The sequence below is a fragment of the Sphingomonas sp. P3_C5 genome, assembly GCF_056402635.1.
The window spans coordinates 114,102-226,993 of record NZ_JBFUHA010000008.1; the positions used below are offsets into that span (position 1 = coordinate 114,102).

The following is a 112,892-nucleotide window of genomic DNA, read 5'->3' on the forward strand; positions in this document are numbered from 1 at the left end:
GGTGAACTCGTCGATGATGATGACCTTGTCGTCCTTGACGATATAATCGGTGTCGCGCTTGAACATCATGTTCGCGCGCAGCGCCTGGTTCAGGTGATGGACGACCTGGGTGTTCTCGAAATCATAAAGGTTCGCGCCCTCGAGCAGCCCCGCCGCCTCAAGCATCCGCTCGACCTTCTCGGTACCATCCTCGGTCAGGATGATCGACTTCTGCTTTTCATCCTTCTCATAATCTTCCGGGAGCAGCTCGCGCACCACGAGATTGACGCTGCGATAGAGATCCGACTTGTCGTCGGTCGGCCCGGAGATGATCAGCGGGGTCCGCGCTTCGTCGATCAGGATCGAATCCACCTCGTCGACGATCGCGAAATTGAACGGCCGCTGCACCATTTGGTTGCGCTCATATTTCATATTGTCGCGCAGATAGTCGAAGCCGAACTCGTTGTTCGTGCCGTAGGTGATGTCCGAATGATAGGCGGCGCGGCGCTGTTCGTCGGTGAGGTTCGGCACGATCACACCAGTGGTGAGGCCGAGAAAGCCGTAGATCTGCGCCATCCACTCGGCATCGCGCGCCGCCAGATAATCGTTGACGGTCACGACATGCACCCCGGTGCCCGGCAGTGCGTTGAGATAGGTTGCCAGCGTCGCGACCAGCGTCTTACCCTCGCCGGTGCGCATCTCGGCGATCTCGCCGCGATGGAGAACGATGCCGCCGACCATCTGCACGTCATAATGCCGCTGGCCGAGCGTCCGCTTGGCCGCCTCGCGCACTGTGGCAAAGGCCTCGGGCAGCAGGTCGTCAAGCTTGATGCCGTTCGCCAGCCGCTCGCGGAAGATCACCGTCTGGTTGGCGAGCTCGGCATCCGTCATCGCCGAGATGGTCGGCTCGAAGGCGGCGATCTTGGCGACAATGCCGGAGAGCGACTTGACGTAACGGTCGTTGGACGACCCGAAAAGGGTTTTGGCGAGGCCACCGAGCATGCGAAAATTCCTGTTGGATATAAGGGTCGCGGCGGAATCGGATCCGCGGCACGACCGGTGTTGGAAAAGAAAAGATCAGGCGCGAAGAGGCGCCGGCCGCATCACTCGCGCGGCTTGTCCAGATACAGCGGGATCGCGGCAAAAAATGCCGAGCCGACATGGATGCTGTGGAAAATGCTGGCCGCAGGCGACTGCCACCCACCGGCCAGCGCCAGATGGGCGCGCACCGCACGTGCTGGCATGGCCCGCGCAGCCGCCGTCTGTGCACCGGCGACATAGGCCTGATGCACCTGCGCCTCGGGCGCCCGCACGCCTGAGATCGCGCCGGTCAGCGCGGACAGGAGAGCAGAAAGGAAGAGCAGCAGTTCCATTGGTCTGGCGCATGTAGTGTGCCCGATGCGCTCCGTCTATCCTGAACAGATCAGCGAGCGCCGATCACGGCGCGGGCTCGGCGACAAGTCCCATATAAAAGCTGGCGGCACGAGCCTGGGGCGCGGCACCTGTCGCATCAAGAAACGGCCCGATCGGATTGTTACAGAGATCGTCCTCGCCCCCGACTGACTCGATCACCCTGCAGTGAACCATCTTGCCGTCTGCCGCGATGTCGAAATGAACCCAGCTGTGGATATCGATCAGCCGCAGCCGCCGGGCCCGCAGGGGAGTGAACACMGGGTCACCGTCCATAGTCAGCGCGGCCTGGGCGGTGATCACCACAGCGCGCCCGCGCAGCTTTGCCAGCTGCGGCATTTTCAGCAACGCGTCGCTCGCGTTCGGGCTGCACGCGTCGTGATCGCCCTCGCTCGGCGCCGCGCCATTCAGGTCTGTCTTGCACGATATTTTCTTGCCGGTGGCGGAGACCCGCATCGTGGCGGTAATTGCATAGGATTTTGCCAGCATGGGTTGGGAATAGGATCCTGCCGAGGCTGGATCACTATCCTCGAGTTCCCAGCGTATGGCCTGTCTAACCCGTCCGGGCACGCCGACACCGAATTCATCCTGAGCCGGCATGAACCGCCCGCGCATCAGTACGCGGCAGCTCGGCGCGTCGAAATCCGACGGAACGTTCGCCCATTCGATCGCGCAGTCGCCGGCCTGCCCGTCAGCCCCAACCGCGACGGCGGCGATCTCCCTGCCCTGGATCTCGGCGCGGCGCATCGCTTGGGGATAATCCTCCTCACTGATCGTGACCGAGCCCGGAACAAGGCTCGCCTCCTTTGGCGACACGCCCCGCACCAGCGCGACGCCTGGGGCGCGCCACTCGATCTTGATCGGCAACGGCCATGGATAATCGTTCATCGCCCTGGCGAACCGGAGCTTCGCACCAAGCGCGCATGCCGGACCCGTAAAGGCCGGATTGACGGGTGCCGACCGGATTCGGCAGGCCGTGACTTCGCCTTTGCGATCAATCGTCAGGTTGACGGTAGCGCTGTCCTCGATCCGGGCCTTGCGAAGCTCCTTGGGATAGAATTTGTCGAGTTTCGGCTGCTTCACCATGGCCAGATCGAGCGGAGCGGTGAGCACCGGCACGGACGGCGGCGGCGGCGACGGCGTGCGGATGATCGGTGCCGGCGGCGGGGCCAGAGGCACTCTCGGGACAGAAATCATTGGTGGCGGGCTCACCACAACGCGCGGCGGCGGCGGGCTCCGGTGCCGTGCCTTTGGGTGCGATCCGGGCGGCGGCTGAAGCCCCGCCAGCAGCAGCGTCATCAAAACCATGCGATCTTCTCCCCCCGAACCGCCACAGCATCTCGCAAAGGCGGAACCTGCGTGCAAGCGCCGGTCACGACTTCACAGTTCCCGGAGATGGCGCCGCCAGCGCATCCCCGGACCTTGTGGGCCGCCACCATCCATTGGCTATTCGTCGGTCAGCGTCCATGTGACGCCCGGTATGAAATATGTCCCGGCAACCGCGTCACCCGACGCTGTACGCGCCGGTTTGAATCGCGCGTTCCGAAGTGCGATTTCGCATGTGCCGGCATCAAGCAAGGAAAAGCCGCTGCTCAAGGTCACTTCACACGCAACCGCCTTGCCGGTGGGGTCGACTGACAGGGTGATGGCGACTTTCCCTGACTGCCTGGCCTGTCGCGCTGCCGGTGGATAATCACGGGCGCTGAACCAATCCGGCGGAATGCCGATCGGCGTCACCCTCGCCTCCTTATTCTTCGCAGCGTGTGCGCTCGCTATCGGCAATGCCGCAGCGGAAAGCGCTGCCACCGCCGAACACAATGCGAAGAGCCCGGTCCACAAGGTCGGAAAGCGCGCGTTTGCGATCGCGGCGGACTGTGTCGAGGGCATCAATGTATCGACCATTTGACGCCTGGAAGGGTGAAGCTCGAGGCAATCGGCTTTCCCGTTATGTCATTCGCCGGTTTGAAACGCCCCCGCTCCAGCGCCAATTCGCAGGTTTTGGCGTCCAGTGTCGGATAGCCACTGCTTTCGGCGATACGGCACTTTGTTGGCACGCCCAGCTCATCGATATCGAGCGTGATCACCACCCGACCTTGCTCGCCACGGAGGCGGGATGCAGCCGGATAGTCGTTCTGGCTGAACCAGCTTCCCACACGGGAATCCCGCTTGAACTCCGACGCCAACCATTCTGTTCGCATCCCGGCGGCCTCCGGCAAGACCCAGTTCACCCTTTTCGACCAGGTTCCAGCCACGGGCTTTCCAGCCGCGTTTAGCGCCGGGGCAAACCGCCCCCGGGTTCGCATCAGCTCACAGGTCGCCGCGTCGAGGTCCGCATTGCCGCTGCTTTGGCGGATGGTGCAGCCGGTAACCGCACCTGTGTCATTCAAGCTCACGGTGAATTCGACAAGGCCGCTCGCACCGGCCGCCTTCGCGACCGCCGGATAGTCGGCAATCCCGATCCACGCACCCGGATTTTCCTTCGGCATCGCCTGAGGTTTCCCGGTCTTCGCGTCGATCGCGCCGACGGCTTGAACTTGTCCGGCGCTGCAGGCGGATTGTATCGGAGGCCACAAAGCCATGGCCGGGAAAGCCATGACGAACAGGAACATCTTGCACGGAATCGCTCGCACGCTACGGCCCCCAATTACCCAAGCAACAAAGGCCTCAAGGTTAGATCGGGCAAGATAGAATGTCGAATGATCGTTCTCCCCTGGCTCCCGCCACATTCCCGTCTCTTCCCGCCATCGCCGGCGTCACGCTCCGCATCGCCCGCGCGCGCTACAAGACATGGGATCGGTGCGACCTTACCTTCGTCACGCTCGATCCCGGCACCAGCGTCGCGGGGGTGCTGACCCAGAGCCGCTGCCCCTCGCCCGAAGTCGAATGGTGCCGCAAGGCGCTGACGCTTGGCGAAGCGCGCGCGCTGGTGGTCAATGCCGGCAACTCCAACGCCTTCACCGGCGATCGCGGCCGCGCGGCGGTCGAGGCGATTGCGGCGCGGGCAGCTGGCCATATCGGCTGCCAGCCCTCCGACGTCTTCGTCGCCTCGACCGGCGTGATTGGCGTGCCCTTGCCGATCGACAAGGCCGAGGCCGGCCTCGACACCGCCTTCACCGCCACGCCGTGCGGCTGGGAGGATGCCGCCGCCACGATCATGACCACCGACACCTTCGCCAAGGCAGCCGTCACCAGCGCGGTGATCGGCGACCGCACGGTGAACCTCGTCGGCATCATCAAGGGATCGGGGATGATCATGCCCGATATGGCGACGATGCTCGGCTTCATCTTCACCGACGCCGCGGTCGAACCCGCTTTCCTCCAGGCAGCGCTCGCCGATGCCAATGTGAAGAGCTTCTCCTGCATCACCGTCGACAGCGACACCTCGACCAGCGACACAGTGCTTGCTTTCGCGACCGGCCAGGCAGGCAATACCCCCCTCGCCTCGCCCGACGATGCCGGCGCCGACGCCTTCCGCGCCGCGCTCGCCGATCTCTGCCTCCAGCTCGCCCATCTCGTCGTTCGCGATGGCGAGGGCGCGTCGAAGTTCATCACCATCGAGGTCACAGGCGCCGAGAGCAACCGCAGTGCGCACCGCATTGCCCTGTCGATCGCCAATTCGCCGCTCGTGAAGACGGCGATCGCCGGCGAGGACGCCAATTGGGGCCGCGTGGTCATGGCGATCGGCAAGGCAGGCGAACCCGCTGAGCGCGACCGGCTCGCGATCCGCTTCGGTGAAACCCAGGTCGCGCGCGATGGCCTCGCGGTGAAGGGTTATGACGAAGCGCCGGTGGCAGCGCACCTCAAGGGCAGCGAGATCGATATCGGTGTCGATCTCGGCCTTGGCGACGGCCGCGCGACCGTCTGGACCTGCGACCTCACCCATGGCTACATCGCGATCAATGCCGATTATCGAAGCTGAAGACGCGAGCTGGACCGGCGGCTGCGCTTGCGGCGCGATCCGCTATCGGCTTACCTCGGAGCCGTTCGACGCCGGCTGGTGCCATTGCCGCACTTGCCAGCTCAATTCGGGCAGCCCGGCCATGGCCTTCGCGACCGTGCCAATCGGGGATTGGCACTATGAACTGGGATCGGATCTGGTCGGCACCTTCAAGTCGAGCGATTTCGGCCATCGCTGCTTCTGCACGAGGTGCGGCACGCCACTGTTTATGCGGGTCGACCACCAGGCCGAGACGCTGGATTTCAGCATCGCCACGCTCGACAAGCCCGATCGCGTGGTGCCCGAGTTCCACATCTTCTACGCCGACCACATCGCCTGGGCGCCTGCCGCGGATTCACTCCCGCGCCATGATCATTTCAGGCCCGATACGCGTGGGCTTGCGGCGGGCCAGACCGAGCCGCCGGGCGAATAAACACTGATGATGATCGACTGAGTTGGCGGCGGAGCCCGACCGGGCCCCGCCGCCCTTTTCAGACTATTCCATGCGCTTGACGAAGCAATCCTTCAGCGCTTTCTTCTGCTTGCCCTTGGGCAGTGCCGCAGCCGCCGTTTGGCACTTGCCAATAGGGGTGTTCGCCTGTGCCGCCGCCATCGCGGCCTTGTCGTCGTACGAAGCCGCCAGATGACCGTCGGCAGTGAATTGCACGGGTTGGGCGATCTGACCCATCAGTTCACGGCCCATCGGCACCCGGGCGCGCTTGCCGGTGATGAAGCCCGCGAAAACGCCGACGGCGATGATGCCGACGCCGGTCGCGATCGTATTGCCTTCGCCTTCCTGACGATAGTCGCCGGAGACCGGGATGTGTCGGCCATCGAGATTGATGTAGCGCAGCGAGAACTCAAGCTTGCCGGACTTGCCGAAAGCGCCCTTGCCGGTCCGCCACGTAACCTCGCCCGCTGCCGGCGTGCCGCGCGGAATTACAATCGTGTCGCCGACCTTGACGTCGTTCAGCACGGTCAACGGGAAGGTGTCGCCTTCCTTGTCGACGCTGCTGTTGACTTCTTTGGACACAACCAGCGTGATCGGTATACCGCTGCTCAGGCTCAGCATTCCGGCTTCCGAAGCGCCGGCAGCCTGCGCCGTCGCAGGTTGCGCCGCGACGGTGAGCGCCGACAAAGGCGTAGAAACGAGCGCGGCGATGGCCGCGCCAAGACGCAGAGATTTATGCACTTTCAGTCCCCCTAAAGATTTATGCCCCGCCGCGAAGGCTAGGCTGAGATCGTATGTTCGACAAGCTAAATCGGTGCTTTGGAGCGCCCACCACCGAACGAACACATTGTTTAAGGACGATATCGCGCTGCTTGACCTGCACGCGCGCCCGGCGCATCAGCCCGCCGTCGCATTCAGGCGACATAGCGACAGGAGGCCGTCATGCCACGCATCGACCAATTTGCCGACCTGCCCTGCTTTCGAGGTCAGCTCGAAGCGGCGTAAGGGATATCCCTCCGAGACGAACGTGAAGCCGGGCTTCCGCTTCGTTCACGGCGATATCGAACTCATCGAAAAACTCGGCCGCAAAGATCTCTGCCCGTGCGGGTCGGGGAGAAGATTTCAAGGCGTGCTGCCTGGCCGGCGGCCGGTTTCGACGGCGCCGAACGCCATGATTATTATCGGTGAGCCAACGCCCCTCTTCCGGTGGGAGAGGGGCAACAGCTCGCGTGAGACTGCCCCTGAGCGGCGCGTTGCTCCCGGCGAGCCTACCCTCGAGTCGGAGTTGGTGCAGTATTAGCAGCCGTTGGAGTCGACCAGGAAAGTCTGCGCCTTTCCGCGGGAAGTGGGCTCCCAGCCCGCCGCCAGCGCCGCACGCACGCAATTGGCGGCTATCGCATTGTTGATCTGCGGACGCCGACGGTGTTGCGAGCCATTCCCGGAACGCGGCATGGGAAACTCCAGCACTGCCTCCCGCTGTTCACCCGTTTGACGCACCGAGACCGTCATTCCCCGCCAGCCATCGGCGTGGCACCACTGCGGCTCACGTTGCAGAGCCCATTCATATTCGAGGCCATCGACCTCAATAGTGCCAGCGAGATCGCGGGTGTGAAGCATGGCGCTATCATACTCATGCTGCGACCGCTTTCCACCGGGCAAAGTCATTGCGTCCAACCGAATGCGTGGGTCCGCTCAGCTCCCCTACCGGCCGTCCCCGATCCTGAAGCTCTCGAGCAGCCACTCGCCCCGCCGCTTGACCAAATTGAAGTAGACGGTCGGGTCCTCAAGGACGATTTTTTCGCGTGTGGGGCTGGCTTTGATCGTCTTGAGTTCCTCGGCGAACAGCGACGTCGGGATCTCGCGAACAAGCTTTCTCGCCACTGCGTCGGAAGCGCAGTAGCCGCGCAGCGCGCGATAATCATGAGCTCGCGCGTGCTGGATGGCGCTGTTCACTACGACCAGGTCCGGAGAGTTGTAGATTCGGCCGAGAAAGCGTGGATCGTCCCCCGACAGGTCGAAGGAATCGGCGGCGCAAAGGGTTGGATTGTCCCAGGTATCGACGGCCGAGAAGAAGCAATAGGGCAGTTGGATGGTTTTGCCCCTCGTACTGAACTTGCCCACGCGCTTCGATGCGTCGCTTATCCCCTCAGCGCCTTCGATCTTTATGATTTGCGTGTCCCCGTTTTCGGCGCTCCATTCGTAGCCATTATAGTCTTCACCGATAGAGCCAGCGCAGCCGGAGCGCCAAACCTTCGCCAGGAAGCGCACACGTCCGCTCGGACCTCGGTGCAGAGGAAAGAGATCGATTCCACTAGCGCGGAGGCCTGGGTCGATAAAGTGGACCGCCCGCCACTTCGTGCCTGGATCAACGGCGGAATACTTACCGAGGTAGTAGGAGCCGAACAGGACTAGCCTGGCCTGGTCGCGATAGGACATGCGGACGAGGAGGGCCGGGCGCAAGGTCGACACTTCAAAGTGGAAGCGTTCCTCGGAAGGCCAGCTCTTGTTGATCTCCGAGCTGGAATGCTCGACCTCGATCAGGGCTGATCTGGCACGGGATTCGGCCTCGGAAGTCTCGGCCGCGACGGGCCCGTTCAATCGGTCGGCCACTAGCTCCTCGACGGTGCTGAACAGCAGATCTTCAGACTGATGGATATCGGTCGATACCGACGGAACGGGCTCGCTGCACTCGTCTGGAGCGGCGGCCGCCATTTTTCGGAGCAAATCCTGGTGCTTCAGCGGTGTGGTGCTGGCCGAGATGGCACCCGGCGAGATAGTCCCTATGAGGGGAAGCAGGATCGCGAAAGCTAACAAGGCCGGCCGCATTGCAGAGCGCAATTTCATGGGAGTGACCTCGGTGGGAGCGCGCAAGATCTTGTTTTGGAGAGGATACTATGACGCGAATTCCGGCGTCCGCAATCCACTCTGAGGGTGCGCGTCGGCTCTAAACCTCATCCCCAACATCCCGGATTCCCCACCGAGCCCGATCGCGTATCGACGACGATCTCCTCCACATAGGGATCATGCGCGTCATACGCCGCCTCATCCCACTCCCGCCGCTTCGCCGCCCGTTCCTGCGCGTCGCGCTCGATCGCGTTGAAGATCGCCAGCTGCGCCCGCTTCTGCTCATCGGGAATTCATATTCGACCGGGCGGTCTGCCTGGCCCGACGCTGCCGTCCGTCCCGTCGCGTGATTCAAACTTATCTGCGGTCATGTCAGTTCTCTCCGATGATGAAGAACTGCGTAAAAGCCGATTTCACGCTGCCGTTGAATCAAGCCACCCTGTTCGGTGAAGGCCGCTCCCTGTTAATTCCAACACGCCTCCCTGTTATTTCCAACAGGTCTCCCTGTTATCGAATAACAGGGAGAATGGCATTCAAGCTACTGATCAGAAAGGAGAATATCTCCAACAAAATAGCCAAAAACGGCCCGAAAAGTTTTTTCTTCCCTGTTCTTTCCCTGTTCCGTACCGATAACAGGGAGAAACCGCCGTTTTTCGAGGCGTCACCGAAACCGTTCAATAGACGCACGGACGCGGCGCTGGTCCGCTCGAAGAGTCGATTCGCGCGGAGACCCGGAGGCGCAGAGTATGGGGCGAACGGGCGGGTCCCATGCAGAGCCGCCGCCAATCCGTCCGCGATGAGAATGAAAGAGAGGCCCTCCTCCCGCGCGACATCTCTGCGCTTCCGTGCCTTCGCGAACATCAACCCGGCCCGACAAGACGCGACCGGCCCGATCGGACCGGCCGCCAGAGATCAGACCGCTACGCCAGCAGGCCCATCGGACGAGAGCGCCCCGTGGTCAGGCGAGCTCACCTTCGAGCCAGGCCTTGATCTGGCTCTTGGGCCCCGAGCCGACCTTGGTTGCGGCGGGTGCGCCGTTCTTGAACAGGATCATCGTCGGGATGCCGCGCACGCCATATCGCGCCGGGGCATCAGGGTTGTCGTCGATATTGATCTTGGCGATCGTCACCTGCTCGCCAAGCTCGTCGGAAATCTCTTCCAGGCTCGGGCCGATCTGCTTGCACGGCCCGCACCATTCCGCCCAGAAGTCGACCAGCACCGGCGTGTCGGAGTTGAGGACGTCGCTCTGGAAGCTGTCGTCGGTGATCTTCTTGGTCGCCATGGTAATCTCCTGTGTTGGAGATCAATCTAGGGACAGCCGCCCCAACCCTCAAGCGCGCCGTTCACAGCTTTACTGCGCGGCGACATAGCCGGGCTTGTGCGCGTCCATAAGGGTACGGGGCAGCACCAGCAGCACCGGCGCGGCCGTATAGAGCAGCGCCGCCTCGATAGTCCGACCGGGGAAGATCACCCCGAGCGCTTCTACATAGGCCGCCATCTGGCGCATATGATAGGGTGGGATGTCGGCCGGTGTCGCCGGCACCTGGCGCCCGGTCTTGAAGTCGACCACCTGGATCCGATCCGGCGTGACGAGCAGCCGGTCGACCGTGCCCGAGACGACCACTCCCTCCCCCACCACTGCGGCGATCGGCGCTTCGGCGAGCGACTCCGGTCCGAACAGGCCAGCAAAGCGCGGATCGTTGAGCACCCCCAGCACGGTCCGGCTGATCTCCTCCCGCACGGCCGGCTCGGCGATGGCGCCGACCGTCTCCAGCCAGCGATCCGCCGCCGCAACGCGCTGCTCGCCCGGCACCGCAGGCAGGCGTTCGAACAGCGCATGGACCAACCGCCCCCGTTCGGCGGCGGCGCGCAGTGCCGGCGAAGGCGGCGGATCGGCCACCTCATCCTCGCCCAGCGACGATGGCGCAAGCGGACGCGGCGGACGCGCCTCGACCGGCGCTGGCCGCGCGGCCCAATCCGGCAGTGCCTCATCCGCGACCGTCTCCGCCAGCCTCCGCGACGACGCAGCGACAGGACGCTGCGGCACGATCCCGCTAAAGCTCCGCGCCTCGGGCGATGGCGGGACACCAAGTGCGGTCATCGCGCGGTCGGCGGCGGCATACCAGCTCGACGGCGGGGGCTCGCCCTTGGCCAGCGGCCCAAGCGCACCGGCGATCACCAGCCGCTCCTCGGCCCGCGTCGCCGCGACATAGAAGAGGCGCCAATGCTCCTCGAGCTCGCGCTGCGCATCGTCATCGATCACCGGCCCAAGCGGCCCGCCACGCTCGCTGGCGCGCGGCCGGAAGATCGGCAGCTCGAAGCCCAGGTCTCTCAGCGGCCACTTCAACATCGAGCGCGGCGAACGGGTCGGGTCCACCGCCGCGTCCGCAAGGATAACCAGCGGCGCCTGCAGCCCCTTGGCGCCATGCGCGGTCATCACCCGCACGGCGTCGAGAGGTGCCGACGGATCGCGCTTGATCTCGACATCGCCGCGATCGAACCAGTCGAGGAAGCGCTGCAGCGAAGGGGTGCCGAGCGACTCGAAATCGAGCGCCGCGTTGAGCAGCTCCTCGATCGGGTCCCGCGCCTCATGCCCCAGCCGCCGGATCAGCCTGCGCCGGCCGTCGAGCGGGCCGGACAGGATCTCCTCGAGGAACCGGTAAGGCGTAGCGATATCGGCCCGGTCGAGCATCCGGTGGAGCGGATCGAGCGCCTCGCGCGGCAGCGTGCGCGAAAGGTGCCGCCACAGGCTACCACTCTCGCGCGGCGCCGTTTCCATCAACCGCTCCTGGCTCCACCCGATCAGCGGCGAGACCAACAGGCTGGCCAGCGACAGATCGTCCTCGGGCTGGAGCACGAAGCGGATCGCGGCGAGCAGGTCCTGCACGGCGAGCGGCGCGTTCAATCGCAGCCGATCCACCCCCGCGACCGGCACGCCCTCGGCGTAGAGCCGCGCGACGATCAGCGAGGCAAGCTCGCCGCGCCGCTTGACCAGGATCATCACATCCTCAGGGTTCAGCACCCGCCCCCGGCTTTCGAGCATCAGCGTGCCGACCCATGCCTTGATCTGTTTGGCGATCTGGCTGGCCAGCGCGCGGGTCGAATCCGCGATCCAACCCTCCTCATCCTCCTCGCTGCCTCCGGCGATCGTCAGCGGCCACAGCGTCACGGTGCCCGGACCCGGCACCTCGCTCGCATGTGGCTCGCGCTCGGCAATCGCGCCAAGGCCCGGATCGGGAATCGCCTCGATCGCCGCATCGACGAACTCGAGCACCGGCCGCGTCGAGCGAAAGCTATGGGTAAGCGACAGCCGGTCGAACCTCTGCCCTTCCGCAAGGTCGCTGAAATGCCGCTCCGCCGCCTGGAAATAGATCGGATGCGTGCCCTGAAAGCCGAAGATCGCCTGTTTGTAATCGCCGACCGTAAACAGCGTCCGCAGTCGCTCGTCATGCGAACCAAGCCCGGCAAAGAACTCGTCGGCCAGCGCCCGGATGATCGACCATTGCTCGGGATTGGTATCCTGCGCCTCGTCGATCAGGATATGCTCAGTCACCTGGTCGAGCTTGTAGCGCACCCAGTCGCCCATGCCGGGCTGGGCGAGCAGATCGATCGTGGCGCGGATCAGATCGTCGAAATCGACCCCGCCGACCCGACGCTTGGCCTGTGCATAAGCCGCCGCATAGTCGCGCCCGACATCGAGCGCGTCGGCAAGCAGATCGGCGTAAACGGCACGAACGCGAAGATCGAGCAGCTCGGCGCAATAGCCGTAAAGGCCGGTCGCCAGCCCGGCATAATCCTCGTCCTGCGGTGCCTGCCCCTTGGCGAACGACCGCATCTCGCCATCCTGCCGCGCCCAGACGGTGTGGAGTTCAGCCAGCGCCGCGGCGCGCTCCGCCACCGGCTTCTCGAGCCAGCCATAGATGAGGGCGGACCGCGCAAGGCCGTTCTTCGTCGCCCAGCCGCTGTTCATCCCGCCGATCGCGTCGAGCGCTTCATGATCAAACGCATCATCCCCGCACTGGGACACGATATAGCCTTCGATATCCCCGCTCGGCAGGTCGAGCTGGCGCCGGATAAAGGGTCTGATCCCCTCGCCATGCGGCAATTCCGCCATCGCCGCGGGCGCCCGGGCACAGGCACGCAGGAAGTTCTCCGCCTCGCCCTCGCCGAGCCTCACGCTCAGCCGGCCGACCGTCTCGATCGGCTTCACCCGCCCCTGACGATCCGCCTCGACCAGCATCTCCGCCAGCGCCTCGCGCGCCAGCACCGACTCTTCGCGCGCTTCGAGCGGCCGGAACCCCGGCATCAGCCCCGCCTCCACCGGAAAGGCGGCAAGCAGGCCCTGGCAGAAGCCATGAATCGTCTGGATGCGAAGCCCCCCGCCCGGCGCGTCGAGCACCTTGGCGAACAGCGTGCGCGCATAGGCGATCAGGCGCGGATCGAAATGGTCCTCGCCAAGAGCGAACAGGTCCTTCTTCAGGTCTGGCTCATCCATCCGCACCCAGGCGGCGAGCCGCGTGCTGATCCGCCCCGCCATCTCGGCCGCGCCGGCCTTGGTGAAGGTGAGGCACAGGATCGCGCCCGGATCGACTCCGCGCAGCAGCAGCCTGAACACCCGCGCGGTCAGCACCTGCGTCTTGCCGGTGCCTGCCGATGCCGAGAGCCAGACATGCGCGTCTGGTGCGCTCGCCAGCGCCTGGTTGCCAGTCAGGCGCGGGAGCGCGCTTCTATCCCCGCTCACGGCCATACCATTCGTCGCGCCGCATCAGCTGGTCATATTCGGCGTAGGGCGCATATTCGGGGTGGAGCTTGGCGGTGAAAGCCTCGCTCCCGGTCAGCCACGCCGCCACCGCCTCGGTGAAGTGATGGGCGGCGAGCGCGGTGAAGTCCTCGGGTGGAACCTTGTCGCCCTTCCCCGCCGGATCGACCGGCGAGGTGATATAGCCGAAGCTGTCATTGCGCTTGCCAAGCGACCAATATTCGAAGCCCCGCGCATCGCCCCTGATGCCGTCATAACCGCCCCGCTCGGCGATCAGCCCGAGCAGCCCGAGCTGCAGGCTGAACCCAGCCCGGACCGCGGCCGGCGAAGGCGGCTTCCCGGTCTTGTAATCGATCACCGCCAGCGATCCGTCAGGCAGGCGATCGATGCGATCGAACTTGCCGCTCAGCGTCACCCCGGCGATGGGGATCTTCCCCTCCCGCTCGACCGCCAGCACCTGTCGTCCGGCGGCCGCACCGCGCGCGATCTCGGCGGCGATCCAGTCGATCGCCTCCATCAGGCGCGGCTGCCACAAGGCGCGCATCATCGGATGCGTCCGCTCGTCCGCCAGCATCGCGAGCGCACGCGGGCGCAGTGCCTCGGGACGGCAATCATCCTCCCGCGCCCAGCGTTCGAGCACATCGTGCACCGCCGTCCCGCGCCAGGCAGCGCTCGGATCGGCGTCGACCGGGTCGAGCGGTTGCAGCTTCAGGATGCGCTTGGCGTAGAAGGCATAAGGATCCGCTTTCAGCCGATCGACATCGGTAACCGCGATCCGCGTCGGTCGGAGGATAGCTGGCGGCGACGGCGCGGGCTGGCGTTCCGGCTTGTGCTCGCCCGGATCATCCAGCGCCCGTGTCCAGCGCTCAAGCCCTCGCGCGCGTTCGAAACGTTCGCCGGCAAGTGCCTGAAGGCGCAGCCAGAAGCGCGAGGCAATCGCCGGCTGGCTCGCATCGCGCCGCGCCCGGGTGATCAGCGCCAGCGGCGCGCCCAGCGCGCCGGCAAGATCATGCGCCGAAACCCCAACCCGGCGCTCGAGCCCCGGCAAACCCAGTTCCGCCCGAATCCGCGGCGCGAGCCACGGGTCCGGCGCCGGCTGCCCGGGCCAGGTGCCTTCGTTGAGCCCACCAAGGATCATCAGATCGGCAGTCTGCAGCCGCGCCTCGATCAGACCGTAGATCGCAAGGCGCGGGTGACCACCCTGCGGCGGCCGCACGGCGACTTCGTCCATCAGCGTCTTGAGCAAAGGTGCGAGACTGGCCGGATCGACACTCGCTGGCCCTGCTCCAGCCTCCGCCTCAAGGTCGGCGAGCAGTTCGGACGCAGCCCGACCCGCGGGGCCACTCCACAGGGTATCGCCGCACAGCGCCTGCGCCGTCTCGCGCAATGCCGCCAACAGCGTGCCGAGCGGCTGCGGACCGCCCTCGAATACTGCCTCGATCGGCGCCAGCAGATCACGCGCCTCTGGCCACCATGCAGCCGCTTCGGCACGCCGCTTACGCTCGCGCTCAGGTGGATTTGCAAGGTGAGCGTCGATCCCGCCCAGCCCCGGCGCTGGGCGAGGCCCACGCAGCACGCGATCAAGCGTGCGTGCGCCATCAAGCCACGCCCCGCGCGCATCGCCGAAGCGGACCAGCGGGTGCTTGAGCAGGGTCAGCAAGGCAAGTGGGGCGAAGCGCTGCGTCGCCGCTTCGGCCAGCGCGGTCAGCAGCGTGCCCGAGGGCAGGATCGAAAGCGGCCGCCCCGCAGAATCGTCAATCTCGATCCCCCAGCGCGCAGCATGTGCTGCGACCCGTCGAGCAAGGCCGCGATCAGGTGTAACAAGCGCCGCGGTGCGCCCCGGCGTCTCGAGCACCTCGCGCAGCGCCAGCGCAATCGCCTGCGCTTCCTCGGCCGGCGTAGCGAGTTCAGCCGCAGCGATACCGGCCAGACGGCGATCCTCAGCCGCGAGCGACGTCCATTTGCCCGTGACCTCAGCCGGCGCCAGCGCATTGGCAATCGCCCGCCCACGCGCTGCGGTCGCATCATGCCCGCCGCCATCGCGCCACGTATCGAACTCCGCGCGGTTCACGCTCATCCGCTCGAGCAGCAGCTTCAGATGGAACTGCGGGTGGGTCTCGATCGCGCGGCGGCGATACCCCGTCACCGGATCAGGATCATGCGGGCCGAGCGCCTGCCACTCCTCGTCGTCCATCGCGGTCGCGAGATCGGCAAGGACGACCATGCCCTGCGGCAGCTCCGAAACGCACCGCATCAACCGCGCCACCGCCGGCGCTGAATCGGTGATGCCCGCGGCACAGACAAAGCCCGGCGGCGGCGTATCACGCCAGCGCCGCGCCAGCCGGTCGAGCAATCGTGCGCGGCGCTCGGCAAGGTCGATCCTGCCGAGCCGTTTCAGCTCCTGCGGCCAGCGATCGAGCACGATGCCGAACAGCGCCAGCGCCCGGCGCCAATGGTCCGACAGCTCCTCGCTCAGTTCGAGATCCCGCAGCCGCGCCGGCGCCACTTCCTCGACCAGCAACTGATCGAGCGTCCGCGCAAGATCGCCCGCCAGCCTCACCGCCTCCGCCGCATCCACCGGCTGGCTGCTCTTCAAGCGCTCCTCGGCAACGAGCCGGGCAAGGATCATCCGGCGCTGGAGCGGCGGCACTGCCGGCGGCACCGGATCATGATCGTCGGCCGGGTCGAGCGCCGCCCCCGCCGCCTCGTCGAGTCCGGGATCCCCGATTGCGACGAGGCGCGGCAGCAGCAACCCGCCCTCGCTCGCGCGCACGAACGCATCGGTCATCGCCCTTTTGGCGCGGTTGTTGGGCAGCAGCACCAGTCCGCGCGCCAGCCCCAGCGGCTCGCCGGCAAAGCGCCGGATCAGCCCGGCGGCCAGCGCATCAGCGAACGCCCGATGCGCGGGGATGGTGAAGAGCTGAGGCTTGCTCCGGTCAGCCATCCGCCAGCATTGCCTCGGTCCTGCCGATGGCTTCAGGCGTTCCGACATCGAACCACAGGCCCTGATGGACAAGGCCGTAAGCACGCCCGGCCTCGATCGCTCGGTCCCAGAAGATATTGGTCGAGAAAGGACCTTCGGGCCAGTCAGCGATCACGCGCGGCGAGAGGATCTGGACACCGGTATAGACGAACGGCGCGGGCCGGCCCGGCTGGCGGCGCTTGGTGATCCGGCCATCGGGCGCGAGGTGGAAATCGCCCTGCCCGCCATGATTATGTGCCTGCGCGAGCGGCACGAGCAGCAGCAGCGCGTCCATCGCCGCATCGTCCCAGCGCGCGCCGAGCAGCCGGATCGCGTCGGCCGGGCCATCGACCCAGAGATTGTCGCTGTTGACGACGATAAAGGGCTTGTCGCCGAGCAGGTCGCGCGCCTGAACGATCCCGCCGCCGGTTTCCATCAGCTGGCTGCGCTCGTCCGACACCTGAATCTCGATGCCTTTGACCCGGTTGTCGAGATGCGCCTCGAGCGCGTCGGCGAGATAATGGACATTGACGACGGCGCGCTTCACGCCGGCCGAGCGCAGGCGGTTGAAGACATGGTCGATCAGCGCCTTGCCCGCGACCTCGACCAGCGGCTTGGGACGGGTCGCGGTGAGCGGGCGCATGCGCTTGCCGAGCCCCGCCGCCATCACCATCGCCGTTTCAGGAACCACGCCGCCTGGATCGGGCCGGATTGCAAGGGTGCGCTTGGTGGTCATTGGCCGGAAATCACCATTGGGTCGCCGCGCAGATGCGGGGGGATATTGGCATCGAACCACGCCTTGACCGGGGCGAGCGCCGGGTGAGCAAGATCATGCTCCAGATAGCGCCACACGCGCGGGCAGAGTGTCGGGTAGCGCGTCTTGCCGTCACGCTTCCACAGCCGCGTGAAGATGCCGATGATCTTCGCGTTCCGCTGCGCGCCAAGGACATGATAGGCGTTGTCGAACTCCGGCCCCGCGCCGGTGATCGCCTTGTAGCGATCGAGCATCGCCGCCTCGAGCGCGGGATCGACATCGCGCCGCGCATCCTGCAGCAGCGAGACGAGGTCATAAGAAGGATGCCCGGCCAGCGCGTCCTGGAAATCGAGCAGTCCGAGCGCATTACTGCCGTCGATCAGCATCAGATTTTCGGCATGATAGTCACGCAGCACCGTCACCTGGCGGCCGGACAACGCTGCATCGAACACCGCATCCCATGCCGCGGCGTAGCCGGCGACATCGGGTTCGATACCGACGGCCGGGCAATACCATTCCGTCAGCAGATCAGCCTCGCGGTGGAGCACCGCGCGATCATAAGGCGGCACTGGACCTGCCTCATGCTCATGGAGCCGCACCAGCACATCGATCGCAGCTTCATACAGAGTGCGCTCGCGGTCAGCCTCGGCATCGGCGGTCTCGCGAAGGCGGATGTCACCGAAATCCTCGATCAGCACCAGGCCTTGGTCGAGATCGCTGGCGTGGATCGCCGGTGCGGCAAAACCGCGTTCGACGAGCCAGCGCGCGATCGCGATGAAGGGGCGCGGGTCCTCATGCGGCGGCGGCGCATCCATCAGGATCGCGCTGCGCCCGGGCGCCACGACGCGAAAATAGCGCCGGAACGAGGCATCGCCCGCTACCGGCAGGATGTCCGCGCCGGCCCAGCCATGCGCGGCCAGGAATTCGGCCGCGGCGGCCGGTGGAATCATATCTGTCGCCATCGCGCCTTCCATGGCGCCGGGACCTCGGCTGTCAAGGCGCGGCTGCCATCCAGTTCGATCGAAAGGCTCAGCGCCAGCGCATCAGGCCACAGACCGGGCGCTCGCTCGGGCCATTCGACGATCAGCAGCGAATCGGCCAGCGCCTCATCGAGCCCCAGTTCCTCGATCTCGTCCGGGTCCTCGATCCGATACAGATCGACATGGAGCACCGGGATGCGGACCTCGGGCGGCGCATAAGGCTGGACGATCGCAAAGCTCGGGCTCGGCGCCTCGCCCGCAAGGCCAAGCGCCGCGAGCAGGCCCCGCGCGACGCTCGTCTTGCCGGCGCCGAGCGGGCCGGCGAGCGTGACGATATCGCCAGGCGCGACCAGCGCGGCGAGGCGCGCGCCAAGCGCATGCGTCGCTTCTGCGTCGGCCAATATCATGGGGTGGCTCAATATCCGACCAGCAACATGTCGAGCGCGCCCATGATCACACCCTGCTCGTGTTCCAACGAATCGACGCGGCTGCCAACCAGGCTCTTCCTGATCGCGGAAGCATATTGCGTCATCATTACGACCTTCTCCCCGTCGACGCTGAAGACTGGATTGAGCCTGCCAGCCGGCTTGGGCGCGGCCTCGAACAGGAACAGGGGCACGGTGAATCGCGTATCGAGATCGCCAAGCAGATCGGACTGGCAGTCGAGAAGGAACCCGCGCGCACCGCTTCGCCGATAAACATCGAAACGCGCCATCAGAAAAGGCGATACTTCTCGAGCGGCAAACCGTGCTCCGCAACATAGGCGTTCGACGCCTCGATCGCCTCACGATTCTCCTCCTTCCAGCGCCGGTTTCGCTCGGCGCGGATTGCCTCGCTCAATCCCTGCTCGCAGGCGCGTGAGATGTTGATGCCGAGTTCCTTCGCGTCCTCGATCATCGCGGAATCGAGCGAAATATTGGTGGGGCGCCGAAACGGGGCCTTTGCTTCACGAACACTGGACCGGGGCATTCACACCTCCATATCATGCGCATATGATATGCGCATGAATTAGCACAAGCAAGCTAATGCCGCGGTAAGTTCACCGTAATGAACGTCCCCTCGCCTGGCTCCGACACCAGCGAGATCGTGCCGCCATGCGCCTCGACAAATTGCTTGGCGAGCGGCAGCCCGAGACCGAGCGCCCGCTCGCCGCTGCGCGTCACGCCGGGTTGGGCGAAGCGGTCGAATGCGTGCTCGACCGCATCGGCGCTCATCCCGGCACCATCATCTGACACCACGATCCGCGCCGCAGCGGCGGTGCCGTCGGTGTGGAGCAGAATGCGCCCCGCCTCGTTCGAACCGCCGACCGCGTGGCGCAGGAGATGCTCGATCACCTGGCGGAGCCGCAGCGCATCGCCCTTCATGCTGCCGGTCGACGGCAGCACTTCGACCGCGAAGTCGAGCTTCTTGCGCCGGGCGAGCGGCTGAAGCGCTTCCGCCGCCGCCCGCGCCGTCGCTTCGAGATCGACCTCGAGCATCTCGATCGCGGGGGTCTTGCCGTCATGCTGGGTCAGATCGAGCACCTCGTCGACCAGCAGCCCGAGCCGCTCGACCGATTCCATGATCGCATCGACATAGGAATGCGCGTCCTTGCTCAGCTTTCCGGCATAGCCTTCGCTCAGCATCTCAGCGAACCCGCTGATCGAGGTCAGCGGGGTGCGCAGCTCGTAACTCATATTGGCGACGAACGCGGTCTTGATCTGGTCGGCCGCCTCGAGCGCTTCGTTGCGGTCGCGCAGTGCGCGTTCGATCCGCTGGCTGTCGGAAATGTCGAACATCGTGAACAGGCCATTGCCATCGGGCAAAGGCACCGCGGCAAGCTCGAAGAAGCGGCCGTCGGTGAATTCGAGCTGCCCGCCGCGCTGCGCCCGCTCGACCGTGGCGGCACGCACGAGATCGGCAATGAGGGTCGCCCGCGCCGGCTTGGCGAGTTGGCGCGACGCCGCTTCGGCAAGTGCATCGACGCGCGGGTGCGTCGCGAGGAAATCCTCGTCAAAGCCCCAGAGCGCACGGAACTTGTTGTTCCACAGCTGCAGCCGGCCATCGGCCGCGAACACGCCCAGCGCCTCGTAGAGATTGTCGAAGGTCGCGGTCCGCACCCGCAGCAGCGTGTCGCGGGCGCTGGCGAGCTGGACCTGTTCGGTGCGGTCCTCGAAGATCAGCAACAGGCCGCCATCGGGCAGCGGTTGCGCCACGACGCGCAGATGCACGCCCCCCGGCAGATGCCAATTCTCCTCCATCGCCCCGCCGGCGGCGAGGAACCAGTCGCGGCGCTCAGCCTTCCAGCCCGGAAAATCGCGCACCTCGGGCAGGCGATTGGCCTCGCGCATCCGCTCGAGCACGCGGTCGAATTCAGGACGGTCGGCGAGCCATTCGCTCTTCATGGCGAACAGGCGGCGAAAGGGCTGGTTGCAGAAGACGAGCGTGCGATCGGCCGCGAACTGAACGACGCCCGCCGACAGCCGGTCGAGCATTGCGCGCTGGGCATCGGCGAAACGCTTGATCCCGCTGCGTGCCTGTTCGAGATCCTCGATATCGACCGAGAAGCCAGCGACCCCGCCCGCCGGCAGCGGCACATCATAGACACGCAGCATCCGCCGCGCACCCTTGATCGTCGCCGGCATCGCCTGCATCTGCGGTTTGCCGGTATCGCGCGCGACCACCGCGCTGGCGAGCGGCCCGCCAATACCCGATCCTTCGACAAGCTCGAGACCGCGCCGCACGACATCGGCTGAATCGGAGCCCTCGACTGCCTCGACATAGGCCGTATTGACCATGGCAAGCCGCAGATCGGGCCCGCGATACCACATCGGCATCGGTGCCGCTTCGATCAGCCCGGTCAGCGCCTCGAACGCGGCGCGGGCCTCGGCGCCCTCATCGGCAAGCCGGGCAATCTCCGCCTCGCTCTCTGTCGCGTCGAACACCCACAGGATGACGCCGCCCGGCGCCTGCAGATCTCGCGAGGCACGGGCGCCGCGGATCATCAATGCCCGCGACGATCCCTGCGCCCGAACGGCCCGTGCAAAGGGCTGACCCGCCTTTTGCGCCGCCGTGACATCCGCCGCCAGCGCCCGGGCGTCGGCTGCCGTCAGCCCGGTATCCCGCCCCGCCAGATCATCGAGATAGCGCGGCGGCGGCGAAAGCCCGAACCAGTCGGCAAGCCGGTCCGGCAGCTCGAGCCGCCCGTCCGCGCGCACCACCATCGCCAGTGCGGGTGCCGAGGCCACCAGCGCCTCGAGCCGGGCATTGGCGGCAAGCGTAACGGCGACGTCGCGACGTGCCCGGATGCCCAGATACATCATCCAGCCGGACGCGCCGATCAACAGCGCCAGTACGGCGCCTGCGATCACCGCCGCCAGCTCGACGCTATCCTGCACGTCGCCTCGCGTGCGCCTGCGCCACGCCTGCACTGCTTGTGTTCATGCTCAATCCTTAGGCCAATAGATCAGCGCAGGGGAAGCGGGCCGACAGCATCTCGCGCCAAAAAAAGGGCCCGGCGTGCAGCCGCGCGCGAATTCAGGCCAGACGGGATTACATCAAAGGAGCAGGCGCCTCCCTTTTGACGGCCCGCAGTGCCGATATGACCAATTTCAGTCACGGGTTGAATCACGTGCGCGTGTTCGCGGCGGAAATGTTGGACGTGTGACATAATTCGGTGCGGATTTCGGGTGCTGGAAGGGGCTATTACGAGGGGAATGCACGGGAAACCGAGCGCCGCTGTTGGAGAGTTTTGTCACACCTATCGGGGGGCTGTCACAACCAGGGCTTGAGGCGAGGCAGGTGGGACAGCGATCTTCGTCTCCGCAGTTGTTGGAAATGTCATGAGGGTCCACTGACATTTCCTATCTGTACAGAACATTGTACAGATCCAGTGACAAGGCCGATGATGCGCCTGCTCGACTTTTGGACTCGCGCCAGTGGCCCACGCGTAGACCGAACCGAAGACAGCCGGGCGGACGGGGGGCATTGTTCCGGTGCGCAGGCTTGCTCTCTTTCAACCGGAAACAATGAGCCTTATCGGGGACGCATGGCTTTCATTGTCTCCCGCTCGGACGATGCCGTGCTCGATGAAGCACGGCGCCTCGTCGGATCCGACCCTGCTGGCGCCATCGCTCTTCTCGAGCCTTTGCTGCAAAAACTTGCTGATCACCCGCCGGCGTCGCGGCTGCTTGCCCTCGCGCTGCGCAGTCAGGGCCAGGCCGAGCGTGCAGCGACTGTCGAACTGCAGGCGATCGAGGCGTCGTGGCGCCATCCCCGCCTCATGGCCGCGATCCGGGACCTGGCCGGCGGGCGGCTGCCCTCAGCGGAAGCGGCTGTCCGCGCTTTCCTGAGGCGCGATCCCGACGATGTCGCGGCACTGTGCACGCTGGCCGATATCGCAGGACGAAGCGGCATCTATGCCGAATCCGAAAAACTCTATCGCAAGGCGCTCGACAGCGCACCCGACTTTGCTGAAGCCAAGGTCAAGCTGGCGAAGATCCTGCTTCTGCAGAATCGCCCGGCCGATGCCCTGGCCCTGCTCGACACTGTGCTCCTGCGTGAGCCGCTGTTCGCGCCAGCCTATTTGATGCGGCTGGCGATCCTCGGCCAGACCGGCGCCTATCAGACCGCGCTCGACAGCTATACGGAGTTGCTTGCCCATCGTCCCGACGATGCCGCGCTGTGGCTGGGCCTTGCCAATTTGCTCAAGATCGTCGGCCAGCGCGACGCATGTATCGCTGCCTATCGCCGCTCGATCGCGCTCGACCCGCATCCGGGCGAAAGCTGGTGGGGGCTGGCCGATCTGAAGGTCGCGCCCTTTAACATGGCCGATATCGCCGCGATGAAAGCGATGCTGGGAAAGGTCGACACGCCGCCGATCCAGGCGGTCAACCTTCACTTCGCACTGGGCAAGGCACTGGGGGATGATGGGGACTATGCCGCGTCCTTCCACCATTATCAGGCGGGCAACCAACTGCGGCATCGTGCCCTGCCCCACGATCCGGACGAGATCACTCGGGAAGTGGAACGGTCAATCGCGCTGTTCAGCAGGGCTTTCTTCGAGGAGCGTACGGATTTCGGAGAGGTCGCGCCTGAACCAATCTTCATCGTCGGCATGCCGCGTGCCGGCTCGACGCTGATCGAGCAGATCCTCGCCAGCCACTCGCAGGTCGAGGGCACGGCCGAATTGCCGGGTATCCCGCTGGTTGTGCACTGGCTGCTCTCCGAGACGTGGCGCGACGGTGACGCCGTCTATCCCGAACTGCTCACCCGGCTGACAAAGGCCGCGTCCCTTTATCTCGGCCAGCACTATCTCGCCGGGGCGGAGGCGCATCGCAAGAGCGAGCGGCCCTGTTTCATCGACAAATTGCCCGACAACTGGGCGCATGTCGGCCTCATCCACCTGATCCTGCCCGGCGCGCGCATCATCGACATACGCCGCGATGCGACCGCCTGCTGCTTTGCCAGTTACAAGCAGCATTTCGCCCTCGGCCATGAGTTCAGCTATGATCTCAGCGACATGGCACGCTATTATCGCGATTATGTCGCGCTGATGGACCATATGGATTCGGCGCTGCCAGGCCGGATCATCCGCATTCAGTACGAGGATCTCGTCGCCGATCCCGAACGGGTCACGCGTGCGCTGCTCGATCGGCTCGGGCTGCCCTTCGAGGCTTCCTGCCTGCGCTTCCACGAGAACACCCGACCGGTGCGAACTCCGAGCGCGGAGCAGGTGCGCCGTCCGATCAACCGCGACACCATCGACCAGTGGCGCAACTACGAACCCTGGCTCGACGAACTCAAACAGACACTCGGCCCGCTCGCGCCCAAATGAAAAAGGGCCGCGGATCACTCCGCGGCCCCTCTCGTCTCGATCTCTCGATCAATCAGTAGCGGTAATGATCCGGCTTGAACGGCCCCTCGACCGGTACGCCGATATAGCCAGCCTGCTTCGGCATCAGCTTCGACAGATGCACACCGAGCTTTTCGAGGTGAAGGGCAGCAACCTTCTCGTCGAGATGCTTCGGCAGCACATAGACCTGGTTCTGGTAGTTCTCGCCCTTGGTCCAGAGCTCGATCTGCGCGAGCGTCTGGTTGGTGAAGCTTGCCGACATCACGAACGAGGGATGGCCCGTCGCGCAGCCGAGATTGACCAGGCGGCCCTTGGCGAGGACGATGATCTGCTTGCCGTCGGGGAACTTCACCAGATCGGTGCCCGGCTTCACTTCAGTCCACTCATAATTGCTGAGCGCGGCGATCTGGATCTCGCTGTCGAAATGGCCGATGTTGCACACGATCGACATCGGCTTCATCGCCTTCATGTGATCAGCGGTGATCACATCGGCATTGCCGGTCGCGGTCACGAATATCTCAGGGGCCGTTCCGGGCAAAGGCGCCACTGTTGCACTTCAAAATTGACACCGCCCTCGAAGAAAAGGGGTTATTGCACGTGTCACCGTAATACCACGTGTCACCGTAATACACGTAATAGCAGCCGCAACACGGTTCGCTCCTTGAATTCTGTCGTGAACACCCGGCTCGTTCGGGTCCGACACGTTACCTCCTTGGATACCGTGTCACTCAATTACCGTGTCTCACTCAAGGGGTGCAGTCCAGCACTGTCGCCGTAACCCAAAATTGCCGCCGCCGTAGCCCCGTAACCACTAAGATCATCAACACTCAAATATATAGCACTACTCCCCATCACGAAAAGATTTTGGGCAAATCCCCGTCAGAAAACGTTCTACCAATTCACGGTGGTCATAGGAAATCATGGGTTCAAGTGCCACATACTCCTCGCGCGTAACTTCCGCGTCGGGCGTTCCCGCTGATATCGCGGTACCATCGAAAGTTACTCTCCAGAACTTTGGATCGTCAATGCCACGATGGCCATAGGAACTCCCTTTTTCCAGATTTGCAACAAATGAGGTGCGGCCAAGTCTTATCCACTTAGCGGACCTTATACAAGATAAGGAAAATCTTACTCTAAATTTCAAAGGTGAACGAATAACTTCATCAAGTTTAGGAATGGCATTATATGTTCCATCTAAAATTCCAATATCACCACTCTTTCCGACTTGCCCGACGAAGAAGCGCCCATCGCCGACAGGGATAGCAAAAACTTGCCCCTCCAACTCTGCGATGATATTAAATATTGTTCTTACCAAGGCAAAATACCTTCTGGATAATTACTGTTGTTTGGCAATTTTCCGAACTCGGCGGTCGCAGCGGCCAGCATAGGAACTCTCAATGGATGATATATGCCAATTGCATTATTCGTATTGCCAGAAGTGCCATTCATGCTCTTAGGGTTATTGCACGTGTCACCGTAATAGCGATCTCAATGTGATCGAGCGCAACGAGCAGGAACAGGCGGCGAAGCGGTGAGAGCGGCTTGGAACCGAGCATGACGCTTATGATCCCTAAGCGGAGGATATCATTGTCGACCAGCGATCGGGGTCTGCGGTGATCTGGGGTGTTCGGGAGAAGGACGAGGCCTGATGCGCGCATCAATGCCTGTCTTGAGTTGGAGGCACGATCCAAACCAGCGAGCACTGTGTTTGATAAGTTAGCAGAGTAACCAGAAGAAGAATAAAGGGGTGGTTGCACGTTTCACTGTAACACAGAGCAATTAAATGCATTGTTGCTGGAATTCGTGTACTATTCAATTATGTAATGATGCAATCTTTGTCGCACCAAATCTAAATCGACCCTTTCTGTAAAGGACACAACGTCGTACGAGCACAATCTATTTATATGGACCGATTTATTTCTAGATAATATATCAAAATCCCGGTTCCCAGAAAATCTATCTAGATATTCTGCAGGAAGCAAATTCCACATGTAAAAGTTCCTGGGAAGTCTTTCCTTAATAGATCGAGCAAAATTATTTTTCCATTCGTTTTTAGGCAACTCAAGAGAGTTTTCTATATTCTTACTATTTGATAGAACTTTTAGATCAAGAGCATATATAGTAGCATCTACAGGATCCGAAAAACTCTCATAGTATCCGAAACCACCTATCCGGCTAGGCAACATCTGTAATACTGGATTCAATAATTCAGATATTTTATCAAAAGATTGATCGAACGACTCGCTATATATATATATACCTCGCATAGACTTATGCATTTTTATTATAAAAAATGATTTAGAAGAAATTAATCCATTATTTATGGTACGAGTTTTTTTATCTAATGCGGTAATAGTCCATGATTTTGCTATAGCTTCTATCACGTCGCTCGCTTGCGAAAGCTCAATCTTGCGTTCTGAATTGCTTCCTGCAACCGCCAGGCGGACATCGCAAGCACTCGGCACCATGCAGTGCGCGATATTGATCAACTCATCCACGCACTCACTAGTTGATTGGAGTAATTCCCAACCCTCGAAAGCAATTAGTCCGCCCATTACATGCCGCCACATTCTAGTTTTGCTGGGTTTAAGCTACAATATACATTTATAGCTTGCGATTCTTTATAGGAGCGGCCTATCGAAACAACAGCGCTGACAACGGAAAGGATATTAAGCAGCCTTCCCATTATACGCGACCCGCGGCCTGATTCAGCCGTTTCAGAATATATTAGAGCTTCCGCTGCCGAGACTTCTAGCGTTGTTGATAACACGGGAGTCTCCAACGCCATCCCTCCACCACGTGCTCCCACCAAGTCGGCATATTTCGTATCAAAGAAGGCGGCCGTTTGCCCCCTTGATGGAACCTCAATAGGCACTACGCGTCCGTCCTTCATAACAACCGTTACATCCGGGCGAAGATTACTTTTGATCTTACCACCGGTAGCCGTCGTGAGGGTTTGATTCAGGTGCACAGAAGCTACCCCTTTGCTCTCGGCAGCTGCCTTCGCGATCGCAGTTGAAACTCTAGCGTGTTCTGCACCAATAGCACCGCCCGTATTTTGCGCTTTGCCAGAAATTCCTGCGGCGGGTTGGCAAATTCTCGTACCCGTCGGAGCCTCACATTCTAATCCGCTCGGATCCCGTCCATTGACCGGATCATTGCCCACATAGGTATAAAGATCCATCTGATCTTTATATCCGATGGGATCAGTCTGCAGGAACCGCCCCAGCCGCGCGGAGTAGATCCGCGCTTTGTAATAATACATGCCGAGCTCTGGAAGCCAGGTTTGGCCCGTAAACTGAAACCGCCCGTTGTGGGCATAGTTGGTCGCGCCCGGCACGCCATACTCGTCATAAGTATATATTTCGAACGGCGCGCCCGAGGCGTCGGCGGTCGCGACGATTGAGCCCTGGTGGTCGGGATGATAGAAGCGCAGATCGTTAAGGCCGCTGCCCTCGATCCACATCACCGGCTCGTCCACGCTAGGACCATGAGCATAGCGGCGTAGTAGATTACCCGCGCCGTCATATTCCCCCATCAGCGCGTCGCCATCGTACAGGAATTGCGTCGTGCCGTAGCTGCCGCCCGAGGTCTGCCACAGCCGTCCGTTCGGATCATACACAAGGGCGGCGCTCAGCGTGCCGGCCGCCGATACCAGCCGGTTCTCGACATCGTAGGTGAAGCTCGTGGTACCGTTCGAGGCAAGATTGCCGTTCGAATCATACCCCAGCGAGCCGGCCCCGACGCTTGTGTACTGGTTCAGCCCGTTGGCTGCGTAGCTGTTGCTCGCGACCGTATAGCCAGCAAACGCATAGGCGTCGTTCGTCCGTGTCTGGCTGGTGATCTGGCTGGCTTGGTTATAGCCGAAGGTCGCTATCGTGTTCAGCGTGCCACTAGCGAACGTCTGCGTCTCGGTCTGCGGCCGCGAGACCGGATCATAGGTGTAGCTTGTCTGGCTCGCGCCACGCGTGGTCGATTGCCTGCGCCCCTGTGCGTCATAGGCGATCGACAGGAACTGCGACCCGCCAAAGATGGTCGCGGTCGTTACCCGGTCGAGCCCATCAAAGCCGTAAACGAACTGCGTCCCGTTTGGGTGTTTCAACGATACCTTATTGCCATCGGCATCATAGGTGTAGCTCGTCCGGCGGCTGGTGCCGACCATGTTGATCGTGCTCGCCGCCAGCCGGCCTAAGCCGTCATATTCGTTGAATATATTGTCAACGCCACTGGTGCTGTCGAACCGGGCATAGGTCTGAAGCCCGCGCAGGTCATAACTGTAATAGACATTGCGCACCGCGCCCGAGGGCGGCGTGGTACAGGCATTGCCGGACACGCATGCGCCACCGCTGACGAAGGTCTTCGAAATCGACCGGTTCAGCGCGTCATAGCTGTAGGCGATCGTCCGTCCGTCGCGCTTGACCAGGCTGTTGCGATTACCGTTCGCATCATAGCCATATCGCTCGACATCGGTCGTGCTCGCAGCGCCCGGCACAGTCGTCGAGGGGAACGCCCAGAGCACCAGCCGGTCGAACCCGTCATAGCCATAAGTCGCCTTGTTGCCATTCGCGTCAATGACAGAGGAAGGCTTGCCGTTCAGCGTATAGCTGTAGCTCTGGTAATCCTGCTGCAGCGGTGAGCCATAGGCCTTCTGGACCTTCAGCACCTGGTCGGCGGCGTCGTAGATGTTTCGCGTAATCCGGTCGGCGCCCTGGCTTCCCGGCGTGCCGAGCGTGCACGCGCTCGCGGGCAGCGAGCCATAGGCCGCCGGGTTCATCCGAACCGCCGTGCATTCCAGCCGGCCGGCCGCATCATAGCTGTACTGGGTCGCGCCGTAAGCCGCGCCGCCCGAAGACACGACTTCGAGCGTTTTGCGGTCGATCGCGTCGTAGTTGGTGTCGATCTGGGTGAACACTGTGAACCCAGTCCAGCTCGCCGGCGTGGTGCTTTCCGATAGCCAGGTTGACAGTTCCCCCTTCTCGACCCGGATCAGCCTGCCTGCCGCATCATAGCTGTTGCGTACCGCGGCATAATGGAGCGGCCCGGATCCATCCGGATCGGGCGCGATCGTGCCGGTGACGCGGTGCTCGGCATCGTAGCGCGTCGCCGAGGTGAAGTCCGATGGCGAGGTCTGCGCCTGCGCCGAAGCGACGAAGGCACAGGCCGCAAGCGCGGCTAACGCGGCGAGCGCCGCGCGGATCTGCCGGGCGCTCATGGGCACACCGTCAGGCCGGCGCGCGGGCTGGTCTGGCTGATCGCGTTGCCCTGCGCGTCATATCCGGTGCAGCTCCGCAGGCTGACCCCACCGGCGGTGACGACCTTGCCTCTGACCCATAGATTATTGGGCCCCGAATCCGGCCCGTAATCATAAGTCGTCGTCACCTCATCGCCCGAGCCGGCAACGCAGGCGCCGCCGCTGGTCGAGCTGGTGTTGCAGCTTTTTTCAGTCGACAGCAGCCAGATCGGCGTTGCCGCCTGGACATAGCCGCCGCTGCCGTTGCTGAGCCAGGCATAGCGCTGGATATAGGCATAGCGTTTGACACGTTGCACGCCGCTTGCGTCGGCCGGATCGGTCTCGGTCAGCACGCCGCCATGGCTGCTGTCATAGGTGTAGGTGGTGATGTTGGTCCGCGCATCGGTGGTGGTCAGCGGCTTGGTGCAGCTCTTGGGGTCGGTGTTGCAGTTGCCGAAGGTCGCCGAGGTTACGATGTCGGCCAGGCCGGAGCCGGGCTTGGCGATATGGCGCGCTTCGGTGACATTGCCCCAGCCGTCGTGCTTGAGCATGGTCTTGCCCCCTTCCGGGTCAGTGAAGGACTGAACCTGCGTCGTTACGCAGCGCGAATCCCACCATGCCGGGCCATGCGCCATCACATAGGGATCGCAGTAATCAGCGGTGTTGTGTCGGCCGAGCGGATCGATCACCTCGACCGGCCCCTGCGTCTGTTGAAATACCCGGTTGTCCACGTCGAACTCCGGCGGAACGCATCCAGATCCGAAGCATGGCGCCGAGGCATCGGTACCCGGGGTGGCCGGGAAGCCGTAGGTGACGTAGGTCGTACGACCGAGATTGTCGGAATAATGCCCGCCCGCTATCGCATACGCGACCGTTCCGAACAGACCTAAGGGGAGCGGCGGATTGTCATAGCCATAGCTGTAGCTGCGGCCGTCCGCGAAGACCTGGGACTGAACGATCTCCTCATTGGTGAGCTCTTCGTCCGGATTCAGGATGAAGCTGTTGGTGAGCCAAGGCGACGACTGGCCGGGCTTGATGAAGCCCATGGTGTAGGTCGAGCCGGACAGCGCATAGGTGAAGCTCGCCGTATCGAGAGTCGGGCTCGTGACGCTGGCGAGCGAGGGCCGGGAGAAGCTGGCATAAGTGTAGCTGGTGGTCGGCACGCCGGAGGGGCACAGCCCGCTCGGCGGCGCAGCCGCGAGCGTGAGGTTGAGGACACAGGCCTTGGTGACGAGGCTGCCGCTGCCCTCGAGCAGCAGGGCATAGCCGCGCGAGCTGGTCACCTTGCGCAGGCGCGCGAGATTGCCGCTCGACCCGCCGGTGCTGGCATAGTCGAAGCTGAGCACCGTCCCGTCGGGCTGCACGATCTGCGAGACGAAGGCACAGCGCCGTACCGCCCCGCCCCAGGTCTGGTTGGCGCAATCATAGCCGCCCATGGCGCGGAAGGTGACCAGTGTGCCGTCACCGCTCCGCAGCGTATAAACGACGATGGCGCTATCCCTGGTGCCGCTCGCATAAGTGAGCACCGCCGTCGGGCCGCCCGACTTATATTCATAGTTGGCCACGGTGTTGAGCGCCTCGAACGTCATCGCACGGCCGCCGACATGCGCGACCATGCGAAAATCATTGCCGACCGTCAGGTGATGAGTGATGTCGACCCTCATCTCGACGAGCATGATGTCCCAGTTATCGGAGAAATTGCCGAAGGGGTTGGCATGGTTCGCGGCGTAATCGGGCATGGTGCGCGTGAGTGACAGCCCGCCCTCGCCGCCGATGCTCAGATCGGTATCGGAATAGCCGTAGCGCCCGCTACGCATATCGACGCCTCCGGGCGTGATGACGAAATGATCGGCCGGCACGCTGATCTGCGCCGGGTCGGCACAGGCCGGCGCGGCAAGCGCCAGGCCGATGATCGCCAGCAAGGCCCTGACCAGGGTGCGAATGTCATAGGAGAGGATCATGCAATTTCCCGAAATCGGCATTCAAGGACCCGGCCGGCGCTCGACACAGGGGCACGGCAACGCGACGTCATTATGCCCGCTCAGGGCGATGGCGTGGGTGTCGGGGTTGGTGTGGGGCAAGCAGCGGGCGTCGATGTCGCGATATCCTGCCGCATCCGATTGCCAGCGCGATCGAAACAGCTGTTCATGGAGATGCCGCTGCTCGGTCCGCCGGTCCGGGTAGCCGTGACGAGACGGCCGAGCGTATCATAGCTGTAGGTGGTGGTCTCAGATGCGATCGACGCTGCGCCGAACAGCATCGCCGTCGCCAGCACCGCTAGTGAAAAAGTCGCGCGCGCGCGCATCCGCAATCCCCCCGGGGTAGCTGAAAACGACTGATCACATTGCCGAATCCGCCCCACGCAGGAGTGGCCGGGGTGCGCTTCACCGTCAATCGGGGCGGGCGGATTTTACAACCATTTCGGATGTTGATGGCGGCGGGCCTAACACCGGCCGATAGTGAGCGGATCGAGGCCGACGTACCACCATCGGCGGCGAAAAAAGGGCCGCGGATTGCTCCGCGGCCCTTCTCGTTCCCGATCTCTCGATCAATCAATAGCGGTAGTGATCCGGCTTGAACGGCCCCTCGACCGGCACGCCGATATAGCCCGCCTGCTTCGGCGTCAGCTTCGACAGATGGACGCCGAGCTTTTCGAGGTGAAGCGCAGCAACCTTCTCGTCGAGGTGCTTCGGCAGCACATAGACCTGGTTCTGGTAGTTTTCGCCCTTGGTCCAGAGCTCGATCTGCGCGAGCGTCTGGTTGGTGAAGCTTGCCGACATCACGAACGAGGGGTGGCCCGTCGCGCAGCCGAGATTGACCAGACGGCCCTTGGCGAGGACGATGATCTGCTTGCCGTCCGGGAACTTCACCAGGTCGGTGCCGGGCTTCACTTCAGTCCACTCGTAATTGCTGAGCGCGGCGATCTGGATCTCGCTGTCGAAATGGCCGATGTTGCACACGATCGACATCGGCTTCATCGCCTTCATGTGATCGGCGGTGATGACGTCTGCGTTGCCGGTCGCGGTCACGAAGATGTCGGAGCGGGTCACCGCTTCCTCCATCGTCACGACTTCGAAGCCCTCCATCGCCGCCTGCAGCGCGCAGATTGGGTCGACTTCAGTGACCAGAACGCGGGCACCGCCGTTGCGGAGCGACTGGGCCGAACCCTTGCCGACATCGCCGAAGCCGGCGACGGTCGCGACCTTGCCGGCGAGCATCACGTCGGTTGCGCGACGGATTGCGTCGACCAGCGATTCCTTGCAGCCATAGAGATTGTCGAACTTCGACTTGGTCACGCTGTCGTTGACGTTGATCGCCGGGAAGGGCAGCTCGCCCTTCTTCGCGATCTCGTACAGGCGGTGAACGCCGGTGGTGGTCTCTTCCGAAACGCCCTTCAGGTTCTTGACGGTCTCGGTGAGGTAACCGGGATATTTCGCGACGAACGCCTTCAGCGCGCGCTGGAACTCGACTTCCTCGTCATTCTCGGGCTCGCCCAGCGTGTGGCCGGCCTCGAGCTTGGCGCCCCAGAGCGCGAACATGGTGGCGTCGCCGCCATCGTCGAGGATGATGTTCGCGGTCGTGCCGTCGGTGTCGGCACCCCAGTTGAAGATGTCGCCGACATAGTCCCAATAATCGGCCAGGCTCTCGCCCTTCACGGCGAACACCGGCACGCCGGTCGCTGCGATCGCGGCGGCGGCATGGTCCTGCGTCGAGAAGATGTTGCAGGTCGCCCAGCGGACATCGGCGCCGAGCGCGGTCAGCGTTTCGATCAGCACCGCGGTCTGGATCGTCATGTGGAGCGAGCCGGTGATGCGCGCGCCCTTCAGCGGCTGCGACGCGCCGAATTCCTCGCGGAGCGACATGAGGCCGGGCATCTCGGTCTCGGCGATGTTGATCTCCTTGCGGCCGAAATCGGCGAGGCCGATATCTGCGACAACATAGTCTTGGCGTTCGGCGGCAAGTGCAGTGGCCACGTGGGAATCTCCGGATATTACGAAATGGATGGCGGCCACATAGGGCCGGATCGCGGCCAAATCAAATATAAAGATATCTTTATGTGTTTCTGCGGAGCCGCAGCCGGGAGACGGGTGGTGCCGCTCCATACAGTCTACCGAAATTATCCAACAGGGTCCCGGCCGGCCGCTCAGGCAGTGCCCGTGCTGCTCGCCAGCAGCCGCGGGTCGATTCCCGCCTGGCCGAACCCCCGCTCCCACCGCGCACTCGCGTCAGTATCATAGAGCAGCGTCATGTCGCCCGGCAGGTTGAACCAGCCATGCCGGGTAAGCTCCTCGTCGAGCTGCCCTTCGCCCCAGCCGGCATAGCCCAGCGCCACCAGCCAGCGGCTCGGTCCCTTGCCCTCCGCAATCGCCTTCAGCACGTCGATCGTGCCGGACAGCGACCAGCGCCCGGCGACGTCGATCGTATCCTGCCCGCCCCAGTCGTTCGAATGGATCACGAAACCGCGCCGTGGCTCGACCGGCCCGCCGAAATGGACCGGAGCGTTGGGCGCGACGCCGGGCTCGATCGAGAATTGCTTCAGCAGATCGTGCAGGCCGAGCCCGGTGATGGTCGCGCCCAGGCCAATGCCGATCGCGCCATTGGCATCATGCGCGCAGATCGCGATCACCGCATGCTCGAAGCGGGGATCGCCGATCCCGGGCATGGCGAGCAGGAACTGGCCGGTCAGATAGGGTGCACATTCCATCACCCGGCCCTCTTAGCGCCACCGCGCCGCGCTCGCACGCTTGAAATCCGCGCGCGCTTGCACGACGTAGACCCAGCCGCGGACTCGCGGCAAACCAGACACGTCGCGGTTTCGCGACTCCGACACCATAATCACCGCGCGCACGCGGCCACCAGGAGATATCACCCATGACCATCAGCGTCGGCGATCGGCTGCCAAGCACCACTCTCGTAAAGGCGACCCCGAACGGCCCCGAACAGGTCAGCTCGGACGAGTATTTCAAGGGCCGCAAGGTCGCGCTGTTCTCAGTGCCCGGCGCCTTCACCCCGACCTGTTCGGCCAAGCATCTCCCGGGCTATCTCGAAAAGGCGGAAGATCTGAAGGCCAAGGGCGTCGATGAGATTGCCTGCACCTCGGTCAATGACGCCTTTGTCATGGATGCCTGGAGCAAGAGCGCCAACGCCGGCGATGCGGTGACGATGCTCGCAGACGGCAACGGGACATTCGCCGAGGCGGTTGGCCTCACCATGGACGGCTCCAAATTCGGCCTCGGCAAGCGTGGCCAGCGCTATTCGATGGTCGTCAATGACGGCGTCGTCGAGCAGCTCAACGTCGAAGCGCCCGGCGAATTCAATGTCAGCTCAGCCGAGCACATGCTAAACGAGCTCTAGGATGCGAACCCGGCAGGGCAGCGGTGCGAAACGAGCCGCCGCCCTGCCGGAACTGCGGGCATGACCCCCGCGTTTTGGGCACGAATGAGCGAGGAGACACTTCATGACTGACGAAACCAAATCAGCTGCAGCAGCAACCCCGGCCGCCAAGGCGGAGGAGAAGTCCTTCTTCGAACGCGCGCAGGAAGCAATCGGATCGGCAGTCGAATCGACGGTTGAAGCGGTGAAGGAGCATCCCGCCACCGCAGCGGCGATTGCCGCCGGCGCGACCGCAGCCGTTGCCGGTGCCGCCTTCGGCATCAGCAAACTGCTCTCGGACGACGACAAGGGCGACAAGAAAGGCTGATCCTCAGAACCGGGGCGCTTCGTCAGGAGCGCCTCGATCTGGCTCCGGTCTTGCGGGCCCCTACGCTCTCTGCCGGCGCCCATCGTCTTGCCAGCGTCATCTTGCTGCTTTAGCGAAATGAGATGACGACTGCCTCCGATATCGTTGCCGAACTCGACCGTCTCTACCGTGCATCGGTCGAGCGGTTGCAGAGCGCGCTTACCGCCTATCTCGCTGACGGCTCAGTGCCCGAGCGCAACTCACGCCACGACGGCAGCTTCGCCTATCCCGAGATCAGACTGCGCTACAAAGGCGGCGGCGACCGCCCTGCCCCGCTCCGCTCGTTCGGCCGGCTCGTCACCCCGGGCGAATATCGGATCAGCGTCACCAAGCCTTCGATCTTCGCCGATTACCTGACCGAGCAGCTCACCCTGCTGATCGAAGACTATGACGTCTTTGTCGAGGCAGTGCCGGGCCGGCAGGAAATCCCCTTTCCCTATGTGCTCGATGCCGGCCACGCGCTCAGCCTCGACGAGGTTTCGGCGCTCGAACTGGCGCGTCACTTTCCGGCAACCGAGCTCGCCTATATCGGCGACGAGATCGCCGACGGCGCCTATGTCGATGCCGAGGGCACGCGCCCGCTTGCCCTGTTCGACGGGCTGCGCACCGATTTCTCGCTCGCCCGCCTGCGCCACTACACCGGCACGCCGCCCGAGCATGTCCAGCGCTATGTGCTGTTCACCAATTACCACCGCTATGTCGACGAGTTCGTCCGCTGGGCCGTTGCTCAGCTCGGTGAGGGCAGCCGCTTCACCGGTGTCTCGGGCGCGGGCGGCACGATGATGCGCGCAGGCGACGATGTCGAGGCGATGCTGGCCGACAGCAGCGCCTGGCGGCGGCACCAGATGCCCGCTTATCATCTGATGGCGGACGACCGCACCGGCATCACGCTGGTCAATATCGGCGTCGGGCCTTCGAACGCGAAGACGATCACCGATCACCTCGCCGTGGTGCGGCCCGAAGCCTGGATGATGATCGGCCATTGCGGCGGGCTGCGGCCCAGCCAGCGGATCGGCGACTATGTCCTCGCCCACGCCTATCTGCGCGACGATCATGTCCTGGACGATGTGTTGCCGCCCGAGATCCCCGTTCCGGCGATTGCCGAGGTCCAGCAGGCGCTTGCCCGTGCCGCAGAGACGATTTCCGGCCAGTCAGGCGAGGAGCTCAAGCGGCGGCTGCGCACCGGCACGATCGTGACCACAGACGACCGCAACTGGGAGCTGCGCTATGCGCGCTCGGCGCTGCGCTTCTCACTCAGCCGCGCAGTCGGCATCGACATGGAGTCGGCGACGATCGCCGCGCAGGGCTATCGCTTCCGCGTGCCGTACGGGACGCTGCTCTGCGTCTCGGACAAGCCGCTGCACGGCGAGCTCAAGCTGCCGGGCCAGGCCAACCGCTTCTATGAGCGCGCGATCAGCGAGCATATGCGGATCGGCATCGAAGCGTGCGAAGAGCTCCGCCGCGAGGGCGCCAAGCTCCACAGCCGCAAATTGCGCGCCTTCAACGAGCCGCCTTTCCGGTAAAGGGGAAACCCTGCGCTTCTCGTGCGTTACGGCTGTTCCATATTCAGGAGCATTCAAATGGCTACCGCAACGAGGAAGCAAAGCGACAGCAAGCCGACGAACCGCAGGTCAACACAGAAGCGCGCGAAGGACGGCACCTTCGCGAGAAAGTCGAACGGCCATTGGGGCACTGCCGCGATTGTCGGCGGTGTCGCAGCAGTGGGGGCAGCGGCAACCGCCGCACTGTTCGCGATCCGCGGCAACAGCCCGATCGATTTCGACCGGCTCTTCCATGGCGACGAGGAAGCGCATCAGGCTGACGGGACGGATTCTTCGGCGTCCTTCAATGCCCGGATCGCCGATGAGGGCACGATTCCGGCCTGACTCCTTCTGGCCCGGGCTACCAGTGCGCTCGGCCTTCTTCCCCTCTCCTTTTCAGGAGAGGGGCAAGCTGCGCAGCAGCGCGGGGTGAGGTTGAATGCGGGACGCTCATGATAAGTCACCCTCACCCTTCCCATCGCTAAAGCGATGGGCCCCTTCCCTCTCCCGCTGGGAGAGGGAAACCTCACCAGCCGCTGGGCTTGCCCTTGTTCTGGTCGTCGAGCCACGCCTTCAACGGCGCGAAATATTCCACCATGGCCTCGCCGGACATTTCGCGGCTGCCGGTGAACGCCTCGAGCGCATCGGGCCATGGCTTTGACTGACCCATTGTCAGCATCGCATCGAGCTTCGCGCCCACTTCCTTGTTGCCGTAGAAGGAGCAGCGATGCAGCGGGCCGGTCCAGCCTGCCTGTTTGCATGCCGCCTGATAGAACTGGAACTGAAGCAGCCGGGCGAGGAAGTAGCGCGTATAGGGCACTTCGGCCGGCACGTGATATTTGGCACCCGGATCGAACTTCGTCTCGTCGCGTGCGACCGGGGGGGCGACGCCCTGATATTGCAGGCGCAGCGCGTTCCACGCCGCCTCATAGCCATTCGGCTTGATCGAGCCCGAAAACACGCCCCAGCGCCATTTGTCGATCAGCAGCCCGAACGGCAGGAACGCGACCTTGTCCATCGCCTGCTTCAGCAACAGGCCGATATCCTTGTCGGCGCTCGGCACCTTGGCCTTATCCAGCAATCCGATCTGGACGAGATAATCGGGCGTGATCGAGAGCGCGACGAAATCGCCGATCGCCTCGTGGAAGCCGTCATTCGCGCCGTTGAGATAGAGGAAGGGCTGCTTGTTGTAGGCCCGCTGGTAATAATTATGCCCCAGCTCGTGGTGGATCGTGACGAAATCGTCGCCATTCACCTTGGTGCACATCTTGATGCGGAGATCGTCCTTGTTGTCGACGTCCCACGCCGAAGCGTGGCAGATCACTTCGCGGTCGGCCGGCTTGGTGATCTGCGAGCGCGTCCAGAATGTGTCGGGCAGCGCCGCGAAGCCGAGCGAGGAATAGAAGCCCTCGCCGGTCTTCACCATCTTGAGCGGATCATAGCCCTTTTCCTTGAGCAGATCGCCAGTATCGAAACCGAGATCCCCCGCGCCCGGAGGCGCGACGAGATCATAGATATTGCCCCATTCCTGCGCCCACATATTGCCGAGCAGGTCGGCGCGGATCGGGCCGGTCTTCGACTGGATGGCGTCGCCATATTTCTCGTTGAGCTTCCAGCGGACATAGGTGTGGAGCGACTGGTAGAGCGGCTCGACCTGCTTCCACAGCGTATCGGTCATCTTCGCGAACTCGGCGGGACTCATGTCATAGCCCGATCGCCACAAGGCGCCGACATCCTGATAGCCGAGCGTGACAGCACCCTCATTGGCGATGGCGACCGAGCGCTGATAGTCGCCGCGCATCTGCGCGCCGACATTGTCGTGCCAGCTGGTCCACATCTCCTGGAGCTTGGCGGGATCGCGGACGGTGCCCATCGCCGCCTCGATGTCGCTGCCGTTGATCGGCTTGCCGTCGAGCGTGCCTTTGCCGGCGCCATATTCGGACGACATCCGCGTCACGATCGTCGCCAGCTGGGCAGCCGCACCGGCACGGGTCGGCGCGGGGAGCGTCAGGCCGTTGCGCAACAGCGCGAGCTTGCGCGCGGTGTCCGGGGAAAGCCCGGCGATCGGTGCGTATTTCGCCGCGTCGAGTGCGTATTTGACCTGGAGCTCGGTCTGTTGCGCCCCGATCCGAGCGGCGATCGCATCGGTATCGTCAGTGATATAGGTCGCGTTGATCCATGCGGCCTGGTTGGCGACCACCGAAAAGTCAGCCAGCTCCTTTTCGGCGCGGGCGACAAAGGCGTCGGCGTCAGCGGGTGTAAGCGCGGCCGCTTTAACAGCCTCCGGCTTGTCCTTTGCAAAGGCGGGCATGGTGACGAGCGACAGGGCGAGGGCGAGCGTGGAGATACCAGCGCGGATCATGTGAATTCCTCGGATTCGGTAAGATGATGCCGCAGGGTGTGCCTCCCACGCGGCGCGGTCAAGCGGCGAGGAAGTCCGCTATCTCGCGGCCAAGCTCGGGCTTGGTGACCGCGCTCATATGGCCGCCCGGCACGGTTCGTGACATCGCATCGGGCAGGGCGCCGGCAAGCTCTTCGGCCGAGCCATTGTCCTGATCCTCAATCCCGGACAGGACAAGCACGCGCTGCCTGATCGTCCCCACTTCGGCCAATGTCATATTGGTGAAGCTGTCGATCAGTCTAAGCAGCGCGACCGGATCGCCCTTGGTAGTCTTCAGGAAAGCCTCGGCAAGCCATTCGGGGCTGCCGCGCTCATGCTGGCCGAGGTTGGTAAGGATGTGGCGAAAATGGCCGGCCCGCGCAGTTGCGCCGACCAGGCCGGCCAAGCCCATGCCGGACAGGATCGCCCGGCGTGGATTTGCGTCCTTGATCAGCATCCGCGCCGTCGTCCGCGCGCCGAGCGAATAGCCGCCCAGATCATAATCCGTCAGGCCGAGATGCGCGACCAGCGCCATCCCGTCACGCGACAGCACATCCGGCGGATAGCTGGCGGCATCATGCGGCTTCGCACTTTCGCCGTGCGCGCGCAGATCGGGCATGATCACCCGGAAGCCGCGTCCGGCGATGGCGGCGGCGTGGCCGTAGCGGATCCAGTTGGTGAAGGCATCCGAGAAGAAGCCGTGGAGCAGCACGACCGGCCGCCCCTCGCCCATCTCGCGCCATGCCAGGCGCGCGCCGTCGAAGCTTTCGAAGAAGCGGGTCTCGGGCTTCATATCAGTCGGGGAGCTTGCCAACGGTCTTCATCCAGCGATCGACAACGGATTTGTTCTGATCGGTGCGATAGGTGGGCAAGTCACGGGTGTCGAGCCATGCCTCATGCCAGCTCTCCACGGCGTAGTGATGGACCGGACGGAAACCATAGGGATCGTCGAAACTGCCGACTGTCAGGTCCATATTCTTGCTGTCGGGGAATTCGAAGGTGAGCGGCGTGCCGCAGGCCGAGCAGAAGCCCCGGCTCGCGATCGGTGAGGATTGATAGCGATCGGGCTCGCGCGTCCAGCGAACATCGGCTTTTTTCACATTCTTGAAGGCAATGGAGACGCCGCCGGTCGCGCGCTGGCACATCCGGCAATGGCAGAGATAGGCATCATCGTCAGTGACGGTGACGGTGTAGCGCACCCGTCCGCACTGGCAGCCGCCCTCCACGTCTCTGGCCGGGGCAGTTCCGGTACCCTGTTCTTCCACTGTCGCTCTCCTTCCTGCTGCAGCGCAAAATAATCCCTTCCTTCAGGGTTGGATTATATAAGCATGCTTATTATATGGCTGCCTATGAGTGACTCACTTGGATTCCTGATTAGCGACGTATCGCGGCTGATGCGACGCCGCTTCGACGAGCGCGCGCGCCTGATCGGCGTGACGCGCGCGCAGTGGCGCACGCTGACAACGCTCAGCCGTAACGAAGGGATCAACCAGGGCGGCCTGGCCGATCTGCTCGAAGTGGAGCCGATCACCCTGTGCCGCATGATTGACCGGCTCGAAGAGGCGGGGCTTGTCGAGCGCCGCCGCGACCCGGCCGACCGGCGTGCGTGGCTGATCTTTCTCACCACCAAGGCGCACCCGCTGCTCACCCAGCTTCGCGGCCTTGCCGACGGCATGATCGAGGACGCGCTGTCCGGCCTTGATAAGGTGCGCCGCGCCGAACTCATGGATGCCCTCGGTACCATCCGTGCCAATCTCAACACACCAATCGAAAGCGACGAGGCCAATCATGGCTGATGCAGACCCCAAGATCCGCCGCGACGTGACGCCGGTTGCCATCAACACGATCGAAGATGTCGACTCGCCGGCGACGAAACAGCGTTCATGGCGGCGGATTGCGTTGATGCTCAGCGTTCCGCTGCTGATCGCGGCGATCGGCGGTTATCTGTGGCTGACCTCGGGGCGCTATGTCTCGACCGACAATGCTTATGTCCAGCAGGATATGGTGTCGGTCAGCCCCGATGTGAGCGGCCGTATCGTCGCAGTCAACGTGAAGGAAAACCAGCGCGTCAAGAAGGGCGATATGCTCTTTCGGATCGATCCCGTGCCGTTCCAGATCGCGCTCGACCAGGCCAATGCAGCCCTCGCGGCGGCGCGCGTCCAGGTCAACACGCTGTCAACCGATACCGGCAGCGCCCAGGCGGATATCCAGAGCGCCAATGCGGACATCCAGCTCGCCCAGGCGACGTACGAACGTCAGGCGGCATTGATGAAGCGCGGCTTCACGACGCGCGCCAGCTTCGATGCCGCAGCGCATGAAGTGGCCGCCGCCAGGGCTCGCCTCGCGACGGCGCAGGCAAGTGCTGCCAAGGCGCGCAACCAGGTCGGCAGTGGCACCGGAACCTCGGGTACCCCCGCGGCGATCCAGGCGGCGATGGCTGCGCGCGAAAAGGCGGAGCTTGAGCTTGCCCGCACCACCGTCTACGCCCCGGATGACGGCATCGTCAGCCAGACCGGGCGGCTTCAGATCGGCACCATCATGCCGAGCGGCGTTCCCTTACTGAGCCTGGTGAGGGATCGCGGTGCCTGGGTCGAAGCAAACTTCAAGGAAACCGACCTCAACCATATGGCAGTCGGCCAGCCCGCGGAGATAAAGCTCGACGCCTATCCGGGGCTTGCGATCCACGGCCGTATCCTGAGCATCGGCGCGGGCACGGGCTCGCAATTCTCGGTTCTCCCCGCGCAGAACGCCAATGGCAACTGGGTCAAGGTGACCCAGCGCGTGCCGGTGCGCATCGCGATTGACGGAACTCCAGCACGCCCGATGATCGCGGGTCTCAGCGCCAGGGTGAAAATCGACACGAAGGGCAATCGTGACTGATCCGGCCCCCGGCCAGCCGATGCTCCAGGTCAGGCATCGCTGGCTCCTCACGATCGGCGTCATGGGCGCGATGATCATGCAGATCCTGGACACGACGATCGCCAACGTCGCTCTACCCCATATGCAGACAAGCCTGGGCGCGACGATCGACACCGTCAGCTGGGTGCTGACCAGCTATATCGTCGCGACCGCGATCGCGCTGCCGGCGACCGGGTGGCTTTCCGACCGGTTCGGATCGCGTAACCTTTTCCTCTTCGCAGTCGGCGCCTTCATCGTCGCTTCGATGTTGTGCGGCACGGCGGTCAGCCTCGAGGAGATGGTGCTGTTCCGGGTCTTCCAGGGAATCGCGGCCGCCTTCATCAATCCGCTCTCGCAAACCGCGATGCTCGATATCAATCCACCCGAACGTCAGGCAAAGGCGATGTCGGTCTGGGGCATGGGCGTGATGATCGGTCCGATCCTGGGCCCGGTAATCGGCGGCTGGCTGACCGAAAGCTATAATTGGCGCTGGGTGTTCTACGTTAATGTGCCGGTCGGTGCGATGACCTTTGCAATCCTCTGGTTCCTGCTGCCGTCGCGTCCCTTGCGCGCCCGCTCGTTCGATATCGCTGGGTTTGGCCTGATCGCGCTCGCCGTCGCGAGCTTCCAGCTGATGCTCGACCGGGGGCAACAGGAGGACTGGTTCAGCAGCCCGGAGATCATCGCTGAAGCCATGGTCGCGCTGGCGGCAATGTGGGTAGGTGTGGTTCATCTCGCCACCGCACAAAAGCCGTTGTTCGACAGGCACTTGTTCAAGAACCGCAATCTCGTGATGGGCATGTTTTTCATGATCATCATCGGCATCTCGACCATGGCGCCGATGGCGCTGCTGCCGCCGATGCTGCAGCAACTGTTCGGCTATCCGGTGATCGACACCGGCATGATGATGGCGCCGCGCGGCGTTGGCGTTCTCTTCACGATGTGGTTCGCTGGCCAGATGATGGGCAGGATCGATACCAGGATCCTGATCGTCGCCGGCCTGTTGCTGTTCTCCCTCTCGCTGCGGCAGATGGCTGGCTATTCGCTCGAGATGGACTTCTGGCCGGTCATCGTCAGCGGCTTCATCCAGGGCCTCGGCATGGGGCTCGTGTTCATGCCGCTGAACTCGCTCGCCTTTGCGACCCTCGAGCATAATTACCGCACGGATGGCGCCAGCCTGCTGAACCTGATGAGGAGCATCGGCCAGTCGGCGGGCATTTCGCTCGTCACGGTGCTGCTCGCGCGCAATATCCAGACGGCGCATGCCGATCTCGCCCAGCATGTGACCGCGAAGACGGTTCCGACGCTCGATCTCGGAGCGCTCGACCGGTACGGCGTCTTGTCCGACAGCGTGTTTGGCATGGCGGACGCGATGATCAACAAGCAGGCGGCGATGATCGCTTATATCGACGATTTTTATCTGATGGCCTGGATTTCCATCGCGGTTCTGCCGCTGGTGCTGTTGCTGAGGAAACCCAAGGGCAAGGTCGAGGCGGTCGTCGCCGAATAGAAGATCACCACGACAGGATCGCGGTGAACTCGGCCAGCGGGGCGGATTCCTCGAAGGTCGGGATATCGTCTGCAATGACGATCCAGGGCTGTTTGCGCTTCACCCAGATATGCGCGCGCGGTTCGATCCCATCGCTCGCGTCGAGCGTACCGGCACGGATCAGCGCGAGGCCGGGCCGCGCCGTGTTGGTATTCCACAGGCGGGCGTGACAGATGCCGCACAGCCACTGGGTCGAGCGTGACCCACTTGGATTCTGAAAGCTGTACTCGATGATCGGGCCGGTAGCGCTCAGCGCCTCAGCGCGCGCTACCGCCTGTTCGGTGAAGGCACTGCCCGACCAGCTCTGGCAGTCGAGGCAATGACAGCAATAGACCGGAGGCATTGCCTCTACGGCGAGCGCGTAACGCGACTCGCCGCAGCGGCAACCGCCTTCGATCACTGCCTTACGCTGCCTTTTGCAGGTGCCGCCGGCCGAGGAGTTCGGCGATCTGCACCGCGTTCAGCGCTGCGCCCTTGCGGAGATTGTCACTGACGCACCAGAGCGCGAGGCCGTTCTCCACAGTCGGGTCCTCACGGACGCGGCTGATGAAGGTGGCATATTCGCCTACGCATTCGATCGGGGTGACGTATCCGCCGTCCTCGCGCTTGTCGACGAGCATCACGCCGGGCGCCTCGCGCAGAATCTTCTGCGCCTGCTCGGCCGAGATCTCGTTCTCGAACTCGATATTGATCGCTTCCGAATGGCCAACGAACACCGGCACCCGCACGCAGGTGGCGTGAACCTTGATCTTCGAGCCGAGGATCTTCTTGGTCTCGACCACCATCTTCCACTCTTCCTTGGTCGAACCGTCGTCGAGGAAGCTGTCGATGTGCGGGATCACGTTGAAGGCGATCTGCTTGGTGAACTTCTTCGCTTCAGCGCTGTCGCCGACAAAGATGTTGCGGCTCTGCTCGAACAGCTCGTCCATGCCCGCCTTGCCGGCGCCCGAGACTGACTGATAGGTCGCAACCACGATGCGCTTGATCGTCGCGATGTCGTGGAGCGGCTTCAGCGCCACGACCATCTGCGCGGTCGAGCAGTTCGGGTTCGCGATGATGTTCTTGCGGGTATAGGTCGAGATCGCCTCGGGGTTCACCTCGGGGACGATCAGCGGCACGTCCGGGTCCATCCGGTAGAGCGACGAATTGTCGATCACCGTGCACCCAGCCGCCGCGAAGCGCGGCGCGTGGACCTTGGTCGCATCGGAGCCGATCGCGAACAGCGCCATATCCCAGCCGGCGGGGTTGAAATTGTCGATATTCTGGATTTTGAGTTTGCGCCCGGTCTCGCCGAAATCGACCTCTTCGCCCTGGCTGCGCGACGATGCCAGAACGGCAATCTCGTCAGCCGGAAACTCACGTTCGGCAAGGATGTTGAGCATCTCGCGCCCAACATTTCCCGTCGCTCCAGCGACGACGACCCGGTACCCCATTATCCAAACTCCGTTGAAACGAGGCGGTCGCATACGCCCCTTGTCCAATTTGTCCAGTACAGGAAAACTATCAGGTGGGCGAAATGGCGTCTCCTTCCTGCGGAGCTGGGGCGAGGCTCTCACATCAATCGTGATCGCTCTTGGCTTTTTTGTTCTCGCAAAGGCGCGAAGGCGCAAAGGAAGCATGGTTGTTGACGACTCTCCGGAGCCCCTCCTTCAGGGTCTCGCCACCGAAATTGATCAGGAGGCCCAGGGATTGATCGGTCAATCTCAAATAGGTGAGCAGCTGTTTGGCGTGGGCGCTATTAAGCCGTTCGGCGGACTTAATTTCGACGAGGAGCTTTTCCTCGACGAGCAGATCAATCCTGAACGCAGCTTCAAAACGTAGGCCCGCATACTCAATGTCGACGGGCTTTTGACGAACTACCGAATAGCCAAGCTCCGTCAGCTTCGCCGCCAGCACCATCTCATAGACGCTCTCCAGCAAGCCCGGTCCAAGGCCGCGATGCAATTGCAGCGCCTGATCAATCACGTCGGCGGCGATTTTCTCCACATCCCGATCCATTGCGCGCCTCCCCCTGTTATTGGTTCACGCAAAGACCCAAAGGCGCGAAGAATCCATCTTCTTCCTTTGCGCCTTTGCGCCTTTGCGTGAACAAATTCTTCCATTCGAACGCGCGTTAACAGGGCGATGATCGAGACAGAGACCTCAGTTCGCCGCCTTGGCTCCCAGCTTTGCGTCGAGGAAGTCGAAGATCGTCGTCCAGACATGGATGTCGCGCCCGGCGCTGTGCGTCTTGCCGGGGTAGAACATCATTTCGAACGGCACATTCTCGGCCTGCATCTTCGCCGCGAAGGCGGTCGAGTTGGTGAAGACGACATTGTCGTCGGCCATGCCGTGGATCAGCAGCAGCGGGTCGCTGATCTTGTTGGCATCGGCCAGGGCATCCGAAGCGGCATAGGCCTTCGCGTCCTTTTTCGGATCGCCCATGTAACGCTCGGTATAATGGGTGTCGTAGAGTTCCCATTTGGTGACGGGCGCGCCGGAGATGCCAGCGGCATAGACGCCCGGGTTCGCCTCCAGCATCTTGAGCGTCATGTAGCCGCCATAGGACCAGCCATAGGTCGCGACTTTCGACGGATCGACGAATGGCTGGCTCTTGATCCACTTCGTCGCGGTGAGCTGGTCCTCGACCTCGACCGTGCCCATGGCGCGGTAGATATGGTCCTCGAACGCCTTGCCGCGATTGTACGAGCCGCGATTGTCGATCCGGAAATAGACATAGCCGCGCGACACGACATATTGCGCCATCGGGCTCTGCCAGCCGCGCGTGACCTGCTGGCCGGTGCCGGGGCCGCCATAATGTTCGAAGAAGACGGGATATTTCTTCCCCTCTTCGAGCTTCGGCGTGATCATCTCATAATAGAGAGTGGTGCCGTCAGCGGCCTTGAAGCTGCCATAGGTCGTCGCCTGATGGTGTGCGAGATAGGGGTAATAGGGGTGGCCGGCCACGACCGCATTTTCGTTGACCCAGGACAGGCGTTTGCCGGTGATATCGGCCATATAGGTCTGGGCCGGCTGGGTTGAATTGGATCGCGTGACGATGATCCGGCTCGCGGCTGAATCCATGCTGGCATTGTTCCACCAGCCAAGCTCGGTCAGCCGGGTGACGACATTGGGGTGCGCGATATCGACTGAGTAGAGATGCTGCTCGAGCGCACCGTCCTTGTTGCCGATGAAATAGAGCCGGCCCTTTGCCTCATCGACGCCGGCGAGATCCTGCACCACCCAGGGCCCCTTGGTGAGCTGAGTCCATTTGCCCTTTAGGAAGCGGTAGAGATGGCCATAGCCATCACGCTCGGAGCGCCAGATCAGGCTGCCGTCCTTCATAGCGCGATAGGCGTCGCTAAGGTTGAGCCAGCTGCGTTCGCCGGATTTCTCGGTGAACAGCACGGTCGATTTGCCCGTGGCGGGATCGACGCTGAGCATGTCGAGCGTCTTCTGATCACGGCTCTCGCGCTGGACGAGCAAGGTCTTGCCGTCCGGCGTCCAGTTAACCCGGGCGAGATAGATATCGGGGTTGCTGCCGAGATCGACCTTCACCTGGCCGGAGCCGTTTGCGTTCATCACATAGAGCTCGACCAGCACGTTCGGCGTGCCGGCGGCGGGATAGCGCTGCTCATAGACCTTGGTGCCGTCAGCACCGATCGCGGCGCGCGTGACGATACCGACCGGCGCTTCATCAAATTTCTCGACCGCGATCCGAGTGTCGCCAGGCGACCACCAATAGCCGGTACGGCGATCCATTTCCTCCTGGGCGACGAACTCGGCCTCGCCCCAATGGACGGTGCCGCCGCCGCTTGTGGTCAGCGCCCTCGCCTCGCCGCCGCCGAGCGGTTGGACGAAGAGGTTCTGGTCGCGCACGAAGCTGACAAAGCCGCCGCGCGGGCTGATCACCGGGTTGAGCTCACCGCCCGGCATGTTGGTGAGGCGCTCGGTCTTGCCATCGAGCGTTGCGAGATAGAGATCGCCGTCGAGGGGCACGAGGATCGCCTTGCCGTCGGGCGCCCAGTCATAGGCGATGATCCCCTTGGAGCCGCCGACCCGGGCGCGCTCTCGCTGCATCTTCTCCGCCTCGGAAAGCTCGGCGCCGGTGCCGACCTTCTTGGAATCGACCAGCATCCATTCCTTGCCGCTCTTGGTGTCGAGCGCCCAGAGATCGAGCCGGTCGCGCTCATCGGGCCGCGGCCGGAGCGAGGTGAGCAGCTTGCCGTCGGGCGAAAGCCTGAGCGCGCGGGGCTGAGCGCCGGCGAGATCGGGGCTCGAGAACAGGCGCTTGAGGGTCAGCGGCTGCGACGCCGTATCGGCAACGGCAACGGCAGCGGGCGGCGTGGCGGGTTCAGCGGCCATTGCAGGCGTCGCCAAAGCGGCGAGCATGACACCCGCCAGCAGCCAGGATTTTGGCATCTTTCATCTCCAGTCCCGATTATCTTGCGCCGCGCGAATGGCGGTGGATGGCAGGCGTTATCGCGGGGTGCAGCGGCGAGGTAAAGAGCGCAGCGAGGGACCTTCTTCCTCCCCTCCCGCTCGCGCTACCGGATTCACACATCGAGTGGGCGCCCTTCTTCCCCTCTCCTTTCAGGAGAGGGGCAAGCTGCGCAGCAGCGCGGGGTGAGGCTGAGTGCGAGACGCTAACTTTCGTCACCCTCACCCTTCCCATCGCTTCGCGATGGGCCCCTTCCCTCTCCCGATGGGAGAGGGAGAAGAGAAGCGCCTCGCGATGTGTGAATGCCGTCGCCCGCAAGCGGGAGGGGAGGAAGAAGGTCGTAAAAGAGAAGCAATCAGACCGGTTCCACTCCACCTCCTCGTGGCTCGACAGGTCCGCAGGCGGCGGGCATCACGAAATAAACCCAGGTTAAACAATCCTGCGCGTCAAAGGGGAGCTATCATGTCACGATACCGGTCGCTGCACTATCTTGCCGTCGTCGCGCCGCTGCTCGCCTGGAGCGGGTCCGCCCTGGCGCAAACGGCCGATCGCGAGATCGATAATCCTCGGATACTCGACGCGAAGCCGTCGGGCCCTCCCGGCACCCCAGGCCGAAAGCCGCTACCCCATGAGCGCATACTCGATCTCAATATCGTCTATACCGACGGGCAGATCTTCAACCCGGCGACCGGCAGGTACGACAAAGTCCGCTTGCGCAGCTATGACGGCACTGATGTCGATCCGAAAATCCCCTATGTCTCGCCGACCATCGAGGTGCGGCCGGGGGACACGATCCGCGTCAATCTCGACAACAAGCTGCCGTTCGACAAGAGTTGCCTGCCGGGCAAGATGGCGGACGCCATGGAGGACATGCCGCACGACAACACGCCGCATTGCTTCAACGGCACCAATCTCCACACCCATGGCCTGTGGGTGAACCCGGCGGGCAATGGCGACAATGTCCTGCTGTCGATCAATCCCGGGGTTGCGTTCGAATATGAATACAACATCCCCAGCGACCATCCGGCGGGGACCTTCTGGTATCACACCCACCGCCATGGCTCGACCGCTTTGCAGGTCTCGAGCGGGATGGCGGGAGCCCTGATCGTCCGCGGCAGCCGCTTGCCGACGCGGGACGAGCATGGCGATCTCGATACGCTGCTCAGGGGTTTCAAGGATCGCGTGATCGTGTTCCAGCAGATCCAATATGCCTGCCGCGAACCCGCCGCGCCGGGCACGCTCGGCCCGATCAAGCGCAACAAGGACGGTACCTATCGCTGCGATCCGGGCGATGTCGGCGGGGTCGAGAGCTATGACGATTTCGGCCCCACCGCCTGGGGAAAATCGGGTCGCTACACCTCGCTCAACGGCCTTGTCCTGCCGACCTTCAAGACGGTGCAGGGCCAGATCGAGCGCTGGCGGATGATCCATGCCGGCGTGCGCGACACGATCAGCCTCAAACTCGTCAAGCTGGCGCCCAAGGCACAGCTCGCCTCGATCATGAGTGCGGCCCAGGAACGTAATTTCCTCGACCATAGCTGCACCGGCGCCACCCTCCCCTATGCCGTGGTCGCCGCCGATGGTCTGACCATGGGCGCCGCGCAGCAGAAGCAGGTGACTGTGTTCCAGCCTGGCTACCGCTTCGACGCCCTGATGACCTTTCCTGAAGCCGGCCGCTATTGCATCATCGACGCGTCCTCGCCGAGCGCCGGCTCAGTCAATGGCGATACGCCCGGGCCTCAATTGCTTGGGATCGTCGAGGTCGCGCCCGGCAAGCCGGTCGGCGATGTCGGGGCCTATGTGCGCGACGCGCTGATCGCGAATGTTAGTCCGGCGATGCCGCCGGCGGTCGTCACCGACCTCAAGGCTGGGCTGAAGCTCACCAGCTTCATTCCGCATGAAGACATCAAAACGACCGAGGTGACCGGCCACCAAGAACTCACCTTCTTCATCAAGAAGCAGGACGACGGCCGTTTCGACTTCATGGTCGGCAACACGCTCAATCCCCAAAACGCCCGACCCTATGATCCCAAACGGATCGACCGGAAGCTCTATCTGGGGGATGTCGACCAATGGACTCTGACGTCGCAGGCCGGCGGCCATCCTTTCCATATCCATATCAACCCATTCCAGGTGGTTTCGATCATCGCCCCCAACGGCACCGACGTCAGCGCGCCCAACACAGCCGACAAGGAGCCGAACGGTACGGTTGACCCGCAATATGCGGGACTGAAGGGCGTGTGGAAGGATACGCTCTGGGTGAAGAACCTGCCCGGCGGCCCGACTGGCGTCTACAAGGTCACCGTCCGGACGCGGTATGAGCGCTATATCGGCGAGTTCGTGCTCCACTGCCATATCCTCGACCATGAGGATCAGGGCATGATGCAGAATGTCTCCATCATGGTGCCGCCGGTCCCGCGGCCGAAGCCGGACGGCGCGCCGGTGCCGATGGGCGATATGCAGCATTGATCGTTTGCGGCGAGGGTCGGACCAGTTCCACCCTCGTCGCTCGGCCTTGGGGCGATCTCAGGGATTTCGCCTGAAGCAGTGCTCGCTGTGATCGTTGACCACACCAGTCGCCTGCATCCAGGCATATACGATTACCGGGCCGACGAACTTGAAGCCCCGCTTCTTGAGCGCGGCCGACATTGCTTCCGATAACGGCGTCTTGGTGGGAAAATGCACGCCATCCCCCATGAGCGGCTCGCCGCCCGCCATGCCCCAGACAAAGGCCGAGAAGTCCTCCCCCGCCTCACGCATCGCGAGAAAGGCGCGGGCATTGCCGATCGTCGCCTCGATCTTCGCCCGCGATCGGATGATCCGCGCATCGCCGAGGAGCCGCTGGATATCGGCGTCATCGAAGCGCGCGACGATCTCTGGATCAAAGCCCTTGAACGTGTCACGAAAGGCATCGCGCTTGCGCAGGATGGTGATCCAGGCGAGCCCCGCCTGAAAACCATCGAGCATGAGCTTCTCCCAGAGCGCGCGACTGTCGCGCTCGGGCACGCCCCATTCAGTATCGTGATAGGCGCGCATGAGCGGATCGTTGTCGGCCCAGGAGCAGCGGTGGACGGTCATGCGACTCTTATCGCGAGCCTGAACCGCCGCATCAAGGGCGGTGCTTCACCAGCGAGGTCAGACGACAATCCGTTCGATGAACGTCGTCGTCTCGGCCTCCAGCGCAATCAGCCGCTCATCGACAAGGCGAAAGCCGTTCTCGACCTCCTCGATCTCGGCCGCCACATGCTGCGTTCCCGTCCGGATCACGGCGACGCTCTCCGCCATCGATCGCGCCGCGAGCGCGGTCTCGTCGACTGCGCTGGTGATAGCCGTCACCGTTTGCGTCTGGCGGTTCATCGCTTCCTGGATTCGCCGGGCATGCGCCTGGACCTCGTCGATCGTGTGGTGGATCAAGCCATTTGCTTCGACGACTTCATCAGTCGCTGCCTGGATCGCCGAGATCTTGAGCGCGATATCGTCAGTCGCGCGGGCGCTCTGGCTGGCAAGCGTCTTCACTTCCTGCGCCACCACGGCGAAACCACGGCCGGCATCGCCGGCGCGCGCCGCCTCGATCGTGGCGTTCAGGGCCAGCAGGTTGGTCTGCCCGGCGATGTCGCGGATCAGTCCCAGGATGGATTCGATCGATTCCGCATGATCGGAGAGCTGTTTTGAGGCACCGACCGCGCGCATTGACTTGTCAGCTGCCCGAGCGGCGACCTCGGTGGCTGCGGCGACTTCCTTCTCGGTGATAGCGATTGTCTCGATGAGGATGGCGGCAGTTCGCGCTGCGTCTGTCATCGCCTCCGCAGATTGCTCCGCTGCCGCCGCGACATCAGCGGTATGGCCGAGCATGCGCCGCGCGGAGGTCGCGGTGGCAGTGGCGCGCTTGTGCAGGTCCTTCGCATCGGAGACCGTCGCGGTCAGCAGCCCCCTCGACATTGCGTGGAATTTGTCGCCGATCGTCGAAAGCAGCGCATTCGCTCCGGCGCGCTCGGTCGCGGCGACTTCGGCGACCGTCACCTCGGTTTCGATAATGCCGAACTTGCCGATCGCGCTGGCGACCCGCTCTCCCAGCGCCGGATCGTCAGCGAAGAGGGTGCGCGCCAGATTGGCCAGATCGCGGTAGAGATCGGCAAGCTGGATCATGGATTGCATCAGCGAGAGGCCAAGCACCCGAACGCGGTGTGCGCGCTCAGCCGAATATTTCACCCAGGCGTCGTCGATCGGCCCGCCGAGCAGGCGATCGAAGCGCGCCAGTGCGCGGTTCGTCACGCTGTCCGGGGTAAGTTGCGGATTGTCGCGCCAGACCTCAGGCTTGATCTTCGCGCAGACCTTCTCGTTCCAATAGGCGCGGATGATATCCTCCGCCGCCGGCCTGCCCTGCGCCCAGAAGCTGCGCAGATCGGCCGCGAAATGCGGATCGGAATTATAGAGAGCGGCGCGCGTGCCGATCTCCTCATCGGAGAGATTCAACCCTCCTTGCCCGACTGACACCTGGTGTTCGGTCTGCATCCCGTTTCTCCCCCGCTAACTGTCTGCCATAAGGAGATAATCATATAGTTAATGTCGTTCCGGCAATGAAACCATTTTGGCGCTACCTGGCAATCTGGCGCCGAACGATCATACCGCGAGCCTTTGGACAGGTGCCGCCGCCAGCCACACCGAGTCCAGGCTGATCAATGGGAGTAACCCGTAACGGCAAGAAACAACTGCGCTTGGTCGCAACTTCGTCGCAGAGTCGCTTGGCGGTGCGCAAGAATTGAATACGAGAGCCAACAGGATTGATTTAAAGAAACATATTGATACTATGGGAGTAGTCGCACGAATAACGGATACGGCTGAAAAGCTCGATCCATCGAATCCATGTTCGGCCAGTTCCGGTGCTTTTACAGGACCTTGGCCTTCAGATTACCCAGCGACCAAAGCACATACAAATAGTGGGCGCGAAGAGGCGGATACGCCCGGCTGCGTCGGGCATGGTCCGGAAGAGATCATAGATTTACGGTTTGTTAACCTTTGTAAAGATATGGTTAATGAAAAAAATAGAAGCCTCAGGAGAGGAGAAGATCGGAGACACAAACAGAGCTTAGGAGTCCAGAATCTGGTGACGTTCCTGCACGAATGCCCGAACCTACCGGACGCGCCGTACTCCGAAGCGGTGGCTAGCTTGCTTCAGGCGAGCTGGCCTGCATTTGTGACTTTGACTCCCGATCTGATCGGGACTCCGGAGCAGGTGAGCGTCGAGCCCGGAACTGACCCAAAGGACCGCCTGCTTCATACCATTCAGATGCTGACGGATTCGGGCCTCATCACCTATGAGGCGCTGATCATGAGTTCCGATCATGGCCTTCGTGTTATCGATGTCGCGCTTACCGCGCGCGGCCGTTCGGTCCTTCGTCCGCCCTTCAGGAGCTGATCGCTTCCCTGACTGCGTGAAGGTGACGGAAGACGGCGAGGCGCAACTCCACGCCTTCCACGATCAACCGCGCGAGGTTTCGCAGAACGGCAAGTTCCCGATCGCTGGCATCTCGCGCTTCATGGCTGAGAACGACCAGCGACCCGAAACTGGTTCCTCCAACCGACCTCAGCGGGATCTCGGCATAGAAATCGAAACCCGCGTTCCGCGCGTTCAGCGGATCGAGCATGTTGCGAAGGCCGCTTGCCGAGATCGAAGGGCGTTTCCCGCCCTCACGGGATGCAATGGACATCGCCACCACCCTGTCGCTCGAACCCAGTCCCAAGCCAACGTTCGGATCGACGAGGTTTACGATCGCCATGTCAGCTTGCAAATATGTGACAGCGAGATCGGCAATAATGCTGAAACTATTGTCATCGGGCGCAGCAAGAGCGTCCAGAAAATCCGCGGACTCGCGAAGTAGCTCGAAATCAGGACAATTAGAAATGTCCACTTCTACGGGCCCCTCTTCCACGCGAACCATCGCCAATCCGTCGCTGCAGTGCAGCAACAGCACATGAACCGATGCCCGATTCAAGTTTTGGCCTATTTCGAGTTTGAGTCAAACCCGTAAAAATAAGGTAGCCTTGATTGGCATTAAGACAAAAAAGCCCGCTCGCGGTTCCGCGAGCGGGCTTATTTGCAAAACCACCGGTCGAAACCGATGGCCTTCGATATCATTCGGCGGCAGCGGTGCCCTTGGCCGGACGGTTGTCACGGCGCTCGGCGATACGCGCCGACTTGCCGGTGCGGCCACGCAGATAATAGAGCTTTGCGCGACGCACGGCGCCCTTGCGGACCACTTCGATCGAATCGATGTTCGGCGAATAAAGCGGGAAGACGCGCTCGACGCCTTCACCGAACGAAATTTTCCGCACGGTGAAATTGGAGCCCATGCCCTTGTTCGAACGCGCGATGCACACGCCTTCGTAGTTCTGAACGCGGGTGCGCTCGCCTTCCACGACCTTCACACCGACCTTCAGCGTGTCGCCGGGGCGGAATTCGGGGATCTTCTTGGTCTCGAGAAACTTGGCAATGTTCTCGGCTTCGATCGTCTGGATGAGATTCATCTCATTCGTCCTTCGTCTGTCGCCGCGCGCCAGAGGGCGACTGAACCCGAGCGCCCTCATGGCGCTCCCAAAGGTCCGGCCGCCTTAGCCGTGTTTCGGTCTCGGCCATGTGCTTTCGCCATGCCGCGATCCTCGCATGATCCCCCGATCGCAGCACTTCGGGGATCGTGCGCCCTTCCCATATCGCAGGTCGGGTATATTGCGGATATTCGAGTAGCCCCGTTTCGAAGCTCTCGTCCACGCCGCTTGAAGCCGCGCCCATTACGCCGGGAAGCAGCCGAATGCAAGCATCGAGCAGCACCAGTGCACCCAACTCGCCGCCCGAGAGGATATAGTCGCCGATCGACACCTCCTCCACCGCCCGCGCGGCGAAGATCCGCTCATCGAAACCCTCGAACCGGCCGCACAGGACAGTGACGCCCTGGCCAGCCGCAAGTGCGCGGATACGCGCCTGGTCGAGCGGTCTGCCGCGCGGTGTCATGGCGAGGACGGGGCGGCCATCAGCCACGCTGTCGATCGCGGCAGCGAGCACATCGGCGCGGAGCACCATCCCCGCCCCGCCGCCGGCCGGCGTGTCGTCGACGGTGCGGTGCTTGTCGATCGCGAAGTCGCGGATGTTGACCGCATCCAGCGACCAGGTTCCTTCCGCCAGCGCGCGGCCGGCAAGGGACATGCCGAGCGGGCCGGGGAACATCTCCGGATAAAGGGTCAGAATGGTCGCGACGAAAGTCATCGTCGGTGCCACCAGTTGCCGATCACCCAGGAAACCGGCCAGGCGATCGCGAAGGTGATCAGCATCGACAGCAACAGGATGTAACTGGTGAAGGAGGAGCCGGGATCGCCGCAGGTGAAATACGCCAGATTGCAATGCGCCACGAACAACCCGTCAACGCTGATGCTGGAGATGCCGACAAGCGATGCCAGCAATGAAGCGGCCAGCGCCACGAACTCGATCCGAAGGCCTGGTCTCGACCAGCAGAGCAGGAGCGTCGCGCCAGCCGAGATCGCAGCGGGGGGAAGCACCACATAAACCAGCAGGACGATGAAAATCATTACGATCATGTCCCCTGCCCTATCCGGGAACCTTCCCAATCGCCAGCACTTGGGCTGATCATGGAAGATTGCATCATCGTCGGGGCGGGGCCCGCAGGGCTGACCGCCGCGATCTATCTCGCGCGCTTTCATCTTTCGATCCGACTGTTCGACTGCGGCAGCAGCCGGGCAGCGCTGATCCCCTGCACGCGCAACCATGCCGGTTATCCGGGCGGAATCTCGGGCAAGGACCTGCTCGCGCGGATGCTCCAACAGGCGGAGAGCTTCGGTGCTGTGCGGGAGCTCGCCGAGGTTTCCGCGATCGTGCCAAAGGGCGACGGGTTCGAAGTTCATGTCGGTGAAGGTGGGCATGTCTTTCCCGCCCGTGCGGTGTTGCTGGCGACGGGTGTGGTGAACAATCGCCCCGATATGCCGGCCGCTGAGCACGACGCGGCGCTGGCGCGCGGGCTGATCCGCTATTGCCCGATCTGCGATGGCTTCGAAGTGACCGACAAGCGCGTCGGGGTGATAGGGACCGGTGACCATGGCATGCGAGAGGCCCTGTTCCTGCGCGGCTACACGCGTAATGTGACTCTGATCGCCCCTGGTGCCGCGCACGACCTGGATAAAAAATGCCGTGCGGAGCTCGCCGACGCCGGTATCGCGCATGTCGATGGGCCCTGTGCGCCGATCCAGGTCGATGGCGACCAGATCGTCGCGACATTGCCGGGCGGTGAGCTGAGCTTCGACAGCATCTACCCGGCGCTGGGCTCACGGATCCGATCGCATCTGGCGGTCGCGGCAGGTGCGCGGGCCAGCGAAGATGGGTGCCTGGAAGTCGACGACCATCAACGCACGACTGTTCCGGGGCTCTTCGCGGCGGGGGATGTGGTAAAGGGGCTCGACCAGATCAGCCACGCGATGGGCGAAGCTGGCGTGGCCGCGACGACGATCCGCAATCTGCTCGACGAAAAGCGACCGCTCAGGCGCTAACGAATGCGGTGGTGACGACCAGGCGCTCAGCGTTCCATTCGGGCACTGCGTCAGCGTTCATCGGCACCATGAAGCGTTTGCCGTCAGGCCGCTCAATCTCGATCACATCGCCGGCGCCGAAATCATCGATGGCGACGACGGTGCCGAGCGCTTCGCCGTCGGTGGAGATTGCCGGGAGCCCTAGCAGATCGGCATGGTAATATTCGCCCTCCGCTAGCGGGGGCAGTGCTGACCGGGGCACGGTCAGCTCAGTGCCGCGCAGTGCCTCGGCGGCATTGCGATCATTGACCTCGGCGATGCGCGCAATGGCGCCGTTGCTGCCATGGCGCACCGATTTCAGCGTGAGGGTGCCGTTGTTGAAGCTTTTATAGGGCTTCAGGTCCTCGGCGAAGACCTTGAGGCGGACTTCCCCCGCCACGCCATGCGCGCCGATGATGACGGCGAGCGTGACGGGGGTGTCGACAGGCATCAGCCCTCGGCCGGAGCCTGGGCGCTTTCGCCCTCAGCGGCTTCGGCGGTGTCGCCGGCGTCGCTGTTCGGGGTCGATTCATTGGCGACAGGTGCTTCCTCAGCAGCTGCCTCGACCGGCGGCGTCTCTTCGGCAACTGCCTCGGCGACGGCTTCGGCCTCAGGCGTCGGCTCTTCGGTCGCTGCTTCGACTTCAGCGGCGATCACCTGCTCGGCTTCCTCGTTGCTGTCCTGGGCGGGAGGCGCTTCCTCGGCGACGGGCTCCGGAGCCGGCGCCGCTGCGGCAGCTGCCTTGGCCTCTTCGGCCTCGGCGAGCTTGGTCGCACGCTCTTCGGCGCGCTCGGTGGCCTTGTCGCCTGGCTTGCCCTTGTTCGGATTGTTACGCGCGGCGCGCTCACGAACGCCGGCAACATCGAGGAAACGCGCGACGCGGTCGGTCGGCTGGGCGCCGACGCTCAGCCAATGCTTGGCGCGCTCGCCGTCGAGAACGATGCGCTTGTCGTCATCCTTGGCGAGCAGCGGGTTATAGGTGCCGAGCTTCTCGATGAAGCGGCCATCACGGGGCGAACGGGCGTCGGCCACGACGATCTTGTAATAAGGACGCTTCTTGGAGCCGCCACGCGACAGACGAATGCTGAGTGCCATTAGTTCTACTTCCTTCTTTCGATTACGTTATTTCTTCTTGATCAAATTCTCGAAGCCGGGTGGGAGGCTTGACTGGCCGCCGCCGAGGCCGGGGAGTCCGCCGCCATTGCCGAGCAGGCCACCAAGGCCGCCGGCGCCGCCGAGACCACCGCCACCCATGCCGCCGCCACCCATACCGCCCATGCCGCCGCCGCCCTTGCCGCCGCCGCCGAGCATCGCCATCATCCCCTTCAGGCCGCCCATCTTGCGCAACTTCTTCATTGCGGTGGACATTTCCTGATGCATCTTGAGCAGCTTGTTCACGTCCTGGACGGTCGTGCCGCTGCCCTTCGCCACGCGGATCTTGCGCTTGGCGTTGATGATTTCCGGCTTGGCGCGTTCCTTGGGCGTCATCGAGGTGATCATCGCGTCCATGCGCAGCAGGATCTTCTCGTCAACGGCGCCCGAGGCCATTGCCTGTTGCGCCTTCTTCATGCCCGGGATCATTCCGGCCAGCGCGCCGATGCCACCCATCTTGCGCATCTGGATGAGCTGCTGGCGCAAATCGTCCATGTCGAACTGGCCCTTGGCCAGCTTCGCCGCCATCTTCTCGGCGTCTTCCTGCTGGATCGCTTCAGCAGCACGCTCGACCAGGCCGACGACGTCGCCCATGCCGAGAATGCGCCCGGCGACCCGGCCAGGATGAAAGGCCTCAAGCGCATCGAGCTTTTCGCCGACGCCGGCAAATTTGATCGGCTTGCCGGTGACGGCGCGCATCGAGAGCGCCGCACCACCGCGCGCATCGCCGTCCATGCGGGTCAGCACGATGCCGGTCAGCGGCACCTGATCGGAGAAGCTCTTCGCGACGTTGACGGCATCCTGGCCGGTCAGCGCATCGACGACGAGCAGGATTTCGGCCGGGTTCGCGATGTCCGCGACCGCGCGCATCTCATCCATCAGCGCCTGGTCGACATGGAGTCGGCCGGCGGTGTCGAGTATCAGGACATCATAGCCCTGCAGCTTTGCCGCCTGCAGCGCGCGCCTGGCGATATCGACCGGCTGCTGGCCCGGCACGATCGGCAGCGTCGCCACCTCGGTCTGGGTGCCGAGCGTTGCGAGCTGCTCCTGCGCGTTCGGGCGATTGACGTCGAGCGACGCCATCAGCACCTTCTTGCGCTCACGCCCGGTGAGGCGCTTGGCGATCTTAGCCGTCGTCGTCGTCTTGCCCGAGCCCTGCAGGCCGACCATCATGATGACGGCGGGCGGCGTGACGCCGAGCTCGAGCTCGGCCGCATCCGAGCCGAGCATCTCGACCAGCGCGTCATTGACGATCTTCACGACCTGCTGGCCCGGCGTCACCGAGCGCAGGACCTGATGGCCGATCGCCTTTTCAGTCGCCTTGTCGACGAACTCGCGCGCCACGGGCAGCGCGACGTCCGCCTCGAGCAGGGCTACACGCACCTCGCGCATTGCCGCGCGCACGTCCGCCTCCGTAAGCGCGCCGCGCCCACGAAGCCGATCGAACACACCGCCAAGCCGGTCGCTCAGGCTTTCGAACATCGAGAAACTCCATTGCCGATCGGCGCCGTACCGGTAAACGCAAAGAACGCCGGCGGACGAAACCTCGTCGGCCGGCGTACGCCCAGTGGGCGGCCCTTCACGAATCCCGGTGGGAAACGATCGCGGTGGCCCTTAGCGCACCCCAGCGGTTCACGCAACCTAAGACCGTCCGCCGAGAAGCTTAACCCGATCTACACCGGTCGCGTGCGAAATGCCCCAATCGAAGCGCGAGGCGTGCGGCATGGCAGTTGAAATCGGGGATGAAGTGAAGGTGGTGCCGTTGCAGGCCAGGCGGGATGTGATCAGCAGCGCAATCACGGTGGCATCCATATTGTTGTTCGTCGGCACCGGCAGCTCCGTGCTGGCCACGACTTTCCAGCATTATTTTTCGGGCGGCCAGGGCGCGGACCAGACCCTGGTCATCGCGCTGCTGCTCAATGTCGCGCTGATCCTGTTCGGCTGGCGCCGTCACCGCGAGCTCGCGCGTGAAGTGTCGATTCGCGCCGCCGCCGAAGAGCGCGCTCATCAGCTTGCCGCGAAGGACCCCCTGACGGGCTTCCTCAATCGCCGCAGCCTGGGCGAGGAAGGCGCCGCCATGTTCGTCCAGGCCCAGCGCCGGGGCAAGGCAATGGCGATGATGATGCTCGATCTCGACCATTTCAAAACGATCAACGACATGCACGGCCACGCCACCGGCGATGCGCTGCTGCGCGAGGTCGCGGTCGAGATTGCGGCCGCCATGCCCTCGATCGCGCTGACCGCGCGCTTCGGCGGTGACGAATTCGCCTGCGCCTTCCTGTTCGACCCGACCCATCCAGATACGGTCGAGCGGATCGCCGAACGCCTTGTCTCGCGCCTCGCCCAGCCTTTCCAGGTCGAAGGGCTGCAGCTCCATATCAGCGTCTCGGTCGGCATCGCCCGCTCCGATTCAGATTGCGCGAGCATCGATGCACTGATGCGATCGGCCGATATCGCGATGTATGCGGCGAAGAATTCCGGCCGCAATCGCTTCGCCTGGTTCGATATGTCGATGGAGCGTGAGCTCCAGGCGCGCAACGAACTCGAAGTCGGGCTGCGGGGCGCGATTCCCMGGCTTGAGATCGTCCCTTATTTCGACCAGCAGATCGATCTTACCACCGGCCGCCTCAATGGCTTCGAGGTACTGGCGCGCTGGGAGCATCCAACGCGCGGGTTGATCGGCCCCGACGTCTTCATCCCGATCGCCGAAGAGACCGGCATGATCTCGGACCTGTCGCTGTCGATCATGCGCCAGTCCTTTATCGCGGCGAAGGACTGGGATTCGGCACTGACGATTTCAGTCAATATCTCGCCCTGGCAGCTTAAGGATGCCTGGCTGGCGCAGAAGATCATCAAGGTGCTGACGGAAACCGGCTTCCCGGCGACCAGGCTCGAGATCGAGATCACCGAGAGCTCGCTGTTCGATAATCTCGCTCTGGTCCAGTCGATCGTCGGCAGCCTCAAGAACCAGGGCATCCGGCTTGCGCTCGACGATTTCGGGACCGGCTATTCCTCGCTCGCGCATCTGCGCGCGCTGCCGTTCGACCGGATCAAGATCGACAAGAGCTTCGTCATGTCGATCAACGAGAATGCGGAGAGCGCCGCGATCGTCAACGCAATCGCCAGGCTCGGCGACAGCCTCAACCTGCCGATCACGGCAGAGGGCATCGAAGACGGGGCGATCGAGGAGCGGCTGCGCGCGCTCGGCTGTTCGAAGGGCCAGGGCTATTTCTACGGCCGTCCGATGAGCATCGCCAATACCCGTCGCCTGCTCGCGGAAAAGCGCCTGCTGCGCTCGACCGACGCTGAAAAGACGGAACGGAAACCGGCTTCAGGCAAGCGCCTGGTCAACTGACCAGCGGCACCCTCCGGCCGACATTACGGCCATTGCGGTACTTGAGTACGGGCCCTAGATCACCGCGCATGCGCGCTCCTTGCGGCCACTTCCATGGCTGAACCCCTGATCGTCAGCCTCGGCTGCCGCCTGAACATCGCGGAAAGCGAAACCATCCGTGCGCTGACCGGCGGACGCGACATGGTCGTGGTCAACAGCTGCGCGGTCACCAACGGCGCGGTGCGCGAGACCCGCGCTGCGATCCGCCGCGCCCGCCGCGATCGGCCTGCGGCCCAGATCGTGGTGACAGGATGCGCGGCGCAGATCGATCCGCGGGGCTTCGCTGCGATGCCCGAGGTCGACCGCGTGATTGGCAATGCCGAGAAGCTTCTCCCCGAAGCCTGGGCCGCTCAGGATGCAATGCTGGTCGGCGACATCATGCAGGTGCGCGAAACCGCACCGCACCTCGCTTCCGCCTTCGCGTCACATGCCCGCGCCTTTGTCGAGGTGCAGAATGGCTGCGACCATCGCTGCACCTTCTGCGCGATCCCGTTCGGGCGTGGCAACAGCCGTTCCGTGCCGGCCGGAGCTGTGATCGACCGGATCCGGACACTGGTCGATAACGGACACCGCGAAATCGTGCTGACGGGCGTTGATCTCACCAGCTATGGCCCGGACCTGCCGGGTGCGCCGACTTTGGGGATGCTCGTCGAGCGCATCCTGCACCATGTTCCTGCGCTGGAACGGCTGCGGCTGTCGTCGCTCGACTCAATCGAGATCGATGACCGGCTGTTCGAACTGCTCACTGCCGAGCCGCGCATGATGCCGCATGTCCATCTCTCGCTCCAGGCGGGCGACGACATGATCCTGAAGCGGATGAAGCGCCGCCATTCGCGCGAGCAGAGTGTTGCCGTGGTCGAGCGTCTCAAGACCGCCCGCCCGGAGATCGCAATCGGTGCCGACCTGATCGCCGGCTTCCCGACCGAGAGCGAGGCGATGTTCCGCAACACGCTCGCGCTGATCGACGATTGCGACGTGGTTCAGGCGCATATCTTCCCCTATTCACCCCGCGCGGGCACACCGGCGGCTCTGATGCCCCAGGTCGACCCCGAAATACGCAAGGCCCGTGCGGCGCTGCTGCGTGAGGCCGGAGCGCGGCGGCGGAGCGACTGGCTGGCGACGATGATCGGCACGACACAGAATATTCTGGTGGAGCGACCGGGCGATCGCGGCCATGCGCCGAACTTCGCTGAAGTGCGTTACACCCTTCCCACGACAATCGGTTCGATCCAGGCCATTCACGTAACCGGCGCCACCGCCACGACACTCACCGGAACCCCTGCATGAGCACTACTCCAAGCTGGCACGACAAGCTGCTCGGCGGCTTCAAGCGTACCTCGGATCGTCTGCTCGGCAATCTGACCGGCCTCGGCACCGCGCGGCTCGACGAGGAGACCCTCGACGATATCGAAGAGGCGCTGATCGCTTCCGATCTAGGCCCAGAGACCGCCGCCCGCATCCGGGCGCGGCTCGCCGAGGGCAGCTTCGAGCGAAACATGGAGGAGCTCGGCATCCGTCTCGTCGTCGCCGAGGAGATCGAGAAGGTGCTGGCGAAGGTTGCCGTGCCACTCGAGATCGAGGCGTTCCCGCGCCCGCAGGTGATCCTCGTCATCGGCGTCAACGGATCGGGCAAGACGACCACCATCGCCAAGCTCGCGCATTTGCTGATGGAGCAGGATTACGGCGTGATGCTCGCCGCCGGCGACACCTTCCGCGCCGCCGCGATCGGCCAGCTTGCCACCTGGGCCGAGCGGGTCGGCGTACCGATCGTCTCGGGCAAGGAAGGCGGCGACGCGGCGGGGATCGTCTATGAGGCGGTCAAGCAGGCAACCGCGACTGGCATCGACGTGCTGATCGTCGACACAGCCGGGCGGCTCCAGAACAAACGCGAGCTGATGGATGAGCTCTCGAAGATCCGCCGGGTGCTCGGCCGAATTAACCCGGAATCGCCGCACAATATCCTGCTCGTGCTCGATGCGACGACGGGGCAGAACGCGCTCAACCAGATCGAGGTGTTCAAGGAGTTCGCGGGTGTCACCGGCCTCGTCATGACCAAGCTCGACGGCACCGCGCGCGGCGGCGTGCTGGTCGCGGCGGCGGAGAAATATGGCCTGCCGATCCACGCGATCGGCGTCGGCGAGGGCATGGGCGATCTCAGGCCGTTCGATGCGAACGAGGTTGCGCGGATCATCGCAGGCGTGGAAGGGGGCCGGCATGGCAAGTAAACCCAAACCGAAGATCGGCGCCGGCCTGCGGCTCGCGATCGATATCGGCCCGCTGGCGATCTTCTTCCTCGTCAATTTCCTGATGCGCGGCCCGGACATCGCCAAGCTGCTCGCGGGCACCACGGCCTTCATGATCGCCAGCGCAGCCGCGATGATCGTCTCGCGCTGGAAGGCGGGGCATATCTCGCCGATGCTGTGGATGACGGGGACTTTGGTGCTCGTGTTCGGCGGCCTAACGCTCTGGTATCACGACAAGACATTCATCCAGTTCAAGCCGACCTTCATCTATGCGAGCTTCGCGGCCATCCTCGCCTTCGGTCTCGCGACCGGGCGGCCATTGCTGCAGATGCTGCTCGAGGCCGCCTATCCGGGGCTCACCGAGAAGGGCTGGCGCCAGCTCACGATCAACTGGACCCTCTTCTTCATCTTCATGGCGGTGCTGAACGAGATCGTCCGGCACCGCTTCTCCTATGATTTCTGGCTGTCCTTCAAGCTCTGGGGCGCGATTCCGCTGACACTGGTGTTCACCTTCGCCAATATACCGATGCTGCTGAAGAACGGGCTGAATGCGGAAGGCACTGCTGCGATTCCGCCGGAAGCCTGATTGTTTAAGCCCCTCCCCCGAAGGAGAGGGGCTTTCAAGAAAAGGTCAGCCGACCACGCTGTCGTAGATCCGGCCGGCCTCATCCCAGTTCACCACATTCCACCAGGCCTTGAGATAGGCGGCGCGGTCGTTGCGATAGGTGAGGTAGTAGGCGTGCTCCCACACGTCGTTGCCCAGGATCGGCGTGCCCTTGACGGCGACGTCGTCCATCAACGGATTGTCCTGATTGGGCGTGCTGGCGATGGTCAGCTTGCCCTCGGCATCCGCCACGACCCAGGCCCAGCCCGAGCCGAACTGGCCGGCGCCCTTGCCGTTGAAATCTTCCTTGAGCTTGTCGAGCCCACCATAAGCGTCGATCGCCGCGGCGAGCTTGCCCGACGGCGCCCCGCCGCCCGGCTTCATGATCTTCCAGAAGAAATCATGGTTCCAATAGCCGCCGCCATTGTTGCGGACCAGCGGCGGCTGTGACGAGATCTGGCCGAGGATTTCCTCGATCGTCTTGCCGGCAAGCGACGGGTCCTTCTCGACGCCCTCGTTGAGCTTGTCGGTATAGGCCTTGTGATGCTTGTCATGGTGGAAGCGCATCGTCTCTCCGTCGATGGTCGGTGCCAGCGCATCATAGTCGTACGGAAGGGGGGGCAGTTCGAAAGCCATTGGGAGACGCTCCATCGTTACGGGTTTGCAGCGGTCCAAACGAACCTGGGGGCGAATAGGTCAACCCCCGGAGTCCGTTTTTCGCGTTCGTTACGTGTGACAAACGAAAATTAACCGCTTACCATCGCCGCCGGGCAACGCGGGCGCGCGGCAGCGCGCTATAAATGGGAGGGAAACCCGAATGGACAAGATACTCACTGATCTCCGGATCACGATTACGGTCGGCGTGCTGCTGGCCGTGGGCCTGATGTTCGCACCGTATTTTTCGCCGCCGCTCGGGCTGTGGAACGGCGTATTCCAGTGGCTGCACGTGTTTTTCGGCATCACCTGGATTGGCCTGCTCTATTATTTCAACTTCGTGCAGATCCCGACCATGCCGTCGATCCCGGCGGAGCTGAAACCCGGCGTCTCGAAATATATCGCGCCCAAGGCGCTATTCTATTTCCGCTGGGCAGCCCTCTTCACCGTGCTGACCGGGCTGGTCCTCGCGCATCTCTATCACGAGCTGAAAGAGGCACTGACGCTCGACCCATCGGCACGGCTGATCGGCATTGGCATGTATCTGGCGCTGATCATGGCGGCGAATGTCTGGTTCGTGATCTGGCCGAACCAGAAAAAGGCACTCGGCCTGGTTACGGTGGACGATGCGGCGAAGGCCAAGGCGGCGCGCGTCGCAATGCTGGCGTCTCGCACCAACGTGCTACTTTCGATCCCCATGCTGCTGTGCATGACCAACTATCATTGATGCCTGTCCGGGGCGGCACCCAGCCGCCCCGGTAATTCACCCGACTTAGCCGGCGGCGATCAGCCCATGGCGCTTGAGCGCATGACGTAGCTGATCATAGCTCAGCCCCAGGCCCTCCGCCGTCGCGCGCTGGTTGAAGCGATGCTCGGCGAGCGCCCTGGTCAATAGTTCGCGTTCGAATTTGGCGATCCGCGTCTTGAAGTCGGATGCCTCCTCCCCTGCCCGCTCCACTTCAGCTTCGAGCGGCACAGGCGCAGCTGGTTCGGCCACCGCGGTCGCAGGCACATGCGCAGCGGCGTTGCCAGGCCGATAAGGCGAGTGGAAGGGATCGAACTCGATAACTTCGATCGGGCCATACGCCTCCCAGCGATAGACTGCCCGCTCGACCACATTGCGCAGCTCGCGGACATTGCCTGGCCATTGATATTCGACCAGCGCCGCGGCGGCATCCGGCGCAAAGCCCGGCCAGTCCTCTCGCCCGAGTTCGGAGGCCATGCGCCGCCCGAAATGCTCGGCCAGCACCAGTACGTCGCCCGGCCGCGCGCGCAGGGGCGGCAGGGTCACCACCTCAAAGGACAGGCGGTCGAGCAGATCGGCACGGAACTGGTGGCGCGCGACCTTGTCGGGCAGATGCTCGTTGGTCGCAGCCACGATGCGGACATCGACCCGGACCGGCCGCGAGGAGCCGATCCGGGTGATTTCGCCATATTCGACTGCGCGCAACAGCCGTTCCTGCGCGCCCATCGAGAGCGTGCCGAGCTCATCGAGGAACAGGGTGCCGCCATGCGCCTCCTCGAAGCGCCCGACCCGCGATTTGGTCGCGCCGGTGAATGCGCCCGCCTCATGGCCGAACAGTTCCGCCTCGATCAGTGTCTCCGGCAGAGCCGCGCAGTTCATGATCACCAAAGGCTGGTCCCAGCGCGGGCTTAGCCGGTGAAGGCGCTCGGCGACCAGCTCCTTACCGGTACCGCGCTCGCCAATCACCAACACCGGCCGGTCGAGCGCGGCCGCGCGGCTCGCGCGCTCCAGCGTCTCGAGAAAGACGTTCGATTGTCCGATGACCTGTGTCGTGCGATCCATCCCCAAGCTTTGGCGTAAATTCCCAAGCCTTGGCAAGATATTTCAAAGCCGTTCACCCGCCATTCATGAAAAAATGGCGGAAAACCGCGCTTTTCAAAACTGGCACGCTCCCTGCAATGCTCTGTGCATCTGCCCATCAGGGCAACCGGAACAACCTCTTCAGGGAGATGACACGATGAACACCAACTACAAAGCCGGCGATCTCCGCCACACTGTCGCAGCGGTCGTTTGCGCGATCGTCTTCGGCTCCACCTTCCTGCTCGGCGCCGTCGCACCGGGCACCGCGGTCGCCGCTCCCCGCGCGACCGTCCAGACCGCCGCCTGAACCCCGGGCGACGTTGCCGGGGCGGAACCCCTTGCCCGCCCCGGCACCCCAAGCTTCATTCCCTTCAACAGTATTCCAGCGTATCCGATAGGAGAGTTTTCAAGATGGGCATTTTCTCCCGCACCCGCGACATCATCGCCGCCAACTTCACCGATCTGCTCGACAAGGCGGAAGACCCCGCCAAGATGATCCGCATGATCATCCTCGAGATGGAGGAAACCCTGGTCGAGGTTCGCGCCTCGGCAGCCCGCACCATCGCCGACCAGAAGGAAATGCGCCGGCACATCACCAAGCTCGATGCGCTCCAGGAAAGCTGGACCGAAAAGGCTGAGCTGGCGCTCTCCAAGGGCCGCGAGGACCTTGCCAAGGCCGCCCTGGTCGAAAAGCAGAAGGCAGCCGACATGGCCGCCCAGCTGAGCAGCGAGATCACCGTGCTCGACGACGCGCTCAAGGCCGCCGAAGAGGACATCAACAAGCTGCAGACCAAGCTGCGCGAGGCGCGCACCCGGCAGAACTCGATCGTCACCCGGCTCGAAACCGCGCACAACCGCTACAAGCTGCGCGAAATGTATGCCGGCCCAAAGATGCAGGACGCGTTCTCGCGCTTCGAGATCATGGAACGCCGCGTCGACATGGCCGAGGGCCGCGCTGAAGTCGCCGGCATGGGCGCCCCGCCGAAGAGCCTCGAGGAAGAGATTGCCGAGCTCAAATCAGCCGAGAAGGTCGAGGCCGAGCTCGCAGCGATGAAGGCTCGCGTCGGAAAGGGCAGCTGAGATGGAGGATGTACTCATCCCGGTGATCGCGATAACCTCGATCTTCATCGGCATGCCGTGGGTGATCCTGCACTATATCACCAAGTGGAAGCAGGCGCCGAAGATCACTGTCGAGGACGAGAACCTGCTCGACGAGATGTTCAATCTCGCTCGGCGGCTCGAAGATCGGCTCAACACCGTCGAACGGATTGTCGCAGCCGACAACCCCGACTGGAAGCCCGCCTCCTCGGCGATCCACCCAACCGATTACGATATTTCTCGGAGGAACTGAGATGTCTGCAAGCCGCACCAAATTCTATCTCGACAAGCAGAACAGCAAGTGGCTGGGCGTTTGCTCCGGGATCGCCGACTATACCGGGATCGATACGACCTGGGTCCGCGTCGGCGCCGTCATGCTCACCATCTTCGGTGGCTTCCCCTGGACCCTGATTGCCTATTTCGTGGTCGCCTGGATGGCTGAGAAACGCCCTTCCGGCCTCTATGACGGCCCCGAAGATGCGAAGTTCTGGCAGGGTGTTCGTTCGAACCCGAGGCGCTCGACTGCAGAGGTCCGCTCCAAGTTCCGCGACATCGACCGCCGGCTCGCCGACATCGAGATGATGTACACCAGCCGCAACAGCCGCCTCGCGGACGAGATCGACAGCCTGCGCTGAGATCCGGCTCGAACAGGGAAAGTTATGAGATGGACAACCTCGGTATCCTGATCCCGTTGACGGCAGTGGCGATGAGCCCGGTCGCCTGGGTCGCCACCACCTGGATCCGCGCGAAGCACGGCTATCCGCTGGAGGACCAGAAGGGCAACCCAATCAGCCGCAACGACCCCGATGCGAAACGCACGATCGAGCTGCTGACCAACGAGAATGAACGCCAGGCGGGGCAGATCAGCCGGCTGGAAGAGCGGATCGCAGTGCTCGAACGGATCGCCACCGATCCCGCCGAGCGCACTGCCCGCGAAATCGACGCGCTGCGCTAAGCGCCACGTCAAAGGAGGACCTTACAATGCATAACGGGCAAGCTTTCGTTCTGACCATCATCGCCCTTGCCATCATTGGCGGCATCGCGAAGACCTGGATCAGAGCACGGCACGGCTATCCTCTCGAGGACAGGAACAGCCGTAATCGCAACCGCAACCGTAGCCGCTATGGCACGACCGATGACACCGATGCCGAGCGCAAGATCCACCTGCTCTCGTCCGAGAATGAACGGCTGGTAGGCCAGGTTTCCCGCCTCGAGGAGCGGATCGCCGTCCTCGAACGCATCGCCACCGACCCCGCCGAGCGCACCGCTCGCGAGATCGACGCCCTTCGCTGAGGATCGACCGATGAACGAGCATCTGATCATGGAGCTGACAAAGCCTATATCGGCCCTCACCCTGGTCGCGATCGGCGCCTGGCTGGTCGTAACCTGGATGAAAGTCCGCCACGGCTATCCGCTTGGCGGGGGCAAGGGACAGACCCTGTACCCCAATTCCGGGGAAGAGACGGTCGAACGCGTCCGCCTGCTCACCCAGGAGAACAGCCAGCTCCGTGCCGAACTCGGTTCAGTGAAGGACCGGCTCGCCAATATCGAACGCATCGTCACCGACGGCGCTCACAGCCTTGATCGCGAGATCGAGCAGTTGCGCCTGAAGGCAAACTGAGGAGCAATATCATGGGCGCAATTGTTTTCCTGATCCCGATCCTCGGCATCTCGGTCGGTCTTGTCGCGGTCATTGGCGGCGTCATCGTCAAGCCATGGCTCGCCCACCGCGAAAAGCAGATGGAACTGGAAGCCAGGATGATTGCCGAGAAGGCAGCGCAATATGCAGCCCATACCGGCGGCCTCGAACAGCGGGTGCGTGTGCTGGAACGTATCGTCACTGACCGCGGCATCGATGTCGCCGACGAGATCGAGAAGCTCCGCGATCAGCCGCCGCTCAACTGAATTCAACCTCACCCAATTTTACGCTCAAGGATTGTAACATGCTTATCTTCATGGGAATTCTGGCGATCTTCACTGCCGGCGCCGTATATCTCACCGAGCGGGTGGACCGCCCCCGCCGCCGCCTCGAGCGCGAGGCTGCTCAGCAGCGCTAGGGCCGCCTGGTTTCAGGACAAAGGGAATAACCATATGAACGTCTTTGAAATGATCGCTGTCGTCACCGTCGTCGGTACGATCGGCAGCGTTCTGCGGGCCCGCTACGGCGTGGTACGAGACAAGCACGGTAATGACATGCCGCTTCGCAACGACGACGCGGCCCAGGCCGAGAACCAGCGGCTGCGCGAAGAGCTTCGGGCCATGAAGGATCGCCTCGCGGTTCTCGAGCGGCTCGCGACTGACAACAATGACAGCGGCGCACGCCTCGATCGCGAGATCGAGAAGCTGCGCGACAGCAAGTGAACGAAGGAGCAGAGATCATGACCGATCCAAACTTCTACATCACCATGGCAACCGCCGCGCTGGCGGGGCTGGGCATGATGACTTTTGCCGCCCTCACCGGATGGCGTGGCTGGCTGGCGCTCAAGCATCAGGAGCTTCATCAGACCGGCGGCGATTTCCACCATCAGGAGCGCAACCTGCCTAACGCCAGCGCCAGGATCGAGATCGCCGACCTCAAGGAGCGCATCCGCAAGCTTGAAGCAATCGCAGCCGGGGTGGACCTCTAGGGCCCACCCGGCTAGCGGGCGAGACATGCAAAGCCTCGCCGACCTGCAAGACGAATACAGCTTCCTCGACGCCGACGATCGATACCGCCTGTTGATCGATCTCGGCCGTGATCTCGAAGAGATGCCCGAGGCGCTCAAGACCGATGGGACCTTGGTGCGCGGCTGCTCAGCCTCGGTATGGGTCTATCCGATGGTCGCCGCTGACGGGACGCTTCATTTCCTGGCAGATTCGAATGCAGCGATCACCAAGGGTATTATCGCCCTGGTATTGCTGACGGTGCAGGATCAGGCACCCGCCGCGATCCTCGCCACCGACATCGAGGCGGCCCTCGCCCCGTTCGACCTGAAGAACCAGCTCAGCTCGAACCGCACCCAGGGCATTCCGAACATGATCGCATTGATCCGCGCGACGGCGGCGCGCTATGCTGGCGCGGAAAGCTGACGGCCGGTCGGCCCTGGTGAGGCAAAAGAATCCCGATGCTCCTCCCAATGCTCGCCCTCTTGCTATCGGCGCAATCCCAGGACGCCAATTGCCCCCAGCCCGTGCAGGCTGGGGCCGATGACGCAGGTTTGTTTGCGAATGACGGGCGCACGCATGAGCTTTCCGGCAAGGGCCTCTGGATCGGCGGCACTTTCTTTGGTGCGGACGATATCGCCTCGGCTACTCCGGAGCTCGGCCGGTTTGCACCCGACGATTGGATCGTCACTCTGCGTTTCACAGAAGCGGGGAATGCGAAATTCATCGCCGCACAGCATTGCCGTTTGGGTCGTCAGATCGAGATCAGCTTCGATGGCCATGTGATCGCCGAGCCTGTTCTGAATAGCTACATCAGGGACGGAAGAGCCGACATCTACTCGGGCACAAGCAGCCGCGCGGATGCCTCGGCAATGGCGGCGGCGATTATGCAGGTGCGCGCCGGGGCGAAGTGAGCCGGCTGCCTCGATAACGTGAGTGGACCGCCCGCTCAGATCGTCTCAGGCACGCCCAGGCCCAACGCCACGGCATCAAGATCAGCGCCCGCTTTCACCAGCGCCCACTCCCGCGGCGCCTTGCCATTGATCACCGTCACCGCACCGCGCGGGCAAATGCCGAGGCATTTCACTTCGACGATGCCGAGCGCGGCTTTACGGCCCTTCTTAACACCGAGATGCTTGCGTAGTGCCTTGGCGAGAGGCGTTCGGCCCTTAGGCCCGAACCCGCCGTCCAGCCGCTTCGAGCACTTCCTGCAGACCAGCAGCGTATTCGACCAGTCCGAGCGGACCGATTTCAAACGGCGGGCTTCCATTGCCGCGCATCCTCGGCGGCCTTGAGCACATCATAGGCAGCCTGGATCGCCTGGAAGCGCGCTGCCGCTTCCTTGTCGCCAGGGCGCACATCGGGGTGATTCGATTTGGCCAGGCGGCGCCAGGCGACGCGCACAGCTTCGAAATCGGCATCGACCTCGAGCTCGAGCAGTTCGAGCGCCCGCATCTCATCGCGTGAGCGGCTGCCGTCGCCCGGTCCCGCCCAGCCGTGATGCCTGGATTCAGTATAACCATCAGCGGTGCGGGTTTCGGCCGCCTCACGCTCGGCGGCTTCTTCGGCAGTCAGGCCTTCGAAGTAATTCCAGCCGCGATTATATTCGCCGGCATGGGTCACGCAGAAATACCAGCGTTCCGGGCTGTTCGGAGATTTCGGCGCCGGGCAATTGCCGGGCTCGGAGCAGCCGTGCCGGTCGCACAGGCGCACCGTGGTCGCCTCGCTGCCGGCGCCATAGCCACGCCAGCGGGGAAAGCCCCAGTCGACAGATCGGGAAGAGGAACGCGCCATATCGTGCCGACATAGGCGAAGCTCCCGCTGGCGCAACCCCGGCCGTTTACATCGTTTGCTTCGCTATCCGAAAACCAGTCCGTTGCGTGTTGCTGCCGCAGCCGAGGCCGCCATCGGGGCGATAGGTTTTTTCAAAGCGAGCCCTCGCGATCACGCCGGCACCCGCCTTGCTGAAGACGAAGGGGGGATAGGACATGATAGGGCGCTCGTTCTTGACCAGCCCTTCAGCGGTCACGTCGAATTGGGTGAGTACCCACCCCTCGAAACCCCACCCAATCGCATCCTTCGGAAAGTCCTCCGCACTTCCGGCATAGCGGGTCTGCTTGGGCGCTGAATCGACCAGCGCACATTGGCGCGCCGACAGGCCGGATTCCTCGAACGCGGCGCGCGCCGCTTCAGCGTTGCCGTTCGCCTCCTCAAGCGATGCCAATCGGATAAGCGCCCCGACCCGCAGAGGATCGTTCTGTGCCAGCGCGCTTTCCGCCCCGACCTCCTGAAGCAACTGCCTCGTCTTCTTCTCGTCCTTGCGACCGAGCGCGTCGACAAGCGTCAGCCGGATCGCTGCCCGCGCCTCCGGATCATTGAACGCCGGATCAGCGAGCGCGGGCTCGACGCTGCGCAGATAAACGCCCTGCTTCCAGCGGTCCGCCTGGTCAGTATTCCAGATGAAGCGTGACAGTGTAACGCGCGCGATTGGTGTCACGCCGTTCGCATCAGCAATCGCAAGGGCTCGGCGCGCGAGAAGGTTGGTTTCTTCGCGCCCGACGACCGCGTTATGCATGAGGGCATACAACAAAGGAACGAGCGTCAATGCGGTCTTGCCCTGGGCCGCCTCCGCCGCTGCGAGCCGCGCACGTTGCCCGGGCAGTGCCGCCGCATCCGACTCGGCGGGTTTCGCCGGTACTGCGACACCTTTCCCGCCCAGCCACGCGTCGAGCTTTGACCCCATATAGTCATCAATCGATGGGCGCGCGAACGCAGTCGAACACCGCATTTCCATTCGCGCACCATAGCGGAAAAAAGCCGGCATCTTCTTCACCTGGTCGGGCGTCCAGGACCAGCTTCGTGCGGCACGGGCAAAGGCAAGCCCCGCGGCGCCGCCGCCCGCTGCGTAGACCGGCGTGCTGGAAACGACCGTGCCATCGTCGCCAATGCTGAATTCGATCACGGCCGCATCGTCGGGCGAAAGACCGGATTCGCTGCAACCCGGCGGCTTCATCTGCACACCGGTCGCGAAGACACCGTCTGGCAAGCGGCCGGCGCCGGTCATCGCCATATAGCGCCGCGCGTCGTCAGGTCGTCCCTCGAGCAAGGCGGCGATGGAATAGTCGGAGCGGGCGGCCACATCGTTGAGGTCCGTCTTGGTGGTCAAACCGCCCAAGAGTTTCACCGCGTCGCCGGCAACGAGCCGCGCCTCGGTGAATTTGCCCAGATTGAGCATCAGCACGCTCCTGAGCGTCGCGAAAAGAGCCTTGCTCCCCGCATCAGTCTCCGTAGCGGCGAAGATCGCATCAGCGCGCGCGAAATCGGTCAGGGCACGTGTCGGATCGACGAAGGTTTCGGTTGCAATAAGGCCACGCAGCGCCGCCAGGCGATCGACCGGTCGCGGCCCGATCGATTCCGCCATGCGATAATTCTCCACGGCGCTCGCATAGTCGAGCCCGGACTCTGCAATCCGCCCGAGCTGCAAATAGGCGTCGTAGCGATAGGCGGCGAGCGTCGTGTCCGAGACCGGGAGATCGGCGAGGCCGGCGTGAACCGCCGCCACGGCTTCGTCCATGCGATTGAGCTTGTACAGCGCGGCCCCCATGCTCAGTCGTACGATCGCCAGGCTTCGGCGGTTGCCGGTGGACACCCGCTTTTCGAGAGCCTGCCACGCGGCAAGCGCACCAGCATCCTCGCCCTTGTCGGCAAGCGCCGTCGCCGTTTCGAAATCCTGCTGAATCGTGGTTGCCGCCTTCTGCGCAACACCCGGTGCCGCGGCGCCGACCAACGCCAGGCCCGCAATACCCATTTTGAATATCTGCATGATTTCCCCGCCTTTTCAAAGGTTATGCGACAGGAATATCGTACCGTAAAGACGGCATGCGGAAAAGCGCCAGAGGGTCTGTAAGCCGGGTTCTGTCCACCCCTTTCGGAGATAGGCGACCATTCCTCTAGGCCCGCATTTGCATACGGGCTCAAGCAACCAACCCGGGCGACGAGCTGAAACGAAGCCCATATGCCGCCCCTATTCGGTCTTGCTCCCGGTGGGGTTTGCCGTGCCGCTCCTGTTACCAGTCGCGCGGTGCGCTCTTGCCGCACCCTTTCACCGTGGCGGGGCCGAAGCCTTCGCCGTCTGCTCTCTGTGGCACTTTCCCTGGGGTCGCCCCCGCCGGGCGTTACCCGGCACCGTCGTTTCGCGGAGCCCGGACTTTCCTCGGCATGCTTGCGCATGACGCGGCCGCCCGACCCTCTGGCACCCGCTCTCTAGCCTGAGTCGGCGGGCAACGGTAGCCGTATCGTGAACCCTACCTATTGTGCCGGATCGGGCGGGTTATTGCGCTCGATGAACGTCACCGCCGCCTGCAACATGGCGAGCCGGGTCGCGCTTTTCGAAAGCCAGTGATCCTCGCCGGGCAAGGTTACGAACTCCACCGGCTTGCCCGCCGCCCGCAACGCCCTGGCCATTGCGTTGCTCTGCTCATACTGCACGACGGTATCGTCCTTGCCGTGGACAAGCAGGATCGGAGCATCGGCGCGGTCGACAAACCTGATCGGCGATACGTCCTTCAACGCCCGGCCCGATCCGATCTCGGCCTTCAGCGCTCGGATCAGCGTTTTATCGCCTCCGCTGCGCTCGACATCGGATTGGTACATCTGCTGGACGTCGCTCACGCCGGCGACGGAAACGGCACAGCGATACACGCCCTGCTGCAGGGTCACGCCCGCGAGTGCCGCATAGCCACCGTAGCTCGCGCCCATGATGCAGGCGCGCTTCGGGTCGACAATTCCCTGACGCACAAGCTCGGCCAGGCCATCGGATATGTCGCTCTGCATCTTGCGACCCCACTCCCCATGGCCGGCCTTCTCGAAGGCGGCGCCATAGCCGGTCGAGCCACGAAAATTCGGCTGGAACACGGCATAACCCTGCGCGGCAAAGGCCTGTGCCCACCAGTCGAAAGCAGGATAATCGCGTGCGGCGGGGCCGCCATGCGGGAATATGACGACCGGCAGTCGGGTCGCAGGCCGACCGGGCGGCAGAGTGAGGACGCCGGCGATCTCGAGGCCGTCCGCCGCCTTGTAATGCACCATGCGCATCGGGCCGACGTCGCTGGCCAGCATCGGATAGGACACGCCGAGCGGATCGGCATGGCCGGTGGCGATATTGACCTTCCACCAGCTTTGCGGATCGCCCACCCCCTCGGTGCGCACGATCAGGCGATCGAAATGGTCGCTCCAGTCGACCAGGTGAACCGTCAAGCCGGGAAAGGCACGGCGGGTAGCGGCCATGACCTTTTCCTGTCGGGCGTCATAAAAATGCGCCTCGGGAATGTCGCCGTCGCGCAGATAGCCGATCAGCTGTTGGCCGTTCGGATCGATATACCCGCTGCGGACACTCTCGTCCTTGAGAATTTCGGTCGTGTTGCCGCCGTCGCCCGGCACTTCGAGCCAGTGATTGGCGCCGGTCGTTTCATCCTCCACACAATAGAGAATATTGCCGGCGGTCCGCCCGAGGCTGATCAGCCCGACCCCGCCGCGCGAATTCTGGCCTGAGACAATGATCTTCCCGCTGCTATTGGCGATCTTCCAGTTTCCAGAACTGGATATGAAATCCAGCGTCGCCGCGACCTTGCCATCGGGGCCCACCACCCAGTCCCGATCCACATCGTCGCCGGGCCGCCGCGCGATGCGGCTTGGCTTTCCTGTCTTGAGCTCGACTTCATAGAGCTCAGGCTTGGTGCTATCGAGAAAATGCTCGCCCGGTGAAAGGGTCGATCGCGCGCCAAGCGTGATACCGCCGAAATAGCCGAACCAACGCCCGTCGCGTTCGATCACCCCGTAAAAACCGCGAACGCCGCCGGTAATCGACCTGCTGTGGTCGAAGACAGACCATGGCTTGCCACCGTTCAGCGGCACAACGATCATCGACGACAATTCGGCCTTGTCTGCGATGAAATCCATCCCCAGCTTGACGGTCCAGCTGAGCTGGAGGAGCACCATGTCCTCGCCGGCCCATATGATCCGGCGCAATTTCTGGTCGCCGAGCGGGGCGGTCATCAGCGGCTCGCCGTTCTTGTCGAAAACGATGAGCCGCCGCGTATCCTTCACCACGCCGACCAGCGCCACGCGATCCCCCGACGGCGACATCGCTGCCATCTCGAACCCGGGAAGATTGCCGTACACAGCGAGCGGCCGTTGCGCCGCGGCAGCCTCGGCCATCCCGGGCATCAACGCAGTGATCAGCAGCCAGGCAGCGACGGATCGCAAGAATCTACAAGTCAACCAAGCCCCCCAATTCGCGCGCTCTACGCAAGTCGGCAGCAATCATTGCCCGAGCGAAATATGCTTGGGTCAAAGCTACTTCGCAACCGATCCAGGTTCAATCGTCGCCCATCGGCTTGGGCAGCAGCAAGGCGAGCAGGATCGATCTGCACTCCCCATCAATCTCCCCATCGAGCAACTCCGGCCGAAAACGTCGCTGGAACGCGACCACGGCGGCCAGCTTGTCCGACACATCATAGCCAAAACGCTCGAGCGCGATCAGGAAGCCCGCGTCGGTCCACATCGGATCCATCAGATTCCGGGTCGGGCGCGGCAGTGCGAGGCGGACCTTGGCAAGCCTATGCCACGGGAAAAGCTCGCCGGGATCTTTTTTTCGCGCCGGGGCAATGTCCGAATGGCCAACGACATTGCCGCGCGTGATCCCGTAGCGTTGCTTGATTTCCGAGACGAGCGGCACCAGCGCGTCGATCTGCTCTTCGGGGAACGGATGATAGCCGAGTTCATGGCCGGGATTGACGATCTCGATGCCGATGCTCGCGCTGTTGACGTCGGCTATGCCGCGCCATCGCGCCTTGCCGGCGTGCCAGGCGCGCTTGTCCTCGGCGACCATGCGCAGGATCGTCCCGTCCTCTGCGACCAGATAATGGGCGGAAACCTTCGCTTCCGGATCGCGCAACCGGTCGATCGCCGACTGCGCGTTCTGCATGCCGGTATAGTGCAGGACGATCATTGAGATGCCCAGTGTCCGCTCGTCGAAATTCGGCGACGGGGTCTCGATGATCGTCATGGCCTCTCCCTCGCTCGCGCGTTGGGTCTGCTTAAGCACGGTCGGAGGCGTTTCGGAATAGGGGCGTTGATTACTTTGCGACTGATGACGCCGGCGGCGCCACGCCAACCGGCTCGTACAGGCCGCGAAAGCGTGGGCTTGGGCGGAAGGCCTCAGTCTGGCCGATCACCGTTTCCCCCGCGCCGAGCACAAGCAACGCACCGGGCCGCGCAACCTCTGCAAGACGATCAAGCACAACGCGCCGCAACGCCGGTGAAAGGTAGAGCAGCACGTTGCGGCACAGGATGATGTCGAAACGCCCGATCGGCAACGGATCGGCGACCAGGTTCATCTTGCGAAATGATATCTGGCGGACCAGTTCGGCCTTGGCGACCCAGTCGTTGCCGACCGTATCGAACCATCGCATCATGCGACGCACCGGCAGCCCGCGCTGGATTTCGAATTGCGAATAGCGTCCCGAACGTGCGCGGCCGAGCGCCGTCTCGGAAACGTCGGTCGCGACGATCTCGGGCGAAAGCGCCTTTGTCCGTTCGTCACGCTCAGTGAACAGCATCGCCAGGGACAGCGGCTCCTGGCCGATCGAGCACCCGGCCGACCATATCCGTATCCGCCGGTTAAGACCTTCCACGCGCATCGTATCGACGGCTTCAGCGATCGTGTCGAGCACTGCTGAATCGCGAAAGAACGAACTTTCCCCATTTAGCAGCGAGTCGACAACCTGATCGGCAAGTTCGGGCTTGCGGAGAATCTCGCCGACGAGCTGGTCGAGCGTCTCGAGACCGTTTTCTCGGATCAGCGGCTTCAACGCGGTTTCGATCCGCCATTCGCGGTTCGCTGCAATCTGTTGGCCAGTACGGGATTCGAGGAGGGCAGCTAGAACGTTAAGAGCGCCCTTCGGCCGGGCGAACGGGGGGGGAGTCATCATCATGGTCGCTTCCGCGCCGCAATCAGCCGGCCGATCTGGGCGGGGGGCATGATGGCGCAGGCAATGCCGTTGGTCGCGACCGTGCCGGGCATGCCCCACACGACTGAGCTCGCCTGGTCCTGGACCACGACGCTGCCGCCGCGATCCACAATCCGTTGAGCACCTTCGCTGCCGTCGCGACCCATGCCGCTCAGCACGATGGCGAGCGCACGTGGGCCATAGACCATGGCAAGGCTCTCGAACATCGGATCGACTGAGGGCGTGCAGCCGCTTTTGGCGATTTCAGTGGTAAGCCGGATCGCGGCACCATCGCCACTGCCGACCACACGCATATGGGCGGTACCCGGCGCTATGATCGCGCGGCCCGGCCGGATGCGCATATGGTCGGTCGCCACGTCGCACGGGCGCCCGGCAAGAACAGCCACCTGCGCCGCGAAATACGGCATGAAGCTGTCGGGCAAATGTTGGGTGATCAGAATAGGCTGTTCGAAACTTTCCGGGATTTCACGGAGCAGCAGGCTGAGCGCGTGGATGCCGCCAGTGGAAGCGCCGATCGCGACGATGTCGAAGCTGCCGACAAGCTTGTCGGGCAAAGTCGAAGGTGCAATCGGTCGTGAGATCGGCAGCACGGCAGGCGCAACCGGCGCGGATTCGAACAACCGGGTCAGCTTCTCTTCGAGAACCTCGGCGAATCGTCCGGCGAAATCCCCGATCTCCGGCTTCACCAGCGTATCGGCAGCGCCAAGTGCAAGCGCCGAGACGGTCGCCGCAGCGCCGTCACCGCAGCTCGATGAAACGATCAAAACCTTGGCCCCCGCCCCCGCTGCGAGCAGCGCAGGCATCGCAGTGAGGCCGTCGACCCCCGGCATCTCGATATCGAGCAGGATGCCATCGACCTGATTATCGACCAGAAAGGCGAGCGCCGCCTTGGCGTGCGGTACCGCGCCTGCGACGATGAACTTGCCGCTAAGCGCGATCGCACGCGTGAGCACCGCGCGCGCTACGACTGAATCGTCGACGACCAATATGCGCGGTCGCTCGCGATTCTCCGCGAATCGCGTGGTTTTATGGGTGCTGCGGGATGGCATGGCTGGCCTTTTCAGGCCATGCCGACGATCTGAAGCTTGCTCTCGAGCGTCTCGCGATCGAACGGCTTCATGACGTATTCGTCGGCCCCCGCCTCGATCGCCGCGCGAATATGGGCGATACCATTCTCAGTAGTGCAGAACACGACCTTGGGTCGCTGAGTCACGGCGCTGTCCTTGAGCGCGCGCAGGAACTCCATGCCCGTCATGACCGGCATGTTCCAGTCGAGCAGAACGACGTCGGGCGCCGAGGCGAGGCAGCTTTCGAGCGCCTCGCGGCCGTCGCCGGCTTCACTCACCTGGAAATTAAGCGTCTCCAGGATGTGCCGCGCCACCTTCCGGATCACTTTGGAATCATCCACCACGAGGCACGTTTTCATCTAATCACACCCTGTTTTCCGCCCTTGAGGCTTTGTTTTGCCCAAAATACGTAAGCGTCACGTTAATTGCCGTGTACGTGCTTCTCTCAGGCGGCGAGGGCGGTAAGGCCCGGGACCAATGCACGCAGATCGATCGTGAGGATTGGTTCGCCATCGCGTTCCACAAGTCCACACCCTGTTGAGCGCCAGCCTGCGTCGAGCGCGATCCCCGGCGAAAGCGGCAGAAGGTCGAACGGCGCGACATCCTCGAGCGAGTCGACCATGATCGCGTAATGATGTCCTTCGACATGCGTGATGATCGCGCGTGTCGCCCGGGTTTCGGCGGCCGGCAGCCCGAGCGCGGCACGGGTGTCGATCACCGTGACGACCCGGCTGCGCAGAGCGGCGAGCCCCCGCACCTGGCGATCGGCACCGGGCACCGGCACTACCACGCCGATGTCGACGACGGATTCGACCTGGCCCGATTCGATCGCGACCGCACGGCCTGCGACATGAGCGATGAGAAAGAGTTGCGGCATCAGCGGCTCCCTGCCGAAACCGCGAGCGCTGCGAGCAGCCCGTCCCGGTCATAACGATAGACTGACGCTTCGCGCGCGTCGGAGGCGGTTGCATCGTGGCGGAGCCGCACGACCGGTGCGCCACCGCTTTTCGCCGCCACTGTGTCGCTATTCATCGTCAGGACGACGGCGGCAGTCTCATCCGCCTTCAGCTTGGTCGCGACGCGGTAGCCCGCCCCTTCGAGCACCGGCTTCAGGAATGTCTTCATCCAGGCCGTATCGGCCCCCTCGATCAGGCAGACCGGTGGTTTCTCGTCGGAGCGCGTGGCGCCGTGAGTCGCGAACAGCCAGTAGAGATCGAGCAGCTCGACCTGCTCACCTTCGAGCGAGACGACGCCAGCGATGGCGCCGACTTCACGCGACGGCGCGATCTGTTCGGGCAAGGTCACGATGTCGAGCGCCTCGGCGATGGCGTAGCCGATCTCAGCCGCTCCGTCGCGCAGGCGCAGGACCGACAATGTCTGCCGCCCGGTCCATTCGCCCTGGACGACCAGCGGAATGATCCCGTTTTCGGTGGAAAGCCGCAGCCGACCGGCCGAGAATTTGATCGCTTCCACCGCCACCGGCTCGATCCGGTCGATGATCGCAAGCGGCACCAGGCGGCGCACGCCATCGAGATCGTCGAACAGCAGGGCAGAGACACGCGGCGCTTCCGCCTCGACGACCGCATCGTCGATCGCGATTTCGCGGCCGAACAACAGGCCCGCTCTCGCAGCAATCCCGGCGCAATCGAGCAACAGCATCGGCAGTCCGCTATCCGGCAAGGTCTGGCCGGCATAGACGCCCGTCACCATCACCGCCGGCGCGGCCGGCTTGATCACCAGTTCCTCGTGATCGAGCACCGACGGGACCGCGAGCGCATAGCTGCCGCCCGGCACCCCGACGATCACCAGCATCCGCGGGTCGTCATCCCGTTCGAACCCGAGCGTGGCACCCAGATCGACGAGCGGCATGCGACGATCGCGTACGGTGGCCATTGGCGTATCGCCGAGCATGTCGATGCGGATGGCATCGCCACCGACCCGAACGATCTCCTCGATCACCTGACGCGAGATCGCGAAACGCTGGCCGCCGACACCGACGCCGATCGTCGCGATAATCGAGAGCGTGAGCGGCACATGGATAGCGATCCGCAGGCCCTTGCCGGGCGTGTTGGACAGCTCGATCCGGCCGCCAATCTGCTCGACATTGGCGCGAACGACATCCATCCCGACGCCGCGCCCGGAAATCGCCGTAACGCTGTCCTTGGTGGAAACGCCCGCCTCGAAAATCAGTTCGAGCTTGGCCTTGTCGCTCAGCGCGCGAAGCTCGTTTTCGGTACGCGAACCCTGGGCGGCCATCGCGGCGATCAGCCGCTCGGTATCGATTCCGCGCCCATCATCGCTGATCTCGATGATGATCTGGTTGCCCGATTGGCGCGCCGCGACTGAAAGCCGGCCGTTTTCGCGCTTGCCGGCGGCGCGGCGCTCAGCGGGCGCCTCGATACCATGGTCGATCGAATTGCGGACGATATGGACGAGCGGATCGCGCATCATCTCGATCATCTCGCGATCGAGTTCGACGTCGCTGCCCTCCATATGGAGCATCACCGTCTTGCCGAGCTCGGCACCGGTATCGCGCACCATCCGCGGCAAGGCCGAGAACAGCGCATCGATCTTCTGCATGCGAGTCCGGGTGACGGTGTCGCGCATTTCCGCAACCGTCAGCGACAGGCGCTCGAGCGCCGCCTCGACGCTCGGGTCGGCACCCTCATCGCGCAACCGCCGCGCAAGCTCGTTGCGGGCGAGCACCATGTCGGACATGCCGCTCATCATCCGGTCGAGCAGGTCGACATTGAGCCGCACGCTGCGGGTCGGGTTGCGCAGCGGAACCTGTACCGGCGCCTGGGCAATCACCACCGCACCCTCGTCGAGCGCTGCGATCAGCTGATCCTCGCCCGTATCGTCGAGCGACGAGCCGGCATCGATCGCCTCGACGATCACACCGATCCGGTCGACGATCGCAAGCACCGCGTTGACCAGCCTCGTATCGGGCAACCGCGTGCCGGAGCGGACTGCGTCAAGCACGTCCTCCGCTGCATGGCTGAGCCGCGCGAGTCGTGGCAGATCAAGAAAGCCGCAGCTCCCTTTGACCGTGTGGACAAAGCGGAAGATGGCATCGAGCCGTTCACGATCATCGGGCGCAGCTTCCCACGCAATGATCTCACCCGAGAGCGCTTCTAGCGTCTCGCGTGTCTCGGCGATGAATTCTTGGAGTAGATCGTCCATGTGCCCCCGCGAATGAGGCACCACCTTTGGACGAGAACGGGTTAAGAGGGAGTTTACCCGGCGCGGAAAGTCGCACCGAAAAGCAACACCGCTTCGTCCGGATCGGAAACCTGTACCGAGCCGCCGCCCTCGGCGACCAGCGAATGCACCAGATAGGCGGCGGCGGCGCGCGGCGTGATCGGCGCCTCGCCCTGCGCGCCGAGCAAAGCCGTCCGCAATTCGGGGTCGAGCACGATTCGCGGGCCGTCGGCGCGCACCACGATCTCGACCTGCCCGCCGACAGCTTCAGCGCCGACATCGAGCTGCCCACCGCGAATCAGCGCGTCGCCCGCGATCAGCGAGAGGTTGAGCAGCACCTTGATTGCTGCCTTGGGCAAGGTCGCGTCCTCGACCAGCCAGCCGAGATTGACCTTGTGATTGTCGCCGAACAGCCCCTCGATCGCAGCACGCGCCTCGCGCGAATCGACTGTCTCGCCAAAACCGCCCGCTGCGCCAAAGGCGAGCCGGAAGAATTTCAGCTTGTTGGCGGACGCCTTGGCGCTCTCGCTGAGCAGCTCCAGGCACCGCGCGCGCATTTCCGGATCATGCTCATCGGCGAGCAATTCCAGCCCGTTATTGAGCGCCCCGACCGGGCTCAGCAGGTCGTGGCACAGGCGGGAGCATAACAGGCTCGCGAAATCGACCGCACTGATGGTCATGGATTGGGTACGCTCCGGACAATTGACTGTCGCTCTTCTGGCGCTGTGGGGCTCGGCGCGCAAGGTGCGGCAATTTTTAGCGCATATCGGTCGTGCCTGATCGATTGTTAAGCCTGCCGAATTGCCCCCGCCCGCCAACGCGCCTAGCGTGACAAAAAATAGGGTCGTGCCTTTTCTCCCGGAGGAAAACGCATGAGCAATCCATTCAGCCGCTTCGAAGCCGCCATCCTCAAGGCACTCACCGAGGCGCTGTTCCACAATATCGACATGGCCATCACGCCGGACCAGGTCGTCGACAATATCCAGCGCCAGTTCGCCCAATTCCACGGCAACAAGCCGCGCGAGATCGCGATGTCGCTCTGGGTCCTTTGCACCGTGCTTGGCGGCCCCGCCTTCCTGCTCGGCAGCCCTAGCTGGCGCGCGCGCCGCGTGGCGAAGCGGCTCGAACGCTCGACCAACAATCTGGTGCAGGATCTCGCCAAGATTCGGGGCGTCATCTATGCCGGCTATTACGGCCATTGGCAGGGCACCGACCAGGACGACAACCGCGACAACCCAGTGCTCGCGCAGATCGCCTTCACCCTGCCTAAGCACCGCCTCCGCGGGCCCGGTGAGGTGCAGATCGACCTGTTCGCAGGCCGCGACCTCACCCATGACGATCTGATCGGCAGCGACGCAGTGCCCGAAAGCGCCGGCATCATCGTCATCGGATCGGGCGCGGGCGGCGCGGTCGCGGCGGCGACACTCGCGGCCCAGGGCCATGACGTGCTGGTGATCGAGGCGGGCGCGCACCACCCCTCCTCGCGCCTCACTCATGAGGAATCGCGCATGACCGCGCGCCTCTTCGTTGATGGCGGCCTGCAAAACAGCCGCGATCACGACATCATTGTCTTCCAGGGCCGCTGCGTCGGCGGATCGACTGTCATCAACAACGGCATCTGCCTGCGCGTGAAGAAGCCCGGCGCGATCCACCCGCAAGCCGACGATGTGTTCGCGCGCTGGGCCTCACTCGGCGCACCGGTCGACGAGGCGCGCTTCACCCGGGCCTATGAGGCAGTCGAGGCACGGCTCGGCATCGAGCCGATTGACCCAATCAGCGGCCGCAACAACGGCACGCACCTGCTGCGCGGCTGGGCGGCGCATGCCGCCGCGACCGGAGACCCGCAGGATATCGCCGCCCCCGCAACCTGGTTCAGCAAGAATTACGGCCCCCGCGGCCTCGGCGCCGATTGCGCCTATTGCGGCTATTGCAACACCGGCTGCCCCTACGGCCGCAAACAGGGCATGGCCCAGTCCTTCCTGCTCGACGCGCGCAAACACAATGCCCGCATTCTCCCGGAGGCCGAGGTCAGGCGCATCCGCTGGAAGCCCGAGCTCGACCGGGGCCGCCGCGTCGCCGACGGCGTCGAGATCCTGATGGAAGACGGCCAGACCCATTTCATCCGCGCCACCAAGGGCGTGGTCGTGGCTGCCGGCGCGATCGCCTCGAGCCGCCTGCTCGACAAGAGCGGGATCGAAGGCACCGGCTACGGCCTGTCGCTCAACGTCTCCTGCCCGGTCGTTGCCCTGATGCCCGAAGGCACGCCCGCCAAGGCCTGGGACGAGGACCAGATGGCGACCTATGTCGATCGCGGCGATTATCTGCTCGAATCGCATTTCCAGCCGCCTATGAGCATGTCGACTCTGATGCCCGGCTGGTTCGGCGAGCATTTCCACCGCATGCGCAACTATAGCCGCCTCGCCTCGGCCGGCGCGCTGATCCCGGCCGATCGGTGCGGACGTATGGTTGATGGCGGCCTCAGCTTCAAATTGCGGAGCGATGTGGAGTTGCCCCTGCTCCGCCGCGCCCTCGCCACCCTGACCAGGGTGCATTTCGCGGCCGGCGCGATCGAGGTCTATCCCCCCATAGCCCGCGGCGGCACGCTGCGGCCCGGCGACGATATCGACCGCTTCTTCGCCGAATCGATCCGCGAACCCGATGACGTGACCCTGGCAAGCTCGCACCCCCAGGGCGGTAATGGCCGCAACGTCGACCCCGGCGCAGGCGTGGTCGATCTCGAGTGCCGGGTCCACGGCACCAGCAACGTCCTAGTCACCGATGCCAGCACCTTCACCAGCTGCATCCGCGTCAACGCCCAGCTGACGACGATGGCAATGGCGCATTACGCGACGGCACAGGCACCGTTCGGATTGGTGTGATCGGAGCAGCAGAGGTAAATTCCGCGAGAGCCCGGGAACGGATCATCCGCCGGAGCCGGTCGACCTTGACCAGCATTTCAGTGGCCCAACCACGCCCGCGGGACCCATGCCCGCTCTGCCCACACCCACCGTTCGGGCTGAGCCTGTCGAAGCCCCGCGCGCCACACACAGCTGAACGCGAGGAGGAGAGCAGCCCTTCGACGGGCTCAGGGCGAACGGTAGCCGGGAGGATCAGGGCCTCCCAATTGTTTCTCCACCATCTTCCCCAACGCTAATCACTTGCCTCCCCGCCCCCCCATCCGCCATGCGCTCCGGCATGACGTTTCAGGTAGACATGGGGACTGACGGCGCGGGCAAATCCGTCTGCGTCGATCTCGAAGAACTGCTCGCGACCCGGCTGCTCGTCCAGGGCAATTCGGGCTCGGGCAAATCGCACCTGCTGCGCCGCCTGCTCGAACGCAGCGCCGGCCAGGTCCAGCAGATCGTGATCGATCCCGAAGGCGATTTCGTCACCCTCTCCGCCTATGGCCATATCGCCATCGAGGCAGTCGACTACTCGGTCGCCGAGATCACCCGCTTCGCCGGCCGCTGCCGTGAGCACCGCACGTCGGTGGTACTCAGCCTCGAAGGCCTGGAGATGGAAGGCCAGATGCGCTGCGCCGCCGCCTTCATCAACGGGCTGTTCGATGCCCCGCGCGACCATTGGTATCCGGCCCTGCTGGTCGTCGACGAAGCACAGATCTTCGCCCCAGCCGCCGGCGCCGAGGTCAGTGAGGAAATCCGCCGCGCCTCGCTCTCGGCGATGACCAACCTCATGTCGCGCGGCCGCAAGCGCGGGCTCGCCGGCATCATCGCCACCCAGCGCCTCGCCAAGCTCAGCAAGAATGTCGCAGCCGAGGCGAGCAACTTCCTGATGGGCCGCACCTTTCTCGACATCGACATGGCGCGCGCCGCCGATCTGCTCGGTATGGAGCGCCGCCAGGCCGAGGCGATCCGCGATCTCGCCCGCGGCACCTTTCTCGGCCTCGGCCCCGCCATCTCGCGCCGTCCGATCACCGTCCGCATCGGCGCGGTCGAAACCTCAGCCAGAAGCTCGAGCCCGGTGCTGATGCCCCTCCCCGACGCCCCCGCCGGCGACATGCGCCAGTTTCTGCTCGAAGGCCTCGAGGAACCCGCCGCCTCCGCCCCGCCCCCGCGCGAGACGCCGAAGCCCGCTCCCGCAGCGCAATTGCTCCGCGATCTCGCCGAGACCCCGGCGCGCGAAACCGAGACCGGCCCCGAGCACAGCCCCGAAGAGCTCGAGCAGGTCATCACCCAGGTGCTCCGCGCGATCGTCGCCGATCCCGATGCGGCGCACCGCACCGCGGCGGTCCTGTTCCAGGATTTCCAGGTCCGCTGCCGCATGGCCGGCGTAAAGCGCAGCCCGCTCGACCCTAGCGCCTTCGCCCGCCGCCTCGCCGCCGCCCGCGCCGGCATCTTCGACCGGCTCGACGAAGAATGGCAACAGGCGCTGGAGACCGCAGGCGACCTGCCTGACGACATGCTCGGCGCCTTCCTCCTCGTCGCCCGCGCCGCCCGCGAGGGCGAGCCCTGCCCCAGCGACGAACAGGTCGCCCGCACCTACGGCACCAGCTCGCTCGGCCGCGCCCGCCGTGTGATGAGCTATATCGAAGGCCGCAACATCTTCGTGACCCGGGTCGATCTCGCGGGCAAACGCTCGATCACCATCCCCGGCCTCGGTTGGACGACCGCGGCGGCCGAAACCGGGTGATGCACCATCGTCACCCCGGGCTCGTCCCGGGATCCATCGTGCCGCGCACACAAGCCCTGAAGCTCTTGCGGAAGCATGGATACCGGAACTAGTCCGGCATGACGATCGTCATATACTCCGCCAGGGAGCCCCATCCATGCACATCGGTTTCATCGGCCTCGGCCAGATGGGCAGCGCCATCGCCACCAACCTGGTCAAGGCCGGCCATGAGGTGAAGGTCTGGAACCGCAGCCCCGAAAAGGCCGCGCCGCTCGTCGCCGCCGGCGCCACCCTCGCCGCCTCCCCAGCCGATGCAGCCTCGGGTGAGATCGTCTTCACCATGCTCGCTGACGACAAGGCAGTCGAAGCCGTTACGCTAGGTGAACGCGGCATGCTCGCCGCGCCCGCCAAGCCGATCCACGTCTCGCTCAGCACGATCAGCCTCGCCCTCGCCGACAAGCTCACCGCGGCCCATGCCGAGGCCGGCAGCGCCTATGTCGCCGCCCCCGTTTTCGGCCGCCCCGCCGCCGCAGCCGCGGCTAAGCTGTTCGTGGTCGCCGCCGGCCCGCCCGAAGCACTCGCCACCTGCGCGCCACTCTTCGACGCAATCGGCCAGCGCACCTTCCACCTCGGCGGCACCCCTTCCGCCGCAAACGTCGCAAAGCTCAGCGGCAATTTCCTGATCATGTCGGTGGTCGAATCGCTCGCCGAGGCGATGACCCTCGCCGAAAAGCACGGCGTCCAAAAAGCCGCCCTGCTCGAAATCCTCACCGGCACGCTGTTCGGCGCGCCGATCTACCAGGTCTATGGCCAGATCCTCGTCGACCAGGCCTTCCGCCCCGCCGGTTTCGCCGCTCCGCTCGGCCTCAAGGACATGAACCTCGCCGCCGCCGCCGCGACCGACGCGCGTGTCCCGATGCCGGTGCTCAGCCTGGTGCGTGATCGCCTGCTTGCCACCATTGCCCGCGAGGGCGACGACATTGACTGGTCGGGCATCGCCAAGACCGTCGCTGACAATGCAGGGCCAGCCACATGACCACCCGAACCCTCAAACGTACCCACGCCGCAATCCAGGACGATATCCGCGACCTGGTCACCCGCCGCCCCTTGCCGGCCGCCGGGCTCGATCAGCTCGATCCGTTCCTGTTCCTCAACCATCACGGGCCGCAGGTCTACGCGCCGGGGAACCAGGGCCTCCCCTTCGGCCCCCACCCGCATCGTGGCTTCGAGACGGTCACCTTCATCCTCGAGGGCAGCCTCGCCCATTCGGACACCGGCGGCCATGAGAGCATCATCGAAGCCGGCGGCGTCCAATGGATGACGGCCGGCTCCGGCCTGATTCACGCCGAGCTCTCCCCCGCCGCCTTCAAACGCGACGGCGGCCCGATGGAGATCCTGCAGCTCTGGGTGAACCTGCCGGGCCGCCTCAAGATGACGGTGCCGCGCTACACCGGCCTGCAACACGCCGACATCCCTACCATCTCGCTCGATGAAGGCCGCGCGTCCCTGAACCTGGTGTCGGGCAGCATCGCCGGCAAAACCGGTCCCGTCGAATCGCTCACCGGCGTGTTCATGGCGACGCTCGCGCTCGCCGCCGGCAGCAGTGTCACCCTGCCCGCGCCGAGCGGCCGGCAGATCTTCCTTTATGTCGTGCGCGGTCAGATCCGCGTCGCCGACGAGACGGTGGACCAATGGCACCTCGCCGAGCTGAACGACGACGGCGACGGCGTCCAGCTCGACTCCGCCACGGACAGCCTGGTCCTCTACGGCCATGCCGACCCGATCGGTGAACCTGTCGTCGCCCACGGCCCCTTCGTGATGAACACCCCGCAGGAAATCGCCGAGGCAGTTCGCGATTACCAGGCGGGCCGGTTCAACGGCGTGTCGGCGTCAGCCTGAGCCCGAACCCCAACACTTGCCCAACCGACCCCACACAGGCACCCTCCCCGTATGCGCACCATCTCCCAGGACGTCGCCGTCCGCCTCTACCATCTCGACGACAGCGGCACCGCGACGACGCTCCTCTACGGCACCCTGGCCGAAGCGCTGCTGACGGCCGAAGCACAACCCGCCGAAATCCAGGAGGACTTGTTCCTTCAGACCAGCAACGACGTGGTCTCGTACCTGGATTACATCGAGGGGTGAGCGGCGGCAGCGCCCGGGGAGGCACCACCGCCATCCATGTCTAGGGCTTGCGGAACTTGTAGATGAACTGGTCGGTCTTCCCGCGGATGGCGGGATCGAATACTTTCTTGCGGTGATCATCCGCGGGATTGGCGAGCAGCGGGCTCGCGCCCACGAACTTGAACCCCGCGGCAGTCACTTCGGCTTTCACCGCCGCCGGATCGATACGGTGGAGCGTATCCGTGTCGCGATGGCCGCTGCCGGCGTCAGCGACGTGATCGATGACCAGGTAGATACCGCCCGGCTTGAGCGCGGCAAACGCAGCCTTGTTGAGCGTCGATGGATCGACGGGGCCCATGAACTTGTCGAAATAGTCATGATAATTCTGCGCGGTGAAGATCAGGTCGACCTTTTCGGGCGCCGCCAGCGCCGTGGCAGGCTGGTCCAGCACGCTGACATTCGCATAGGCGGGCGACCCGATCAGTTTCCGATAGGCGTCCGACTCCTCGCCATCCACCTTCACATATTCAGCGGGCCAGATGGCATAGACATGGCCGTTCGGGCCGACCGCTTTCGCGAGCAATTGAGTCCAGTATCCGCCGCCGGGGATCAGATCGACTACCTTCGCGCCGGTTCGCACGCCGGCGAAAGCGAGAATTTCGGGGCCGTGACGCGTCGCGTCGTTCGCGGCTTGCGCCCCCCGGGCCGGATCAGCGGCGGCGGCAGCGATATTGGCCGGCAGTTGCACTGATCCGGCAAGAGCTGAGCAAGCGACCGTGCTCATCAGGCAGGCGGCAAGGCGAAATGAATATCGGGTCATGATCTCGGATCCTCAGTCATGCGTGATGATCCGACTCAGGTCATCGCCGGCCGCGATGTCAGTGCTTTTCGGTGAGCGGTCGACCTGCTTCGACCAACGACATGAAACGTCATGTCCGGTCAGGCCTCATGCGCTAGGATGATCGAATGCCGCCTGAACGCCAGTCCGTCACCATGCTCGCGCCGCGCACCGCGCTCCTTTCGATCGCGTGTTTCTGGGCCTTTTACTTCACGATCTGGTCGCTGCGGTCTGTCTTCGTGTATCAGGGCCATCAGATGACGATGCTCGGCACGCGCGCGATCGTGTCGCTTGGCAGCGCCGGCGTGACCGTGATTTTCTATCGCATGATGCGCCGCGTGCCTCCCGGGAAGCTGGGAAAGAGTATCGGACTCGCGCTCGTGCTCGCTGCCCCGGCCGCCATTCTCTACTCCTCGTTCAACTGGTTCATGTTCTCGCATGTTCATGACGGCGAACCGATGAGCTGGCACTGGTCTAAGGACACCATGCAAACCCTGCCCACCCGGCCTCGTCTGCCGGGAACGCCGCCGGCCCCGAAGCCGGTGATGGTGGGTACGATGCCATCCAAGGCCGAAGACGATATGACCCCGCTTCAGTCGATCGCGGACCAGGCAGGCAATGGCTATTTCTTCTTCATCGCCTGGGCCACGCTCTATCTCGCTTTGTCCTATGCGGCCGAGATCGGCGCGCTCGAGCGCCGGACGGCCGATCTCCGCGCGGCCGCCCAATCGGCCGAGCTCCGCGCGCTGCGGTATCAGGTCAATCCGCATTTCCTGTTCAACACGCTGAACTCGCTATCGTCGCTCGTGCTGGCCGGCAGGAACAAGCAGGCCGAGCAGATGATCATCAATCTCGCGACCTTCTTCCGGACGAGCCTGACCGGCGATCCGACTGAAGACGTTCCCCTGGCCGAGGAGATCAGGCTGCAGCGCCTGTATCTCGATATCGAGCGGGTCCGTTTCCCCGACAGGCTGCTCGTCTCGGTCGACATGGACGACGCGCTTGCCGCTGCGTGCGTACCGGGGCTGATCCTGCAGCCGCTCGTCGAGAATGCCGTGAAATACGCCGTCTCCCGCTCACGCCGCGCCGTGACGATCCGGATCGCTGCGTGGCAGGACGCGAACGGGCTATCGATCGCGGTGGAAGATGATGGCGATGCGATCGACGCCACCTTGGGAGATGCCAGTACGGGAGTCGGGCTGCGCAATGTCCGCGACCGTCTGACTGCCCGTTTCGGCGATCTAGCCACCTGCCGCTGGGGGCCCCGACCGGCTGGGGGCTTTGCCGTAACCCTCACCTTGCCGCTGGTTTATGATGGCTGCTGATACCGCACTCCGCACGTTGATCGTCGACGACGAACCGCTCGCGATCGAGCGGCTGCAGATCCTCACAGCACCTATGCCGTCCATCCAGTTGGTCGGCACGGCATCGGATGGCGAGGCCGCGCTGCGCCTGATCGAGGCCCTGTCCCCCGAACTGGTGCTGCTCGATATCGCGATGCCGGGGCTCGACGGTATCGGCGTGGCGCGCGCGCTGGAGGGCAAGGCGGGCCGCCCGGCGGTCATCTTCTGCACCGCGTTCGATCAGTTCGCGGTGGCGGCATTCGACGTTGCGGCGGTGGGCTATCTGCTGAAGCCGGTCGGCCCGGATCAGCTGGCCAGGGCAATCGCCCGCGTCGCGGAACTGCGGCGCGTGCCCGCGCCCCCGCCACTGTCAGCGTCAACCACCGCGCCCGCGTGGATCGAGGAATTCTGGGTGCCGCATCGCTCCGAGGTGATCCGCATCGCCGCGCGCGATATCGATCGCATCGAGGCGGAGCGGGATTATATGCGGCTCCACCTCGGCAAGCGCAGCTTCATGCTGCACCAGACGATCAGCGCGCTCGAGCAGCGGCTCGATCCGGCGCTGTTCATCCGCCTGCATCGATCGGCGATCGTCCGGCGGGACTTCATCGCCAGGCTTCGCCATGACGGCCTGGGCACCTGGCACGCAGTCCTGGCCGACGATCATGAGGTTCGGATCGGACGAAGCTACCTCGCAAAAGCGCGGGCGCTGATCGGACGCGGCTGACGCCGGCACGAGCGTGCCTCCGGGAGGTCGTCCCGGAGGCGAAAAACGAGTGGTAATGCGATGAAAGGGTTCGGTTATCGAGCGCCGGGCGCGACCAGTGCGCCGGCCATTGCGTAGGACTGCGCACTGCGCGCGCCGGCGATCGCCACTTCGATCTGCGGCGCGACACGCTTGATGGCCCGGTTCCGGCAGGCACGGACCGGCGCATCTCTGGCGAGATCGCGAGTGTCTGGCTCGCCGCACACAAGCGTCGCGGCGTGCTCGATGCGGCGACGGAGCGTGCGCTCGCCGGCTGTGGTGGCAAGATTGAGATCGTTGACGCGGACGGTCGCGCGCGCGGCCTCCTGTCCGGCCGTGGCCGGCGTGGTGACGAGACAGATCCCGAGCAGGAATGCGGTGCGGATGAAGATGGTCGACATGACGGATACTCCTGGGTCGGTCCGGCGTTGCCGGTGTGTGCGGCGACCATCAAACGGCGCCGCCGGACCGAGTTAGGCCGCGCTCGGGTCTGGCGCGCGGCGGTTTCGACGAGGTCCCGGGAGAAATCCATCAACCGCCCTCGGCACCGACGAACCGTCAACCGCCATCGACGCACGTCGGGGCCGGTGCGCGCGCAGCGAGTGGCCCTATGTCGCCGTCCGCCTCTACGATCTCGAGGAAACCAGCGAACTGCAGCGCCTTTGCCTCAAATCAGGGAGCCGCCTTCGACCGGACATGGCGCGTCATGCGGCTTCTTCGTGGTGCATATGTTGCTCCACAAACCGCAGCACCGCGGAAGATTGATACGCGGCGGCCAGCGTCTCCAGCCGCCCGACGAAAACACAATATTGCGGATCGAGACCCAGAATCGCCGATGCCTCCGCTCGGACCCCGCGCATATTGCCGCCACGGGCGAGGGCCAGGAGCCGCGCCATCTGGTCCGCCGGGGGAATGGCCATGGGGTGCGCATCAACGGCACCCTCATCCTCCTTTCCGCACTCTCCCTTCCCGGCACGAACAAGATCCTCGACACAAGCACGCAGCTGCGTCACTTCGATCGGCATTGCCAGCAGTCGGTCAGCGCCTGCGGCGCGCGCCTCGGCTTCCGTCTCCGTGGTCGGGTTGGCGGCAAGGGCCATAATCGGGATTAGCAGCGCCTCGCAGTTCCGCAGGTGCCGTACCGCGTCCAATCCCTCGGGCGCCGGCATTTTGAGGTCGATCAGGATCAGGTCGGGCGCTGTCGCTGCTACGACCTCGACCGCCTCCGGTCCGTCAGCGGCTTCGCGAACCCTGTATCCCCAGCCTTCGAGCGTGTCCCGCAACGTCGCTCGATTGGCCGCGACATCGTCGACGACCAGTATCTCGCACTTGCCAGCCGCTGAACCTGACCCGGGCGCCGGTAGGCCGATCGCGGCGAGCGGGAAGCTTGCTTCCACCCGGAAGCGGCTGCCCTCGCCCACGGCGCTCTCCACCTCGATCTGCCCTCCCATCACGTCAACGATCTGGCGGGTGATGCTCAGGCCGAGGCCAGTGCCGCCGCTGCGCTCGGTTGCGCTGCCGACCTGTTCGAATGGCCGAAAAATAAGGTCGAGCTGATCGCTCCGGATTCCGCCGCCTGTGTCCAGCACGTCGAAGCGCAGGCGCACATCGCCCCCGTCCCGGGACACCGTCGACACCTCCAGCCGCACTTCGCCCACGGTTGTGAACTTGATCGCATTCCCCAGCAGGTTGATCAGCACCTGCCGGATCCGCTTATGGTCGCCGACGAGATGGTGCGGCACGTCATCGCTGACCTCGACGATGAAGCGCAAATCCTTTTCCTCGGCGCGCAGCCGGATCATCTGCGCGACATGCTCGACACAGGCGCGGACATCAAAGGGGGCGGCCAGCAATTCGAGCCGACCTGCCTCGACCTTCGAGAGATCGAGCAGGTCGGTGATCATTGCCAGCAGATGTTCCCCGCTCTGATTGATCGTCTGGACAGCCGATAACTGCCCCGCGGAGAGATTGTCGCTTCTCAGCAACTGCGCATAACCGATAATCGCATTGAGCGGCGTCCTGAGCTCGTGGCTCATATTGGCGAGGAACTGGGATTTGGCTGCGCTCGCCGCCTCGGCCATCGCGCGGGCCATAGCAATTTCGCGGCTTTCGGCCGCCTGTCGCTGCTGGCGCTCTTCATAGCCGCGCCTGACGCGAAACACACGGTAGATCAGCACGATTGCGGCCAGCACGAGCCAGACGCTGATGATCACGAGATACCACTGGGCCGATGACAGAAAAGCACCCTCGAACGCGATGCTGTGCACAGCGACGCTGAAGGTCTGGGGCTTCGCGCCGCTGCCCGACATTATGTCGATGGCGACCACATTGCCGAACTCCGGCTTGGCCTTTTCGGGCGACAGAGGATGGCTGGTTGCCCACCATTGTTCGACACTGAACTGGTCCCGCGTGAAGTGGATTTCGTTCTCGCCATCGACGACGCCGAATTCGACGATGTTGGGTTTGTTGCTGTCGCCCGCCCCTATGCGGCTGTAAGCTGGATCATAGTTTTTCAGGATCAGCTTCAGCCGTCCGGGCGCGCCATGATATCTGAGCCGCAGGATGCCGGATCCATAATGTGAAAAATCGCGACCCTTGGCAGGGTCGGCCCTGTTGAACTGCATCCCATAGGCGCAATAGAGAAAGGTAGCGCCGGCGCGCAGCGTGCATGTCCAGGACAGCTGGGTGGGATTCATCGAAATGCTCGTTGCGCCGGCATTGTCGCTGTCGCCATAAACATAAGGTACGAAATTGCCGCTCATCGGGGTAAATGTCGTTCTCTGCCGCGTAATGGCATTCTCGCCGAGCACCGCAGCAAAGGTCATGATGAGCAGCAGAAAGACAGCTGCTTCCATCCTGAGGGAGGTGCCCGGGAACAGCTTGCCCGGGCGTCGGGATACCTCCGCCGCCAACGGTTTTGCCGGAACGGTCTGGATCGCAGCGGACTTGCCGGGAACGATGGAACCTGAGCCTCGACCAACGATACGCAACGGCACTTGTCCTGAACTGGCTGTGACACGCCACATGCCGGTCTCGCCCGGGGGAGGCGAAGCTTGCAGCCCCCATCATGGCCGCATTTGGTTATCGAGACGTTCGCGCATCACTCCGGAAAGCCCCTATTCCAGGTCAGTCTGAATCCACTCCGGCGAGTGGTGGATATCGATCGTCTGCAGCCGCCCCGGCCCGAGATTCTCGAACTTGTGCGGAACGCCCGCAGGGCCGAGCACGACCTCTCCTGCAGAAACATCGAGCACCGTATCGCCGACGTAGAAACGCGCCCGGCCTTCGATCACGACGAATGTCTCATCATACGGGTGCACATGAAGCCGCGGCCCCACGCCCGTCTCATCGGTGCCATAAGCCAGCACGGTGACTGCCCCGTTCAAATCCAGTCCGGCAACAGACCCCCGCCACGGTCCGCCCGTTGCCGGATCGAACAGCCTCGCCCGCGATGCCGGACGTCCATCCGCCTGAACCACAGATGGGTCGAAATCTTTACGCGCCACCTTACACCCTCCTTACAGGTCATATTTTCTACATCATAAGAGGCGTTTACAAGGACCGCCACTTACCTTGACCTCGCGCCATCGCCACGAGACTATCGCCATCGATAACCCCCGGGAGCGCGACATGGATCGACGGCAGTTTCTGGCAGGCGCCACGGCTCTCGGAGTCACCGGCATCTGGGCGACGCGATCAGCGGCCATGCCGTCGCGGATCACCTGGCACGAGAACCGCGCCCTCTATCCGCAGGGCGTCGCGTCCGGCGATCCGGACGAGCACAGCATCATATTGTGGACCAGGCGCCCCTTCGACCAAGGCGAACGCCACACGCTGACAGTGGAGGTCGCGCGCGACGCGCATTTCCGCCGCGTCGTCGCCACCGCACGCGTGCCGGTGCTTGCGGCGGCCGACTGGACCTGCCGCGCGCTTGTCGGCGGCCTCTTGCCGGCCACCACCTACTGGTACCGCTTCACGGATGACACCGGCATCGGCAGCCGCGTCGGGCGCACGATCACCGCCCCGCGCGCCACCGATCGCCGCCCCGTCCGCTTCGCCTTCGTCTCGTGCAACAGCGTCAACGAAGGCGCGCAGAACGCCTATCGCCGGATGATCTGGGAGGACGAGCACGCCCCCGCCGACCGCAAGCTCGGCTTCGTGCTCCATCTCGGCGACTTCATCTATGAACTCGTCGAATATCCGGAAGAAGTGCCGCATCGCTATGCGCGCACTGTCTATGATCTCGGCCGCATCCCGGACGGGCGCAAAGTCAGCAATTTCTACGTGCCGACCAATCTGGCCGGATACCGCCACGTCTACCGCGCGCATATCAACGATCCCGACATACAGGACGCACGGGCGCATTTCCCCTTCGTGTGCATCGGCGACAATCACGAATTCTCGTGGCAGGGTTGGCAGAGCTTCATCAAATATGGCGGCAAGGTCGAGCCGGCGCAGCCGCTCCGCGTCGCCGCCAATCAGGCCTGGTGGGAATATATCCCGTCGCGTGTCCGTAAGTCATCCGGCGTCGGGCTCGACCAGTTCCGCCCGCCCGTGGTTACGAAGGCGCCGATCGAGACGTTCGACGATCATGGCTTCGGCACCGAGCCCAACAACCGCACCGCCGTGCACAGCATGACGTCGTATCGCGCCCTGCGCTACGGCCGGCATGTCGACCTGATCCTGACCGATCTGCACAGCTACAAGGCGGCTGACCCGAACGACCGGCCCGAGGCGGCGGCGCTCGATTCCGGAGACTATCCGGTCCTCCCGCAGGAGTGGATGGAGATCGTCGACGGCGGAAAGGATTACGCCGGCGGCAATCCCCCCGCGACCATCTCGATCGGCGACAAGACCATCCCCAATTTCCGCAAGGACGAGCCCCCCTACAGCGCGCTCGGTCGCGAGCAGAAGGCGTGGCTCAAGCAGCGCCTGACGAGGTCCACCGCAACCTGGAAGATCTGGGGCGCGACCAACGGCACGCTCGACATGCGGACCGATCCGCAGAACCTGCCCGCCGGCCTCATCAAGGCAACCTGGATGGGCAAAGATTATGGAACCTTCGGCAGCGGCGATTTCAGTGGGGCGTTCAACGAGCGCGCCGAGATCTACAACACCGTCCGAGATCACAAGGTATCGGGCTTCGTCACCGTCTCGGGCGATCGCCACAGCTTCTGGGCCGGCTATGCTGCGCCGGCGCTGCCGCCCGCCGGGTTCGCGCCCGTAGGGCTCAGCTTCATCACCGGCTCGATCTCAGCGCCCGGCCTGGGCGAAGCCGCAGAATATTTCAAGGAATCCCCCACGCGCCCGCTGTACGTGCGGAAAACACCGGGGGCGGAGCCCGAGCACACGATCAACCTGACGATCAAGCGCGGGGTGCGTGCGGCGCTCGAATATGCGGCGAGCGGCGACATCGCCAAGGCCCGCGCGCTGACCAATCCGGACGTCGCGCCGCATCTCGAATTCGTCGACATGGCCGGGCACGGCTATGCAGTGGTCACCGCCGGACCCGATGCGATCGAAACCGAATTCGTCTGCATCGTCCGCCCCGTCACCCGCGCCACCACGCCGGACGGCGGCCCGCTGCGCTACCGCGTATCGCACCAGGCACGCCTGTGGCGGCCGGGCACGCCGCCGAAGCTGGAGCAGCGGGTGCTCGAGGGGGATGCGAAGCTGTCGGTCTGAGGATGTGTCATTCACATCCTGGACTTCGGGTGCGCTTCAAAATTGACACCGCCTCTTCGGCCGCCCGGAACTAACCGCGCTCAGTCCGCCACGTCCTTCGAGCGCCCGCTCTGAGCCGCGACCGCACGCCCGGTTGCTCCCGAGCGCAAAGCTTGCCACTCTCGCCGACGGGCAAAGGGGAGAAGGCGGTGTCGCGTTTTTTGGTACTGGCGGTCGCCATCGTCACCCTGTCTTCTGCTGCCTGGGCGCAGAGCAACCCAACTCTGACCGAGGCCGAGCGCGGTATCCGGCGTGACGACGGGCCCGCGGCCCATCTCCGCATCGATGCGCTCGACGTCCGCGCGCACCTCGTCGGCCGCACCGCCGACGTCACAGTGGAGATGCTGATCGGCTCGGACGACGCCGACAGCTATGAGGCGAACCTCGCGCTCACGCTTCCGGCCGACGCGGTCGTCACCGGCTATGCGCTCGACGTCGGCGGCAAGATGATCCCCGGCCAGCTGCTCGAGGCGCCCAAGGCGCGTAACGTCTATGAGGACGAGGTGCGTCAGGGAATCGATCCGGGGCTGGCGGAGATCGTCGGAAACCGATTCACGACGCGCATCTTCCCGATCGATTCCGAACATCCTCGCCGCTTCCGCCTCACTTTCGTGGCCGCGTTCGATCCGGCCGTCGGCCTTGTCCTGCCGTTCGCCCGCGATGCCGCGATCGGGCGGGTGACGGTGAACGTTACCGCCGACGGCTATGCCGCCGCGCCCGCCGTCCGCTTTGCCAGCCAGCAGCTTGGCCTGGCGCGGAGCGGCGGCGGCTGGCGCGGGCAGGCAGTGCTTGGCAAGGCGGCGATCCGCGAGGGGCTGACCGTCACGGGCGGCACGCTGGCAGGGCCGCTGGTCGTCGCGCGCCATCCGAGCGGGCAGGCCTTTTTCGTGATCAGCGACGGGGCGGCGGGCGAGCCGAAGCCGCCGTCGCGCGGTGGCCGGCTGCGCATCTACTGGGACCGCTCGCTCTCGCACGGCAGCGACCGCACTGATCTGGAGGTCGAAGTGCTGGCGCGCCTCGCCGAACGGACAGCGCCCGCAGCGATCGACCTCGTCACCTTCGCGAGCGACCGGCCGCAAGTCGCGACGCTGGGCAACGTCGCAGCGCTCAGGGCGGCGCTCGCCCGCGTCACCTATCGTGGCGGCACCTCGCTCGCCGGACTCGACGCGCTGGCGCTGCCCGCGGCCAGCCAATGCGTGCTGGTGTTCGACGGAAACGTCACGATCGACCGTGGGGCGGCCTTTGCACCCGATTGCCGACTCGTTGCGCTCACCGCCGCGTCCGGGAGTGACGGCGCGCGGCTCGGCCGACTGACGCAGCACACGGGCGGCACTGTCGTGCGATTGGCCGCGGGCGGCGAGGCCGGGGCGGTTGCCACCCTCGCCGCGCGCGAGGCCGCTCCCATATCGGTCCGCGATGCTGCCGGACAGCGGATCGACACGCGCGCGCTGCCGGCAGGCGGAGGCCGGTGGCTGATCGTCGGGCCGATGCCGGCGGGCGGCGTCACCGTGCGCCTGAGCAACGGCCACGAGCGGCACTACGCGCCGGCCGGCACGTCGGTCGCGGCCGAAGCGCCGGCCGCGCTCTGGGCTGCAGGCCGCGTGGCGGAGCTCGCCGACGACCCCGCCCGGCACGCAGCGATGGCGGAAACCGCGCGGCGCTACCAGGTCGCCGGTCCGGGCATGTCGTTCCTGGTGCTGGAGCGCCCCGACCAATATCTACGCGCGGACCTGACCCCGCCGGCGGGCTTCGACAAGGAATGGCTGGCGCAATATCGCGAGGCCAAGCGCGACCAGGACAAGGAGAGTCGAGACTCTCGGCAAGAGCGGCTCGCCTTCGTGGTCAAACAATGGCGCGACCGCCGGGACTGGTGGAGCAAGCGCTTCGCGCCGCTCACCCGTGCCCAGGTGAAGCGCGCGGGCCTCGACGAGGGGGGGCCATCTGCGCCGCCGCCACCTCCACCTCCGCCGCCCCCGCCTCCACCGCCCGAGCCGGGCCAGCCGCCGGCCCTGACACCGCCGTCGATCGCAGCGGCGCCCCTCCAGCGCATCGCTGCCGACGACGATGGTACCGCAGACCTCGTCGTCACCGGCGCTCGGCGCGACCTGCCGCTGCCCACACACGAGCCGCCCCCGGCTGCCATCAAGCTCGACATGGCAGACCTGATCGCCAAGCGGCCCTATATCGTCGCGCTTGACGCTGCTGGGCCCGCCAGGCGGCTGGCCGTGCTGGCAGAGCAGGAACGCCAGTTCGGTTCCGTCCCGACCTTCTATCTCGACACCGCCGAGTGGTTCCGGCTCAAGGGCGATGCGGCCACTGCCTCGCTCCTTCTCCTTTCCGCGCTGGAGCTCCCGACCAGCGACGACGAAACGCGCCAGATCGTCGCCTTCCGGCTCGAGCGCGACCGCGCCTTCGCCCGCGCGGTCGAGCTCACCGAGCATCTCGCCGCCGCCAATGTTCAGTTCCGGCCCCAGCCCAGTCGCGACCTCGCTTTGGCACTCGCGGCGCGCGGGCGTGCTGCGGGCCGGGCCGGCCGCGCCGACCTGGAGCGCGCCTTCCAGCTCCTCGTCGACGCAGCGCTCAACCCGGCGTCCAGCGACTTTGACGGGTTCGAGGTGGTCGCCCTGATGGAGGCGAACGCGCTCATTCCGCAAATCCAGGCGGCGGGCGGGCATTGGGCGCTCGACCGCCGGCTCGTCGGCCTGACCGACACTGACGCGCGCATCGTGATCGAATGGACCGCCGACGATGCCGACATCGATCTGTGGGTCGACGAGCCCAATGGCGAGCGTGTCATGTACTCGAACAAACTGAGCAGCGCGGGCGGACAGATCTCCAACGACATGACCGATGGCTATGGACCGGAGGAATACGCCGTCCATCGCGCCCCCGCCGGCCCGTATCGCGTGCGCATCAACGGCTATGACGCAGACCGCATCAACCCCAACGGTCCCGGCCATGTGCTCATCCGCCTCCAGCGCAACTTCGCGCGCCCGAGCGAGGCGCAGGAGCTGGTCGACCTCGACCTCTCTTTCCAGACCGGCCGGAACCGGAACGAGGAAGACGAGACGAGGCCGGTTGCGACCATGCGGGTCGAACGCTAGCGCACGATCCGTAGGATACCGGCAATCGGGAGCGACGGTTGGCACCGATCCGATAGCGCCCCCAAACCCACCGTCACCCCGGACTAGTTCCGGGGTCCATCGGGCCGCATGAGCTGCCGGTGAGGCAGCTCACACCTTGAAGCAATGCTCCCGATGCCACTCCAGAAAATGCGGATGCGGCCGATCCGCCGCCCGCACCGGGGGCAGGGCATAACCACTCTTGTTGATCATCCCCCGCACCCCCTCAGGATCATTGATCTGCCGCGAAACCAGAATCTGCAGGTCATCCGCCAGGCTGATCAGCCCCCGGTCGAACATCCAGTGCACGGTGCCTGAAAGCGCGAGGCCGTTGTTGATGATATCCGGCCCGCTCGCCTCGACCGGCCGAATATGCGCCGCCTGAACTTCAGCCCGCCCGCCGCCGTTGATCAGCTTCAACCCGGTGATCGCACACCGCGCATCATAAGCGCGCAGCACGACACGGCGAAAGATCCGGTCCCGAACGATGCGCGACCCGAAATAGCCGACGCGATCCCGCTCCTGCTCGAACGCAAAGGGTGATCGCTCCTCCTGCACAAGATTGTCGAGCACAGGATCATCGACGCGCGGCAACAGGGTGTCGTCCCCCGCCAGACCCTGTTCGACGATCCGATTGAAGTCGGCAGGCGAAATCGGCCGAACCGCCGATTGCGCGCGACCGGAGATCACCCCGGCCTCATTCAACAAACCGCGCTCGATCGGGCCCTCGGCATCGCTGAACGGCACCGGGTTGGGGAAATCGAGATAGCTGCCAGCTTCGATCAGCGCGAGATACATCCCCGGCGCGCTTGGATCGGGAAGGATGTGCTGGATCTTGGCGACAGCGAAATAGCCGCGCGTCTCGGCAACCTTGCGGGGCTCGTAGTAGAGGATCCAATCGCCGATAAAGGGTTCGGCGCGGCCGAGATACATGCTGGGGAACTGATAACGCTCAGCGGGGCTGTCGTCGTAGATCGAGTCGGAGCGATGGATGAAAACGCCGAAGGCCATGGGCCGGAATAGCATTCGCAGTCGGATCTCGCCATCTTGGACCTTATTGTCATTGTCGCCGGGCGTTCATGCTCTAGCATGTGTGTTCATTGCTGCGGAGGTTCTAGGTGGAATTGCAAATCGAGCTCGACTCGCAAGGTGTCGCAGCCCGCGGCGTCGACATGCGGGCGCTGAGAGAGAACATTCAGGCCGAGCTGGACAAGATCGCTGTGTCTGCCAAGGTAACGAAACCGGTAGCCGCCGAAGTTGCCCCTCCAGCGGGGGCGCAAGGCGATTTAGCTGTCATCCACTGGCTTCTCCATCTCGCGGGCGAGCCGGGCATGATTAAAATCTACGCTAAGGCCGCGGTTTTCGGAATCAATGAGCTTGTGAGGGTCGCACGTCGTTCGACCGAAGATAAGGGCGATGAGAAGCAAACAAAGCTGCAAGTCCGCATCAAGGGTCTCGCGAAGGAGCTGATCCTTCCGGCGACCGAAGCGGTCATCCAGGGAGCTCTGGATGGATCTGACGGTTCATAATGGTTGATCGCCGCGCTGTCGTCGTCGGAGGTTGGCAGGCGAGAGGACGTGACAAGCCCTCTCAGCAGCGCGTCCGCTCTATCACGGATCGTTGGACCAAGATCTTCAACGCGGACACTTTTGGATTCCGAAGCCTTTCGAATCGAGAGGATATGCCGGTTCCGAAGTTAAACCCTTCCCGGGGTCAGCTGCTTGCGGAATTAGCCGACTATCGACGTGTCACGCATGACACGGAGGTCGTCTTCCACTTTCTCGGTCATAGCGTTAGCCGTGGAGCCGAGGATCTTGAGCTCATCTTGAAGGTGGAGGACGGCGAAGACACCACGCTGCCCTTGTCGCAGCTTTTCGAGACGATCGCTCGCATCCCCTGCGGTGCGGTGATCCTGATACTCGACACCTGTCACGTGGGACGGGCCGTCCCGATTCTCGATCCGATCCGCGACCGGAGCTACGCCATGATGGCGACGGGTGAATCTTGGGCCTACAATGCCGACTTCTCCGACGCGCTGCTGCGAGCATTGGAGGCACCGCTTCGCGGCAAGGACCAACGCATCGATCGCCGAGCGGGTGGCGTGACCTATGCCAAGCTCTTCCAAGACGCGACTCGGCGCATCGTTAGCGCCGCGGGTGAACCTCTACAGCAGCCCGTTGCTGCGGGCGAGATGGGCGCTAGAGTCATCATAGAGGCACCGCCGGTCGTGACGGAAGGTTTCAGTCCGATCGCGTCATCCAGGACAGTATACGGTCGAACGTTCGAACTGCTCACGCTCATCCATGATCGGGGTGAAGTTGCGGGGCTAATGGCCGCCGTCCGCGATCACCCAGCCTTCGTGCTGGATACGGGGACTGCGCGAACGGTGTCCGACGCGCGCATTACCGATTATCTGAAATTCTTAAGGAGGGTCCGCTGGGTCGTCGAACCGCAGGGTCGGCTTCAGCTCACTGCTGCTGGAGTGACAGCGAGGGATCGCGGCCGCTTTAACCGTCTCCTGTTGGAGGTGATCGAACGACACGTCCTCCCTTCCGCGTTGGGTCTCGAACGGCTGGATGGGATAATCAAGGAATTACTAGAAGATATGATACCGCCGACGCCTTCGCGGATCCGAGAGCGTGCCGGGATGAATGGAATACTGCTCAATCTGGATCCGGCGACGCGTGTGGCGCTTGCTCTCCTTCCCACCACCGGTCGATTCCTCAAAGGAAGCGCGGATGCAATTTACCCATATGAACCGCTGGGAGGCGAATAAATCCTGAATGCCCGGAATTTCGGCGACGAATTCGGCGACAGTGCATTTTACTGTGCAAGCGCAGTGAGCCTCGAGCAATTAGATGGTCTTATGCCCTTCGCCGTTGCCGAGCTGATATCGGACAATCGTCAAAGATGATCACCGCTTTCCAGAGGGACATCGCGCGCCTCTTGGCCATTCAGGCCCTGGGTCGTCAGCGCACGACCTATCCTGAACTGGCACGCGCGGTCAGCTGGTCCCACCCGCAAGGTCGTGGCTTAGGCAAGCATCTCTGGGAAGTGCTCAACTATACGCACGATCAAGGACTGCCGTGCCTGACGTCGATCCTCTGCATCGCCGGTACACGCCGCCCGCCCGAAGGTGCGGTCGAGTTCATTCGCCAAGTCTATGGACCGATTGACATTGAAGCAGAGCAACAAAGCGTGTTCGAGTTCGACTGGGCGTCGGTAGCCGCGCTAGCGTTTGAGCAGCCGATTGCGCCCGAAATCGACTTCAGCCGCATCTACGCCACCCGCACCTGGGGCTTCGACCCCCTGGAATGGGGTATGACTGGGTTCACCCATGAAGCAACACGCGATCAGATTCTTGAGCAGATGGGTGGCAGGCCGATCTACATCGTCTATTTCTGCAGCCAGCACGCCGAAGCGATTGAAGGGAAGGACGGCAGGTTCACGATCGCGCCGGAGGACGTGGCGCGCGTTCTCGGTATAGTCGAGGTTCAACCAGAGAAAGCTGCTCACGATACCCATATAGCGCCCGAAGCGGTGAGGGATATGCTGGAGCTATGGGGCAGGGCACGCTGGCAATTCGGCCTTGCGAACAGCCGGGCATGGGAGTTCGTCAGCCCGCCCTGGACCCGCGAAGCGCTTCCGCATGCACGCTCAACGTCATGGGAAGCGACGCGCGGCATAGTTGAATTGACAGAGGAGGAGAAGCGTCTGATCCGGCAATACCCGCTCCGCGAGGTTGCCGTCTATGGCCACGAGATGCGACAAGTGGCCTATGCGCTTCGAGAACCCATGCACACCACCTATCTTGCGGTGTGCGAGGATGCGGATCTGCTGGCTAAAACCCCGGCGCCCGCCGGGACCAGGCTAGTGAAGATAGGCGTGTCAGGTGACACAGACCGCCGCCTGCGAGATCTGAATGATCATCATTTTGCGAAGATCTTTGGACTGCGCTTCCGGATGCTGGCGACCCAACGGTGGCCGAGCCAGGACGAAGCTTTGGCCCGCGAGGCGGCCGCACTCGAATGGGCCCTCGCCAACGCAACCGCGCTCGCGTCCGGCGAATATTTCTTCATGACAGAACGCGAGACGATGGATGCAGTGACGAAAGTGAAGCCGCCCAAACGTGTGCGCTGAGCTAGTCGCATTTTTGAGCATCTCTCGCGGTCAACCCGCGAAATCCTGATAACGCCCAGGCCTCTATCGATTGGTGCGGCTATCGCATCGCGCGCGGCACCGGTTTTTTAGACGGCGGAGTACGAGGTCGATCTAGCGACCACAGCATCTTTTTGATTTTCGACCTGACCCGCATGGACACAGGTCGTTTCGTCCAACCTTGACGCGTTTTGAAGTCCGGGTCGCTCCCGCCGGAAGGCGCGGGAATTCTGAAACCGTGCGATTGGTCATCTGCATCTGTGGAGTGAAAAAGAACCTCAGTTCCTTATTTGCCTCTTCATAATAGGCTTTCCGTTCAGCATTCCAATCCTCAAACTCCATCAGGAGCATATCCTCTGAATTGCTTTCTCTAGCGAACTTAGGCGCATCGATTGCAATGCCTATAACTCGCCTAATATCAGGAAATTTTAGCTTCGCGGCCGCACATGCTACCTCAAGCATACTTGTTCGAACTTCTCGACGCTCTTCGAAGGTGCGCGCCTGACCCAATGCCTTGAGCTGCAAAAATACATAGACGGTGCCTTCATAGAAAGAGGGCATCAGCGACACGTTGCGAACAAGGGGGGCGTCGGTTTCGGGAAAATTCCTTATCGACTGGAGCATATGGTCGGATAAGCCGCGCCGAGAAAAGCGAGGCTCCATTGCCATGAAATGAAGCGCACTTTTGCCGTGGAACGGCTGACTGTTTCCTCCTAAAGTGCCTTTAAGTGCATTGGTTGAGGTAATCTGAAGCAGACGATCCCAAAAATATGAACTTTTATTGGCTTCCTTGCGTCGCAAATACGGTTCGCTCTGCTCAAAATCCGCCCATTCCCCCTCGCCTATGTGAACGCTGTCAAAGTGATCGTGCGCTCCGATCATATGACGATTTTTGGTATCATCGAAATTTAAGAAATAATGCGCAATTACGTCCTCTTCACCGCAATATGTAAGACACTGATGGCGTTGAATCGCTTCAATCTTCGCATCCAGGTAAGCCGTAAAATCGAAAATCGTATCGAGTTCGTTTAAGGCGATTTCTAAGTTTTCAGTATCGAGAACATGGACAGGATTCTCTCGATCAACTTCCACAAAGAAAGGCTGATCAAATATCCCCGCGCTCATTGGCTGGTAGCAAATCGCCAAGCTTCCCGATACGTTCTTCGAGGAGGAAGCTTTACAAGCTTCCCTAGCTCCATGTGCTACGATGATCTTGTGAAAGCGTGCCTTGCCGTGATCAATGGGAATAGGAAATGGCTGAGCCTTCTTGCTATCCAGATATATTGATCGGCCAGCCCTGATATACCGCTCTGCGCCATGAGCGGTTGCTACTTGCTTATCTATAACTTCTTTCCGCCAACGCTTCCACGCCAAACCCATATTCGAGGGGTTGTCATCAAACCTGCGATTCTCCCTGTCGAAAAAAATCAGCACATCATTCTCAAAGACGACAATGAGGTCGCACAGTTCTTTTCCGTCATCACGACAGGGGTTGGGGTAGCTCCAAAGCCGCAAGAACGTCTGATCACATAATCCTGCGAGCAGCCGTTCGGTGGGAGTCACGCCTTCTGACTTGGATATAACCATCTCGGCAGCATTGTACCCGAAGTTGCTATTTCAACGTAGGGATAGCTTCGGTCGACATAAAGCGGCCATTTCCCTTACCAATAATGGTATTGAGCAGGCCAAAAAGGATCGCTGGCTAAGATATTGAAATAAGTGATTCCTGATGCAACGAAATTTCTGATTCATTGCATCGATCTCGGCAATCTGAGCCGCCACCGGCCCTATCGCACCACCCGCCCCACCCCAGCCGCACAATCCCCCCGCTCCACAACCCCGCGCACCAGCACGAACGCCCCCTCGCCCTTCGCCCGCCCCTTCGGGTTCGCCAGCCCCGCCACCACATGGCAAAGGTCAGCCGCGCCCTCCGGCGCCTCGACGAAATCGGCATGCCCCACGCCGCGGGAGACCTCGCTCGTGTCCACCACATCGAGCCCCGGCCGCGCCGCCGGGTAACAGCGTTTCGCCCCCGTCTTCCGGCCGCGCCGCAGATCATAGCTGCAATTCGCATCGCCCGCCCGCGCCGCGCCGTGCACCAGCCAGCTCGATTGCAGCGCCCGGTCCAGCCGCGATGCATAGAGCGTCACCCGCCGCCCCGGCGCCACCACCTCGCGGGCAAGGTCGCGGTCGAACATCTCGCGGTCGATATCGGGCGAGGCGAGCACCACCGTGCGCACATGCCCGGCCAGCGCCGGGTGCCTGCGCTGCAGATCGCTCAGCGCATGGATCGCGAGCCTGTTGCCCATCGAATGCGCGACCAGCACGACATCGTCCGAAACTCCGGCGAGCTCGGCCAGCAGCGCGTCGAGATAAGGCTGGGTCCAGCGCTCATTCTCCTCATCCCAGGTATATTTCGTCACCGCGCGCTGCGAGGGCCAGAGGAACGCGATCACCGGCCCGTCGAACCCGGTCGCCGCACTCACTTCGTCCGCCCGCTTCAGCACCGCGTCCGGCGTGTTGTTGAAGCCATGGACATAGAGCAGCACCCGCTTGCCCCGTGAGGCAGCGACATCCGCCGCCAGCCGCACCCGCCACGCCCGCTCCTCGGCCAGCCCGAGCGCCCAGGCGTGCTTCGCCTTGCCCTTCGCATCCGCCACCGGCGCGCTCGCGACGCCATAGCGGATCGGCCCGCCATAAGGCGTCGGCGCGCCGAACGGCATGGGCGTGCCCCGCCCGATCGTCAGCACCGGGTTCGCGCCCCGGCAATCGGGCAGGCCCGTCGCAACGATATACACCGGGTTGGTCGTGGTGATCGGCCCCGCCCCGGTCATCGCCGGGCAGCCCGCGGCCATCACGCCATAATCTGGCGGCACGCTCACACAGCCCGAGAGAAAGGCAGCGGCGATGGCGCTCAGCGCCAAGAATCGTTTCGACATCGCGACCGCCTACAGCAGGATCGCCGCCGCACGCCAGCGGTGCGAGATCAGGGCAATGGGAACGAGCCGCGGCGCGTTCGCATCAGGATGAAGTCGATCGTGGCCCCGATCAGCAGCACCGCGCCGTGGATGTCGCGCTGACGGCATCGGGCTCCGCATGGCATGGCGATCTATCCGGATAATATGATCCACGGCGACATGACATTTCCAACCGAGTTGCCTTGGGGCACATCATCCTATTAACATATTGAAATATAACATTTAAAATGTATTTTCGGCATCCGTCCTGTTGCGAAAATATCGGCGGACCCTCATGACATTCCCAACAAGCGCGCTTGATTCAACCCATCCAGCGCCTGCGCTACGCCGCCTTATGAACAGCGGCGCTCAAAGCCCCTCCACCTCCAGCCCAACCGCCTCGAACACCCCGGGCCGGTCACTCCGCCACAACCGCCCCTCCCGCGCCGTGAGGATCAGCCACAGCGCCCCGTCCCCCATCGCCTGCGCCGCGTCCCGCGCGGAGGGCACCGCCGCGCCGCTCGGATGCGAATGATAATGGCCGAGTATCGCCGGGCCACCACTCCGCGCGCGGCGATGCGCCGCGAACAGTGCCGCCGGGTCTACCTCGAAGCTCCGCGCCGGGTCCGCCGCCACATTCGCGCAAGCCTCCGCCTCCGCGATCCGCCCGCCTGAGCCATACAACAGCCCGCAAACCTCGCGATCAGGGGCATTTTTTGCGTCGGCTAGCAGTCCGTCCAGGAGAGTGCTTGAAATTTTGTACCCCATTCCCACATCCGTAAAACATGGACCGGGGGGTTACCACATTTGAAGCGCGCATCTCGAACGAGGCCGGTGGCTGGCGTCTCGATCGTGCGCTGGCGGACGCGGTGCCGACCCTCTCGCGGGAACGCCTCAAGGCGCTCATGTCGAGCGGCGCGGTCAGCGATGCAAGCGGCGCCCTCGCCCGCGATCCCGCCCGCAAGGCGGTCGCCGGCAGCGTCTATACCGTCGCCGTCCCGGCTCCGACGCCGGCGCATAACGAAGCACAGGATATCGCGCTCAACATCATATTCGAGGATGATCATCTGATCGTGATCGATAAACAGGCCGGGCTCGTCGTCCATCCCGCTGCGGGCAATCTCGACGGGACCCTGGTCAACGCGCTGCTCCATCACTGCGCCGGCAATCTGTCGGGCATTGGCGGCGTGGCGCGGCCGGGCATCGTCCACCGCATCGACAAGGATACCTCAGGCCTGATGGTCGCCGCCAAGACCGATCGCGCGCATGAGGGGCTGGCCCGCCAGTTCCACGATCATACGATCGATCGGCGCTACAAGGCGATCGTCACGGGCCGCCCGTTGCCCTCCGAAGGCACCGTCGACGCCCCGCTCGCGCGCTCACCGTCGAACCGCAAGAAGATCGCGATCGTGCGGAACGGCAAGCGCGCGGTGACTCATTACAAGACCCTGGAGCGGCTCAAAGAGGCCGCCCTGGTCGAGTGCCGACTGGAGACCGGCCGCACCCATCAGGTGCGCGTCCACATGGCTTCACTCGGAAATCCCTTGCTTGGAGACCCGGTTTATGGTAGAACAAAGCCAGTCCATAGGCAGGTTTTGGAAACCTTGCATTTCCGGCGCCAGGCATTGCACGCCGCCCGGCTCGGGTTCATTCATCCTGTAACAAGTACCGCTTTGGCGTTTGATAGCGAAATGCCGGCGGACATGCAGGAACTGTTCGATACACTCTACGTATAGGTTCATGCGCGTATGCTGCCTCAAGCAGGGGCTACGCCCAAGGATAAGGGAGATTTGATCATGGCAAACCGCAGCAACGTCCCCGCGACGATCCCTGCACTTGGCGGAGAGGCAAGCCTCAACCGCTATCTCAGCGAGATCAAGAAGTTCCCGATCCTCGCGCCCGAGCAGGAATATATGCTCGCCAAGCGCTTCGAGGAGCATGGCGACACCGATGCGGCCGCGCAGCTCGTTACCTCGCATCTCCGCCTCGTCGCGAAGATCGCCATGGGCTATCGCGGCTATGGCCTGCCCGTGTCCGAGCTCATCTCGGAGGGCAATATCGGCCTGATGCAGGGCGTGAAGAAGTTCGAGGCCGATCGCGGCTTCCGTCTCGCCACCTATGCGATGTGGTGGATCCGCGCCTCGATCCAGGAATTCATCCTGCGCTCGTGGAGCCTCGTGAAGATGGGCACCACCGCTGCCCAGAAGAAGCTGTTCTTCAACCTGCGCCGCATGAAGTCCAAGCTCGACGCGTTCGAGGATGGCGATCTCTCGCCCGAGCATCTCGCCAAGATCGCCAAGGATCTCGGCGTGACCGAGGACGAGGTCACGAGCATGAACCGCCGCATGTCGATGGGCGGGGACACCTCGCTCAACGTGCCGATGCGTGAAGATGGCGAAGGCCAGTGGCAGGATTGGCTCGCTGACGATTCGCCCCTTCAGGACGCTGTCGTCGCCGACGCGCAGGAAGCCGATGTGCGCCACGAGATGCTCGAGAGCGCGATGAGCGACCTCAACGATCGCGAGAAGCACATCCTCACTGAGCGTCGCCTGACCGACGACCCCAAGACGCTCGAGGAACTCAGCCAGGTCTACGGCGTGTCGCGCGAGCGCGTCCGCCAGATCGAGGTCCGCGCCTTCGAGAAGCTGCAAAAGGCAATGATGCGCCTCGCCGGCGACAAGCGGATGCTCGTCGCGGCGTAATTCGGTGGCTGGCGCTGACGTTATCGTCGTCGGCGCCGGCGCCGCCGGCATCGCCGCCACCCGGCGTCTGTTGGAAGCCGGGCTGGACGTCCTGCTGTTGGAGGCGGGCGGGAGGATCGGCGGCCGGGCGCACAGCGTCCACATCGGCGGCTACCCGCTAGATCTCGGCTGCGGCTGGCTCCACTCGGCCCGCCGCAACCCCTGGACCCAACTCGCCGAGCGCTACGGCTTCACCATAGACCGCACCCCACCCAATTGGCGCGCCCAGTGGCGCAACCTCGGCTTCCCGCCCGAGGAGCAACAGGCCTCCCAACAGGCATGGCAACGCTGGGAAGAGGCAGCCCACGCTGCTCTCCCCGGCCCGGACCGCCCCCTCTCCGACTTCATCGATCCAGCCGACCCGTGGCGCCCGATGATCGACGCCATCTCCGGCTTCGCCAACGGCGCCCCCCTCGGGCGCGTCTCGCTCCACGACTGGGCCGCCTATGAGGACGCCTCGACCATGGACAATTGGTCGATCGTCGAAGGCTATGGCACCCTCATCGCCCGCCACGCCCAGGGCCTGCCCGTACAGCTCGATACGCAGGTCACCCGCATCGATCATCGCAGCCCCACCCTCCGCCTCGACACCAGCCGCGGCACCCTCGAGACCCGCCACGTCATCATCTGCGTCCCCACGACCGTGCTCGCCGATGAGGGCCTGGTGTTCGATCCGCCCCTCCCCGCCAAGCACGAGGCCGCCGCCGCGCTCCCGCTCGGCCTCGCCGACAAGGTCTTCCTCCAGGTGTCGGGCGAGGAGCTGCCCCGCAACGGCCATCTCATCGGCAACCCCCATATCGCCTGCACCGCAGCCTATCGCCTCGGCCAGTTCGGCTGGCCGGTGATCGAATGCTTCTTTGGCGGCGACTGCGCCGAGGCGCTCGAACATGGCGGCGAAGGCGCGGCCGCAGACTTCGCGGTCGGTGAGCTCGTCGCTCTGCTCGGCAGCGACTGGCTGGCCCGCCTCACCCCCGTCGCCGCCACCCGCTGGCGCGCCGAGCCCCATATCCATGGCTCCTATTCACACGCCCAGGTCGGCGCGGCGCCACAGCGCGCTGTGCTCGCCGCCCCGGTCGACAACCGCCTGTTCTTCGCCGGCGAGGCCTGCTCGAAGACCCACTTCTCCACCGCGCACGGCGCCTATGAAACGGGCATCGCCGCGGCTGCGGCCGTGATCGGGACAGGTGCTGGTGCGCAGGCTGATCAATCCCGGTTTACCAGCTCCGGCCGTTCTGCGTAAAAGCATGCCATGAGCGACGAGCGGGGGCCGACCTCACAAGCTGATCCCGGGGTCAACCCGGCCGCGCTGTTTCCCGGCGCGGTCCCGCTTGGGCCCAAGCCCGTACCTCCCACCCGCCCCGTACTGGAACCCGAGCCTGTTGCCCCAATGCGCCCTCGCCGCTCCATCCTCCGCCGCCTGATCGGCTGGGTCTTCAAGGCCATTGGCGCCTTCTTCATCATCTCGATCTTCATGGTTGTGCTGTACCGCTTCGTACCGCCACCAGTGACCCTCACCATGCTCGGCGACGTTGTCAGCGGCCACGGCATCTCAAAGGCGTGGATGCCGATCTCGCAGATCGACCCCAACATGGCCCGCGCGGCGATCGCGGGCGAGGACTCACGCTTCTGCGAACATCACGGGTTCGATTTCGCCGCGCTCGGAAAGGCCTATCTGAATAATGCCCGTGGCGGCCGTATCCATGGCGGCTCGACGATCAGCCAGCAGACCGCGAAAAACGTCTTCCTGATTCAAGGTGGCGGATATCCGCGTAAAGCCATCGAAGCCTATTTCACCGTCCTGATCGAGTTGATCTGGGGGAAGCGGCGGATCATGGAGGTTTATCTCAATGTCGCCGAAACCGGCATCGGCACCTACGGCGCCAACGCCGGCTCGATGCGCTATTTCGGCCATGACGCCTCACGCCTCAGCCCATCCGAAGCAGGCCGTATCGCAGCCGTGCTGCCCCTGCCCAAGAAGCGCGCGGTCATCGCCCCGCAGGGCTTTACCCGGCGTCACGGCAATGTCCTCACCAAGGGCGTCGGCGTGGTCCGCGATGACGGGCGGGACGGGTGCTTGCGCTGATGCGGAGCTTCAGAAAGGCAGCTTGAACCCAGGCGGCAGCGGCAAGCCGCTGGTCATCTTGGACATTTCTGCACTGGAGGCCGCATCCGCCTTGGCCTTGGCGTCGTTGAAGGCTGCGACGATCAGGTCCTCGAGCATCTGCTTCTCGCTCGCTGCGAGCAGCGAGTCATCGATATCGATGCCGATGATGCGCCCCTTGGCTGACGCCTTTACCTTCACCAGGCCGCCGCCCGCCGTTCCCTCGACCTCGATGGTGTCGAGCCCGGCCTGCGCCTTGGTCAG

107 protein-coding genes, 1 other RNA gene and 2 pseudogenes (2 of these 110 cut by a window edge) are annotated in these 112,892 nt (G+C 63.7%); 46 read left to right on the forward strand and 64 right to left on the reverse strand.

The window, feature by feature from the left end; all coding sequences use genetic code 11:
* From secA to AC1DVS_RS19220, 5 genes are all read right to left on the reverse strand, one after another.
* A protein-coding gene (gene secA / locus AC1DVS_RS19200; protein ID WP_478025526.1) for a preprotein translocase subunit SecA crosses the window boundary here: on the reverse strand, window positions 1-981 show its 5' portion. The gene continues 1,755 nt to the left of window position 1, outside the view; only the first 981 of its 2,736 coding nucleotides appear in the window; the start codon lies at window positions 979-981; its stop codon lies beyond the left edge, outside the window.
* Window positions 982-1,082: 101 nt separating this feature from the next.
* Window positions 1,083-1,352, reverse strand: coding sequence for a hypothetical protein (locus tag AC1DVS_RS19205; RefSeq protein ID WP_478025527.1), 270 nt, complete (start codon window positions 1,350-1,352; stop codon window positions 1,083-1,085).
* A gap of 64 nt (window positions 1,353-1,416) precedes the next feature.
* Window positions 1,417-2,697: an energy transducer TonB gene (locus AC1DVS_RS19210; protein ID WP_478025528.1), complete on the reverse strand. Its 1,281-nt coding sequence runs from the start codon at window positions 2,695-2,697 to the stop codon at window positions 1,417-1,419.
* Between the two features lie 138 nt (window positions 2,698-2,835).
* On the reverse strand, window positions 2,836-3,291 hold the full coding sequence (locus AC1DVS_RS19215; protein ID WP_478025529.1) for an energy transducer TonB: 456 nt from the start codon (window positions 3,289-3,291) through the stop codon (window positions 2,836-2,838).
* A complete protein-coding gene (locus tag AC1DVS_RS19220; RefSeq protein ID WP_478025530.1) occupies window positions 3,276-3,998 on the reverse strand; it encodes an energy transducer TonB in 723 nt (240 codons plus the stop codon). The genes AC1DVS_RS19215 and AC1DVS_RS19220 overlap by 16 nt, the downstream gene beginning before the upstream one ends.
* 80 nt (window positions 3,999-4,078) lie before the next feature.
* On the opposite strand from AC1DVS_RS19220, the gene argJ reads away from it, so the two are divergent.
* Window positions 4,079-5,308 carry a bifunctional glutamate N-acetyltransferase/amino-acid acetyltransferase ArgJ gene (argJ, locus tag AC1DVS_RS19225; protein ID WP_478025531.1) on the forward strand — a complete coding sequence of 410 codons (1,230 nt, stop codon included), beginning with the start codon at window positions 4,079-4,081 and terminating at the stop codon, window positions 5,306-5,308.
* Window positions 5,289-5,759 (forward strand): GFA family protein, encoded by a 471-nt coding sequence (locus tag AC1DVS_RS19230; RefSeq protein ID WP_478025532.1) that lies wholly within the window; start codon window positions 5,289-5,291, stop codon window positions 5,757-5,759. Before argJ ends, AC1DVS_RS19230 begins: the two co-directional genes overlap by 20 nt.
* 63 nt (window positions 5,760-5,822) lie before the next feature.
* Here the strand turns inward: AC1DVS_RS19230 and AC1DVS_RS19235 are convergent, their stop codons facing one another.
* From AC1DVS_RS19235 to AC1DVS_RS19290, 12 genes are all read right to left on the reverse strand, one after another.
* The gene (locus AC1DVS_RS19235) at window positions 5,823-6,464 is read right to left on the reverse strand and encodes a hypothetical protein (protein ID WP_478025533.1); all 642 of its coding nucleotides are present in this window, start codon (window positions 6,462-6,464) and stop codon (window positions 5,823-5,825) included.
* 609 nt (window positions 6,465-7,073) lie between these two features.
* Window positions 7,074-7,394, reverse strand: coding sequence for a hypothetical protein (locus tag AC1DVS_RS19240; protein WP_478025534.1), 321 nt, complete (start codon window positions 7,392-7,394; stop codon window positions 7,074-7,076).
* 84 nt (window positions 7,395-7,478) lie between these two features.
* On the reverse strand, window positions 7,479-8,603 hold the full coding sequence (locus AC1DVS_RS19245) for a hypothetical protein (RefSeq protein ID WP_478025535.1): 1,125 nt from the start codon (window positions 8,601-8,603) through the stop codon (window positions 7,479-7,481).
* A 976-nt stretch (window positions 8,604-9,579) separates the two neighbouring features.
* Window positions 9,580-9,903, reverse strand: a complete 324-nt coding sequence (gene trxA, locus AC1DVS_RS19250) for a thioredoxin TrxA (protein ID WP_478025536.1) — start codon at window positions 9,901-9,903, stop codon at window positions 9,580-9,582.
* A gap of 69 nt (window positions 9,904-9,972) precedes the next feature.
* The gene (gene addA, locus AC1DVS_RS19255) at window positions 9,973-13,368 is read right to left on the reverse strand and encodes a double-strand break repair helicase AddA (RefSeq protein WP_478025537.1); all 3,396 of its coding nucleotides are present in this window, start codon (window positions 13,366-13,368) and stop codon (window positions 9,973-9,975) included.
* Window positions 13,349-16,324 carry a double-strand break repair protein AddB gene (gene addB, locus AC1DVS_RS19260; protein ID WP_478025538.1) on the reverse strand — a complete coding sequence of 992 codons (2,976 nt, stop codon included), beginning with the start codon at window positions 16,322-16,324 and terminating at the stop codon, window positions 13,349-13,351. The genes addA and addB overlap by 20 nt, the downstream gene beginning before the upstream one ends.
* The gene (locus AC1DVS_RS19265) at window positions 16,317-17,078 is read right to left on the reverse strand and encodes a nucleotidyltransferase family protein (RefSeq protein ID WP_478025539.1); all 762 of its coding nucleotides are present in this window, start codon (window positions 17,076-17,078) and stop codon (window positions 16,317-16,319) included. The genes addB and AC1DVS_RS19265 overlap by 8 nt, the downstream gene beginning before the upstream one ends.
* Complete coding sequence (locus AC1DVS_RS19270; RefSeq protein ID WP_478025540.1) at window positions 17,075-18,058, reverse strand: aminoglycoside phosphotransferase family protein; 984 nt, start codon at window positions 18,056-18,058, stop codon at window positions 17,075-17,077. The genes AC1DVS_RS19265 and AC1DVS_RS19270 overlap by 4 nt, the downstream gene beginning before the upstream one ends.
* Window positions 18,043-18,483 carry a tRNA (adenosine(37)-N6)-threonylcarbamoyltransferase complex ATPase subunit type 1 TsaE gene (gene tsaE / locus AC1DVS_RS19275; RefSeq protein ID WP_478025541.1) on the reverse strand — a complete coding sequence of 147 codons (441 nt, stop codon included), beginning with the start codon at window positions 18,481-18,483 and terminating at the stop codon, window positions 18,043-18,045. The genes AC1DVS_RS19270 and tsaE overlap by 16 nt, the downstream gene beginning before the upstream one ends.
* Before the next feature lie 8 nt (window positions 18,484-18,491).
* A complete protein-coding gene (locus AC1DVS_RS19280; protein WP_478025542.1) occupies window positions 18,492-18,791 on the reverse strand; it encodes a CcdB family protein in 300 nt (99 codons plus the stop codon).
* Window positions 18,791-19,045, reverse strand: a complete 255-nt coding sequence (locus AC1DVS_RS19285) for a type II toxin-antitoxin system CcdA family antitoxin (RefSeq protein ID WP_478025543.1) — start codon at window positions 19,043-19,045, stop codon at window positions 18,791-18,793. The genes AC1DVS_RS19280 and AC1DVS_RS19285 overlap by 1 nt, the downstream gene beginning before the upstream one ends.
* 53 nt (window positions 19,046-19,098) lie before the next feature.
* A complete protein-coding gene (locus tag AC1DVS_RS19290) occupies window positions 19,099-21,375 on the reverse strand; it encodes a sensor histidine kinase (RefSeq protein ID WP_478025714.1) in 2,277 nt (758 codons plus the stop codon).
* 728 nt (window positions 21,376-22,103) lie between these two features.
* Between AC1DVS_RS19290 and AC1DVS_RS19295 the strand changes: the two genes are divergently transcribed.
* A complete protein-coding gene (locus AC1DVS_RS19295; protein WP_478025544.1) occupies window positions 22,104-23,891 on the forward strand; it encodes a tetratricopeptide repeat-containing sulfotransferase family protein in 1,788 nt (595 codons plus the stop codon).
* A gap of 52 nt (window positions 23,892-23,943) precedes the next feature.
* Here AC1DVS_RS19295 and AC1DVS_RS19300 read toward each other — a convergent pair.
* The 8 genes and pseudogenes from AC1DVS_RS19300 to AC1DVS_RS19335 all read right to left on the reverse strand — a co-directional run.
* A pseudogene (locus AC1DVS_RS19300) lies at window positions 23,944-24,429 on the reverse strand (adenosylhomocysteinase); the annotation flags it as partial.
* 321 nt (window positions 24,430-24,750) lie between these two features.
* Window positions 24,751-25,224, reverse strand: coding sequence for a hypothetical protein (locus AC1DVS_RS19305; protein WP_478025545.1), 474 nt, complete (start codon window positions 25,222-25,224; stop codon window positions 24,751-24,753).
* A gap of 493 nt (window positions 25,225-25,717) precedes the next feature.
* Complete coding sequence (locus tag AC1DVS_RS19310; protein WP_478025546.1) at window positions 25,718-26,464, reverse strand: hypothetical protein; 747 nt, start codon at window positions 26,462-26,464, stop codon at window positions 25,718-25,720.
* Entirely contained in the window at window positions 26,464-29,121 is a 2,658-nt protein-coding gene (locus AC1DVS_RS19315) for an RHS repeat domain-containing protein (RefSeq protein WP_478025547.1), read from the reverse strand. The genes AC1DVS_RS19310 and AC1DVS_RS19315 overlap by 1 nt, the downstream gene beginning before the upstream one ends.
* Window positions 29,118-31,100 carry a hypothetical protein gene (locus tag AC1DVS_RS19320; RefSeq protein WP_478025548.1) on the reverse strand — a complete coding sequence of 661 codons (1,983 nt, stop codon included), beginning with the start codon at window positions 31,098-31,100 and terminating at the stop codon, window positions 29,118-29,120. Before AC1DVS_RS19320 ends, AC1DVS_RS19315 begins: the two co-directional genes overlap by 4 nt.
* A gap of 80 nt (window positions 31,101-31,180) precedes the next feature.
* A complete protein-coding gene (locus AC1DVS_RS19325; protein WP_478025549.1) occupies window positions 31,181-31,444 on the reverse strand; it encodes a hypothetical protein in 264 nt (87 codons plus the stop codon).
* A gap of 247 nt (window positions 31,445-31,691) precedes the next feature.
* On the reverse strand, window positions 31,692-33,113 hold the full coding sequence (gene ahcY, locus AC1DVS_RS19330; RefSeq protein ID WP_478025550.1) for an adenosylhomocysteinase: 1,422 nt from the start codon (window positions 33,111-33,113) through the stop codon (window positions 31,692-31,694).
* A gap of 170 nt (window positions 33,114-33,283) precedes the next feature.
* A complete protein-coding gene (locus tag AC1DVS_RS19335; protein ID WP_478025551.1) occupies window positions 33,284-33,844 on the reverse strand; it encodes a YqgE/AlgH family protein in 561 nt (186 codons plus the stop codon).
* Window positions 33,845-34,011: 167 nt separating this feature from the next.
* Here AC1DVS_RS19335 and AC1DVS_RS19340 point away from each other — a divergent pair, with 167 nt between their 5' ends.
* From AC1DVS_RS19340 to AC1DVS_RS19355, 4 genes are all read left to right on the forward strand, one after another.
* A complete protein-coding gene (locus AC1DVS_RS19340) occupies window positions 34,012-34,494 on the forward strand; it encodes a redoxin family protein (protein WP_478025552.1) in 483 nt (160 codons plus the stop codon).
* A gap of 103 nt (window positions 34,495-34,597) precedes the next feature.
* Window positions 34,598-34,840: a hypothetical protein gene (locus tag AC1DVS_RS19345; protein ID WP_478025553.1), complete on the forward strand. Its 243-nt coding sequence runs from the start codon at window positions 34,598-34,600 to the stop codon at window positions 34,838-34,840.
* 122 nt (window positions 34,841-34,962) lie between these two features.
* On the forward strand, window positions 34,963-36,402 hold the full coding sequence (locus AC1DVS_RS19350; protein WP_478025554.1) for an AMP nucleosidase: 1,440 nt from the start codon (window positions 34,963-34,965) through the stop codon (window positions 36,400-36,402).
* Between the two features lie 57 nt (window positions 36,403-36,459).
* Window positions 36,460-36,765 carry a hypothetical protein gene (locus AC1DVS_RS19355; protein ID WP_478025555.1) on the forward strand — a complete coding sequence of 102 codons (306 nt, stop codon included), beginning with the start codon at window positions 36,460-36,462 and terminating at the stop codon, window positions 36,763-36,765.
* A 181-nt stretch (window positions 36,766-36,946) separates the two neighbouring features.
* On the opposite strand, the gene AC1DVS_RS19360 is transcribed toward AC1DVS_RS19355, so the two are convergent.
* The 3 genes from AC1DVS_RS19360 to AC1DVS_RS19370 are packed head-to-tail and all read right to left on the reverse strand — an operon-like array spanning window position 36,947 to window position 40,065.
* Window positions 36,947-38,782 (reverse strand): M2 family metallopeptidase, encoded by a 1,836-nt coding sequence (locus tag AC1DVS_RS19360; protein WP_478025556.1) that lies wholly within the window; start codon window positions 38,780-38,782, stop codon window positions 36,947-36,949.
* Window positions 38,783-38,840: 58 nt separating this feature from the next.
* The gene (locus AC1DVS_RS19365) at window positions 38,841-39,593 is read right to left on the reverse strand and encodes an alpha/beta fold hydrolase (protein ID WP_478025557.1); all 753 of its coding nucleotides are present in this window, start codon (window positions 39,591-39,593) and stop codon (window positions 38,841-38,843) included.
* Between the two features lies 1 nt (window position 39,594).
* On the reverse strand, window positions 39,595-40,065 hold the full coding sequence (locus tag AC1DVS_RS19370) for a GFA family protein (protein WP_478025558.1): 471 nt from the start codon (window positions 40,063-40,065) through the stop codon (window positions 39,595-39,597).
* Window positions 40,066-40,149: 84 nt separating this feature from the next.
* On the opposite strand from AC1DVS_RS19370, the gene AC1DVS_RS19375 reads away from it, so the two are divergent.
* Genes AC1DVS_RS19375 through AC1DVS_RS19385 form a run of 3 tightly spaced genes read left to right on the forward strand, consistent with a single transcriptional unit; the run spans window position 40,150 to window position 43,208 of the window.
* Entirely contained in the window at window positions 40,150-40,596 is a 447-nt protein-coding gene (locus AC1DVS_RS19375) for a MarR family winged helix-turn-helix transcriptional regulator (protein ID WP_478025559.1), read from the forward strand.
* Window positions 40,589-41,680 carry an HlyD family secretion protein gene (locus tag AC1DVS_RS19380; RefSeq protein WP_478025560.1) on the forward strand — a complete coding sequence of 364 codons (1,092 nt, stop codon included), beginning with the start codon at window positions 40,589-40,591 and terminating at the stop codon, window positions 41,678-41,680. Before AC1DVS_RS19375 ends, AC1DVS_RS19380 begins: the two co-directional genes overlap by 8 nt.
* A complete protein-coding gene (locus AC1DVS_RS19385; protein WP_478025561.1) occupies window positions 41,673-43,208 on the forward strand; it encodes a DHA2 family efflux MFS transporter permease subunit in 1,536 nt (511 codons plus the stop codon). The genes AC1DVS_RS19380 and AC1DVS_RS19385 overlap by 8 nt, the downstream gene beginning before the upstream one ends.
* Before the next feature lie 4 nt (window positions 43,209-43,212).
* Here AC1DVS_RS19385 and AC1DVS_RS19390 read toward each other — a convergent pair whose 3' ends face one another.
* From AC1DVS_RS19390 to AC1DVS_RS19405, 4 genes are all read right to left on the reverse strand, one after another.
* On the reverse strand, window positions 43,213-43,647 hold the full coding sequence (locus tag AC1DVS_RS19390; RefSeq protein ID WP_478025562.1) for a GFA family protein: 435 nt from the start codon (window positions 43,645-43,647) through the stop codon (window positions 43,213-43,215).
* A 4-nt stretch (window positions 43,648-43,651) separates the two neighbouring features.
* A complete protein-coding gene (locus AC1DVS_RS19395; protein WP_478025563.1) occupies window positions 43,652-44,680 on the reverse strand; it encodes an aspartate-semialdehyde dehydrogenase in 1,029 nt (342 codons plus the stop codon).
* A gap of 124 nt (window positions 44,681-44,804) precedes the next feature.
* Complete coding sequence (locus tag AC1DVS_RS19400) at window positions 44,805-45,245, reverse strand: GxxExxY protein (RefSeq protein ID WP_478025564.1); 441 nt, start codon at window positions 45,243-45,245, stop codon at window positions 44,805-44,807.
* A gap of 144 nt (window positions 45,246-45,389) precedes the next feature.
* Window positions 45,390-47,648, reverse strand: coding sequence for a S9 family peptidase (locus tag AC1DVS_RS19405; RefSeq protein WP_478025565.1), 2,259 nt, complete (start codon window positions 47,646-47,648; stop codon window positions 45,390-45,392).
* 481 nt (window positions 47,649-48,129) lie between these two features.
* On the opposite strand from AC1DVS_RS19405, the gene AC1DVS_RS19410 reads away from it, so the two are divergent.
* Window positions 48,130-50,136, forward strand: coding sequence for a multicopper oxidase family protein (locus AC1DVS_RS19410; protein ID WP_478025566.1), 2,007 nt, complete (start codon window positions 48,130-48,132; stop codon window positions 50,134-50,136).
* 57 nt (window positions 50,137-50,193) lie between these two features.
* Here the strand turns inward: AC1DVS_RS19410 and AC1DVS_RS19415 are convergent, their stop codons facing one another.
* Together AC1DVS_RS19415 and AC1DVS_RS19420 are read right to left on the reverse strand one after the other, a co-directional pair.
* Window positions 50,194-50,745: a DNA-3-methyladenine glycosylase I gene (locus AC1DVS_RS19415; RefSeq protein ID WP_478025567.1), complete on the reverse strand. Its 552-nt coding sequence runs from the start codon at window positions 50,743-50,745 to the stop codon at window positions 50,194-50,196.
* A gap of 57 nt (window positions 50,746-50,802) precedes the next feature.
* The gene (locus tag AC1DVS_RS19420; RefSeq protein WP_478025568.1) at window positions 50,803-52,179 is read right to left on the reverse strand and encodes a methyl-accepting chemotaxis protein; all 1,377 of its coding nucleotides are present in this window, start codon (window positions 52,177-52,179) and stop codon (window positions 50,803-50,805) included.
* Window positions 52,180-52,771: 592 nt separating this feature from the next.
* Here AC1DVS_RS19420 and AC1DVS_RS19425 point away from each other — a divergent pair.
* The gene (locus AC1DVS_RS19425) at window positions 52,772-53,083 is read left to right on the forward strand and encodes a hypothetical protein (protein ID WP_478025569.1); all 312 of its coding nucleotides are present in this window, start codon (window positions 52,772-52,774) and stop codon (window positions 53,081-53,083) included.
* On the opposite strand, the gene AC1DVS_RS19430 is transcribed toward AC1DVS_RS19425, so the two are convergent.
* From AC1DVS_RS19430 to AC1DVS_RS19445, 4 genes are all read right to left on the reverse strand, one after another.
* Complete coding sequence (locus tag AC1DVS_RS19430; protein ID WP_478025570.1) at window positions 53,073-53,639, reverse strand: hypothetical protein; 567 nt, start codon at window positions 53,637-53,639, stop codon at window positions 53,073-53,075. The genes AC1DVS_RS19425 and AC1DVS_RS19430 overlap by 11 nt on opposite strands.
* 160 nt (window positions 53,640-53,799) lie before the next feature.
* Window positions 53,800-54,192 (reverse strand): 50S ribosomal protein L19, encoded by a 393-nt coding sequence (rplS, locus tag AC1DVS_RS19435; RefSeq protein WP_478025571.1) that lies wholly within the window; start codon window positions 54,190-54,192, stop codon window positions 53,800-53,802.
* Window position 54,193: 1 nt separating this feature from the next.
* Window positions 54,194-54,925, reverse strand: a complete 732-nt coding sequence (trmD, locus tag AC1DVS_RS19440; protein ID WP_478025716.1) for a tRNA (guanosine(37)-N1)-methyltransferase TrmD — start codon at window positions 54,923-54,925, stop codon at window positions 54,194-54,196.
* Window positions 54,922-55,254: a hypothetical protein gene (locus tag AC1DVS_RS19445; RefSeq protein ID WP_478025572.1), complete on the reverse strand. Its 333-nt coding sequence runs from the start codon at window positions 55,252-55,254 to the stop codon at window positions 54,922-54,924. The genes trmD and AC1DVS_RS19445 overlap by 4 nt, the downstream gene beginning before the upstream one ends.
* A gap of 51 nt (window positions 55,255-55,305) precedes the next feature.
* Between AC1DVS_RS19445 and AC1DVS_RS19450 the strand changes: the two genes are divergently transcribed.
* Window positions 55,306-56,217 carry an NAD(P)/FAD-dependent oxidoreductase gene (locus tag AC1DVS_RS19450; RefSeq protein WP_478025573.1) on the forward strand — a complete coding sequence of 304 codons (912 nt, stop codon included), beginning with the start codon at window positions 55,306-55,308 and terminating at the stop codon, window positions 56,215-56,217.
* Here the strand turns inward: AC1DVS_RS19450 and rimM are convergent.
* The 3 genes and pseudogenes from rimM to ffh all read right to left on the reverse strand — a co-directional run bounded on the left by rimM (window position 56,207) and on the right by ffh (window position 58,869).
* The gene (rimM, locus tag AC1DVS_RS19455; RefSeq protein WP_478025574.1) at window positions 56,207-56,686 is read right to left on the reverse strand and encodes a ribosome maturation factor RimM; all 480 of its coding nucleotides are present in this window, start codon (window positions 56,684-56,686) and stop codon (window positions 56,207-56,209) included. The genes AC1DVS_RS19450 and rimM overlap by 11 nt on opposite strands.
* Window positions 56,687-56,889: 203 nt before the next feature.
* A pseudogene (rpsP, locus tag AC1DVS_RS19460) lies at window positions 56,890-57,330 on the reverse strand (30S ribosomal protein S16); the annotation flags it as partial.
* 27 nt (window positions 57,331-57,357) lie between these two features.
* The gene (gene ffh / locus AC1DVS_RS19465; protein WP_478025575.1) at window positions 57,358-58,869 is read right to left on the reverse strand and encodes a signal recognition particle protein; all 1,512 of its coding nucleotides are present in this window, start codon (window positions 58,867-58,869) and stop codon (window positions 57,358-57,360) included.
* A 241-nt stretch (window positions 58,870-59,110) separates the two neighbouring features.
* On the opposite strand from ffh, the gene AC1DVS_RS19470 reads away from it, so the two are divergent.
* From AC1DVS_RS19470 to ispZ, 4 genes are all read left to right on the forward strand, one after another.
* Complete coding sequence (locus AC1DVS_RS19470; RefSeq protein ID WP_478025576.1) at window positions 59,111-60,742, forward strand: putative bifunctional diguanylate cyclase/phosphodiesterase; 1,632 nt, start codon at window positions 59,111-59,113, stop codon at window positions 60,740-60,742.
* 93 nt (window positions 60,743-60,835) lie between these two features.
* The gene (mtaB, locus tag AC1DVS_RS19475) at window positions 60,836-62,068 is read left to right on the forward strand and encodes a tRNA (N(6)-L-threonylcarbamoyladenosine(37)-C(2))-methylthiotransferase MtaB (RefSeq protein ID WP_478025577.1); all 1,233 of its coding nucleotides are present in this window, start codon (window positions 60,836-60,838) and stop codon (window positions 62,066-62,068) included.
* Complete coding sequence (gene ftsY / locus AC1DVS_RS19480) at window positions 62,065-63,006, forward strand: signal recognition particle-docking protein FtsY (protein WP_478025578.1); 942 nt, start codon at window positions 62,065-62,067, stop codon at window positions 63,004-63,006. The genes mtaB and ftsY overlap by 4 nt, the downstream gene beginning before the upstream one ends.
* Entirely contained in the window at window positions 62,996-63,610 is a 615-nt protein-coding gene (ispZ, locus tag AC1DVS_RS19485) for a septation protein IspZ (RefSeq protein WP_478025579.1), read from the forward strand. The genes ftsY and ispZ overlap by 11 nt, the downstream gene beginning before the upstream one ends.
* Before the next feature lie 45 nt (window positions 63,611-63,655).
* Here the strand turns inward: ispZ and AC1DVS_RS19490 are convergent, their stop codons facing one another.
* Window positions 63,656-64,264 (reverse strand): superoxide dismutase, encoded by a 609-nt coding sequence (locus tag AC1DVS_RS19490; protein ID WP_478025580.1) that lies wholly within the window; start codon window positions 64,262-64,264, stop codon window positions 63,656-63,658.
* A 181-nt stretch (window positions 64,265-64,445) separates the two neighbouring features.
* Here AC1DVS_RS19490 and AC1DVS_RS19495 point away from each other — a divergent pair, with 181 nt between their 5' ends.
* Complete coding sequence (locus AC1DVS_RS19495) at window positions 64,446-65,009, forward strand: urate hydroxylase PuuD (RefSeq protein WP_478025581.1); 564 nt, start codon at window positions 64,446-64,448, stop codon at window positions 65,007-65,009.
* Between the two features lie 45 nt (window positions 65,010-65,054).
* Here AC1DVS_RS19495 and pspF read toward each other — a convergent pair whose 3' ends face one another.
* A complete protein-coding gene (gene pspF / locus AC1DVS_RS19500; protein ID WP_478025582.1) occupies window positions 65,055-66,089 on the reverse strand; it encodes a phage shock protein operon transcriptional activator in 1,035 nt (344 codons plus the stop codon).
* A 175-nt stretch (window positions 66,090-66,264) separates the two neighbouring features.
* Between pspF and AC1DVS_RS19505 the strand changes: the two genes are divergently transcribed.
* The 12 genes from AC1DVS_RS19505 (at window position 66,265) to AC1DVS_RS19560 (ending at window position 70,762) form a co-directional block, all read left to right on the forward strand.
* The gene (locus tag AC1DVS_RS19505) at window positions 66,265-66,414 is read left to right on the forward strand and encodes a hypothetical protein (RefSeq protein WP_478025583.1); all 150 of its coding nucleotides are present in this window, start codon (window positions 66,265-66,267) and stop codon (window positions 66,412-66,414) included.
* Window positions 66,415-66,518: 104 nt separating this feature from the next.
* A complete protein-coding gene (pspA, locus tag AC1DVS_RS19510; protein ID WP_478025584.1) occupies window positions 66,519-67,187 on the forward strand; it encodes a phage shock protein PspA in 669 nt (222 codons plus the stop codon).
* Window position 67,188: 1 nt separating this feature from the next.
* Window positions 67,189-67,458, forward strand: a complete 270-nt coding sequence (gene pspB / locus AC1DVS_RS19515; protein WP_478025585.1) for an envelope stress response membrane protein PspB — start codon at window positions 67,189-67,191, stop codon at window positions 67,456-67,458.
* Window position 67,459: 1 nt separating this feature from the next.
* A complete protein-coding gene (gene pspC / locus AC1DVS_RS19520) occupies window positions 67,460-67,840 on the forward strand; it encodes an envelope stress response membrane protein PspC (protein WP_478025586.1) in 381 nt (126 codons plus the stop codon).
* Between the two features lie 29 nt (window positions 67,841-67,869).
* Window positions 67,870-68,160 (forward strand): hypothetical protein, encoded by a 291-nt coding sequence (locus AC1DVS_RS19525; RefSeq protein WP_478025587.1) that lies wholly within the window; start codon window positions 67,870-67,872, stop codon window positions 68,158-68,160.
* Between the two features lie 26 nt (window positions 68,161-68,186).
* Entirely contained in the window at window positions 68,187-68,498 is a 312-nt protein-coding gene (locus AC1DVS_RS19530; RefSeq protein WP_478025588.1) for a hypothetical protein, read from the forward strand.
* A gap of 10 nt (window positions 68,499-68,508) precedes the next feature.
* Window positions 68,509-68,826, forward strand: a complete 318-nt coding sequence (locus tag AC1DVS_RS19535; RefSeq protein WP_478025589.1) for a hypothetical protein — start codon at window positions 68,509-68,511, stop codon at window positions 68,824-68,826.
* 11 nt (window positions 68,827-68,837) lie between these two features.
* On the forward strand, window positions 68,838-69,110 hold the full coding sequence (locus AC1DVS_RS19540; RefSeq protein ID WP_478025590.1) for a hypothetical protein: 273 nt from the start codon (window positions 68,838-68,840) through the stop codon (window positions 69,108-69,110).
* A gap of 186 nt (window positions 69,111-69,296) precedes the next feature.
* Window positions 69,297-69,566 carry a hypothetical protein gene (locus AC1DVS_RS19545; protein ID WP_478025591.1) on the forward strand — a complete coding sequence of 90 codons (270 nt, stop codon included), beginning with the start codon at window positions 69,297-69,299 and terminating at the stop codon, window positions 69,564-69,566.
* Window positions 69,567-69,583: 17 nt separating this feature from the next.
* Window positions 69,584-69,832 carry a hypothetical protein gene (locus AC1DVS_RS19550; protein WP_478025592.1) on the forward strand — a complete coding sequence of 83 codons (249 nt, stop codon included), beginning with the start codon at window positions 69,584-69,586 and terminating at the stop codon, window positions 69,830-69,832.
* A gap of 25 nt (window positions 69,833-69,857) precedes the next feature.
* Complete coding sequence (locus AC1DVS_RS19555) at window positions 69,858-70,274, forward strand: SufE family protein (RefSeq protein ID WP_478025593.1); 417 nt, start codon at window positions 69,858-69,860, stop codon at window positions 70,272-70,274.
* 47 nt (window positions 70,275-70,321) lie between these two features.
* Window positions 70,322-70,762, forward strand: a complete 441-nt coding sequence (locus AC1DVS_RS19560; protein WP_478025594.1) for a SecDF P1 head subdomain-containing protein — start codon at window positions 70,322-70,324, stop codon at window positions 70,760-70,762.
* A 35-nt stretch (window positions 70,763-70,797) separates the two neighbouring features.
* Here the strand turns inward: AC1DVS_RS19560 and AC1DVS_RS19565 are convergent, their stop codons facing one another.
* The 12 genes from AC1DVS_RS19565 to AC1DVS_RS19620 all read right to left on the reverse strand — a co-directional run bounded on the left by AC1DVS_RS19565 (window position 70,798) and on the right by AC1DVS_RS19620 (window position 82,826).
* Window positions 70,798-71,118 carry a hypothetical protein gene (locus tag AC1DVS_RS19565; protein WP_478025595.1) on the reverse strand — a complete coding sequence of 107 codons (321 nt, stop codon included), beginning with the start codon at window positions 71,116-71,118 and terminating at the stop codon, window positions 70,798-70,800.
* Entirely contained in the window at window positions 71,100-71,642 is a 543-nt protein-coding gene (locus AC1DVS_RS19570; RefSeq protein WP_478025596.1) for a J domain-containing protein, read from the reverse strand. The genes AC1DVS_RS19565 and AC1DVS_RS19570 overlap by 19 nt, the downstream gene beginning before the upstream one ends.
* Window positions 71,643-71,688: 46 nt before the next feature.
* On the reverse strand, window positions 71,689-73,671 hold the full coding sequence (locus AC1DVS_RS19575) for a hypothetical protein (protein ID WP_478025597.1): 1,983 nt from the start codon (window positions 73,669-73,671) through the stop codon (window positions 71,689-71,691).
* Window positions 73,672-73,736: 65 nt separating this feature from the next.
* An RNA gene (rnpB, locus tag AC1DVS_RS19580) (RNase P RNA component class A) lies at window positions 73,737-74,101 on the reverse strand.
* A gap of 55 nt (window positions 74,102-74,156) precedes the next feature.
* Window positions 74,157-76,127 (reverse strand): alpha/beta hydrolase family protein, encoded by a 1,971-nt coding sequence (locus AC1DVS_RS19585; protein ID WP_478025598.1) that lies wholly within the window; start codon window positions 76,125-76,127, stop codon window positions 74,157-74,159.
* A 97-nt stretch (window positions 76,128-76,224) separates the two neighbouring features.
* Window positions 76,225-76,914 carry an N-acetylmuramoyl-L-alanine amidase gene (locus tag AC1DVS_RS19590; protein WP_478025599.1) on the reverse strand — a complete coding sequence of 230 codons (690 nt, stop codon included), beginning with the start codon at window positions 76,912-76,914 and terminating at the stop codon, window positions 76,225-76,227.
* Between the two features lie 70 nt (window positions 76,915-76,984).
* On the reverse strand, window positions 76,985-77,836 hold the full coding sequence (locus tag AC1DVS_RS19595) for a CheR family methyltransferase (protein ID WP_478025718.1): 852 nt from the start codon (window positions 77,834-77,836) through the stop codon (window positions 76,985-76,987).
* Between the two features lie 2 nt (window positions 77,837-77,838).
* Window positions 77,839-78,927, reverse strand: a complete 1,089-nt coding sequence (locus AC1DVS_RS19600; RefSeq protein WP_478025600.1) for a chemotaxis protein CheB — start codon at window positions 78,925-78,927, stop codon at window positions 77,839-77,841.
* A gap of 11 nt (window positions 78,928-78,938) precedes the next feature.
* Complete coding sequence (locus AC1DVS_RS19605) at window positions 78,939-79,304, reverse strand: response regulator (RefSeq protein ID WP_478025601.1); 366 nt, start codon at window positions 79,302-79,304, stop codon at window positions 78,939-78,941.
* Window positions 79,305-79,390: 86 nt separating this feature from the next.
* Window positions 79,391-79,822: a chemotaxis protein CheW gene (locus tag AC1DVS_RS19610; RefSeq protein WP_478025602.1), complete on the reverse strand. Its 432-nt coding sequence runs from the start codon at window positions 79,820-79,822 to the stop codon at window positions 79,391-79,393.
* On the reverse strand, window positions 79,822-82,128 hold the full coding sequence (locus tag AC1DVS_RS19615; protein WP_478025603.1) for a chemotaxis protein CheA: 2,307 nt from the start codon (window positions 82,126-82,128) through the stop codon (window positions 79,822-79,824). Before AC1DVS_RS19615 ends, AC1DVS_RS19610 begins: the two co-directional genes overlap by 1 nt.
* A gap of 53 nt (window positions 82,129-82,181) precedes the next feature.
* On the reverse strand, window positions 82,182-82,826 hold the full coding sequence (locus tag AC1DVS_RS19620; RefSeq protein ID WP_478025604.1) for a histidine phosphotransferase family protein: 645 nt from the start codon (window positions 82,824-82,826) through the stop codon (window positions 82,182-82,184).
* Between the two features lie 192 nt (window positions 82,827-83,018).
* On the opposite strand from AC1DVS_RS19620, the gene AC1DVS_RS19625 reads away from it, so the two are divergent.
* The 5 genes from AC1DVS_RS19625 to AC1DVS_RS19645 all read left to right on the forward strand — a co-directional run bounded on the left by AC1DVS_RS19625 (window position 83,019) and on the right by AC1DVS_RS19645 (window position 88,920).
* Entirely contained in the window at window positions 83,019-85,025 is a 2,007-nt protein-coding gene (locus AC1DVS_RS19625) for an FAD-dependent oxidoreductase (RefSeq protein ID WP_478025605.1), read from the forward strand.
* Window positions 85,026-85,341: 316 nt separating this feature from the next.
* Window positions 85,342-86,796 (forward strand): helicase HerA domain-containing protein, encoded by a 1,455-nt coding sequence (locus AC1DVS_RS19630; protein WP_478025606.1) that lies wholly within the window; start codon window positions 85,342-85,344, stop codon window positions 86,794-86,796.
* Window positions 86,797-86,932: 136 nt separating this feature from the next.
* Window positions 86,933-87,811, forward strand: coding sequence for an NAD(P)-dependent oxidoreductase (locus AC1DVS_RS19635; protein ID WP_478025607.1), 879 nt, complete (start codon window positions 86,933-86,935; stop codon window positions 87,809-87,811).
* Window positions 87,808-88,674 (forward strand): pirin family protein, encoded by an 867-nt coding sequence (locus AC1DVS_RS19640; RefSeq protein WP_478025608.1) that lies wholly within the window; start codon window positions 87,808-87,810, stop codon window positions 88,672-88,674. Before AC1DVS_RS19635 ends, AC1DVS_RS19640 begins: the two co-directional genes overlap by 4 nt.
* A 51-nt stretch (window positions 88,675-88,725) precedes the next feature.
* Window positions 88,726-88,920, forward strand: a complete 195-nt coding sequence (locus tag AC1DVS_RS19645; RefSeq protein WP_478025609.1) for a hypothetical protein — start codon at window positions 88,726-88,728, stop codon at window positions 88,918-88,920.
* A 40-nt stretch (window positions 88,921-88,960) separates the two neighbouring features.
* On the opposite strand, the gene AC1DVS_RS19650 is transcribed toward AC1DVS_RS19645, so the two are convergent.
* Entirely contained in the window at window positions 88,961-89,719 is a 759-nt protein-coding gene (locus tag AC1DVS_RS19650) for a class I SAM-dependent methyltransferase (RefSeq protein ID WP_478025610.1), read from the reverse strand.
* A 146-nt stretch (window positions 89,720-89,865) separates the two neighbouring features.
* Here AC1DVS_RS19650 and AC1DVS_RS19655 point away from each other — a divergent pair, with 146 nt between their 5' ends.
* Window positions 89,866-91,062 (forward strand): sensor histidine kinase, encoded by a 1,197-nt coding sequence (locus AC1DVS_RS19655; protein ID WP_478025611.1) that lies wholly within the window; start codon window positions 89,866-89,868, stop codon window positions 91,060-91,062.
* Window positions 91,052-91,807: a LytR/AlgR family response regulator transcription factor gene (locus tag AC1DVS_RS19660; RefSeq protein WP_478025612.1), complete on the forward strand. Its 756-nt coding sequence runs from the start codon at window positions 91,052-91,054 to the stop codon at window positions 91,805-91,807. Before AC1DVS_RS19655 ends, AC1DVS_RS19660 begins: the two co-directional genes overlap by 11 nt.
* Before the next feature lie 74 nt (window positions 91,808-91,881).
* Here the strand turns inward: AC1DVS_RS19660 and AC1DVS_RS19665 are convergent, their stop codons facing one another.
* From AC1DVS_RS19665 to AC1DVS_RS19675, 3 genes are all read right to left on the reverse strand, one after another.
* Entirely contained in the window at window positions 91,882-92,226 is a 345-nt protein-coding gene (locus AC1DVS_RS19665) for a UrcA family protein (protein WP_478025613.1), read from the reverse strand.
* A gap of 303 nt (window positions 92,227-92,529) precedes the next feature.
* The gene (locus AC1DVS_RS19670) at window positions 92,530-94,680 is read right to left on the reverse strand and encodes an ATP-binding protein (RefSeq protein ID WP_478025614.1); all 2,151 of its coding nucleotides are present in this window, start codon (window positions 94,678-94,680) and stop codon (window positions 92,530-92,532) included.
* A gap of 261 nt (window positions 94,681-94,941) precedes the next feature.
* On the reverse strand, window positions 94,942-95,331 hold the full coding sequence (locus AC1DVS_RS19675; protein ID WP_478025615.1) for a cupin domain-containing protein: 390 nt from the start codon (window positions 95,329-95,331) through the stop codon (window positions 94,942-94,944).
* A 124-nt stretch (window positions 95,332-95,455) separates the two neighbouring features.
* Here AC1DVS_RS19675 and AC1DVS_RS19680 point away from each other — a divergent pair, with 124 nt between their 5' ends.
* Together AC1DVS_RS19680 and AC1DVS_RS19685 are read left to right on the forward strand one after the other, a co-directional pair.
* The gene (locus tag AC1DVS_RS19680) at window positions 95,456-97,510 is read left to right on the forward strand and encodes an alkaline phosphatase D family protein (RefSeq protein ID WP_478025616.1); all 2,055 of its coding nucleotides are present in this window, start codon (window positions 95,456-95,458) and stop codon (window positions 97,508-97,510) included.
* A 188-nt stretch (window positions 97,511-97,698) separates the two neighbouring features.
* A complete protein-coding gene (locus AC1DVS_RS19685; RefSeq protein ID WP_478025617.1) occupies window positions 97,699-100,653 on the forward strand; it encodes a VIT domain-containing protein in 2,955 nt (984 codons plus the stop codon).
* Window positions 100,654-100,782: 129 nt separating this feature from the next.
* Here the strand turns inward: AC1DVS_RS19685 and AC1DVS_RS19690 are convergent, their stop codons facing one another.
* A complete protein-coding gene (locus tag AC1DVS_RS19690) occupies window positions 100,783-101,682 on the reverse strand; it encodes an HNH endonuclease (protein WP_478025618.1) in 900 nt (299 codons plus the stop codon).
* Window positions 101,683-101,789: 107 nt separating this feature from the next.
* Between AC1DVS_RS19690 and AC1DVS_RS19695 the strand changes: the two genes are divergently transcribed.
* The 3 genes from AC1DVS_RS19695 to AC1DVS_RS19705 all read left to right on the forward strand — a co-directional run bounded on the left by AC1DVS_RS19695 (window position 101,790) and on the right by AC1DVS_RS19705 (window position 104,811).
* Window positions 101,790-102,200: a hypothetical protein gene (locus AC1DVS_RS19695; protein ID WP_478025619.1), complete on the forward strand. Its 411-nt coding sequence runs from the start codon at window positions 101,790-101,792 to the stop codon at window positions 102,198-102,200.
* The gene (locus tag AC1DVS_RS19700) at window positions 102,200-103,447 is read left to right on the forward strand and encodes a hypothetical protein (RefSeq protein ID WP_478025620.1); all 1,248 of its coding nucleotides are present in this window, start codon (window positions 102,200-102,202) and stop codon (window positions 103,445-103,447) included. Before AC1DVS_RS19695 ends, AC1DVS_RS19700 begins: the two co-directional genes overlap by 1 nt.
* Before the next feature lie 134 nt (window positions 103,448-103,581).
* The gene (locus tag AC1DVS_RS19705; protein WP_478025621.1) at window positions 103,582-104,811 is read left to right on the forward strand and encodes a hypothetical protein; all 1,230 of its coding nucleotides are present in this window, start codon (window positions 103,582-103,584) and stop codon (window positions 104,809-104,811) included.
* Window positions 104,812-104,943: 132 nt separating this feature from the next.
* Here the strand turns inward: AC1DVS_RS19705 and AC1DVS_RS19710 are convergent, their stop codons facing one another.
* The 3 genes from AC1DVS_RS19710 to AC1DVS_RS19720 all read right to left on the reverse strand — a co-directional run bounded on the left by AC1DVS_RS19710 (window position 104,944) and on the right by AC1DVS_RS19720 (window position 108,554).
* Window positions 104,944-106,416, reverse strand: coding sequence for a YecA family protein (locus AC1DVS_RS19710; RefSeq protein WP_478025622.1), 1,473 nt, complete (start codon window positions 106,414-106,416; stop codon window positions 104,944-104,946).
* 200 nt (window positions 106,417-106,616) lie between these two features.
* Window positions 106,617-107,768: an alpha/beta hydrolase gene (locus tag AC1DVS_RS19715; RefSeq protein ID WP_478025623.1), complete on the reverse strand. Its 1,152-nt coding sequence runs from the start codon at window positions 107,766-107,768 to the stop codon at window positions 106,617-106,619.
* Window positions 107,769-108,155: 387 nt separating this feature from the next.
* Complete coding sequence (locus tag AC1DVS_RS19720; protein WP_478025624.1) at window positions 108,156-108,554, reverse strand: M67 family metallopeptidase; 399 nt, start codon at window positions 108,552-108,554, stop codon at window positions 108,156-108,158.
* A gap of 17 nt (window positions 108,555-108,571) precedes the next feature.
* Here AC1DVS_RS19720 and AC1DVS_RS19725 point away from each other — a divergent pair, with 17 nt between their 5' ends.
* The 4 genes from AC1DVS_RS19725 (at window position 108,572) to mtgA (ending at window position 112,610) form a co-directional block, all read left to right on the forward strand.
* Window positions 108,572-109,522, forward strand: a complete 951-nt coding sequence (locus AC1DVS_RS19725; RefSeq protein ID WP_478025625.1) for an RluA family pseudouridine synthase — start codon at window positions 108,572-108,574, stop codon at window positions 109,520-109,522.
* A 60-nt stretch (window positions 109,523-109,582) separates the two neighbouring features.
* Window positions 109,583-110,488, forward strand: coding sequence for an RNA polymerase sigma factor RpoH (rpoH, locus tag AC1DVS_RS19730; RefSeq protein ID WP_478025626.1), 906 nt, complete (start codon window positions 109,583-109,585; stop codon window positions 110,486-110,488).
* Between the two features lie 4 nt (window positions 110,489-110,492).
* Window positions 110,493-111,767 carry a flavin monoamine oxidase family protein gene (locus AC1DVS_RS19735; RefSeq protein ID WP_478025627.1) on the forward strand — a complete coding sequence of 425 codons (1,275 nt, stop codon included), beginning with the start codon at window positions 110,493-110,495 and terminating at the stop codon, window positions 111,765-111,767.
* A gap of 147 nt (window positions 111,768-111,914) precedes the next feature.
* Complete coding sequence (gene mtgA, locus AC1DVS_RS19740; protein WP_478025720.1) at window positions 111,915-112,610, forward strand: monofunctional biosynthetic peptidoglycan transglycosylase; 696 nt, start codon at window positions 111,915-111,917, stop codon at window positions 112,608-112,610.
* A gap of 9 nt (window positions 112,611-112,619) precedes the next feature.
* On the opposite strand, the gene AC1DVS_RS19745 is transcribed toward mtgA, so the two are convergent.
* Window positions 112,620-112,892: the 3' portion of a YbaB/EbfC family nucleoid-associated protein gene (locus AC1DVS_RS19745; RefSeq protein WP_478025628.1), read on the reverse strand. 51 nt of this gene lie beyond the right edge of the window; the window shows 273 of its 324 coding nt (coding positions 52-324); the start codon falls outside the window, past its right edge; it ends in the stop codon at window positions 112,620-112,622.

Excerpts from the sequence above, each read along its gene's own strand:
- AC1DVS_RS19625 (WP_478025605.1), top strand. The coding sequence starts at position 83,019 with ATGAGCAATCCATTCAGCCGCTTCGAAGCCGCCATCCTCAAGGCACTC.
- addB (WP_478025538.1), bottom strand. The coding sequence starts at position 16,324 with ATGGCTGACCGGAGCAAGCCTCAGCTCTTCACCATCCCCGCGCATCGG.
- pspC (WP_478025586.1), top strand. The coding sequence starts at position 67,460 with ATGTCTGCAAGCCGCACCAAATTCTATCTCGACAAGCAGAACAGCAAG.
- AC1DVS_RS19450 (WP_478025573.1), top strand. The coding sequence starts at position 55,306 with ATGGAAGATTGCATCATCGTCGGGGCGGGGCCCGCAGGGCTGACCGCC.
- AC1DVS_RS19660 (WP_478025612.1), top strand. The coding sequence starts at position 91,052 with ATGGCTGCTGATACCGCACTCCGCACGTTGATCGTCGACGACGAACCG.
- AC1DVS_RS19605 (WP_478025601.1), bottom strand. The coding sequence starts at position 79,304 with ATGAAAACGTGCCTCGTGGTGGATGATTCCAAAGTGATCCGGAAGGTG.
- AC1DVS_RS19565 (WP_478025595.1), bottom strand. The coding sequence starts at position 71,118 with ATGGAAGCCCGCCGTTTGAAATCGGTCCGCTCGGACTGGTCGAATACG.
- AC1DVS_RS19405 (WP_478025565.1), bottom strand. The coding sequence starts at position 47,648 with ATGCCAAAATCCTGGCTGCTGGCGGGTGTCATGCTCGCCGCTTTGGCG.
- pspB (WP_478025585.1), top strand. The coding sequence starts at position 67,189 with ATGGAGGATGTACTCATCCCGGTGATCGCGATAACCTCGATCTTCATC.
- AC1DVS_RS19240 (WP_478025534.1), bottom strand. The coding sequence starts at position 7,394 with ATGCTTCACACCCGCGATCTCGCTGGCACTATTGAGGTCGATGGCCTC.
- ffh (WP_478025575.1), bottom strand. The coding sequence starts at position 58,869 with ATGTTCGAAAGCCTGAGCGACCGGCTTGGCGGTGTGTTCGATCGGCTT.
- AC1DVS_RS19310 (WP_478025546.1), bottom strand. The coding sequence starts at position 26,464 with ATGGGCGGACTAATTGCTTTCGAGGGTTGGGAATTACTCCAATCAACT.
- AC1DVS_RS19395 (WP_478025563.1), bottom strand. The coding sequence starts at position 44,680 with ATGGGGTACCGGGTCGTCGTCGCTGGAGCGACGGGAAATGTTGGGCGC.
- AC1DVS_RS19335 (WP_478025551.1), bottom strand. The coding sequence starts at position 33,844 with ATGGAATGTGCACCCTATCTGACCGGCCAGTTCCTGCTCGCCATGCCC.
- AC1DVS_RS19725 (WP_478025625.1), top strand. The coding sequence starts at position 108,572 with ATGGACCGGGGGGTTACCACATTTGAAGCGCGCATCTCGAACGAGGCC.
- AC1DVS_RS19530 (WP_478025588.1), top strand. The coding sequence starts at position 68,187 with ATGCATAACGGGCAAGCTTTCGTTCTGACCATCATCGCCCTTGCCATC.
- AC1DVS_RS19690 (WP_478025618.1), bottom strand. The coding sequence starts at position 101,682 with ATGGCCTTCGGCGTTTTCATCCATCGCTCCGACTCGATCTACGACGAC.
- AC1DVS_RS19560 (WP_478025594.1), top strand. The coding sequence starts at position 70,322 with ATGCTCGCCCTCTTGCTATCGGCGCAATCCCAGGACGCCAATTGCCCC.
- trxA (WP_478025536.1), bottom strand. The coding sequence starts at position 9,903 with ATGGCGACCAAGAAGATCACCGACGACAGCTTCCAGAGCGACGTCCTC.
- AC1DVS_RS19290 (WP_478025714.1), bottom strand. The coding sequence starts at position 21,375 with ATGTATCTGGGCATCCGGGCACGTCGCGACGTCGCCGTTACGCTTGCC.
- ispZ (WP_478025579.1), top strand. The coding sequence starts at position 62,996 with ATGGCAAGTAAACCCAAACCGAAGATCGGCGCCGGCCTGCGGCTCGCG.
- AC1DVS_RS19630 (WP_478025606.1), top strand. The coding sequence starts at position 85,342 with ATGACGTTTCAGGTAGACATGGGGACTGACGGCGCGGGCAAATCCGTC.
- AC1DVS_RS19650 (WP_478025610.1), bottom strand. The coding sequence starts at position 89,719 with ATGACCCGATATTCATTTCGCCTTGCCGCCTGCCTGATGAGCACGGTC.
- AC1DVS_RS19265 (WP_478025539.1), bottom strand. The coding sequence starts at position 17,078 with ATGACCACCAAGCGCACCCTTGCAATCCGGCCCGATCCAGGCGGCGTG.
- AC1DVS_RS19345 (WP_478025553.1), top strand. The coding sequence starts at position 34,598 with ATGACTGACGAAACCAAATCAGCTGCAGCAGCAACCCCGGCCGCCAAG.
- AC1DVS_RS19400 (WP_478025564.1), bottom strand. The coding sequence starts at position 45,245 with ATGGATCGGGATGTGGAGAAAATCGCCGCCGACGTGATTGATCAGGCG.
- AC1DVS_RS19380 (WP_478025560.1), top strand. The coding sequence starts at position 40,589 with ATGGCTGATGCAGACCCCAAGATCCGCCGCGACGTGACGCCGGTTGCC.
- AC1DVS_RS19270 (WP_478025540.1), bottom strand. The coding sequence starts at position 18,058 with ATGGCGACAGATATGATTCCACCGGCCGCCGCGGCCGAATTCCTGGCC.
- AC1DVS_RS19535 (WP_478025589.1), top strand. The coding sequence starts at position 68,509 with ATGAACGAGCATCTGATCATGGAGCTGACAAAGCCTATATCGGCCCTC.
- mtaB (WP_478025577.1), top strand. The coding sequence starts at position 60,836 with ATGGCTGAACCCCTGATCGTCAGCCTCGGCTGCCGCCTGAACATCGCG.
- AC1DVS_RS19215 (WP_478025529.1), bottom strand. The coding sequence starts at position 3,291 with ATGGTCGATACATTGATGCCCTCGACACAGTCCGCCGCGATCGCAAAC.
- AC1DVS_RS19595 (WP_478025718.1), bottom strand. The coding sequence starts at position 77,836 with ATGACTCCCCCCCCGTTCGCCCGGCCGAAGGGCGCTCTTAACGTTCTA.
- AC1DVS_RS19315 (WP_478025547.1), bottom strand. The coding sequence starts at position 29,121 with ATGAGCGCCCGGCAGATCCGCGCGGCGCTCGCCGCGTTAGCCGCGCTT.
- AC1DVS_RS19355 (WP_478025555.1), top strand. The coding sequence starts at position 36,460 with ATGGCTACCGCAACGAGGAAGCAAAGCGACAGCAAGCCGACGAACCGC.
- AC1DVS_RS19525 (WP_478025587.1), top strand. The coding sequence starts at position 67,870 with ATGGACAACCTCGGTATCCTGATCCCGTTGACGGCAGTGGCGATGAGC.
- AC1DVS_RS19600 (WP_478025600.1), bottom strand. The coding sequence starts at position 78,927 with ATGCCATCCCGCAGCACCCATAAAACCACGCGATTCGCGGAGAATCGC.
- AC1DVS_RS19720 (WP_478025624.1), bottom strand. The coding sequence starts at position 108,554 with ATGGGGTACAAAATTTCAAGCACTCTCCTGGACGGACTGCTAGCCGAC.
- AC1DVS_RS19495 (WP_478025581.1), top strand. The coding sequence starts at position 64,446 with ATGGACAAGATACTCACTGATCTCCGGATCACGATTACGGTCGGCGTG.
- ftsY (WP_478025578.1), top strand. The coding sequence starts at position 62,065 with ATGAGCACTACTCCAAGCTGGCACGACAAGCTGCTCGGCGGCTTCAAG.
- AC1DVS_RS19280 (WP_478025542.1), bottom strand. The coding sequence starts at position 18,791 with ATGGCGCGTTTCGATGTTTATCGGCGAAGCGGTGCGCGCGGGTTCCTT.
- AC1DVS_RS19640 (WP_478025608.1), top strand. The coding sequence starts at position 87,808 with ATGACCACCCGAACCCTCAAACGTACCCACGCCGCAATCCAGGACGAT.
- AC1DVS_RS19655 (WP_478025611.1), top strand. The coding sequence starts at position 89,866 with ATGCCGCCTGAACGCCAGTCCGTCACCATGCTCGCGCCGCGCACCGCG.
- AC1DVS_RS19420 (WP_478025568.1), bottom strand. The coding sequence starts at position 52,179 with ATGCAGACCGAACACCAGGTGTCAGTCGGGCAAGGAGGGTTGAATCTC.
- AC1DVS_RS19680 (WP_478025616.1), top strand. The coding sequence starts at position 95,456 with ATGGATCGACGGCAGTTTCTGGCAGGCGCCACGGCTCTCGGAGTCACC.
- AC1DVS_RS19620 (WP_478025604.1), bottom strand. The coding sequence starts at position 82,826 with ATGACCATCAGTGCGGTCGATTTCGCGAGCCTGTTATGCTCCCGCCTG.
- rpoH (WP_478025626.1), top strand. The coding sequence starts at position 109,583 with ATGGCAAACCGCAGCAACGTCCCCGCGACGATCCCTGCACTTGGCGGA.
- pspA (WP_478025584.1), top strand. The coding sequence starts at position 66,519 with ATGGGCATTTTCTCCCGCACCCGCGACATCATCGCCGCCAACTTCACC.
- AC1DVS_RS19555 (WP_478025593.1), top strand. The coding sequence starts at position 69,858 with ATGCAAAGCCTCGCCGACCTGCAAGACGAATACAGCTTCCTCGACGCC.
- AC1DVS_RS19445 (WP_478025572.1), bottom strand. The coding sequence starts at position 55,254 with ATGATCGTAATGATTTTCATCGTCCTGCTGGTTTATGTGGTGCTTCCC.
- AC1DVS_RS19295 (WP_478025544.1), top strand. The coding sequence starts at position 22,104 with ATGGCTTTCATTGTCTCCCGCTCGGACGATGCCGTGCTCGATGAAGCA.
- AC1DVS_RS19575 (WP_478025597.1), bottom strand. The coding sequence starts at position 73,671 with ATGCAGATATTCAAAATGGGTATTGCGGGCCTGGCGTTGGTCGGCGCC.
- AC1DVS_RS19325 (WP_478025549.1), bottom strand. The coding sequence starts at position 31,444 with ATGCGCGCGCGCGCGACTTTTTCACTAGCGGTGCTGGCGACGGCGATG.
- rimM (WP_478025574.1), bottom strand. The coding sequence starts at position 56,686 with ATGCCTGTCGACACCCCCGTCACGCTCGCCGTCATCATCGGCGCGCAT.
- AC1DVS_RS19410 (WP_478025566.1), top strand. The coding sequence starts at position 48,130 with ATGTCACGATACCGGTCGCTGCACTATCTTGCCGTCGTCGCGCCGCTG.
- AC1DVS_RS19610 (WP_478025602.1), bottom strand. The coding sequence starts at position 79,822 with ATGCCGCAACTCTTTCTCATCGCTCATGTCGCAGGCCGTGCGGTCGCG.
- AC1DVS_RS19590 (WP_478025599.1), bottom strand. The coding sequence starts at position 76,914 with ATGACGATCATCGAGACCCCGTCGCCGAATTTCGACGAGCGGACACTG.
- AC1DVS_RS19490 (WP_478025580.1), bottom strand. The coding sequence starts at position 64,264 with ATGGCTTTCGAACTGCCCCCCCTTCCGTACGACTATGATGCGCTGGCA.
- AC1DVS_RS19285 (WP_478025543.1), bottom strand. The coding sequence starts at position 19,045 with ATGCCCCGGTCCAGTGTTCGTGAAGCAAAGGCCCCGTTTCGGCGCCCC.
- AC1DVS_RS19350 (WP_478025554.1), top strand. The coding sequence starts at position 34,963 with ATGACGACTGCCTCCGATATCGTTGCCGAACTCGACCGTCTCTACCGT.
- pspF (WP_478025582.1), bottom strand. The coding sequence starts at position 66,089 with ATGGATCGCACGACACAGGTCATCGGACAATCGAACGTCTTTCTCGAG.
- AC1DVS_RS19665 (WP_478025613.1), bottom strand. The coding sequence starts at position 92,226 with ATGTCGACCATCTTCATCCGCACCGCATTCCTGCTCGGGATCTGTCTC.
- AC1DVS_RS19545 (WP_478025591.1), top strand. The coding sequence starts at position 69,297 with ATGAACGTCTTTGAAATGATCGCTGTCGTCACCGTCGTCGGTACGATC.
- AC1DVS_RS19615 (WP_478025603.1), bottom strand. The coding sequence starts at position 82,128 with ATGGACGATCTACTCCAAGAATTCATCGCCGAGACACGCGAGACGCTA.
- AC1DVS_RS19570 (WP_478025596.1), bottom strand. The coding sequence starts at position 71,642 with ATGGCGCGTTCCTCTTCCCGATCTGTCGACTGGGGCTTTCCCCGCTGG.
- AC1DVS_RS19360 (WP_478025556.1), bottom strand. The coding sequence starts at position 38,782 with ATGATCCGCGCTGGTATCTCCACGCTCGCCCTCGCCCTGTCGCTCGTC.
- trmD (WP_478025716.1), bottom strand. The coding sequence starts at position 54,925 with ATGACTTTCGTCGCGACCATTCTGACCCTTTATCCGGAGATGTTCCCC.
- AC1DVS_RS19205 (WP_478025527.1), bottom strand. The coding sequence starts at position 1,352 with ATGGAACTGCTGCTCTTCCTTTCTGCTCTCCTGTCCGCGCTGACCGGC.
- AC1DVS_RS19365 (WP_478025557.1), bottom strand. The coding sequence starts at position 39,593 with ATGAAGCCCGAGACCCGCTTCTTCGAAAGCTTCGACGGCGCGCGCCTG.
- AC1DVS_RS19505 (WP_478025583.1), top strand. The coding sequence starts at position 66,265 with ATGAACACCAACTACAAAGCCGGCGATCTCCGCCACACTGTCGCAGCG.
- AC1DVS_RS19340 (WP_478025552.1), top strand. The coding sequence starts at position 34,012 with ATGACCATCAGCGTCGGCGATCGGCTGCCAAGCACCACTCTCGTAAAG.
- AC1DVS_RS19645 (WP_478025609.1), top strand. The coding sequence starts at position 88,726 with ATGCGCACCATCTCCCAGGACGTCGCCGTCCGCCTCTACCATCTCGAC.
- tsaE (WP_478025541.1), bottom strand. The coding sequence starts at position 18,483 with ATGATATTGGCCGACGCAGAAGCGACGCATGCGCTTGGCGCGCGCCTC.
- argJ (WP_478025531.1), top strand. The coding sequence starts at position 4,079 with ATGTCGAATGATCGTTCTCCCCTGGCTCCCGCCACATTCCCGTCTCTT.
- AC1DVS_RS19245 (WP_478025535.1), bottom strand. The coding sequence starts at position 8,603 with ATGCGGCCGGCCTTGTTAGCTTTCGCGATCCTGCTTCCCCTCATAGGG.
- rplS (WP_478025571.1), bottom strand. The coding sequence starts at position 54,192 with ATGAATCTCATCCAGACGATCGAAGCCGAGAACATTGCCAAGTTTCTC.
- AC1DVS_RS19230 (WP_478025532.1), top strand. The coding sequence starts at position 5,289 with ATGCCGATTATCGAAGCTGAAGACGCGAGCTGGACCGGCGGCTGCGCT.
- mtgA (WP_478025720.1), top strand. The coding sequence starts at position 111,915 with ATGCGCCCTCGCCGCTCCATCCTCCGCCGCCTGATCGGCTGGGTCTTC.
- AC1DVS_RS19710 (WP_478025622.1), bottom strand. The coding sequence starts at position 106,416 with ATGGTTATATCCAAGTCAGAAGGCGTGACTCCCACCGAACGGCTGCTC.
- AC1DVS_RS19635 (WP_478025607.1), top strand. The coding sequence starts at position 86,933 with ATGCACATCGGTTTCATCGGCCTCGGCCAGATGGGCAGCGCCATCGCC.
- AC1DVS_RS19670 (WP_478025614.1), bottom strand. The coding sequence starts at position 94,680 with ATGGAAGCAGCTGTCTTTCTGCTGCTCATCATGACCTTTGCTGCGGTG.
- AC1DVS_RS19220 (WP_478025530.1), bottom strand. The coding sequence starts at position 3,998 with ATGTTCCTGTTCGTCATGGCTTTCCCGGCCATGGCTTTGTGGCCTCCG.
- AC1DVS_RS19415 (WP_478025567.1), bottom strand. The coding sequence starts at position 50,745 with ATGACCGTCCACCGCTGCTCCTGGGCCGACAACGATCCGCTCATGCGC.
- AC1DVS_RS19550 (WP_478025592.1), top strand. The coding sequence starts at position 69,584 with ATGACCGATCCAAACTTCTACATCACCATGGCAACCGCCGCGCTGGCG.
- addA (WP_478025537.1), bottom strand. The coding sequence starts at position 13,368 with ATGGCCGTGAGCGGGGATAGAAGCGCGCTCCCGCGCCTGACTGGCAAC.
- AC1DVS_RS19540 (WP_478025590.1), top strand. The coding sequence starts at position 68,838 with ATGGGCGCAATTGTTTTCCTGATCCCGATCCTCGGCATCTCGGTCGGT.
- AC1DVS_RS19705 (WP_478025621.1), top strand. The coding sequence starts at position 103,582 with ATGATCACCGCTTTCCAGAGGGACATCGCGCGCCTCTTGGCCATTCAG.
- AC1DVS_RS19375 (WP_478025559.1), top strand. The coding sequence starts at position 40,150 with ATGAGTGACTCACTTGGATTCCTGATTAGCGACGTATCGCGGCTGATG.
- AC1DVS_RS19320 (WP_478025548.1), bottom strand. The coding sequence starts at position 31,100 with ATGATCCTCTCCTATGACATTCGCACCCTGGTCAGGGCCTTGCTGGCG.
- AC1DVS_RS19700 (WP_478025620.1), top strand. The coding sequence starts at position 102,200 with ATGGTTGATCGCCGCGCTGTCGTCGTCGGAGGTTGGCAGGCGAGAGGA.
- AC1DVS_RS19715 (WP_478025623.1), bottom strand. The coding sequence starts at position 107,768 with ATGTCGAAACGATTCTTGGCGCTGAGCGCCATCGCCGCTGCCTTTCTC.